Annotated in this window: 108 protein-coding genes, 2 tRNA genes, 1 other RNA gene and 22 pseudogenes (2 of these 133 only partly in view); 66 read left to right on the top strand and 67 right to left on the bottom strand. The window is 44.8% G+C overall.

What is annotated here, in order from left to right:
- The 4 genes in view from DXE31_RS02930 to DXE31_RS02915 are tightly spaced (at most 22 nt apart) and all read left to right on the top strand, a layout consistent with a single transcriptional unit that may run on beyond the window.
- Window positions 1-730 carry the 3' portion of a M16 family metallopeptidase gene (locus tag DXE31_RS02930; RefSeq protein WP_231969310.1) on the top strand. Its footprint begins 647 nt before the window's first position, so the window shows 730 of its 1377 coding nt (coding positions 648-1377); its start codon lies off the left edge, out of view; its stop codon occupies window positions 728-730.
- Window positions 723-1355, top strand: coding sequence for a 16S rRNA (guanine(966)-N(2))-methyltransferase RsmD (gene rsmD / locus DXE31_RS02925; protein WP_114697755.1), 633 nt, complete (start codon window positions 723-725; stop codon window positions 1353-1355). The genes DXE31_RS02930 and rsmD overlap by 8 nt, the downstream gene beginning before the upstream one ends.
- A 22-nt stretch (window positions 1356-1377) precedes the next feature.
- Window positions 1378-1875 carry a pantetheine-phosphate adenylyltransferase gene (coaD, locus tag DXE31_RS02920; protein WP_114697754.1) on the top strand — a complete coding sequence of 166 codons (498 nt, stop codon included), beginning with the start codon at window positions 1378-1380 and terminating at the stop codon, window positions 1873-1875.
- A 16-nt stretch (window positions 1876-1891) separates the two neighbouring features.
- Window positions 1892-2161 (top strand): YfhL family 4Fe-4S dicluster ferredoxin, encoded by a 270-nt coding sequence (locus DXE31_RS02915; RefSeq protein ID WP_114697753.1) that lies wholly within the window; start codon window positions 1892-1894, stop codon window positions 2159-2161.
- A gap of 14 nt (window positions 2162-2175) precedes the next feature.
- Here DXE31_RS02915 and pth read toward each other — a convergent pair whose 3' ends face one another.
- From pth to DXE31_RS02885, 6 genes are all read right to left on the bottom strand, one after another.
- Window positions 2176-2769 carry an aminoacyl-tRNA hydrolase gene (pth, locus tag DXE31_RS02910; RefSeq protein ID WP_114697752.1) on the bottom strand — a complete coding sequence of 198 codons (594 nt, stop codon included), beginning with the start codon at window positions 2767-2769 and terminating at the stop codon, window positions 2176-2178.
- Window positions 2770-2922: 153 nt separating this feature from the next.
- Window positions 2923-3552 (bottom strand): 50S ribosomal protein L25/general stress protein Ctc, encoded by a 630-nt coding sequence (locus tag DXE31_RS02905; protein ID WP_114698629.1) that lies wholly within the window; start codon window positions 3550-3552, stop codon window positions 2923-2925.
- A gap of 136 nt (window positions 3553-3688) precedes the next feature.
- Window positions 3689-4654, bottom strand: coding sequence for a ribose-phosphate pyrophosphokinase (locus DXE31_RS02900; RefSeq protein WP_114697751.1), 966 nt, complete (start codon window positions 4652-4654; stop codon window positions 3689-3691).
- Between the two features lie 54 nt (window positions 4655-4708).
- Window positions 4709-4785: transfer RNA gene (locus tag DXE31_RS02895), tRNA-Gln, on the bottom strand.
- 5 nt (window positions 4786-4790) lie between these two features.
- Complete coding sequence (gene ispE / locus DXE31_RS02890) at window positions 4791-5669, bottom strand: 4-(cytidine 5'-diphospho)-2-C-methyl-D-erythritol kinase (RefSeq protein WP_114697750.1); 879 nt, start codon at window positions 5667-5669, stop codon at window positions 4791-4793.
- A gap of 5 nt (window positions 5670-5674) precedes the next feature.
- The gene (locus DXE31_RS02885; RefSeq protein ID WP_114698628.1) at window positions 5675-7162 is read right to left on the bottom strand and encodes an outer membrane lipoprotein LolB; all 1488 of its coding nucleotides are present in this window, start codon (window positions 7160-7162) and stop codon (window positions 5675-5677) included.
- A 35-nt stretch (window positions 7163-7197) separates the two neighbouring features.
- Between DXE31_RS02885 and mutM the strand changes: the two are divergent.
- A pseudogene (gene mutM, locus DXE31_RS02880) lies at window positions 7198-8035 on the top strand (bifunctional DNA-formamidopyrimidine glycosylase/DNA-(apurinic or apyrimidinic site) lyase).
- Complete coding sequence (mutY, locus tag DXE31_RS02875) at window positions 8020-9165, top strand: A/G-specific adenine glycosylase (RefSeq protein ID WP_114697749.1); 1146 nt, start codon at window positions 8020-8022, stop codon at window positions 9163-9165. Before mutM ends, mutY begins: the two are co-directional and overlap by 16 nt.
- Here mutY and rapZ read toward each other — a convergent pair.
- From rapZ to DXE31_RS02830, 9 genes are all read right to left on the bottom strand, one after another.
- On the bottom strand, window positions 9110-10000 hold the full coding sequence (gene rapZ / locus DXE31_RS02870; protein WP_114697748.1) for an RNase adapter RapZ: 891 nt from the start codon (window positions 9998-10000) through the stop codon (window positions 9110-9112). The two genes, mutY and rapZ, sit on opposite strands and share 56 nt — an antisense overlap.
- A gap of 3 nt (window positions 10001-10003) precedes the next feature.
- Window positions 10004-10990: an HPr(Ser) kinase/phosphatase gene (gene hprK / locus DXE31_RS02865; protein WP_114697747.1), complete on the bottom strand. Its 987-nt coding sequence runs from the start codon at window positions 10988-10990 to the stop codon at window positions 10004-10006.
- Window positions 10987-11448 carry a PTS sugar transporter subunit IIA gene (locus DXE31_RS02860; RefSeq protein ID WP_114697746.1) on the bottom strand — a complete coding sequence of 154 codons (462 nt, stop codon included), beginning with the start codon at window positions 11446-11448 and terminating at the stop codon, window positions 10987-10989. The genes hprK and DXE31_RS02860 overlap by 4 nt, the downstream gene beginning before the upstream one ends.
- Window positions 11449-11481: 33 nt before the next feature.
- Window positions 11482-11805 carry a ribosome hibernation-promoting factor, HPF/YfiA family gene (gene hpf, locus DXE31_RS02855; protein WP_114697745.1) on the bottom strand — a complete coding sequence of 108 codons (324 nt, stop codon included), beginning with the start codon at window positions 11803-11805 and terminating at the stop codon, window positions 11482-11484.
- 193 nt (window positions 11806-11998) lie between these two features.
- Window positions 11999-12766 (bottom strand): LPS export ABC transporter ATP-binding protein, encoded by a 768-nt coding sequence (gene lptB, locus DXE31_RS02850; protein WP_114697744.1) that lies wholly within the window; start codon window positions 12764-12766, stop codon window positions 11999-12001.
- Window positions 12763-13290: a lipopolysaccharide transport periplasmic protein LptA gene (lptA, locus tag DXE31_RS02845; protein ID WP_231969309.1), complete on the bottom strand. Its 528-nt coding sequence runs from the start codon at window positions 13288-13290 to the stop codon at window positions 12763-12765. Before lptA ends, lptB begins: the two co-directional genes overlap by 4 nt.
- A 47-nt stretch (window positions 13291-13337) precedes the next feature.
- Complete coding sequence (gene lptC / locus DXE31_RS02840) at window positions 13338-13979, bottom strand: LPS export ABC transporter periplasmic protein LptC (RefSeq protein ID WP_114697743.1); 642 nt, start codon at window positions 13977-13979, stop codon at window positions 13338-13340.
- Window positions 13980-13982: 3 nt separating this feature from the next.
- Complete coding sequence (locus DXE31_RS02835; RefSeq protein ID WP_114697742.1) at window positions 13983-14555, bottom strand: KdsC family phosphatase; 573 nt, start codon at window positions 14553-14555, stop codon at window positions 13983-13985.
- Between the two features lie 24 nt (window positions 14556-14579).
- A complete protein-coding gene (locus tag DXE31_RS02830; protein WP_114697741.1) occupies window positions 14580-15572 on the bottom strand; it encodes a KpsF/GutQ family sugar-phosphate isomerase in 993 nt (330 codons plus the stop codon).
- 11 nt (window positions 15573-15583) lie between these two features.
- On the opposite strand from DXE31_RS02830, the gene DXE31_RS02825 reads away from it, so the two are divergent.
- Window positions 15584-17566, top strand: a complete 1983-nt coding sequence (locus DXE31_RS02825) for a monovalent cation:proton antiporter family protein (RefSeq protein ID WP_114697740.1) — start codon at window positions 15584-15586, stop codon at window positions 17564-17566.
- Here the strand turns inward: DXE31_RS02825 and uvrA are convergent.
- Window positions 17553-20474, bottom strand: coding sequence for an excinuclease ABC subunit UvrA (uvrA, locus tag DXE31_RS02820; RefSeq protein WP_114697739.1), 2922 nt, complete (start codon window positions 20472-20474; stop codon window positions 17553-17555). The genes DXE31_RS02825 and uvrA overlap by 14 nt on opposite strands.
- Before the next feature lie 37 nt (window positions 20475-20511).
- Here uvrA and DXE31_RS02815 point away from each other — a divergent pair, with 37 nt between their 5' ends.
- Window positions 20512-21696 (top strand): MFS transporter, encoded by a 1185-nt coding sequence (locus tag DXE31_RS02815; protein WP_114697738.1) that lies wholly within the window; start codon window positions 20512-20514, stop codon window positions 21694-21696.
- An 84-nt stretch (window positions 21697-21780) separates the two neighbouring features.
- Complete coding sequence (gene ssb / locus DXE31_RS02810; protein WP_114697737.1) at window positions 21781-22236, top strand: single-stranded DNA-binding protein; 456 nt, start codon at window positions 21781-21783, stop codon at window positions 22234-22236.
- Between the two features lie 86 nt (window positions 22237-22322).
- On the opposite strand, the pseudogene queF reads toward ssb, so the two are convergent.
- The 3 pseudogenes from queF to ilvA all read right to left on the bottom strand — a co-directional run bounded on the left by queF (window position 22323) and on the right by ilvA (window position 25612).
- Window positions 22323-23151, bottom strand: a pseudogene (gene queF, locus DXE31_RS02805) (NADPH-dependent 7-cyano-7-deazaguanine reductase QueF).
- Window positions 23152-23172: 21 nt separating this feature from the next.
- Window positions 23173-24081: pseudogene (locus DXE31_RS02800) on the bottom strand (5'-nucleotidase).
- A gap of 10 nt (window positions 24082-24091) precedes the next feature.
- Window positions 24092-25612, bottom strand: a pseudogene (gene ilvA, locus DXE31_RS02795) (threonine ammonia-lyase, biosynthetic).
- A gap of 136 nt (window positions 25613-25748) precedes the next feature.
- On the opposite strand from ilvA, the gene DXE31_RS02790 reads away from it, so the two are divergent.
- The 12 genes and pseudogenes from DXE31_RS02790 (at window position 25749) to rnpB (ending at window position 41531) form a co-directional block, all read left to right on the top strand.
- A complete protein-coding gene (locus DXE31_RS02790) occupies window positions 25749-29588 on the top strand; it encodes a DUF3683 domain-containing protein (RefSeq protein ID WP_114697736.1) in 3840 nt (1279 codons plus the stop codon).
- Window positions 29588-29986, top strand: coding sequence for a gamma-butyrobetaine hydroxylase family protein (locus DXE31_RS02785; protein ID WP_114697735.1), 399 nt, complete (start codon window positions 29588-29590; stop codon window positions 29984-29986). The genes DXE31_RS02790 and DXE31_RS02785 overlap by 1 nt, the downstream gene beginning before the upstream one ends.
- Window positions 29986-30729: a bifunctional demethylmenaquinone methyltransferase/2-methoxy-6-polyprenyl-1,4-benzoquinol methylase UbiE gene (gene ubiE, locus DXE31_RS02780; RefSeq protein ID WP_114697734.1), complete on the top strand. Its 744-nt coding sequence runs from the start codon at window positions 29986-29988 to the stop codon at window positions 30727-30729. The genes DXE31_RS02785 and ubiE overlap by 1 nt, the downstream gene beginning before the upstream one ends.
- 69 nt (window positions 30730-30798) lie before the next feature.
- Window positions 30799-31635, top strand: coding sequence for a Tim44 domain-containing protein (locus DXE31_RS02775; RefSeq protein WP_114697733.1), 837 nt, complete (start codon window positions 30799-30801; stop codon window positions 31633-31635).
- Window positions 31636-31688: 53 nt separating this feature from the next.
- Window positions 31689-32309: a ubiquinone biosynthesis accessory factor UbiJ gene (locus DXE31_RS02770; RefSeq protein ID WP_114697732.1), complete on the top strand. Its 621-nt coding sequence runs from the start codon at window positions 31689-31691 to the stop codon at window positions 32307-32309.
- A gap of 3 nt (window positions 32310-32312) precedes the next feature.
- Window positions 32313-33899, top strand: a complete 1587-nt coding sequence (ubiB, locus tag DXE31_RS02765) for a ubiquinone biosynthesis regulatory protein kinase UbiB (RefSeq protein ID WP_114697731.1) — start codon at window positions 32313-32315, stop codon at window positions 33897-33899.
- Window positions 33900-33955: 56 nt separating this feature from the next.
- Complete coding sequence (locus DXE31_RS02760) at window positions 33956-34609, top strand: DUF502 domain-containing protein (RefSeq protein WP_114697730.1); 654 nt, start codon at window positions 33956-33958, stop codon at window positions 34607-34609.
- A 16-nt stretch (window positions 34610-34625) separates the two neighbouring features.
- Window positions 34626-36425 carry an aspartate--tRNA ligase gene (gene aspS, locus DXE31_RS02755; RefSeq protein ID WP_114697729.1) on the top strand — a complete coding sequence of 600 codons (1800 nt, stop codon included), beginning with the start codon at window positions 34626-34628 and terminating at the stop codon, window positions 36423-36425.
- 484 nt (window positions 36426-36909) lie between these two features.
- A pseudogene (locus DXE31_RS02745) lies at window positions 36910-38757 on the top strand (ABCB family ABC transporter ATP-binding protein/permease).
- 9 nt (window positions 38758-38766) lie between these two features.
- A pseudogene (locus tag DXE31_RS02740) lies at window positions 38767-40106 on the top strand (glycerate kinase type-2 family protein).
- Window position 40107: 1 nt separating this feature from the next.
- Window positions 40108-41172 (top strand): dihydroorotase, encoded by a 1065-nt coding sequence (gene pyrC / locus DXE31_RS02735; protein WP_114697728.1) that lies wholly within the window; start codon window positions 40108-40110, stop codon window positions 41170-41172.
- 51 nt (window positions 41173-41223) lie between these two features.
- Window positions 41224-41531: RNase P RNA component class A (gene rnpB, locus DXE31_RS02730), an RNA gene on the top strand.
- 6 nt (window positions 41532-41537) lie between these two features.
- On the opposite strand, the pseudogene DXE31_RS02725 reads toward rnpB, so the two are convergent.
- Window positions 41538-41959 (bottom strand): annotated as a pseudogene (locus tag DXE31_RS02725) (OsmC family protein); the annotation flags it as partial.
- A gap of 412 nt (window positions 41960-42371) precedes the next feature.
- On the opposite strand from DXE31_RS02725, the gene rplM reads away from it, so the two are divergent.
- The 4 genes from rplM (at window position 42372) to erpA (ending at window position 44859) form a co-directional block, all read left to right on the top strand.
- The gene (gene rplM, locus DXE31_RS02720) at window positions 42372-42800 is read left to right on the top strand and encodes a 50S ribosomal protein L13 (RefSeq protein ID WP_114697727.1); all 429 of its coding nucleotides are present in this window, start codon (window positions 42372-42374) and stop codon (window positions 42798-42800) included.
- A gap of 9 nt (window positions 42801-42809) precedes the next feature.
- Complete coding sequence (rpsI, locus tag DXE31_RS02715; RefSeq protein WP_114697726.1) at window positions 42810-43211, top strand: 30S ribosomal protein S9; 402 nt, start codon at window positions 42810-42812, stop codon at window positions 43209-43211.
- 134 nt (window positions 43212-43345) lie between these two features.
- Window positions 43346-44404, top strand: coding sequence for an N-acetyl-gamma-glutamyl-phosphate reductase (gene argC, locus DXE31_RS02710; RefSeq protein WP_114697725.1), 1059 nt, complete (start codon window positions 43346-43348; stop codon window positions 44402-44404).
- A gap of 80 nt (window positions 44405-44484) precedes the next feature.
- The gene (erpA, locus tag DXE31_RS02705; protein WP_114697724.1) at window positions 44485-44859 is read left to right on the top strand and encodes an iron-sulfur cluster insertion protein ErpA; all 375 of its coding nucleotides are present in this window, start codon (window positions 44485-44487) and stop codon (window positions 44857-44859) included.
- 96 nt (window positions 44860-44955) lie between these two features.
- Here erpA and DXE31_RS11985 read toward each other — a convergent pair whose 3' ends face one another.
- Genes DXE31_RS11985 through DXE31_RS11975 form a run of 3 tightly spaced genes read right to left on the bottom strand, consistent with a single transcriptional unit; the run spans window position 44956 to window position 45711 of the window.
- Complete coding sequence (locus DXE31_RS11985) at window positions 44956-45123, bottom strand: anhydro-N-acetylmuramic acid kinase (RefSeq protein WP_269460571.1); 168 nt, start codon at window positions 45121-45123, stop codon at window positions 44956-44958.
- On the bottom strand, window positions 45077-45214 hold the full coding sequence (locus DXE31_RS11980) for an anhydro-N-acetylmuramic acid kinase (protein WP_269460570.1): 138 nt from the start codon (window positions 45212-45214) through the stop codon (window positions 45077-45079). The genes DXE31_RS11985 and DXE31_RS11980 overlap by 47 nt, the downstream gene beginning before the upstream one ends.
- A gap of 20 nt (window positions 45215-45234) precedes the next feature.
- Window positions 45235-45711 carry an anhydro-N-acetylmuramic acid kinase gene (locus tag DXE31_RS11975; RefSeq protein WP_415077798.1) on the bottom strand — a complete coding sequence of 159 codons (477 nt, stop codon included), beginning with the start codon at window positions 45709-45711 and terminating at the stop codon, window positions 45235-45237.
- Window positions 45712-45855: 144 nt separating this feature from the next.
- Here DXE31_RS11975 and tyrS point away from each other — a divergent pair, with 144 nt between their 5' ends.
- The gene (gene tyrS / locus DXE31_RS02695; protein WP_114697723.1) at window positions 45856-47088 is read left to right on the top strand and encodes a tyrosine--tRNA ligase; all 1233 of its coding nucleotides are present in this window, start codon (window positions 45856-45858) and stop codon (window positions 47086-47088) included.
- Here the strand turns inward: tyrS and ruvB are convergent.
- The 10 genes and pseudogenes from ruvB to DXE31_RS02645 form a co-directional block, all read right to left on the bottom strand.
- On the bottom strand, window positions 47085-48155 hold the full coding sequence (gene ruvB, locus DXE31_RS02690; RefSeq protein ID WP_114697722.1) for a Holliday junction branch migration DNA helicase RuvB: 1071 nt from the start codon (window positions 48153-48155) through the stop codon (window positions 47085-47087). The genes tyrS and ruvB overlap by 4 nt on opposite strands.
- Before the next feature lie 40 nt (window positions 48156-48195).
- On the bottom strand, window positions 48196-48777 hold the full coding sequence (gene ruvA / locus DXE31_RS02685) for a Holliday junction branch migration protein RuvA (protein ID WP_114697721.1): 582 nt from the start codon (window positions 48775-48777) through the stop codon (window positions 48196-48198).
- A gap of 42 nt (window positions 48778-48819) precedes the next feature.
- Window positions 48820-49341, bottom strand: a complete 522-nt coding sequence (gene ruvC, locus DXE31_RS02680; RefSeq protein ID WP_114697720.1) for a crossover junction endodeoxyribonuclease RuvC — start codon at window positions 49339-49341, stop codon at window positions 48820-48822.
- Between the two features lie 31 nt (window positions 49342-49372).
- Entirely contained in the window at window positions 49373-50953 is a 1581-nt protein-coding gene (gene purH, locus DXE31_RS02675; RefSeq protein ID WP_114697719.1) for a bifunctional phosphoribosylaminoimidazolecarboxamide formyltransferase/IMP cyclohydrolase, read from the bottom strand.
- A gap of 36 nt (window positions 50954-50989) precedes the next feature.
- Window positions 50990-51247 (bottom strand): annotated as a pseudogene (locus DXE31_RS02670) (helix-turn-helix domain-containing protein).
- 63 nt (window positions 51248-51310) lie between these two features.
- On the bottom strand, window positions 51311-52312 hold the full coding sequence (dusB, locus tag DXE31_RS02665; RefSeq protein WP_114697717.1) for a tRNA dihydrouridine synthase DusB: 1002 nt from the start codon (window positions 52310-52312) through the stop codon (window positions 51311-51313).
- Between the two features lie 162 nt (window positions 52313-52474).
- Window positions 52475-53632, bottom strand: a complete 1158-nt coding sequence (locus DXE31_RS02660) for an FAD-dependent monooxygenase (RefSeq protein WP_114697716.1) — start codon at window positions 53630-53632, stop codon at window positions 52475-52477.
- A 16-nt stretch (window positions 53633-53648) separates the two neighbouring features.
- Window positions 53649-55016: an aminopeptidase P N-terminal domain-containing protein gene (locus tag DXE31_RS02655; RefSeq protein ID WP_114697715.1), complete on the bottom strand. Its 1368-nt coding sequence runs from the start codon at window positions 55014-55016 to the stop codon at window positions 53649-53651.
- Window positions 55009-55665 (bottom strand): nucleotidyltransferase family protein, encoded by a 657-nt coding sequence (locus tag DXE31_RS02650; protein WP_114697714.1) that lies wholly within the window; start codon window positions 55663-55665, stop codon window positions 55009-55011. Before DXE31_RS02650 ends, DXE31_RS02655 begins: the two co-directional genes overlap by 8 nt.
- A gap of 16 nt (window positions 55666-55681) precedes the next feature.
- Window positions 55682-56679 (bottom strand): annotated as a pseudogene (locus DXE31_RS02645) (aminoglycoside phosphotransferase family protein).
- A 33-nt stretch (window positions 56680-56712) separates the two neighbouring features.
- On the opposite strand from DXE31_RS02645, the gene DXE31_RS02640 reads away from it, so the two are divergent.
- The 6 genes from DXE31_RS02640 (at window position 56713) to rsmA (ending at window position 62455) form a co-directional block, all read left to right on the top strand.
- Entirely contained in the window at window positions 56713-59235 is a 2523-nt protein-coding gene (locus DXE31_RS02640) for an LPS-assembly protein LptD (protein WP_114697713.1), read from the top strand.
- Between the two features lie 65 nt (window positions 59236-59300).
- Complete coding sequence (locus DXE31_RS02635; RefSeq protein WP_231969308.1) at window positions 59301-60686, top strand: peptidylprolyl isomerase; 1386 nt, start codon at window positions 59301-59303, stop codon at window positions 60684-60686.
- Window positions 60658-61179, top strand: coding sequence for a 4-hydroxythreonine-4-phosphate dehydrogenase PdxA (locus tag DXE31_RS12330; RefSeq protein ID WP_331851979.1), 522 nt, complete (start codon window positions 60658-60660; stop codon window positions 61177-61179). The genes DXE31_RS02635 and DXE31_RS12330 overlap by 29 nt, the downstream gene beginning before the upstream one ends.
- The gene (locus DXE31_RS12325; protein ID WP_331851978.1) at window positions 61092-61451 is read left to right on the top strand and encodes a 4-hydroxythreonine-4-phosphate dehydrogenase PdxA; all 360 of its coding nucleotides are present in this window, start codon (window positions 61092-61094) and stop codon (window positions 61449-61451) included. The genes DXE31_RS12330 and DXE31_RS12325 overlap by 88 nt, the downstream gene beginning before the upstream one ends.
- Entirely contained in the window at window positions 61334-61675 is a 342-nt protein-coding gene (locus DXE31_RS12320) for a 4-hydroxythreonine-4-phosphate dehydrogenase PdxA (RefSeq protein ID WP_331852025.1), read from the top strand. The genes DXE31_RS12325 and DXE31_RS12320 overlap by 118 nt, the downstream gene beginning before the upstream one ends.
- A 3-nt stretch (window positions 61676-61678) precedes the next feature.
- On the top strand, window positions 61679-62455 hold the full coding sequence (gene rsmA, locus DXE31_RS02625) for a 16S rRNA (adenine(1518)-N(6)/adenine(1519)-N(6))-dimethyltransferase RsmA (RefSeq protein WP_114697712.1): 777 nt from the start codon (window positions 61679-61681) through the stop codon (window positions 62453-62455).
- A gap of 25 nt (window positions 62456-62480) precedes the next feature.
- Here the strand turns inward: rsmA and DXE31_RS02620 are convergent, their stop codons facing one another.
- The 10 genes and pseudogenes from DXE31_RS02620 to DXE31_RS02570 form a co-directional block, all read right to left on the bottom strand.
- Entirely contained in the window at window positions 62481-63224 is a 744-nt protein-coding gene (locus tag DXE31_RS02620; protein ID WP_114697711.1) for a lysophospholipid acyltransferase family protein, read from the bottom strand.
- Window position 63225: 1 nt separating this feature from the next.
- Window positions 63226-63804, bottom strand: a complete 579-nt coding sequence (gene gmhB, locus DXE31_RS02615; protein WP_114697710.1) for a D-glycero-beta-D-manno-heptose 1,7-bisphosphate 7-phosphatase — start codon at window positions 63802-63804, stop codon at window positions 63226-63228.
- The gene (gene glyS, locus DXE31_RS02610) at window positions 63801-65939 is read right to left on the bottom strand and encodes a glycine--tRNA ligase subunit beta (RefSeq protein WP_114697709.1); all 2139 of its coding nucleotides are present in this window, start codon (window positions 65937-65939) and stop codon (window positions 63801-63803) included. The genes gmhB and glyS overlap by 4 nt, the downstream gene beginning before the upstream one ends.
- A 27-nt stretch (window positions 65940-65966) precedes the next feature.
- The gene (glyQ, locus tag DXE31_RS02605; RefSeq protein WP_114697708.1) at window positions 65967-66857 is read right to left on the bottom strand and encodes a glycine--tRNA ligase subunit alpha; all 891 of its coding nucleotides are present in this window, start codon (window positions 66855-66857) and stop codon (window positions 65967-65969) included.
- 59 nt (window positions 66858-66916) lie between these two features.
- The gene (gene lnt, locus DXE31_RS02600) at window positions 66917-68419 is read right to left on the bottom strand and encodes an apolipoprotein N-acyltransferase (RefSeq protein ID WP_114697707.1); all 1503 of its coding nucleotides are present in this window, start codon (window positions 68417-68419) and stop codon (window positions 66917-66919) included.
- A gap of 1 nt (window position 68420) precedes the next feature.
- Window positions 68421-69080, bottom strand: a pseudogene (locus DXE31_RS02595) (CBS domain-containing protein).
- Window positions 69081-69271: 191 nt separating this feature from the next.
- Window positions 69272-69439 (bottom strand): hypothetical protein, encoded by a 168-nt coding sequence (locus DXE31_RS12745; protein WP_415077797.1) that lies wholly within the window; start codon window positions 69437-69439, stop codon window positions 69272-69274.
- Window positions 69405-69722, bottom strand: coding sequence for an rRNA maturation RNase YbeY (gene ybeY / locus DXE31_RS11005; protein WP_231969306.1), 318 nt, complete (start codon window positions 69720-69722; stop codon window positions 69405-69407). Before ybeY ends, DXE31_RS12745 begins: the two co-directional genes overlap by 35 nt.
- 182 nt (window positions 69723-69904) lie before the next feature.
- Window positions 69905-71254, bottom strand: coding sequence for a tRNA (N6-isopentenyl adenosine(37)-C2)-methylthiotransferase MiaB (gene miaB, locus DXE31_RS02575; protein WP_114697706.1), 1350 nt, complete (start codon window positions 71252-71254; stop codon window positions 69905-69907).
- A 66-nt stretch (window positions 71255-71320) separates the two neighbouring features.
- Entirely contained in the window at window positions 71321-72583 is a 1263-nt protein-coding gene (locus tag DXE31_RS02570; RefSeq protein WP_114697705.1) for a putative Na+/H+ antiporter, read from the bottom strand.
- Window positions 72584-72641: 58 nt separating this feature from the next.
- On the opposite strand from DXE31_RS02570, the gene DXE31_RS02565 reads away from it, so the two are divergent.
- Window positions 72642-73052 carry a rhodanese-like domain-containing protein gene (locus DXE31_RS02565; RefSeq protein ID WP_114698626.1) on the top strand — a complete coding sequence of 137 codons (411 nt, stop codon included), beginning with the start codon at window positions 72642-72644 and terminating at the stop codon, window positions 73050-73052.
- Window positions 73053-73095: 43 nt separating this feature from the next.
- Window positions 73096-73485 carry an OsmC family protein gene (locus tag DXE31_RS02560; protein WP_114697704.1) on the top strand — a complete coding sequence of 130 codons (390 nt, stop codon included), beginning with the start codon at window positions 73096-73098 and terminating at the stop codon, window positions 73483-73485.
- Between the two features lie 139 nt (window positions 73486-73624).
- Here DXE31_RS02560 and DXE31_RS11000 read toward each other — a convergent pair whose 3' ends face one another.
- Both DXE31_RS11000 and DXE31_RS02550 read right to left on the bottom strand, forming a co-directional pair.
- Entirely contained in the window at window positions 73625-73828 is a 204-nt protein-coding gene (locus tag DXE31_RS11000; RefSeq protein WP_231969305.1) for a lipoprotein, read from the bottom strand.
- A 46-nt stretch (window positions 73829-73874) separates the two neighbouring features.
- On the bottom strand, window positions 73875-74237 hold the full coding sequence (locus DXE31_RS02550) for a Rap1a/Tai family immunity protein (RefSeq protein WP_114697703.1): 363 nt from the start codon (window positions 74235-74237) through the stop codon (window positions 73875-73877).
- 139 nt (window positions 74238-74376) lie between these two features.
- Between DXE31_RS02550 and DXE31_RS02545 the strand changes: the two are divergent.
- From DXE31_RS02545 to DXE31_RS10125, 4 genes and pseudogenes are all read left to right on the top strand, one after another.
- Window positions 74377-75582, top strand: a pseudogene (locus DXE31_RS02545) (ammonium transporter).
- A 48-nt stretch (window positions 75583-75630) separates the two neighbouring features.
- Window positions 75631-76164 (top strand): gamma carbonic anhydrase family protein, encoded by a 534-nt coding sequence (locus DXE31_RS02540; protein WP_114697702.1) that lies wholly within the window; start codon window positions 75631-75633, stop codon window positions 76162-76164.
- Window positions 76165-76174: 10 nt separating this feature from the next.
- Window positions 76175-76546 carry an AEC family transporter gene (locus DXE31_RS10130; protein ID WP_197712110.1) on the top strand — a complete coding sequence of 124 codons (372 nt, stop codon included), beginning with the start codon at window positions 76175-76177 and terminating at the stop codon, window positions 76544-76546.
- Window positions 76501-77025 (top strand): AEC family transporter, encoded by a 525-nt coding sequence (locus DXE31_RS10125; protein ID WP_197712109.1) that lies wholly within the window; start codon window positions 76501-76503, stop codon window positions 77023-77025. The genes DXE31_RS10130 and DXE31_RS10125 overlap by 46 nt, the downstream gene beginning before the upstream one ends.
- Window positions 77026-77072: 47 nt before the next feature.
- On the opposite strand, the pseudogene maiA reads toward DXE31_RS10125, so the two are convergent.
- Window positions 77073-77757, bottom strand: a pseudogene (maiA, locus tag DXE31_RS12740) (maleylacetoacetate isomerase).
- A 99-nt stretch (window positions 77758-77856) separates the two neighbouring features.
- On the opposite strand from maiA, the gene DXE31_RS02525 reads away from it, so the two are divergent.
- Window positions 77857-78486: a trimeric intracellular cation channel family protein gene (locus DXE31_RS02525; RefSeq protein ID WP_114697701.1), complete on the top strand. Its 630-nt coding sequence runs from the start codon at window positions 77857-77859 to the stop codon at window positions 78484-78486.
- Between the two features lie 290 nt (window positions 78487-78776).
- Here DXE31_RS02525 and DXE31_RS12735 read toward each other — a convergent pair.
- The 5 genes and pseudogenes from DXE31_RS12735 to DXE31_RS02505 form a co-directional block, all read right to left on the bottom strand.
- Window positions 78777-79808: pseudogene (locus DXE31_RS12735) on the bottom strand (gamma-glutamyltransferase family protein).
- Between the two features lie 25 nt (window positions 79809-79833).
- Window positions 79834-80073, bottom strand: a complete 240-nt coding sequence (locus DXE31_RS12730) for a gamma-glutamyltransferase (protein ID WP_415077796.1) — start codon at window positions 80071-80073, stop codon at window positions 79834-79836.
- A gap of 42 nt (window positions 80074-80115) precedes the next feature.
- Window positions 80116-81488 (bottom strand): annotated as a pseudogene (locus tag DXE31_RS02515) (TRAP transporter large permease).
- A 118-nt stretch (window positions 81489-81606) separates the two neighbouring features.
- Window positions 81607-81954 (bottom strand): TRAP transporter small permease subunit, encoded by a 348-nt coding sequence (locus tag DXE31_RS02510; protein ID WP_231969302.1) that lies wholly within the window; start codon window positions 81952-81954, stop codon window positions 81607-81609.
- Window positions 81955-81974: 20 nt separating this feature from the next.
- Window positions 81975-83064: pseudogene (locus tag DXE31_RS02505) on the bottom strand (TRAP transporter substrate-binding protein).
- 419 nt (window positions 83065-83483) lie between these two features.
- On the opposite strand from DXE31_RS02505, the pseudogene DXE31_RS02500 reads away from it, so the two are divergent.
- Window positions 83484-85078: pseudogene (locus DXE31_RS02500) on the top strand (MFS transporter).
- Between the two features lie 82 nt (window positions 85079-85160).
- On the opposite strand, the pseudogene DXE31_RS02495 reads toward DXE31_RS02500, so the two are convergent.
- Window positions 85161-85710, bottom strand: a pseudogene (locus DXE31_RS02495) (MOSC domain-containing protein).
- 82 nt (window positions 85711-85792) lie between these two features.
- Here DXE31_RS02495 and DXE31_RS10120 point away from each other — a divergent pair.
- Window positions 85793-86023 carry a hypothetical protein gene (locus tag DXE31_RS10120; protein ID WP_197712108.1) on the top strand — a complete coding sequence of 77 codons (231 nt, stop codon included), beginning with the start codon at window positions 85793-85795 and terminating at the stop codon, window positions 86021-86023.
- Between the two features lie 327 nt (window positions 86024-86350).
- Window positions 86351-86875 (top strand): annotated as a pseudogene (locus tag DXE31_RS02485) (fumarylacetoacetate hydrolase family protein); the annotation flags it as partial.
- Between the two features lie 11 nt (window positions 86876-86886).
- Here the strand turns inward: DXE31_RS02485 and DXE31_RS12315 are convergent.
- Window positions 86887-87001 (bottom strand): annotated as a pseudogene (locus tag DXE31_RS12315) (aldehyde dehydrogenase family protein); the annotation flags it as partial.
- Between DXE31_RS12315 and DXE31_RS02480 the strand changes: the two are divergent.
- The 13 genes and pseudogenes from DXE31_RS02480 to DXE31_RS10955 form a co-directional block, all read left to right on the top strand.
- Window positions 87000-87212: pseudogene (locus DXE31_RS02480) on the top strand (fumarylacetoacetate hydrolase family protein); the annotation flags it as partial. The pseudogenes DXE31_RS12315 and DXE31_RS02480 sit on opposite strands and share 2 nt — an antisense overlap.
- A 70-nt stretch (window positions 87213-87282) precedes the next feature.
- A tRNA-Met gene (locus DXE31_RS02475) sits at window positions 87283-87359 on the top strand.
- Between the two features lie 187 nt (window positions 87360-87546).
- Window positions 87547-87717 carry a hypothetical protein gene (locus DXE31_RS09705; protein WP_162785472.1) on the top strand — a complete coding sequence of 57 codons (171 nt, stop codon included), beginning with the start codon at window positions 87547-87549 and terminating at the stop codon, window positions 87715-87717.
- A 119-nt stretch (window positions 87718-87836) separates the two neighbouring features.
- A complete protein-coding gene (gene recA / locus DXE31_RS02465) occupies window positions 87837-88928 on the top strand; it encodes a recombinase RecA (protein ID WP_114697698.1) in 1092 nt (363 codons plus the stop codon).
- Between the two features lie 216 nt (window positions 88929-89144).
- Window positions 89145-89444 (top strand): RecX family transcriptional regulator, encoded by a 300-nt coding sequence (locus tag DXE31_RS10985; RefSeq protein ID WP_231969300.1) that lies wholly within the window; start codon window positions 89145-89147, stop codon window positions 89442-89444.
- Window positions 89445-89635: 191 nt separating this feature from the next.
- Window positions 89636-90805: an ADP-forming succinate--CoA ligase subunit beta gene (sucC, locus tag DXE31_RS02455; protein WP_114697697.1), complete on the top strand. Its 1170-nt coding sequence runs from the start codon at window positions 89636-89638 to the stop codon at window positions 90803-90805.
- A gap of 15 nt (window positions 90806-90820) precedes the next feature.
- On the top strand, window positions 90821-91714 hold the full coding sequence (gene sucD / locus DXE31_RS02450) for a succinate--CoA ligase subunit alpha (RefSeq protein WP_114697696.1): 894 nt from the start codon (window positions 90821-90823) through the stop codon (window positions 91712-91714).
- Window positions 91715-91809: 95 nt separating this feature from the next.
- Window positions 91810-92517, top strand: coding sequence for a TerC family protein (locus DXE31_RS02445; protein ID WP_114697695.1), 708 nt, complete (start codon window positions 91810-91812; stop codon window positions 92515-92517).
- Between the two features lie 109 nt (window positions 92518-92626).
- Window positions 92627-93144, top strand: a pseudogene (locus DXE31_RS12725) (pilin).
- A 325-nt stretch (window positions 93145-93469) separates the two neighbouring features.
- The gene (locus DXE31_RS10970) at window positions 93470-93607 is read left to right on the top strand and encodes a hypothetical protein (protein WP_231969299.1); all 138 of its coding nucleotides are present in this window, start codon (window positions 93470-93472) and stop codon (window positions 93605-93607) included.
- A gap of 30 nt (window positions 93608-93637) precedes the next feature.
- A complete protein-coding gene (locus tag DXE31_RS10965; RefSeq protein ID WP_231969298.1) occupies window positions 93638-94405 on the top strand; it encodes a M48 family metalloprotease in 768 nt (255 codons plus the stop codon).
- 1 nt (window position 94406) lies between these two features.
- Entirely contained in the window at window positions 94407-94577 is a 171-nt protein-coding gene (locus DXE31_RS10960) for a hypothetical protein (protein ID WP_231969297.1), read from the top strand.
- A gap of 15 nt (window positions 94578-94592) precedes the next feature.
- A complete protein-coding gene (locus DXE31_RS10955; protein WP_231969296.1) occupies window positions 94593-94880 on the top strand; it encodes a hypothetical protein in 288 nt (95 codons plus the stop codon).
- 103 nt (window positions 94881-94983) lie between these two features.
- Here the strand turns inward: DXE31_RS10955 and DXE31_RS11965 are convergent, their stop codons facing one another.
- From DXE31_RS11965 to DXE31_RS02405, 5 genes are all read right to left on the bottom strand, one after another.
- On the bottom strand, window positions 94984-95277 hold the full coding sequence (locus tag DXE31_RS11965) for a hypothetical protein (protein WP_269460622.1): 294 nt from the start codon (window positions 95275-95277) through the stop codon (window positions 94984-94986).
- A 122-nt stretch (window positions 95278-95399) separates the two neighbouring features.
- The gene (locus DXE31_RS11960) at window positions 95400-95534 is read right to left on the bottom strand and encodes a DUF2946 family protein (protein WP_197712107.1); all 135 of its coding nucleotides are present in this window, start codon (window positions 95532-95534) and stop codon (window positions 95400-95402) included.
- Between the two features lie 468 nt (window positions 95535-96002).
- Window positions 96003-97043, bottom strand: coding sequence for a lipopolysaccharide heptosyltransferase II (gene waaF, locus DXE31_RS02415; RefSeq protein ID WP_114697692.1), 1041 nt, complete (start codon window positions 97041-97043; stop codon window positions 96003-96005).
- A 25-nt stretch (window positions 97044-97068) separates the two neighbouring features.
- Window positions 97069-97281, bottom strand: coding sequence for a zinc-finger domain-containing protein (locus tag DXE31_RS02410; RefSeq protein ID WP_114697691.1), 213 nt, complete (start codon window positions 97279-97281; stop codon window positions 97069-97071).
- Between the two features lie 23 nt (window positions 97282-97304).
- Window positions 97305-98228, bottom strand: coding sequence for a branched-chain amino acid transaminase (locus tag DXE31_RS02405; RefSeq protein WP_114697690.1), 924 nt, complete (start codon window positions 98226-98228; stop codon window positions 97305-97307).
- 212 nt (window positions 98229-98440) lie between these two features.
- On the opposite strand from DXE31_RS02405, the gene DXE31_RS02400 reads away from it, so the two are divergent.
- The 8 genes from DXE31_RS02400 to DXE31_RS02365 all read left to right on the top strand — a co-directional run bounded on the left by DXE31_RS02400 (window position 98441) and on the right by DXE31_RS02365 (window position 105993).
- Window positions 98441-99652: a phosphoglycerate kinase gene (locus tag DXE31_RS02400; protein ID WP_114697689.1), complete on the top strand. Its 1212-nt coding sequence runs from the start codon at window positions 98441-98443 to the stop codon at window positions 99650-99652.
- 2 nt (window positions 99653-99654) lie between these two features.
- Window positions 99655-101091: a pyruvate kinase gene (gene pyk, locus DXE31_RS02395; protein WP_114697688.1), complete on the top strand. Its 1437-nt coding sequence runs from the start codon at window positions 99655-99657 to the stop codon at window positions 101089-101091.
- Window positions 101092-101149: 58 nt separating this feature from the next.
- Window positions 101150-102214 (top strand): class II fructose-bisphosphate aldolase, encoded by a 1065-nt coding sequence (fba, locus tag DXE31_RS02390; protein WP_114697687.1) that lies wholly within the window; start codon window positions 101150-101152, stop codon window positions 102212-102214.
- A gap of 7 nt (window positions 102215-102221) precedes the next feature.
- Window positions 102222-103121 (top strand): phosphoribosylaminoimidazolesuccinocarboxamide synthase, encoded by a 900-nt coding sequence (locus DXE31_RS02385; protein ID WP_114697686.1) that lies wholly within the window; start codon window positions 102222-102224, stop codon window positions 103119-103121.
- Window positions 103122-103199: 78 nt separating this feature from the next.
- Entirely contained in the window at window positions 103200-103694 is a 495-nt protein-coding gene (purE, locus tag DXE31_RS02380) for a 5-(carboxyamino)imidazole ribonucleotide mutase (RefSeq protein WP_114697685.1), read from the top strand.
- Window positions 103695-103698: 4 nt separating this feature from the next.
- Window positions 103699-104883 carry a 5-(carboxyamino)imidazole ribonucleotide synthase gene (locus DXE31_RS02375; RefSeq protein ID WP_114697684.1) on the top strand — a complete coding sequence of 395 codons (1185 nt, stop codon included), beginning with the start codon at window positions 103699-103701 and terminating at the stop codon, window positions 104881-104883.
- 2 nt (window positions 104884-104885) lie between these two features.
- Window positions 104886-105629, top strand: coding sequence for an L-threonylcarbamoyladenylate synthase (locus DXE31_RS02370; RefSeq protein ID WP_114697683.1), 744 nt, complete (start codon window positions 104886-104888; stop codon window positions 105627-105629).
- Complete coding sequence (locus DXE31_RS02365) at window positions 105580-105993, top strand: Sua5 family C-terminal domain-containing protein (RefSeq protein WP_162785523.1); 414 nt, start codon at window positions 105580-105582, stop codon at window positions 105991-105993. The genes DXE31_RS02370 and DXE31_RS02365 overlap by 50 nt, the downstream gene beginning before the upstream one ends.
- Here the strand turns inward: DXE31_RS02365 and DXE31_RS11955 are convergent.
- The 5 genes from DXE31_RS11955 to DXE31_RS10085 all read right to left on the bottom strand — a co-directional run bounded on the left by DXE31_RS11955 (window position 105987) and on the right by DXE31_RS10085 (window position 108374).
- A complete protein-coding gene (locus DXE31_RS11955) occupies window positions 105987-106274 on the bottom strand; it encodes a D-alanyl-D-alanine carboxypeptidase (protein WP_197712106.1) in 288 nt (95 codons plus the stop codon). The genes DXE31_RS02365 and DXE31_RS11955 overlap by 7 nt on opposite strands.
- Window positions 106246-106452: a D-alanyl-D-alanine carboxypeptidase gene (locus tag DXE31_RS11950; protein ID WP_197712237.1), complete on the bottom strand. Its 207-nt coding sequence runs from the start codon at window positions 106450-106452 to the stop codon at window positions 106246-106248. The genes DXE31_RS11955 and DXE31_RS11950 overlap by 29 nt, the downstream gene beginning before the upstream one ends.
- Window positions 106453-106798: 346 nt before the next feature.
- Window positions 106799-107329 (bottom strand): D-alanyl-D-alanine carboxypeptidase, encoded by a 531-nt coding sequence (locus DXE31_RS10090; RefSeq protein ID WP_197712105.1) that lies wholly within the window; start codon window positions 107327-107329, stop codon window positions 106799-106801.
- Between the two features lie 187 nt (window positions 107330-107516).
- Window positions 107517-107756 carry a hypothetical protein gene (locus DXE31_RS02355; RefSeq protein WP_114697681.1) on the bottom strand — a complete coding sequence of 80 codons (240 nt, stop codon included), beginning with the start codon at window positions 107754-107756 and terminating at the stop codon, window positions 107517-107519.
- 315 nt (window positions 107757-108071) lie between these two features.
- Window positions 108072-108374, bottom strand: coding sequence for a hypothetical protein (locus DXE31_RS10085; RefSeq protein WP_197712104.1), 303 nt, complete (start codon window positions 108372-108374; stop codon window positions 108072-108074).
- Window positions 108375-108926: 552 nt separating this feature from the next.
- Here DXE31_RS10085 and DXE31_RS02340 point away from each other — a divergent pair.
- Together DXE31_RS02340 and groL are read left to right on the top strand one after the other, a co-directional pair.
- The gene (locus tag DXE31_RS02340) at window positions 108927-109217 is read left to right on the top strand and encodes a co-chaperone GroES (protein ID WP_114697680.1); all 291 of its coding nucleotides are present in this window, start codon (window positions 108927-108929) and stop codon (window positions 109215-109217) included.
- 28 nt (window positions 109218-109245) lie between these two features.
- Window positions 109246-110898 (top strand): chaperonin GroEL, encoded by a 1653-nt coding sequence (gene groL / locus DXE31_RS02335; protein WP_114697679.1) that lies wholly within the window; start codon window positions 109246-109248, stop codon window positions 110896-110898.
- A gap of 156 nt (window positions 110899-111054) precedes the next feature.
- Here groL and DXE31_RS02330 read toward each other — a convergent pair whose 3' ends face one another.
- The 3 genes from DXE31_RS02330 to DXE31_RS02320 are packed head-to-tail and all read right to left on the bottom strand — an operon-like array spanning window position 111055 to window position 113946.
- Window positions 111055-112422 carry an NAD(P)(+) transhydrogenase (Re/Si-specific) subunit beta gene (locus tag DXE31_RS02330; protein WP_114697678.1) on the bottom strand — a complete coding sequence of 456 codons (1368 nt, stop codon included), beginning with the start codon at window positions 112420-112422 and terminating at the stop codon, window positions 111055-111057.
- A gap of 33 nt (window positions 112423-112455) precedes the next feature.
- A complete protein-coding gene (locus tag DXE31_RS02325) occupies window positions 112456-112794 on the bottom strand; it encodes a proton-translocating transhydrogenase family protein (protein ID WP_114697677.1) in 339 nt (112 codons plus the stop codon).
- Between the two features lie 21 nt (window positions 112795-112815).
- Window positions 112816-113946, bottom strand: coding sequence for a Re/Si-specific NAD(P)(+) transhydrogenase subunit alpha (locus DXE31_RS02320; protein ID WP_114697676.1), 1131 nt, complete (start codon window positions 113944-113946; stop codon window positions 112816-112818).
- A 180-nt stretch (window positions 113947-114126) separates the two neighbouring features.
- Between DXE31_RS02320 and mnmA the strand changes: the two genes are divergently transcribed.
- Window positions 114127-115239 (top strand): tRNA 2-thiouridine(34) synthase MnmA, encoded by a 1113-nt coding sequence (gene mnmA, locus DXE31_RS02315; protein WP_114697675.1) that lies wholly within the window; start codon window positions 114127-114129, stop codon window positions 115237-115239.
- Window positions 115240-115262: 23 nt separating this feature from the next.
- Here the strand turns inward: mnmA and DXE31_RS02310 are convergent.
- Window positions 115263-115343: pseudogene (locus tag DXE31_RS02310) on the bottom strand (glutathione S-transferase N-terminal domain-containing protein) (it continues 464 nt past the right edge of the window).

Raw genomic sequence — 115343 nt, 5'->3', positions numbered from 1 at the left:
TCACAAGCAGTTTTATCGTGGTGATCGCATGATTGTGAGTATTGTTGGTGATGTAGATAAAGCTCAAGCCAATCAAATGGTACAGTCTTTGCTAAACCGAATTCCTCAATCGGGAAATCCGGTTTCAAAGTTGCCAGATCTGCAGCGTTCACCTGTCGAGCCTTTAGCGCAACGGGAAATTCAAATTCCTTTTGACTCTCAGCAGGCCCATATTGTTATGGGAATGACTGCAGTAGCGCGTAATAACCCAGACTACTTTGCATTACTGGTTGGTAACTATATTCTTGGCGGCGGTGGCTTTGTATCCCGTTTGATGTCTGAGGTTCGTGAGAAGCGGGGGTTGGCTTATAGCGTCTTTAGTTATTTTGCTCCTGGTAAAGATAATGGTATTTTTCAGGCTGGTCTACAAACTAAAAATGATCAAGCAAAGTTGGCGTTAGAGGTCCTAAGTTCGACGATTGCTCAATTTATTGCTGATGGCCCAACACCATCAGAACTCGAGGTTGCTAAAGCAAATTTAGTCAATGGATATTCACTTCGTATCAATAACAATCGTAAGTTGCTAGATAACGTATCTTCTATTGCTTGGAATGGTTTACCACTCGACACGATGGAAGTTTGGACAAAACAAGTTGAGACGGTTACCTTGGGGCAAGTAAAAGCTGCTTTTCAAAAGTATCTCGCAATGGACCGTATGAAAATCGTAGTATTGGGAGCAAAAAATAAGTAAGCCTGCTAAGCCCAGCAAAACTGAGCTACCAAAAAAAGTCAGGATTATTGGTGGCAACTGGAGAAGTCGCTTATTAACGGTTCTCGATCTTCCAGGTTTGCGGCCAACCACAGATCGTATCCGAGAGACGTTATTTAATTGGCTGGGACAAGATTTAACAGGGTTACGTTGTTTAGATCTTTTTGCAGGCACTGGAGCGCTCGGTTTTGAGGCGGCTTCTAGAGGTGCTGCGTTGGTAGTATTGCTTGAGAAAGATAAAAGGGCATATACACATTTAAATACGAATTTTGGTTTATTGCAGTCGTCCCCCGCTATTGGTACAGTCGAAATTTTGCATCGAGACAGTCTGGAGTTTTTGCGAAAACAGGCGGATCACTCCAGTCATTTAATTTTTACTGATCCTCTCTTTCAGGACTCAAGCTTGCTAAATCAAGTGCTTACTGAGGCTGCTAGGGTGTGCGATGACTCTGCTGGCGGAGGTATTTATGTTGAAGTTCCCTCAAGTCGTCCACTTGAAGAGATAGAGGATCTATTGCCAGGCTGGCATTGTGGAAAATACTTAGAGGCAGGACAAGTAAAAGCTTGTCTATTTCGAAGCGGAAATAGACTAAACTCTTGCCTGTAGCCGATAAAGCCTTAGGAGCGCTATGACTGTTGCTGTATACCCTGGAACATTTGATCCATTTACTCGTGGTCACGAGGACTTAGTACGCCGTGCCTCCAGTATTTTTACTGAGCTGATTGTGGGCGTTGCAGATAGCCGTAGTAAGCATCCATTTTTTACCTTGCAAGAGCGTATTGACATTGCTAAGGAAGTCTTAGGTCACCATCCCAATGTAAAAGTGGATGGTTTTACTGGACTATTGAAAGATTTTGCTCGTGAGCACAATGCGCGCGTCATTGTGCGAGGTTTACGGGCAGTCTCTGATTTTGAATACGAGTTTCAAATGGCGGGAATGAACCGCTACTTATTGCCCGATGTAGACACTTTGTTCTTAACGCCGTCTGATCAATATCAATTTATATCTGGCACCTTCGTACGTGAAATCGCTTCGATGGGCGGTGACGTTGGTAAGTTTGTGTGTCCATCGGTAGAAAAATGGCTCGTCAACAAGATTTCTTCTGGGGCGCAGAACAAAGAGTGACATTAGTGAGTAAATCATGGCCCTAATGATTACAGATGAATGCATCAATTGCGATGTATGTGAGCCGGAGTGCCCCAATGATGCTATTTACATGGGCTTAGAGATTTACGAAATTAATCCTGATAAATGTACTGAATGCGTTGGGCACTATGATGCCCCTCAGTGCCGCCAGGTATGTCCGGTAGACTGCATCCCATGTAACCCAGAGTTCGCTGAATCTCAGGATCAACTCATGGCGAAGTACCGCCAACTGACTGCTAATAAAACAGCGAACTCAGCTCAATAAAATCAGTGGCTAAGCTAGCCTTTGGAATGTAGTTCCATCATAGCGGTTTGAGAATCGCCCTTTAAAAAGGGCGACAATATCTGCAAGCTATTTTTAATGCTGGCATCAATCAGTTTTTGTTCGCTTAATTGCGGACGACGTAATACATAGTCTGCAACATCCATAGGCCTACCATCTCCCGCCACCAAGTCTCTGGGGTGACCAATTCCTAAACGCAGACGCCAGTAGTCCAATGTACTGAGGTGTGCCTGAATATTCTTCAAGCCATTATGTCCTCCTGTGCCCCCACCTAATTTCAGACGTGCAGTTCCAGGCTTGAGATCAAGCTCATCTTGAACTACCAAAATATCCGCTGGAATGATTTTGTGGAATCGACATAAGGCACCTACAGCTTGACCACTGAGATTCATATAAGTACTTGGTTTTAAGAGAAGAAGATCTTCTCCCTCCCATTTCGCTTTTGCTACCGTTCCATGAAAGCGCTTTTCTGTTTCAAAGCGAACGCTTAATTGTTTCGTCAGGGCGTCAACAAACCAGAATCCTGCATTGTGCCGATCTTCTTCGTGTTCATCTCCAGGATTGCCTAGACCAACAATTAATTTAGTCATGATGAGAGTTTAAAGACATAACAGTATTTAGCCAAAATATAGAATGAGGGTAAGAGCGAAGGGAAAGGGATCACGCTCAGCGATGTGGAGAAGATGGAAAAAAGAAAGCCCGCTTATGCGGGCTTTCTCGTACAAGCGATCTAGCTAATGAAATTAAGCTTTATCTTTTGGCGCTTCAGCTGCAGGCGCAGCTGGCGCAGCTGTAGGCTCAGCAGTTTTAACTGCTGGAATACGGGCATTCGCAAGTACTGGATTCTCCTGCTCTACATGCATTACCAAAGTAACGCCTTTTGGTAATGCGATGTCCTTAGCATGGATGCCATGACCAACTTCAATCTTCGCCAAGTCCACGTCAATGAACTCTGGTAAGTCTGCTGGTAAACAATAAACTTCGAGTTCAGTCATGATGTGGCTGATTACTGCGCCTTGCAATTTCACAGCTGCTGAAGTGTCAGCATTGGTGAAATGTAATGGAACGCGCATATGAACTTTCTCAGTCGCAGATACGCGCTGGAAGTCAATGTGCAATACCAATGGCTTAAATGGATGCATTTGGTAATCGCGCAACAACACTTTTTGTATTTTTCCGCCGATTTCCAAATCTAAAATGGATGAGTGAAATGCTTCCTTGCGGAGAGCATGGAACAACGCGTTGTGGTCTAACTCGATGACCAAGGCAGAATCTTTACTACCGTAAACGATTCCCGGAGTTTTTCCGGAATTGCGCAGACGGCGGCTCGCACCCGTTCCCTGTACGCTTCTTTCAAAAGCTACTACTTTCATGATAAATTCCCTATCTAAGGTTAATTTCCGCTCGCGACCAAGCAGAAAAGCCTTCAATTATATCGTGGGAAAAGACATTTTTGCCCTTATTATGCTTAAAACTCACAAAAACTGCAGTAAAACGCTGATTTTTGGCTTATTCAGCAAACATCGACATCACTGAATCACCTTTGATAATGCGGGAAAGGGTTTCAGCAAGGATAGAGGCAACGCTCAATTGGCGGATTTTTGCTACCTTCATAGCCTCTGGGGTTAGAGGAGTCGTGTCAGTAACTACTAACTCATCTAGTTTGGAAGCAGCAATACGGGCCACAGCTCCGCCTGAGAGAACGGCGTGGGTACAGTAGGCGGTTACGCCCTTAGCGCCCCGCTCTTTTAGAGCTTCTGCAGCCTTACAGAGCGTACCACCAGTATCGATGATGTCGTCCATGATGACGCAATGACGGCCTTCAACTTCGCCAATGAGGTGCATGACCTCAGAAACGTTGGTTTTTGGACGGCGTTTATCAATAATTGCTAAATCAGTGCCTAATTGTTTCGCCATTGCACGGGCGCGCACTACGCCGCCAATGTCAGGTGAAACGATGATGAGATCTTTTTGAGATTTCTGCGCTTGTAAGTCAGCCAGTAAAACTGGGGAGGCGTAAATATTATCTACTGGGATATCAAAAAATCCCTGAATCTGATCAGCATGCAAATCCATCGTCAAAACACGCTCGATCCCGGCAACCGATTGAAGCATATTAGCCACAATGCGTGCAGAGATAGCAACTCGTGCAGAACGAGGGCGACGGTCTTGGCGGGCGTAGCCGAAGTATGGGATCACAGCGGTTATGCGGCTTGCAGAAGCCCGTTTAAGGGCATCAATCATGATCATGAGCTCCATCAGATTGTCGTTTGTAGGCGCACAGGTTGATTGGATAACGACGACATTTTTTCCGCGGACGTTTTCTTGAATTTCTACTTGGATCTCACCGTCTGAGAAACGTCCAACAAAGGCTTTTCCCATCGGGAGGTTGAGTTCTTTGGCTACTGCCTCTGCCAAAACGGGATTTGCGTTGCCTGTAAAAAGAGTCAATAAATCTGCGTTTGTGGGGGACATAGTCTTAGGGGTTTTGTGGGGTCAAAAGTTTATCTTTGTCGCTTCTAAAGTCATTGGCAGGGGAAGAAGGATTCGAACCTTCGCATGCTGGAATCAAAATCCAGTGCCTTAACCAGCTTGGCGATTCCCCTACAGCTTATTTTGAAGAAATCAAATTGTAAGCGGGATTTTTATTTAGCCCACGAACAACCCGACCTACCCACCCTTCAGGAAGATTCTGAAGAAGATTTTCCAGTGTTGCGATATCAGTATTAGGTTCTAAAACTGTAAAAACGCTACTTCCGGAACCAGACATTCGGGGCTGTGCGTCCGGTACTGCCTGAGTAATCCAATCTAAAGCTTGCTTCACTTCTGGGCATATCCGCATCGCTACAGCCTGACAATCATTTGATTGATAAGACCCTGGCGACGCTAGAAAGCTATCAATTGTAATCTGACTGTGATCTCGGGTCAATTCTGGATCTTGAAAAATACTAGCGGTCGCAATCCCTCGATTGGGAAAGATCACCAGAAAATAGAGGGTTGGAAGAGAAATTGCTTCAATTTTTCCCCCAATTCCCTCGATGAATGCATTTTTTCCAAAGATGAAGAATGGAACGTCTGCACCCAGTTTCAGGCCGAGCGAGCAAAGCGCTTCTGTAGAAAGATGAAGATTCCATAAAGCATTGAGACCTATGAGGGTGCTTGCAGCATCCGAGGATCCACCTCCCATACCCGCACCCATCGGAATTTCCTTTTGCAAGTCAATCTCTACTCCATAGTCAACCTTGCAAAAATCTTTAAGTAGATTCGCAGCTCTTACTACAAGATCATCCTGGGGTAGAACGCCAGGAATTGGATTTACTCGACATATTTCATTTTCAGAAATGCGTTTTAAGTGAAGCGTGTCACACCAGTCAATTAATTGAAAGACCGATTGCAGCAGATGGTAGCCATCGGCCCTACGTCCAACAAGGTGCAAAAAAAGATTGAGCTTTGCTGGTGCGTGCAGAGTTAAAGAATGAACGCTCGCCATTGTGATTAATCATTTGGGCGATCAAAAAATAGTCTGATATTGATCGACCCAATGTTTGAGTTGCGCGTCATAGTTAATCTTTCCAAACAATTGGTATTGCTCCAGGTGTAGATCAAATCCCAACCATCTTGACTAATTTTGCTGACTTGTCCTTGAGAATTTTGATCAATGCTAGCTTCACTACCGGCTCGGACTTCACCTTTTAACCAGTTCGATAAACCACGCGCAGGAAGCGGCAAACCTAATGTATTTTGTACCAAAGTATCTGCATCTATTGCGGCAACTACTTTTCCATCGCTTTCAAGAGTAGCCTCCCCTGGCATGATGGTGATTTTTGCAATAGACCCACCCATAGGATTGCGAATTTCTAAGACATCTTTGAGGGCTTCCTGAGTAAGTGAAAATTCGCCGGAGCCACCTTGATTTTTGGTATCTGTGAGGCCGGTAATCTTCACGGCAAAGCGACCGTCCCATGCGCCTTTCGCCACAGAATTCTCTCTTGTCCAATCTGGCTTGAGACGCAGCAATGTTTCCTTAAGGGTTGGGTTATTGGCGTTTAGTTTTTGCCCTTTACGCCACATCTCTTGAGCCTTAGGTCGACGATCCATGACCCACAAAACTTCACCAGCATGGGCCGCGATATCTGCTTCAGGTTTTATTGCATAGGCTTGTTGCAGTTGTCCAAGCGCAAGAGCATTTTTACCTAGACGGAAATTGACCCAGCCTAAGCTATCTAAAATAAAACCGTCCTTTGGCGACAGTTGATGTGCTTTAGTAATCAGTGCAAATGCCTCTGACAACTTGATATTGCGATCTGCTAGTGAATAACCAAGGGCATTTAAAGCATTCACATCGTTTGGATTCTTGCGTAAAATTTCACGCAAGGATTTTTCCATCACATCTATACGACCTACTTTTTCAGCTGACATTGCGTAGGTATAGAGCAAGCTAGGATTTTTTGATGTAATTTTGACCGTAGAAGCGATTTCATAAAAAGCTCTGAGTGCCTCGGACTCATTCTTTGCTTTAGCAAGAAGCGCCTGTAACTGTAAAAGAGTATTTTCTTGTTGTGGAGGAGTCTGTTGGTACAATAAAGTAATCGTCGGCTTTACTGCTTCAGGCCAACGATTGCTTAGAATCAGAAGAGTGACCAAAATCTCTTTGGGTTTAGTGTCTGAGGCTGCAGACAAGTCATCCCATACTTTTGCGGTTTGCATAGCTAGATCTGGTGAGCCGCCTGTAATTGTAATTTCCATCGCCCTTTGAGCTAATCTAGGATCTTTATATTGACGTGCCATCTCTAAATAGGTATTGAAAGCTAAACTAGCCTCACCTCTTTGAAGGGCGATTTCAGAGGTCAGCACCTCAAAGAGGGCCTCCCCGGTTTGCATCCCATTGGTCTGGGGTTGTGCCTGGGAAAGGGATATAACTCCCCCAGTCAAAGCTGCCAAGACTAAGCTGTTTAATAAAGGTTGTAGTACGCATTTACTCATAAGCATATTCTAATCCGCGAATCTACAATCTATGCATGCCAGAACTTCTAGCAGAAGAGGTCACTAGATGGGGAATTGCCCCCACCTTGAGGGGGGGGTAAAGTCACTGCCATCACAATTATTGATGGTCGATTACGTTGGCCTGTGCCTGTTAGCTTCACCAAAATCTTGCCTGGGCAAAAAGTCCATGCTATCAAAAGACGCGGTAAATACCTTTTGTTAGAAAGGTATGGGGGGTATTTATTGATTCATTTAGGAATGACGGGCACTTTACGTGTGTTTCCTCTTTCTGAACCACTCAAGACCCATGATCGAGTCACTTTAGAGTTTGGTCAGTTGAGTTTGCGTTTGCATGATCCACGTAAATTTGGTTCCATTTTATGGCATCCTACATCTAAAGGACCCATTGATCAATTTACTCTTTTACAAAAATTGGGAGTAGAGCCATTTTCCCCAGAATTTTCAGGAGAGTTAGGTGCTGAAATTCTGTATCAAGCTTCGCGTAAGCGCAGCATTACTGTTAAACAGTTTCTTTTAGCTGGACAAGCAGTAGTAGGGGTTGGCAATATTTACTGCTCTGAGAGTGTATTTGAGTCGGGTATTTACCCTGCTAAGGTAGTAGTAAAACTGACTCGATCACAATGCTCGAGTCTTGCAAAAGCTGTGCGATTGATTTTAAAAAGGGCAATCGATGCCGGTGGTAGTACCCTAAAAGATTTTGTTAACAGCGATGGAGATCCGGGGTGCTTTATGATCCAGACTAAAGTCTATGATTGCAATGGCTTGCCCTGCAAGGTTTACAAAACATCGATTTATCAAATAGTTCAAGGCCAGCGCTCTACTTACTATTGCCCTCAATGCCAAAAACGTTGATCAAGACATTTGCAGCAACGTTGATCGCATGGCATGGGGTCAGCGGCCGATCTCGTTTACCATGGCAAGGTAAACGAGATCCTTATGCTGTTTGGGTATCAGAAATTATGTTGCAGCAAACGCAAGTTACTACTGTTCTTGAGCGTTATCCGCGTTTTATGAAGCGCTTTCCGACTGTCAAAAAATTGGCTAGTGCAGACATCGATGAAGTATTGGCGGAATGGGCTGGATTAGGTTATTACACACGTGCCAGAAATCTGCATGCTTGCGCGAAGCAAGTTATGACCGAGTTGGGTGGGAATTTCCCAAAAGATCCAGTGCTGCTTGAGCAATTAAAGGGTATTGGAAGATCGACGGCGGGAGCAATTGCTGCTTTTGCTTTTCTTGAACGTGCTCCAATTTTGGATACGAATGTCAAACGGATACTTGCTCGCTTGTTTGCAATAGAGGGCACGATTCAAGAGCAGGAGGTAAACGAGCGTCTTTGGTCTTTGGCTACAGATCTCTTACCGACTCAGTCTATTGATATGCCTGTATATACACAAGCACTGATGGACTTTGGTGCAACTTGGTGCACAGCACGTAAACCAGTTTGTTTGACCTCCGAAAAGAAGTGCCCGTTTGCAAAAGACTGTCAAGCCAATCTAAGCGATCAAGTACTTTTGCTTCCGCAAAAAAAAATCAAGACAAAGTCTCCAGAATTTGATTGCAATATGCTCTTAATGCGCTCCGGAAACTCTATTCTTTTGCAAAAGCGTCCGAGTAAGGCAATTTGGGGAGGCCTTTGGTCCTTACCGGAATCGGCTTGGATACCTAGGGTGCCTGGTGCTGAGAAGATCGATTTAAATTCTCAGAATCTCTTTGCAGCAACGCTACCTAAAGAAGATATCGGCGCACTTACAAAATTATGTAAATCTGTAACGAGATCTGACGAGATTAAGCATATCTTTACGCATCGTCGATTATGGATGCAAATTTGGCGGACCTCTTCCTCAAAAGAGCTGGAATTTTTAAATCCAGATTTAAAGTGGGTGTCCTTCAGTCATCTGGGGCGCTACGGCTTACCTCAGCCTATTAAGGCCTGGCTACAGGCATTGAGTCTAGTTCGCGGTGTCGATCTAAAAAGCTAAGCTGCAGGTTGCCAAAATCCTTTTGGGCACGGAAGTATTGGCTCAGTCGATTCACTAGGTAGACCGAGCGATGTTGACCACCAGTACAGCCAATCGCAACAGTGAGGTAACTGCGACCATCGGCAAGATAGTGAGGTAGCCAGCGATAAATAAATTGCGTAATGTCAGCCTCCATATTCACTACTTCCGGAATCTTTTCTAGAAACTCTTGCACTGGTTTGTCGTTACCCGTGTGTGGCCTTAGGATTTTGTCATAATGGGGGTTTGGTAGGCAGCGAACATCAAATACCAAATCAGCTTCACTGGGAACCCCTTTTTTAAAGCCAAAAGATTCAAACACGATAGTGAGGCCTACGGACCTATCTTTTAGAAGGTCTTGGATCCAAGAGCGTAGTGCATGAGCTGGGATATTGCTGGTATCAATGCTGTGTGCTTGAGCACGCAAAGGCTCCAACAAGTTGCGCTCATTATCTATTGCCTCAATCAGGGTAGTCGATTGAGATTGTGTGGAGCTAGTGGACAGGGGGTGACGACGACGCGTCTCCGAAAATCGTTGTATTAGAGTATTGGTATCAGCATTTAAAAATATCACTCTAACTTGATTATTTTTGCGTAAATTCTCAAGTATGGAAGGTAAATCCGCAATCGACTGTCCGCGCCGCGCATCGATAGCTACAGCAACCTGTGCACACTGCTCATTTTCTAGAGTGGAGATAAGGTTTTCTAAAAGAGAGACGGGGAGATTGTCGACGCAGTCATAACCCGCATCCTCAAAAGCTCTCAAAGCTACTGATTTGCCTGAGCCTGAGATTCCGGTAATCAAATTAATCTGCATAATTTATAGTAGTCGCCCCTGTGATTTGGCGGCATCAGCTTCAGCCTTCATTTGAAGGCGTTGACGCTCAATAAATTCTTTTAAGGTGTCAATACCGCGTAATTGCAGAATAGTATTGCGCACTGCAGCCTCAACGAGAACTGCTAAGTTACGACCTGCAGCCACTTGAATTTTGACCATACGAATCGGAATACCGAGCACATCGATGTGTTGCGCTTCAAGGGGTAGTCTTTCGAATTCGCCATCAGCTCTCCGAACAAGCTGAACTATGAGGCGAAGCTTTAATTTGCGGCGCACAGCAGTTTCACCAAAGATAGTGCGAATATCCAAAAGTCCTAACCCCCTTACTTCAAGCAGATTACGTAAGATTACTGCGCAGCGACCTTCAATATAATCGGGCCCAAGGCGTGCAAATTCAACAGCGTCATCAGCAACAAGACCATGTCCACGCGAAATCAATTCAAGACCCAATTCACTTTTGCCAAGACCAGACTCGCCCATAAGCAGAACGCCGAGACCAAGGATGTCCATAAAGACACCGTGCATAGTGATCTGAGGCGCACCAATCTTGGTTAAGTAAATACGTAAATGATCAATTACCTCTGCAGCGGAAACCGTCGTAGTGAATAAAGGGGTTGACGAGCGTTGGCAGAATAATTGCAAGTCTGAATCAGCATTTTTACCATCAGCCACTATGACGCAAGGCGGCGTCTTAGAGATGAAGCTTGCAATCTGTTCCTGCCTTTGTTTGGGTTCCAAGGCAGCGTGATAGTCAACTTCTTGTTCGCCAAAGATTTGAATACGACTTGGATGAAACAGGTTTAAGTGACCCACTAAGTCAGAGCTGGCTGCAGCAGCTTTTACTGCCTCCGGGGGGAAAGTCCGATCAGCACCTTCAAGACCGCCGATCCAAGAAAGTTTTAATTCTGAAACGTTGTCATCAAAAATCTGCTGAGCAGTTACTCCATCGAAGAGTAAGGGCTGAGTCATTTCGTTGTTCCAAAGCGTTGTAAGAGCTCACAAACTTTTACGGGGTCCGAAAATGTCAGTAATGTTTGTCGAGTATCTGTGTCCGAGAGAAGCTGAGCCATTGAAGACAAGATCTCTAAATGTTGCTGTGTTGCTTTTTCAGGCGCTAATAGAAAAATTAAAATGGATACCGGTTCGCCATCAGGGGCCGCAAACTCAATCGGATTTTGCAGTCGCATAAAAGCAGCGCTTGGTTGTTTGAGACCTTTTACTCGACCATGGGGTATAGCAACGCCGGCACCGAGAGCGGTAGAGCCTAAATCTTCACGTGCATTAAGGAACTCAACTACTGAGTTTGCATCAATATCAGTCAGCTTAGAGAAGAGTTCTCCAGCGGCTGCAAATGCATCAGCCCTACTTTTAGCGGGTACATCTAATGCAATGCAGTCGTGAGTAAAAAGATTGGTCAGGGCATTCATGTGAATGGATTATAGGTATCCTGACATAATAGATCATTCAACATGCTTTTCGTGATGATGATCTTGGATCTTTTCTTTGTGTCTGACAACCTGACGCTCTAGCTTATCAACCACTGCATCCATAGCGTGATAAAGGTCCGCATTATGAGCCTCGGCGAATAGGTCTTTTCCTTTTAGGTGAATGGTGATTTCGGCGCTTTGACGAAGATCTTTCTCCTTGGCCTTATCTACTACCAAGAAAGCCGATGCATCAATCATATGACCAAAGTGCTTGCGAATTTTTGCTAATCCCGCCTCAAGGTGGGAACGCATGGCAGGGGTAACTTCCACATGACGACTCTTGATTTTCAAATTCATGATCAACTCCTTTGGTAGATGCTATATACGTGCGCATGAGTACGCTTTGGGTGCGCAGCAGGCCCCTAAAATTTTTGAGCTGTTTTTTGAGAAAATACACCATGAACCTCCAGCGTATCAGCGAATTTGCTGAAAACCAAGAGGGTGGATCAATATTTATTGCTTTAAAAGCACGAAGCCTTGCCGTGTGGGCCTACATTCGGAAGTTTTCACCCAGATAGACTCTTCTGACTGCATCGTTTTGGATAATTTGGGCTGGTTTGCCTTCAGCCAATACGCTGCCTTCACTGATGATGTAGGCGTGATCGCAAATACCGAGGGTTTCACGGACATTATGGTCGGTAATCAGTACTCCAATTTGACGGTCTCTTAAGAAGCGCACAATTCGCTGAATTTCCCCAACAGCAATAGGGTCTACACCGGCAAAAGGCTCATCCAAAAGGATGAATTTTGGCTGGGAAGCTAGCGCGCGTGCGATCTCCACGCGCTTTCGTTCTCCGCCTGAGAGAGAAAGGGCCGGGTTGTTGCGTAAGTGACTTATTTGGAGCTCTCCCAAGAGCTCATCCAAACGATTGGCAATCTCGGCTTTGCTGAGAGGTTTACCGCCTTGCACGTGAAGTTCAAGAACTGCTTGAATATTCTCAGCCACATTCAATTTCCTAAATACGGATGCTTCCTGAGGCAGGTAAGAGAGACCCATGCGAGCCCTCTCATGAATAGGTAGGTGAGTAATATCGGAGCCATCTAAAACAATCTTTCCGTCATCAAGTGGAACGAGTCCCACAATCATGTAAAAAGAAGTGGTTTTACCAGCCCCATTGGGGCCCAGTAAGCCAACGACTTCTCCGCATCTGACTTGGACGGATACATCTCTAACCACAGTTCTTGAGCCATAACGTTTTTGTAGGTTATTGGTGCTCAGTGTTGGTGCATGATTGTCTTGAGTTAAATCCGCTGTCATTTCTCTAGGGTTGCTTTTCGTCTTGGTGAAAGGATTGCTCTAGCTAAAGGCAGAGCTTCTGGCTTTGCATCTTTGGGGGGGGTGACTTGATAGTGCTGCTTGACATCATCGTACTCAATTTTCCAGCCTTTTAATTGGTCAAGCATTTGCATATTGAGTAGTCGTTTTAAAGTGGCGTCACCAGTAAGCGTCAGAAACTCAGTCTTAGCATCATAAGTAACCTGTTCACCGCGTCCCTGCATAAACTCATCAGCCGGGCCCTCTCGTCGTTGTCTAAAGCTGGCTACCGCATTGGGTGTACCAATCACATCTACAAACTCATATCCTTGAGGGTCTACAGTAATGCGCCCATCTTCACCAGTAACAATAATGCTGCCCTTGATTAGCAGAACTTGACCATTGAGGTCGTAGACTTGTTTGACGTCATTTACTGAAACTTTTTCGGCCTCTAGGATTACGGGCTTATCTTGGTCTGCCTTTTCAGCATGTGCTGGATGTGCCACCATAACACTGAGGGCAATCATGCTTGCTGAGATTGAACACTTAAGCAAACGAGTCAACAAATGCATTTTTATGGATTTCTCCGCGGAGCCCGCTCTATACGGCCTTTTACTTGACCGCTCATGACCATGCTTTGTTCGACATTATTGCAGATTCCACCTGCAGTTGAGTGCATTATTGACATTCCCTGCTCGAGAGTAACCGGTCTATTCGTTTCAATCATGTCATCATTAATCAATACTTTGAAGTAACTTGAGCTAGCCAGCATTCTTAGGGTGGCAGGTTGATTTGCTGTGGCTTCTTGTGCTGGTCTACAAATGGATGCGTTGTCATACAAATCTAAGATGGTGAGATCACCATCCAAATGTCCAGTATCAGATTTGACAGTGACAGGCGCCTTCTCCGCTTGAAATAAACGCATACGGGGTGTGACTATATCGATAGATGCATCGTCATCATAGTGGGTAATCTTAACCCCCAAAATGCGATATTTTGTATTACCAAATTCATTTAAGGCAGAGAGCGCCCCATACTTTATCGTGTAATCCGGCTCATGGAGGCGGGCTCTTTCTGAGGGTGATTTTGCCGGCGGTGTATTTTTTTGCACTAACCAAAAAGTAGCTAAGGTCAGTGCACCCATCAAAATTAAAGGTGTAAGGCCTAATAGTGCTCGTCCAATACCAAGCTTAATTTCTCGGGGACTTATTTGCATTATTTAGCTACGCGCCTTATTGAGTAGCGCGTCATATTGATTTTGTGCTTTGAGAATGAGATCGCATATTTCGCGAACCGCACTGTTGCCTCCACTACGAGTCGTCACCAGATGCGCCATTTCTTTAACGGCTTCATGACCTTGTGCAGGGCAAATTCGTAAGCCAGCGTTCTTCATCATCTGTAAATCAGGCCAGTCATCACCCATTACAGCGCAATCTGCAGCGGTAAGGTTTAATGATTTAAGAACCTCACTCAATGCAATTGCTTTGTTATCAACGCCCATGTGAATATGGGTGATGCCAAGCTCTTCGCAGCGCGCTAAAACCATTTTGGAATTTCTGCCAGTAATAATGGCAGTCGAGATGCCGCATTGTTCTAGCCACTTAATCCCCAGACCATCTTGAATATCAAAGGCTTTCAAAGACTCCTTACCATCTGCGCCGATCCAGACTTGTCCATTAGTGAGAACGCCATCGACATCTAAAACCAAGAGCTTTACTTTGCTCGCTCGCTCCCAGGCTTGTGGATATTGACTGAGCGGGTTGGTATTGTGGTTGTGAAAGGCGCTGGGCATGAAAGGATTCCAATGCTGAGGGTGTTAAATCACTTTGGCTGCAAATAAGTCATGCAGATTCAAGGCGCCTAATAAATGGCCTGCGTCATCGGTCACTACCAAGTGGTTGATACGATGTTTTTCCATCATCTCAATTGCTTCTTCTGCTAGTAATTCTGCAGGAATGGTGCGTGGATCTGGAGTGGTGACACTCTCGAGTTTGATGCCATCAAGATTGGTATTTTTTTCAAGAAGACGACGTAAATTTCCATCAGTCAAAATGCCAAGTACTTTTTTATCAGAATTCAGAAGAACTACCATTCCCATTCGTTTGGCTGTCATCTCCAGTAATGCATCTTGTAAAGACGCTTTGATCGAGATTTTTGGAGTGTCAGCAAAAGTGCGCATCACTTCGCTCACATACATGAGCTGCTTGCGGCCAAGCCTACCACCTGGGTGAGAACGAATAAAGTCTTCGGCCTTAAATCCTCTGGCATCGAGTAATGCAACAGCCAAAGCATCGCCCATTGCCAATGCTGCGGTGGTGCTGGTAGTAGGAGCAAGATTTAACGGGCAAGCCTCTTTTTCAACGCTTGTATCTAGGTGTGCATCAGCTAGTTTGGCTAGGGAAGAATGTGGGGCGCCAGTTAAAGCAATCAGTTTTGCGCCAGTGCGTTTCACAATTGGAACGATGGTTAATAGCTCATCGGTCTCACCAGAATTGGAAAGTGCGACAAAAACATCATCTCTGGTAACCATGCCTAAATCACCATGACTTGCTTCAGCTGGATGAACAAAAAAGGCAGGGGATCCAGTAGAAGCAAAGGTGGCAGCAATTTTTCGGGCAATATGACCAGATTTGCCAATCCCGGACACCACGATTCTGCCTTTGCAGGCGTGTAAGAGTTCTACTGCCAATACCAGGGCATCGGCGTTGACCCCCTCAAGGCGGTTACGCATTGTTTGCAGTGCGGCAGCCTCAAGAGTGAGGGTTTCACGTGCAAGCTTTAGGGTATGTTCACGAGTCTTAGCTATCATCAAGTAAGTATATGCCGTCAGTCCTTCAATTAACCCTCATTCTCCTGGCCTCGGGTGTGGCAGGAGTGGTTATTTTCCGCTATTTTGGGTTGCCCCCCATTTTGGGCTATTTGGCCATAGGTGTCATGATTGGTCCACATGCCCTGGGCTTGGCCAATGATTCGGCTACGGTGAAGTATCTGGCCGAATTTGGCGTAGTGTTCTTGATGTTCTCAATTGGACTGGAATTTAATCTCCACAAGCTCAGGGCAATGCGAGGTATTGTATTTAGATTGGGTGGTAGTCAGGTCATTTTGACGATGTTGCTTGCGGTTCCTGCAAGTCTATTAATGAATTGGATTTATCCGATTTCATGGCATGCCGCAATTGCTCTAGGTGGCGCACTGGCTATGTCATCCACGGCGATCGTCACTAAGTTGATTTCAGATCGTGCTGAATTAGAAACCGAGCATGGACGTAACGTGGTTGGTATTTTGCTATTTCAAGATTTGGCTGTGGTCTTTTTGTTGATCTTGTTGCCATCTCTTGGAAAAAATCTTTCAGACTTATTTGTTGCCCTCTCCGCTGCTTCAATCAAAATTACGGTTGCTTTGATATTGATTTTCTTTATTGGCCAAAGCTTGATGAGCCATTGGTTTAGATTGGTTGCTAAGCTACGCTCGCAAGAGTTATTTATGTTGAACCTTCTGCTAATCGTTTTAGGTATGGCGGGACTCACTGAACACCTTGGTTTATCCCTCGCACTTGGTGCCTTTCTTGCAGGCATGTTGATCTCTGAAACGCCCTATCGCCATCAGGTGGAAGAGGATGTCAAACCTTTTCGCGATGTCTTACTTGGCCTCTTCTTTATTACGATTGGTATGTTGCTAGACTTCAACGTCATTCGTGAGCAATGGTTACTAGTTCTGGCTCTTCTGGTGGGGCCGCTGATCTTTAAGTTTGGTCTAATTGCATTGCTCTCTCGAGCCTTTGGCTCTAGCCCTGGCATCTCCATTAGAACTGGACTCTGTTTAGCTCAAGCAGGTGAATTTGGCTTTGTTTTACTCAATCAAATTGATGGTTTAGATTTAATTGATCCCACCCTGAGTCAAGCTGTATTAGCAGCGATGTTGATCTCCATGTTTTGCGCACCGTTTTTAATTGAATATAGCGATCGTATTGCGATGCGTTTCTCTAATAATGAATGGCTCTTACAATCTCTGGCATTGACTCGAGTAGCATCAAAAAGTGTTCGTAATGAAAACCATGTAATTATTTGTGGCTTTGGTCGCTCAGGTCAAAGCTTAGCTCGTATGCTTGAGCAAGAAAAAATTCCCTACATTGCTTTGGACTTAGATCCTGATCGTGTACAGGAGGTCGCAGCTGCTGGCGATAATATCGTATATGGAGATGCAAGTCGTGAATATTTCCTTGCTGCCGCCGGTTTATCAAGAGCAAAGGCAGTAGTGATTACTTATGCTGATACCGCAGCAAGCATGCGGGTGCTGCGTCAAGTAGAGCATTTACGTCCGGGAATGACTGTTCTAGTGCGCACCAGAGATGATTCGGATATTGCCAAGTTACAAGCTGCTGGTGCCACCGAGGTAGTTCCCGAGTTGATTGAAGGCGGCTTGATGATTGCCTCCCATGTGCTATTAATCATGGGAGTGCCGATGCGTAAGGTGGTAAGACGTATCACCACTGCTCGAGAGGAGCGTTATAGCTTATTAAGAGGCTACTTTAGAGGTTCAGCAGATGATGATTTTGGTTCGAATGAGTCATGGCGTTTACATGCTATTACCCTATTACCGAACTCCCAGGCGATTGGTAAAACTCTTGGTGCACTTGATTTGGAAGTGGATGGCGTTAATGTTCAAGCGGTAAGACGCAAAATTCGAAATGCTGATTATGTGAAATTAGATCCTACTCCTGATTTGCTACTGGAGGCCAATGACATTCTGGTGATCTCAGGTAATTCAGAGGCGACTGATTTGGCCGAAGCTAAACTGATCTGAGATCAGTCAACCCACTCTTTCTATTCTTTTTGCTGGTAACAGAAGATTTACGAGTTAGTAAAGGTGCTAAGTAGTGACCAGTAAAGCTTGCCTCATTTTTTGCCACTTCTTCCGGTGTACCAGTTGCAATAATCTGCCCGCCACCTGCGCCACCTTTAGGTCCTAGATCAATAATCCAATCAGCAGTTTTGATCACATCTAAGTTGTGCTCAATGATGACAATCGTATTGCCTTGCTTCTTCAGGGTTTGAATAACCGTGAGTAGTAGTTGGATGTCATGAAAGTGAAGGCCTGTAGTGGGCTCATCCAAGATATATAGAGTTCTCCCAGTGTCTCGTTTTGAGAGTTCAAGAGAAAGTTTGACGCGCTGCGCTTCGCCGCCAGAGAGTGTGGTGGCACTTTGACCCAGTTTTACGTAACCTAATCCAACATCGAGCAAAGTTTTGAGTTTGCGCTTGACTACAGGTACTGCATCAAAGAATGCATGCGTTTGTTCGATGGTCATTGATAGTACTTCATGGATATTCTTACCCTTGTAGCGAATATCTAAAGTCTCTCGGTTATATCTCTTTCCATGACACACATCGCATGGAACGTAGACATCAGGCAAAAAGTGCATTTCTACTTTAAGAACACCATCGCCTTCACACGAATCGCAGCGACCTCCTTTTACGTTAAAGGAGAAGCGACCAGCTTCATAGCCGCGTTCACGTGATGCTGGGACGCCTGCAAACAATTCTCTAATCGGGGTAAAGAGTCCTGTGTAGGTGGCTGGGTTAGAGCGCGGCGTTCTACCAATCGGGGATTGGTCAACGCTGATGACTTTATCAAAATGCTCTAAGCCTTTCATGGCATCGTGTGCGGCAGGTTCTGTATTGGAGCCATAGAGGTGCTGAGCTACTGCATGATGCAAGGTATCGTTAATGAGGGTCGATTTGCCTGAGCCAGAAACACCAGTAACGCAAGTTAACAAACCAACCGGAATTTTTGCGTGTACTGACTGCAAGTTGTTACCACGCGCCCCAACAATTTCAAGGAAGCGATCATTTACTGGGATGCGTGTTTCTGGTACGGCAATAGCTTCACGACCCGATAAATAAGCACCTGTTAAAGAGCTTGTATTTGCTTCGATTTCTGCTGGGGTGCCTTGAGCAACAATTTCGCCACCATGAACCCCAGCTCCAGGCCCAATATCAATGACCCAGTCAGAAGCGCGAACCATATCTTCATCATGTTCTACGACTAAGACGCTATTGCCTAAATCACGTAAATGCTTCAGTGTGCGAATGAGACGATCGTTATCGCGTTGATGCAAGCCTATAGAGGGCTCGTCTAGTACGTACATTACACCTGTTAAGCCTGACCCAATTTGGCTCGCTAGACGAATACGTTGGGCCTCCCCACCTGAGAGGGTATCGGCACTCCGTTCGAGCGAGAGGTAATCGAGACCTACATCATTTAAGTAGCGAAGACGCGCGCTAATTTCTTTCACAATCTTATCGGCGATTTCTCTTTTAGCGCCTTTGAGCTCAAGAGCCTCAAAATACTCTTTTGCTTCTTTTAGCGGCAAGGCGCTGATCTCATAAATTGCACGAGATTGTTGCTTTTCGCCCACTTTGACAAATCGTGCTTCTTTACGTAAGCGACTACCATTACATTCGGGACAGGTTTGGACGTTTTGATAACGAGATAACTCTTCACGCACTGTCATTGAGTCGGTTTCACGATAGCGTCGTTCGAAGTTTGCAACAATTCCTTCAAAAGCATGTTGCCGAATACTATTGTTGCCACGCTCATTGATATATTCAAATGGAATGGTGACTTCACCAGATCCAAAGAGAATTAAATCCTGTTGTTTTTTACTTAGACTTTCAAATGGCTTTTCCACATCAAAGCCACCATGTTTAGCAAGGGTTTGAAGGAGCTTGAAATAAAACTGATTACGACGATCCCAACCCTTAATCGCTCCAGAAGCGAGGGATAAGTCAGGATGCGCGACGATCCGCTTTGGGTCAAAGAAAGATTGATGACCCAGTCCATCACAGGATGAGCACGCACCCATTGGATTGTTGAATGAAAAGAGTCGAGGCTCTAGCTCTTGAAGCGAGTATGAACAAACAGGGCAGGCAAACTTGCTAGAGAAGATCATCTCTTTACCGGTGTCCATCTCTACAATCATGGACTTTCCATCTGCTAGTCTTAATGCGGTCTCAAATGACTCTGCCAAACGTTGTTGAATATCGGGGCATACTTTGATGCGATCAACTACCACTTCAATCAAGTGCTTATCGTTCTTCTTTAAGGTGGGTAGTTGGTCTACTTCAAATATTTCTGCTTTTGCAGCGTTTGCGGTACCACCACCTGAGCGAACACGAAAGCGCACAAAGCCTTGGGCCTGTAGGCCTTGGAAGAGATCAACGAATTCGCCTTTACGCTCACTCACTACAGGAGCTAGGATCAGTAACTTTGTGTCTTCTGGCATCGACAGAACGGTATCGACCATTTGCGAAACACTTTGTGCCTCAAGCGGTAAATCATGGTCTGGACAATGTGGCGTACCTGCGCGTGCAAACAATAAGCGTAAGTAATCATGAATTTCAGTAACCGTACCTACGGTTGAACGAGGATTGTGGCTTGTGGCTTTTTGCTCAATCGAAATTGCAGAAGAAAGCCCCTCAATCGTATCGACATCTGGCTTTTCCATCAGTTGTAAAAACTGACGGGCATAAGCAGAGAGAGATTCAACATAGCGGCGTTGACCTTCTGCATAGAGGGTGTCAAAAGCCAATGAGCTTTTGCCTGAACCCGATAGGCCAGTAAGGACAACAAGTTTCTCTCTAGGAATGTCTAGATTGATGTTTTTAAGGTTATGGGTGCGGGCACCGCGGATCTTTATTTCGTTATTCATGATTTTTTAGCGTAACTTGTTAATATAGCTCTTTCCCATGAATCCTTCTGAACTTCGCTCCACTCTGGCCTTAGCAGGCATATTTGGCCTTCGCATGCTGGGTCTTTTCTTGCTATTGCCTATCTTCAGCATTCATGCGCGTAGCTTGCTAGGGGGTGAGAACGCCCTTTGGGTTGGTTTGACCCTTGGGATCTTTAATATCGTTCAAGCCTGCTTTTATATCCCTTTGGGGCGTTTATCTGACCGTGTTGGCCGCAAGCCCGTTGTTCTATGGGGATTGTCCTTGTTTGTGGCTGGCGCCCTGATCTGTGCTGCGAAAGACGATTTGCTCTGGATCGCTATTGGTCGAGGAATTATGGGAGCGGGTGCGGTTTCTGCGGCTATTTCAGCTTGGGTAGCCGATTTGACCAGGGAGCAGGTTCGCACGCGTGCTATGGCCTTGGTCGGCGGGAGTATTGCCCTGTCTTTTGCTTTGTCTCTGGTGATTGCTACCCCAATTTATCGCGTTATTGGTCTGAGTGGAATTTTTATCGTGTTGGCAGTGTTGGGTGTCATTGCGATGTTTGTGACGTATTACATGTTGCCTAGTAGTAAACCAGAGGCAAAGGTGCAACAAGATTCGCTGAATGAAATTTTTTTCCGTCCAGAGTTGATGCGTTTAAATTTGGGTGTATTCGTATTACATGCAACCCAAGTGTCCATGTTTATGGTCGTGCCTCACCTACTGGTGCAAGCAGGCTTACCGCTTTCGTCGCATTGGGAAATTTACTTGCCAGTAGTGCTGCTATCTTTTTTATTGATGGCACCGATTCTGATTTTTGGTGAGAAGAATCAACAACTCCGCCTAACTTTATTGTTAGCAATTACTCTCCTGTTAATTGCTGAAATTCTATTTGCATATACCGCATCAATTATCTTGCTCACGATTGCCTTGGTGATTTATTTCGTCGGCTTTAACTTACTAGAAGCTTTGCAGCCTTCATTAGTGTCACGCTTTGCCCAAGAATCTAAGGGCGCAGTATTGGGCATTTTTAATACCACTCAGTCAATTGGCATATTTGCTGGTGCTGCTATTGGGGGCTATTTGATGGATGGCCATGGCGATATCTCAGTCTTTATTACGGGTATAGTGCTCTTATTTTGCTGGCTTATAATTGCATGGTCGATGGGTGAAACGCCAGCGAAAGTAACAAAGTCTGAGGAAGTAGCCGCAAAGACATAACCGCAGCTTCATTGATTAATTTAGAGTGCACAGTAAATTTTTGAGCAGTCATAACAACAGCAGTATTTTTCTGCGGGAGACAACATGGCTTCGGTAAATAAAGTCATCATCGTAGGTAACGTTGGATGTGATCCAGAAACGCGCTACATGCCCAGTGGCGACGCCGTTACAAATATTTCAGTAGCAACATCTGATCGTTACAAAGACAAACAAACCGGCGAAATGAAAGAGACCACGGAATGGCACCGTGTTGCTTTCTTTGGCAAGCTTGCTGAAATCGCTGGTCAGTACCTTAAAAAAGGTTCGCAAGTTTATGTTGAAGGTCGTTTGCGAACACGCAAATGGACTGATGCCAGCGGTCAAGAGAAGTATTCCACTGAGATTGTTGCGGAGACTATGCAAATGCTAGGTGGTAAGCCGGTAGGCGGAAGTAGTGATGGTGGTAAGAGCTATAGCCGCTCAAAACCGGCTGAGCAGTCGTCTCCAGCCGCATCCAATGCGGCCTCACTGGGTGCAATGGATGATGACATTCCGTTCTAAGGAACACTCAATAATCCATTAGCCGTTAGTTACTGGCTTGAATAACAAAACCCCTTCTAGGATTTCCTAAAAGGGGTGTTTTATTTCTATTGCCGAGCATGGTGAATATTTTCCAGCCAAGGAGAATTGTAATCAGTACGGAAAGGGTTTATGTCCAAATCTCCGCGTCGCGTGTAACGTGCATACACAGATAGCCTTTCAGGCTTGCACTGGCGCTTGATGTCAGTGAAGATGGTTTCTACGCAATGTTCATGAAACTCACCAAGCTGCCTAAAGCCAATTAGATAGCGCAAAAGACCCTCTTCAGGGGCCTACCTTGGTAGCGGATTTGCACACTAGCCCAATCAGGCTGTCCCGTTACGGGGCACTTTGACTTCAGTAAACGAGAAACCAGATACTGCTCAATGGGGCCACAAAACTCATTTACCTCTCACAAGCTGGGGTTTGCAGGCATGCTTGGATCGACCTCAATATCCAGGCGATCCAACAAAATACCGCCCATTTCTTGCATACCTTTTTTGGAGATGGGCTCGATTGGGTTAATACGAGCTGTGATTTTGCTACCCGCAACCTCTGACAAATCCGCAGTGAGTCGCTCCTTAACTTCCTTCTCATCCGTAAAGCGTCCGCCATTCAGACTATTGAGATAGAGCTTGAATGATTTTGATTCCATCATGTTTAGAGAATCGGCTGGAATCTGGAATTCTGCTATTGCAATTTGGGCTTACCTTTTAGGTTGAGCCAGCTCAATTCAAATGCATTCCAAAAGTCTACGCCTACACATGGTAAGGCTTACTCTTGTTTAATGCCAATCTTCGCTCGGTTCACGCTTCGTGGAATCGGAAATAGTAGACTTGGATCATATTGATCTGGATAATGTGTTGCTTGCCCTAGTGAAATGGTTGCCATAACCATTATTAATAAGCAGTTTGATACTTACCTTTTAGGTTGCTTGGAGACGCCAGACACAACATGACCCGTAGGTGTTACAGAGGCGGCGGATTGACAATGACCTGTTTGATCATCAAAGAAACAGTCGGGTTCAAATTCTCGCAACAACTCACTCTTCGATAAACCGCCTAAGAACATTGCTTCATCCACATCAATGCCCCATGCCATCAACGTACGAATAGCACGTTCATGAGCTGGCGCAGAGCGCGCTGTGACTAGCGCAGTTCGAATCCGCATACCGTTTTCACTAGTGGAGCGTTGCAGTCTATGTAATGCTTCTAGTAGCGGCTTAAATGGACCCGGAGGTAATGGAATATCGACTTTCTTACTTTCATGGTCTACAAATGCCTCGAGTCCTTTTTTCTGAAATACTTGTTCAGCCTCATCGGAAAAGAGGACTGCATCACCGTCAAAGGCAATACGGATTTCATTTGGGTGAGACTCCGCTGTTTTGCGGGACTATGGATAAACCTGAGCAGCGGGAAAGCCAGCATCAATCGTAGCGCGCACATCATCCTCATTCGCGGAGAGAAATAGATTTGCGTGCAGTGAGCGCAGGTAGTGATAAGGTGGGCGACCTCTTGTAAATACGCCCCGTTCCAGCTGTAAGCCATGGTGCTCTACTGAACGGAAGATTCGTAAACCGCTGACAGGATCATTACGCGAAAGGATGACTGCCTCTACTCGTTGCTCACCCTCTTCGTTGAACGTTAGAAGTTTTTTTACTAATGGAAAGGCGACACCTGTTTGGGCTGCAATACCGAGACGGTCCAACTGTAATTTCATGTAAGCACTATCGTCAGTGGATTCGAAGATGCGATTTTCTTCTTCACAATCAAATAGTGCGCGTGAGGAGATCGCGACAACCAGTTTTCCAGTAAGTGAATATGACACGACTCAGGCTTTACTTAAGAAATAGGCGGTAAGCGGGATTGTTGCCATCCTCCCAGTGTGGATAACCCAAGCTGACCAAGAAACTTGTAAATTCCTTTGGTTCGTTTGGGGGGAACCTGTATCCCAACCAGAATCCGGCCATAGTCAGCGCCGTGATTGCGGTAGTGGAATAAGCTGATGTTCCAGTTGGGAGCCATGCTTATTAAGAATTTCATTAAAGCACCAGGGCGCTCTGGGAATTCAAAGCGATATAACAGTTCATCCTTGGCAAGTGGAGAATGACCGCCAACCATATGACGCAAATGGGACTTTGCTAACTCATCATGAGTTAGATCAAGTGTTGCAAATTTTGCTTTACGGAAATGCTTTGCAATGGCTTCACTATCACCTGCTTTTTGCGTGCTGATACCAACAAAAATATGCGCTTCAGATTGATCTCCAATGCGATAGTTAAATTCCGTTACATTACGTTTGCCGAGTAATGCGCAGAAGCGTTTGAAGGAGCCACGTTCTTCAGGAAGGGTGACTGCAAAGACCGCCTCTCGGAATTTACCAACATCAGCCCGTTCAGCAACAAAGCGCAGACGACTAAAGTTCATATTTTCACCGCAGGCCACAGCTACTATGGTTTTCTTCTTAATGCGCTTCTTCTCAACATACTTCTTCATGCCAGCAATGGCTAGTGCGCCAGCGGGTTCTAAGATGCTGCGAGTGTCAGTAAAGACATCATTAATTGCAGTGCAGATTTCATCGGTGTCTACGGTCACTATTTCATCTACAACGTTCTTGCAAATACGAAATGTTTCTTTGTCAACCAGTTTGACAGCGGTACCATCAGAAAACAAACCAACATCTTTCATCTCAATGCGTTTATTCGCCTTTAGAGATTGATTCATCGCATCGGAGTCTGATGCTTGCACGCCGATCGCTTTTGTTTTTAGGTTCACTTCTGTGAAGTATTCACCAATACCTGCAATGAGGCCACCACAACCAATAGCCACAAAGACTGCATCGATGGGCTTTCATATTGAGTGAAAATTTCGTGGGCGATTGTTCCTTGTCCCGCGATGACATCGGGATCATCAAAAGGATGAACAAAAGTTAATCCCCGCTTTTTGGCGATCGCTTCAGCATGCTTAAACGCATCACTATAGGCCTCTCTGTGCAGGATGATTTCAACCCACGAACCACCCCTCGCCTTTACTGCATCAATCTTGACGCTTGGAGTAGTAACAGGTATCACAATTACGGCCTTGCATTTCATCGTAGCCGCTGAGAGGGCCACGCCCTGGGCGTGATTGCCTGCCGATGCTGCAATCATTCCGCGTTTCAGGGCCTCCAGTGGTAAATGGGCCATTTTGTTGTAAGCGCCACGCAGTTTGAAGGAGAAAACCGGTTGGTTATCCTCTCTTTTCAAAAGAACCTGATTGCCTAAACGTTTTGTAAGTTCAGGTGCGAGCTGGAGTTCGGTTGCCCTAGCTACGTCATAAACGCGAGCCGATAAAATTTTCTTTAGATCGTTTGTTGTCACTCAATGAGCGTACCACGGATGGCTTCTAAGCCCTTAGAGTTGCAAGGGTTTATCGCTTTTTGGAGCAACTTTCTTGGATTCCTGCCAGTATCAGGTTTGCTCATTTAAAATGCTTATTTACCAAATATATGTCGCTATGAACGCCCCATTAGCTTTGAACCAGTTGTTGGACGCTGAGGCGCCTCCCCCCCGTTTGCGTGAAATTTCCTACAACTACACCTCCTTTTCCGATCGAGAGATTGTGATTCGCCTTCTGGGCGAGGAGTTATGGCGTGTTCTCAATGACTTGCGTAGCGTTCGCCGCACTGGACGCTCTGCACGCATGCTCTTTGAAATTCTGGGCGATATCTGGGCAGTTCAACGCAACCCATTTTTACAGGATGATTTGCTAGATAACCCAAATCGTCGCAAACAATTGATTGACGCTCTATGGCATCGCTTGGGTGAAGTAAAAAAACGTAATAGTGGTGATGCAGCCGATCAGGTAGAAATTCTCCTAAGTGCTGCGTATCGCGCAATTGCAAATTTTGAAAATGATTTCAAAGAAGCTGAGCAAATTCGCAAGCGTGCTCGCAAGGAATTAGGTTGTTACACTGCCACGGACAATATTTGTTTTGATGGCGTGTCACGTGCAGCGCACGTTACCGATGCGACAGACTGGCGTGTAGAGTTTCCGCTCGTGGTGCTTAAGCCGGACTACGAATCTGAAATTCCTGGCTTAGTAAAGACTTGTGTTGAATTAGGTTTGACTATTATTCCTCGCGGAGGCGGCACTGGCTATACCGGTGGTGCGATTCCTTTGTACGCGATGTCTGCAGTTATTAATACTGAAAAGCTGCAACATATTGGGGGCGTGAACTCTAAAAAATTACCGGGTTTAGAGTATGAAGTCTCAACTATTTTCACAGGCGCAGGCGTTGTAACCCGTCGTGTTTCAGATGCTGCCGAGCATGCTGGCCTTGTGTTTGCAGTCGATCCTACATCTGCGGATGCGAGTTGTATCGGCGGCAATATTGCAATGAATGCTGGTGGCAAGAAAGCCGTCCTTTGGGGGACTGCTCTTGATAACCTTGTTAGTTGGCGCATGGTTGATCCTGAAGGCAATTGGTTAGACGTTGAGAGGCTCGATCACAATATGGGCAAGATTCATGATGTGGCGACAGTACGTTTTCAACTTACTTGGTCGGATGGAAACAGTGAGCCAGGCGTGCGCATTCTCAAAAAAGAATTGTTAGCAGTTGAAGGGAAGCGTTTCCGTAAAGCAGGTCTGGGTAAAGATGTTACGGATAAGTTTTTATCGGGATTGCCGGGTGTGCAAAAAGAAGGTTGTGACGGATTAATTACCAGTGCAACTTGGGTATTGCATCGTATGCCGAAATATATGCGCACTGTTTGCTTAGAGTTTTTTGGTCAAGCACGCGAAGCCATTCCAAGCATTGTGGAAATTAAGGCTTATCTCGAAACGTTGAGTAAGCAAGGCGGTCCAATTTTGGCGGGTCTTGAGCATTTGGATGATCGCTATTTAAAAGCAGTTGGCTACTCGACTAAATCGAAGCGAAATTGCTTGCCGAAGATGGTGTTGATAGGTGACATTGCCGGAGATGATGAAGAAGCTGTAGCTGCTGCTACGAGTGAAGTAGTGTGGATGGCGAACTTACGTGTCGGCGAAGGTTTTGTTGCCGTGAGTGCTGAGGCGCGTCAGAAGTTTTGGTTAGATCGTGCCCGCACTGCTGCTATTGCGCGTCACACTAATGCTTTTAAGATTAATGAAGATGTAGTGATTCCATTGTCACGTATGGGTGAGTACACCGATGGTATTGACCGCCTCAATATTGAGCTCTCACTTAAGAATAAGCTACAAGTTCTCGATGGCCTCGAGACTTTCTTGAAAAAGAGTGCATTGCCATTGGGTAAGAGTGACGCTGAATATGAGATTCCAACTGCAGAAATTTTAGGCGATCGCGTGCAACAGGCCTTGGAGCTCATTTCTAAAGTGCGCACCCGTTGGGCCGACTGGCTTGTGCAGATGGATACTTATTTTCCGCAGCTGCAAAATTACAGCTTGCGTGCATCATGGAAGGATGCAGTACGTGCAGAGCTACGTATTATTTTCGGTGGTCTTGCATTTGAGCCCATCCTTACGGAGTTAGTAGCAATCCACAAAAATATTTTGCGGAAGCGTATCTTCATTGCCTTACATATGCATGCTGGCGACGGTAACGTTCATACCAATATTCCTGTGAACTCCGATGACTATGAGATGCTGCAAGATGCACATCGCGCCGTTGATCGCATTATGAAACTGGCCCGTTCTTTGGACGGTGTCATTTCTGGTGAGCATGGTATTGGCATTACCAAGCTGGAGTACTTAACTGAAGCTGAATTAAAAGATTTTCGCAGCTATAAGAATCGCGTTGATCCTGAGGGGCGCTTTAATAAAGGCAAATTGATGCCTCATGCAGACCTCAGCATGGCCTACACACCCAGTTTTGGTTTGATGGGCCATGAGTCCATCATCATGCAGCAAAGTGATATTGGAGCAATTGCCGATAGTGTGAAAGATTGTTTGCGTTGCGGCAAATGTAAGCCTGTTTGCTCAAGCCATGTTCCTCGTGCAAACCTTCTATACAGCCCACGTGACAAAATCTTAGCAACTTCCTTATTAATTGAAGTCTTCCTATATGAAGAGCAAACTCGTCGTGGAGTTTCCATTCGTCATTGGGAAATGTTCGATGATGTCGCTGCACATTGCACTGTCTGCCATAAGTGTCTGACGCCTTGTCCAGTCAAAATTGACTTTGGTGATGTGACAATGAATATGCGCAATCTGTTACGTAAGATGGGTCAGCAACGCTTTAATCCAGGTACAGCTGCATCTATGTTTTTCCTAAATGCAACGAGCCCTGAAAGTATACATTTAGCACGCAAGACCATGATTGGTTGGGGTTATAAATTACAGCGCTTGGGTAATGATGTATTGCGTAAGTTTGCAAAACAACAAACTGCTCGTCCGCCTGCAACCGTGGGCAAGCCTACCGTAAAAGAACAGGTCATCTTTTTTGTCAATAAAAAGATGCCAGGCAATCTTCCTACAAAGACTGCCCGCGCTTTGTTGGATATCGAAGATGCAAACTACGTGCCGATTATTTGTGATCCCAAGACCACATCGGCAGATACTGAGGCAGTTTTTTACTTCCCGGGTTGTGGCTCTGAGCGTCTTTTCTCTCAAGTTGGTTTAGCTACCCAAGCCATGTTATGGAATGTGGGTGTTCAGACCGTTTTACCTCCGGGCTATCTCTGTTGCGGCTACCCACAACGCGGTAATGGCGATTTTGATAAAGCCGAAAAGATGGTTACGGATAACCGTGTCTTACTTCATCGTGTGGCAAATACCCTCAATTACCTAGATATCAAGACCGTTGTAGTTTCTTGTGGCACTTGTTATGACCAATTAGCGGGCTATCAGTTCGAGCAGATTTTCCCTGGTTGCCGCATTATTGATATTCATGAGTTCTTGGCCGAGAAGGGTGTGAAACTTTCTGGGGTGAAGGGTGTGAAGTACATGTATCACGATCCTTGTCACTCACCAATGAAATTGCAAGACCCCTTGAAAACAGTTAATGAACTGATTCAAGCTGAAGATGGAAAAGCCATTCAAAAAAATGATCGTTGCTGTGGCGAGTCCGGTACCTTGGCTGTCACTCGCCCCGATATCTCTACCCAAGTACGATTCCGTAAACAAATTGAGATGGAAAAAGGCGCTAACGATCTTCGTAAGGGGGACTTTACGGGCGAAGTCAAAGTGTTAACTAGCTGTCCATCTTGCCTCCAAGGTCTAACTCGTTTTGATGCCGATAGCGATACTACAGCTGATTACATTGTGGTTGAAATGGCTCAAAAGTTGCTTGGTAAAGATTGGATGCAAGATTATGTTGCGAAGGCAAACCAAGGTGGTATCGAAAGGGTTTTGGTTTAATGATTCCAACTCATGTTGTTGTGCACCAGCAATCCAAAGTCTTAGAGCTCTCTTATGAGAACGGCAGTATTTATCGTTTGCCATTTGAATTATTGAGAGTTCTATCTCCCTCGGCCGAAGTGCAAGGTCATGGACCCGGACAGGAGACGCTGCAGCCTGGTAAGCGTGATGTCTTAATTGCCAATCTAGAGCCAGTTGGTCACTATGCTTTAAAGCCTAGCTTTTCTGATGGACATGATTCTGGTTTGTATTCTTGGGATTACGTGTATTTCTTATGCAAAAACCAAGGGCAATTATGGAAAGAGCATTTAGATAAATTAGCCGCTGCTGGTTTAGATCGCGATATGCCGATGACTAAACCGGGAGGTTCTTCGGGCCATTCTTGTGGAAGTCACTAATGAGTAAAACGCACTTCGGATATCAAAGTGTTGATGAGGCCGAGAAAGCAGGTAAGGTTGCTGAGGTTTTTCATTCTGTGGCTAGCAAATACGATGTCATGAATGATTTGATGTCATTTGGCTTGCATCGTGTTTGGAAAAAAATAACGATTGCGCGTGCAAATGTTCGTCCAGGACAGAGGATATTGGATATTGCAGGAGGTACCGGTGATCTGGCGGCCGCGTTTGCAAAAGCGGCGGAATGGGGCATCAACCCTGATGCGCAGGTATGGTTAAGTGACATTAATGCCTCTATGTTGGGAGTGGGGCGTGATCGACTTCTGGATCGCGGTATGGCTTTGCCATGTGTTCAATTCGATGCAGAAAAGATCCCTTTTCCAAGCAACCATTTTGATGTGGTGACAGTTGCATTTGGTTTGCGTAATATGACCCACAAAGAAGTTGCCTTAGCTGAAATGTGTCGTGTGATCAAGCCGGGTGGTCGAGTATTGGTTTTGGAGTTTTCAAAACCAGATGCATTTTTGCAGCCGGCATATGAAACCTATTCTTTTAAGGTGTTGCCATGGTTGGGCGAGAAAATTGCCCAAGATTCTGAAAGCTACCGCTATCTTGCGGAATCTATTCGCATGCATCCTGACGCCCATACCCTCAAAGAAATGATGTTAGACGTGGGTTTTGATGAGGTAGAAACCCATAGGATGACTGGGGGCATCGTCGCCTTACATATTGGTATTAAATACTGATGGTTATATAGTTTTTAAATTCCTAAAAACTAAAGAATTCCTGAAGTAATATAGAAGGGGTAAATAGTAATGAAGAAACATTTTTTTAAAGCGACATTAGTAAGCCTTACTCTAGTATTTGCCGCTGTTGGCCATGTCGATGCTGCTCGCTTAGGGAGCGGTAAGAATGTGGGTAAAGCACCAAGTGCTCCAATACAAAAACAAGCAACGCCCGTTCAGAAATCTGCACAACAAGCCAAACCTGCGGCGCCAGCATCAGCACCACAAACGCCAACACCAAGTCGCTTTAGTGGCATGGGCGGCATTCTAGGTGGATTAGCGGCTGGCTTGGGCATTGGCTATCTTCTGTCTCATTTTGGTTTAGGTGAAGCCGCGTCTTCAATGATCACCGGTCTACTGATCGCCTTGTTAGCAGGGTTTGTAATCATGTTTGTGATTCGCAAATTCTTACCAAGCTTATCCACTGCTGGCAAATCTCCTAATCTTGAGCCGCCAGGGATGCAACGTGCGGGCTTAGATCAGATCCCAAGACAAGAGCCTGGTTTTGATCAACTCACCTTTTTGGAGAATGCAAAACAGTATTTTTCAACTTTGCAAAAAGCATGGGATCAAGGTGATCTTGCCTCCTTGCGTGAATTTACAACTCCTGAAATGTTTGCGACCATTCAGCAGGATTTAGTCGGACGAACTGATAGCAAGAATCAAGCTGATGTTGTGACGATTAATGCCCAACTTCTTGGAAGTGAGACTGCAGATGGTCATGACTACTGTAGCATTCGGTTCAGCGGCATGATGCGTGAGCAACAAGGTGTACCAGCGAGAGACTTCTCTGAAATTTGGAATTTAAGCAAGCCAGTAGAAGGTCCTGGAGGCTGGGTACTGGCGGGTATCTCGCAGTTGGTTTAAGCTTTAGGCACTTGCCGTCGGAAAACCCGCACTTGTGCGGGTTTTTTACACTTATGAATAGACATTTAGCTCCCTCCCATACTTTTGCCTCTGGCGCAGCTTGCCGCGCCATTAATCATGTTTTGGAAAGCGAGCCATGGGCGTCTAAAGAGTTAGCACGCCATGCTGGTAAAACCATTCTGTTGCAGCTCCCTATGGGCTATTTTTGTTGCGAAATAAAGGCTGATGGATTATTGGTCAGTTTGAAAGAAATCGATGCCCCATCACTAATCCTGGAGATGTCTGCGAAAGCATTGGGTGATATGGTTGGTAATAGTGGTTCCTTACGCGAGCAGGCTTTTAAGGCGGTCAAAATAACTGGCGATGCGGATTTGGCTCAGCTCTTGTGGCGCTTGGCTGGGCAGTTGCGCTGGGAGTGCGAGGAAGATTTGGCGCGCTTAGTGGGTGATGCACCTGCTCACTTTGCTGTGAGACAAAGTAAAAAGTTCTTATCTGCATCTCGTTCAGTAGCCAGTGATTTTCTGGGCAATATCGTTGAGTATGTGAGCGAAGAAAAGAAAGTGCTATTAAATAAACGGGACTTTATGGCCCACAAATCTGCATTAAGTGAGCTACGCGAATCTGTTGATTGTATGGAAAAGCGTATTCAATTATTACAGCAAAAGGCTAAATAAATCGTGCGTCGACTTGCTCGTCTCTATTTCATATTTTTTACTGCATGGCGCTATGGTTTATTGCCATTACTTCGCGATCTACTCAAGCCAGGATTACGTCGTAGTTTTTTGACGGTGCTTTGCTGGGTTTCTCCAGGCGGTCATTTACCTAGGGGTGAGCGTATCCGATCGACCCTTGAGGCACTTGGCCCCATTTTTGTGAAGTTTGGCCAAGTCCTTTCTACGCGACGTGATTTGTTGCCTGAAGATATTGCTAATGAATTGGCAAAGTTGCAAGATCAAGTCCCGCCTTTTTCGAATGAAGAATCACGTCGTCTTATTGAAGAAGATTTAGGTCGGCCTATCGAAGAAGTTTTTATTAGTTTTGAGGCCACTCCTGTTGCTAGCGCTTCGGTTGCTCAGGTTCATTTTGGAATCTTATGTGGAACAGATAAACGCCCAGAGTGGGAAGGGCGCGCAGTAGCAATTAAAGTCTTACGCCCAGGCATCTTGCCAGTGATTGAGGGTGACTTAGCCTTAATGTATGACTTGGCTAAAGTGATTGAAAAAAGCTCTGAGGATGGCCGTCGATTAAAGCCGCGTGAAAACGTTGCTGAGTTTGATACGTATCTGCATGATGAGTTAGATCTCATGCGTGAGGCAGCTAACGCAAGTCAGTTGCGCAGACAATTTGCAGATTCTAAAAAGTTAATGATTCCTGAAATGTATTGGGATCTCTGTCATACCAATGTGATCGTCATGGAGAGAATGTATGGTGTCTCGATTGGTAAATCTGCCGCCTTGCATGATGCAGGAGTGGACTTTAAAAAGCTTGCTTCTGACGGAGTAGAAATATTCTGTACTCAAGTTTTTGAGCATGGTTTCTTCCATGCTGATATGCACCCCGGCAATATTATGATTAGTCTTGAGCCAGAAACGTTTGGTCGTTTCATTTCTTTGGACTTCGGTATCGTCGGAGCCTTAAGTGAGTCAGATAAAAATTATTTAGCGTTGAACTTTTTAGCATTCTTTAATCGCAATTACCGTCGGGTTGCAGAGCTGCATATCGAGTCAGGGTGGGTGCCCGCCAATACCCGCGTTGAAGAGTTGGAGGGGGCAATTCGTTCTGTATGTGAGCCTTATTTTGATCGCCCTCTCAAGGAGATCTCCTTGGGTATTGTGCTGATGCGTTTATTCCAAACTTCACGTCGTTTTAAGGTTGAGATTCAGCCGCAACTCACTTTATTGCAGAAAACCCTGTTAAATGTCGAGGGTTTGGCTCGTCAGCTAGATCCCGATCTAGATCTCTGGAAAACTGCAAAACCGATCTTGGAAAAATGGGTCTGTCAGCAGTTGGGCTGGCGTGGATTGTTGGATGGTTTGAAGGAAGAGGCTCTCAGTTGGGCCAAGATTCTGCCTACTTTGCCTCGTTTGATTGCTGATAGCCTCGCTCAGGGGAAGCACCAAATAAAAGACCAAAATGGTGAAATTGAGGCCTTAAAGGCCCTTTTGTTACAAGAAAGGCGCACTCATAGGCTGTTGGCAGGTGCTTTGCTGTTTGCAGGCGGGATTTTGCTGGGAATTTTGATTCTCAGCCTTGGTGTTTATTAGCCTCTCGCTGATTGGCCTCATACCCGCTAAAATAGCGGGTTAGACAGGCAGGGCACATGAAAAAATACTTTATTGCTGGCATTCTCGTATGGGCACCACTGTCAATCACCATTTGGGTGATTGCTTGGGGTTTGGGTCTGCTCGATGGCGTTTTTGGTTCTGTAATGCACGCCATGATTGCTGTCTTTCCGCGCCAATTCGCTGGCGACTTGCAGCATTTCCGGGAACTTCCAGGTGTCGGTATTTTAATTGTAATTGCCGTTATCATGGCTACGGGTTTGTTGGCAATTAGTTTCGCTGGCCAGTGGTGGATTCGGATGTGGAACAAACAAATCAATCGCATTCCGATTGTTCGTTCTATTTACTCTAGCGTTCAACAAGTTTCATCCACTTTATTTTCGGGAAGCAGTCAAGCATTTAGTAAGGCGCTTTTGATTCGTTACCCCCATGCTGATTCATGGGTTATTGCATTTCAAACTGGGTCACCTGCAAAAGAAGTGACAGCAAAATTAGGTGAGGATTACGTCAACGTATTTTTGCCTACCACTCCCAATCCAACATCTGGTTTTTTCATGATTGTGCCAAGAGCACAAACAATCGAATTGGAGATGAGTGTAGAAGAGGCCCTGAAGCATATTGTGTCAATGGGCTCTGTTCCACCTAATAGTTCAAGCGGCGTAACTGGATTTCAGTTGCCGCACCCTTCTTAATTTATAGGAAATTGTTATGTCGATGCGAAGCCATACCTGCGGCCAGGTAACCGATTCACTTATGGGCCAAGAGGTTACCCTCTCTGGATGGGTTAACCGCCGCCGTGACCACGGAGGCGTGATCTTTATTGACTTACGCGATCGTGAAGGTTTTGTACAAGTAGTTTGCGATCCTGATCGCCCAGAAATGTTTGCTCTTGCTGAGCAAGTGCGTAGTGAATTTTGTATTCAGATTAAGGGTCTTGTGCGTGCACGCCCTGCAGGTGCTGAAAATGCAGACTTAGTGAGTGGAAAAGTAGAGATTCTGTGTCATAACTTAGTCATCCTAAACGCATCAGTGACCCCACCATTTCAAATGGATGATGAGAATTTATCAGAGACTACTCGATTGACTCATCGCGTGTTAGATTTGCGTCGTCCGCAAATGCAAAAGAATTTACGTTTGCGTTACAACGTAGCAATGGAATGCCGTCGCTATTTAGATGATGCTGGTTTTATTGAGATTGAAACCCCCATGCTGACTAAGAGCACCCCGGAGGGTGCGCGTGATTACCTTGTTCCTTCGCGTGTACATGACGGCCAGTTCTTTGCTTTGCCTCAATCCCCGCAATTATTTAAACAGTTGTTAATGGTAGCGGGCTTTGATCGTTACTATCAAATCACAAAATGTTTCCGTGACGAAGATTTGCGCGCGGATCGTCAGCCTGAATTTACTCAAATTGACTGTGAAACTGCTTTCTTAAGCGAGTTAGTAATTCGGGATTTATTTGAAAACATGATTCGTCATATCTTCAAAAAGACAATGAATGTCGAGTTGCCTAACCCGTTCCCAACTATGCCCTATTCAGAGGGCATGGCACGCTTTGGGTCTGACAAGCCTGATCTACGGGTGAACTTTGAGTTCACCGAATTGACAGACTTAATGAAAGAGGTTGATTTCAAGGTGTTCTCAGGCGCTGCTAATCAGGCAGGCGGCCGAGTAGTGGGCTTGTGTGTGCCAGGTGGAGCAGAAATTAGCCGTAGTGAAATCGATGACTACACCCAATTTGTAAGTATTTATGGCGCCAAGGGTCTTGCTTGGATCAAGGTGCACTCTGTTGCTGATGGCCGTAATGATTTGCAGTCACCCATCGTGAAAAATTTGCATGATGCAGCAATTGAAGGCATCTTGAAGCGTACAGGTGCAAAAGATGGCGATATTATTTTCTTCGGCGCAGATAAAGAAAAAATTGTGAACGATGCTATCGGTAATTTACGCCTGCGTATTGGTCAATCTGCCTGGGGCAAGGAGCACGGTCTCTTTACCGCAGGATGGAGGCCGCTATGGGTAGTTGATTTTCCAATGTTTGACTACGATGAAGGAGAGGCGCGTTGGGTGGCTTGCCATCATCCATTTACAAGCCCTAAAGACGAGCACATGCAATATCTGGAATCAGATCCAGGTAAGTGCTTAGCCAAAGCCTATGACATGGTTTTGAATGGCAGCGAAATTGGTGGCGGTTCTGTACGTATTCACCAAGAAGCGGTGCAAAGTAAAGTATTCCGCGCCTTGAAGATTGATGCAGCAGAAGCCCAAGCAAAGTTTGGCTTTTTATTGGATGCACTGCAGTATGGTGCGCCTCCACATGGTGGTATTGCATTCGGCTTGGATCGGATTGTCACAATGATGACTGGCGCCGAATCCATTCGTGATGTGATTGCTTTTCCTAAAACACAACGTGCTCAATGTTTATTAACTCAGGCGCCTAGTCCAGTAGATGAGCGGCAGCTACGCGAGTTACACATCCGTTTAAGTCAAGCCGCACCAGCTGCCTAAAGCAATCTAGCAGTGCCCACATTCAAAATCCCTATTTCGGTTTTGGTAGTTATTTATAAATTGAATAGGGATGTTTGCTTGATAGAGCGAGCTGATCGAATCGGCTTCTGGCAGTCTTGATGCCCCTGATGAAGATCTAGCGTCAGCAGCTGCACGTGAGGTATTTGAACGGGTATTGCAGTGGATGTTTTACCGCCAGATTCATTGCAAAATAGGCATTACCAAATTGAATATGAAAGCTACCCTTAATGGCGCACTCGTTACGCTCCTGGTATCACTCGTAATATGGAACATTGGTTTGCTCTAAAGGTTCCTGATCAAACTGTAGTTACTTTAGCCCCAAGCGAGCATATAGCTTTTAAATGGTTGCCGCATGAAGAGGCGGCAAAGAAATGTTTTTCTCCAAGCAATGAAGAGGCAATTCGAAAATTATTTTCTGAATACGAGACCCAATTCATTTGCCCATTAGGAATAAGATAAGACGATGAGATATTCATCGGGACATCACCACGGTAACGCAGATTCGAAACTACCTCAACGTGGGGACTGGCGTGTCATCCGTAATCTTCTTCACTATCTTTTGGAGTCTTGTTTTCGGGTACTCATTGCCCTGAGTTGTTTGGTTACCGCTAAGGTTGCTAATCTTGGCATTCCGATTGTGATGAAAGAGTTAATTGTGACTCTTTGAGCATTAAGGTCAACTCTCCACCGGCCATTCTAGTCGTACCCCTCGGAATGATTGTGGCATACGGCTTTTTGAGAATCTCCGCATCCCTATTTACAGGGTTAAGAGAAGCCTGATTTGCAAAAGTGACTCAAAATGCTGTCCGTAAAGTGGCACTGCAAGTATTTGAGCATCTACACTCTCTTGCCCTGGGTTTTCATTTGGCTCGACAGACTGGTGGTGTTAGTCGAGAGCGTGACCAATCGTCGCGACGCTATAGAGCGCGGTACTCGCGGCATTCAGTCGTTGATTTCCTATGCGCTGTACAGCATTCTGCCAACCTTCATTGAGTTTTGTTTGGTCCTAGGTTATTGAGCCTACTCCTATGACATTTGGTTTGCAGTAATTACTTTGATTGCTCTAGGTCTTTATATTATTTTCACGATTGTCGTTACAGAGTGGCGCACTCACTATCGTCGCACTATGAACGATATGGATTCAAAGGCTCATCAGAAAGCTATCGATTCCCTATTAAATTTTGAAACTGTAAAGTATTTTGGTAACGAAGCTTTTGAAGCTAGACGCTACGATGAAAATTTGCTCCGATATCAAGCAGCAGCTGTAAAGTCTTAAAAAACTTTAGCCATCTTAAATCTTGGTCAACAGATTATTATTGTAGTAGGCCTCATGTTCATTCTCTGGTGTGCCACTGTCGGTGTAGTTGATGGCACGATGACTTTAGGTTATTTAGTGTTGGTTAATGCCTTAATGATCCAGCTCTATATTCCACTTAACTTTCTAGGTGTTATATACCGCGAGATCAAGCAGTCATTGACGGATATGGACCGCATGTTTTCTCTACTAAATACCGAAAAAGAAATTGCTGATTCATCAGACGCGAAACCGCTACACATTAATAATCAAGGTCATGGCCCTGATGTTCGTTTCGAGCATGTATCGTTTCACTATGATGCAAAGCGTGAGATTCTGTGCGATGTAAGTTTTAATATTCCTTCGGGAACGATTGCTGCAGTAGTTGGACAAAGTGGGGCTGGAAAGAGTACCGTGGCTCGCTTGTTATTTCATCGTTATGATGTTCAGTCAGGAGATATGCTGATTGATCATCAGAATATTCAGAGCGTTACCCAGGTAAGTTTGCGTAAGGCAATTGGCATCGTCCCTCAAGATACGGTTTTCTTTAATGACACTATTGGATACAACAGTGCTTATGGAAAGCCCTCTGCAACTTTAGATGAAGTGCGGGAAGCTGCTAGGGCGGCACAAATCGATAACTTTATTAAACGCTTGCCAGAGGGCAATGACACACAAGTGGGTGAGTGTGGTCTGAAGCTTTCTGGGGGTGAAAAGCAACGGGTTGCTATTGCAAGAACATTTCCGAAAAAGCCATCTATGTTGATTTTTGATGAAGCTACCTCGGCTCTAGACTCTAAAACAGCACGTGCATTTCAGGAGGAGTTACTAACTCTTGCTAAGAATCGTACGACACTGATCATTGTCTACCGTCTCTCAACTATTGTTCATGCCGATTAAATTCTAGTGATGGATCATGGCCAAATTGTGGAACGTGGAACGCATGGGGATTTATTGGCTGCTCATGGAAAGTATGCCGAGATGTGGCAAATGCAAGAGCGTGCCACTTCTGATTAGAATAGCCCAATGACACCCAGTAATTCCACATCCTTAATACCACTTAGTACAGAGGCCATTCTCAAAAATGCGTTTGCTGCTGCTGTGGCAGTTGCCGATCCTCAAGTCATCGTCCTGCAGTATTTGGCAAAAATTTTTCCAAAAGGTCGTGAGCCCAAAGGTAAGTGTTGGTAGTGGGTGCTGGAAAGGCCAGTGCCTCTATGGCTAGTGCTCTGGAAGCATATGCAAAAGTGAATTGGCCGCAAGCCAAGATTGAGGGTGTAGTGCTCACACGGTATAGACATAACTCTCTAACCACTCATATCAAAATTATTGAGGCTGGTCATCCCGTTCCTGATCAGGTGGGTATGGATGGTGCTAAAGAAGTATTAGCACTGTCCAATCAATTGGACGAGGGTGAGGTACTGATTGCGTTGGTTTCAGGCGGTGGCTCCAGCTTGTTAACGCTGCCACAAGATATATCGCGATTGATGATATGCGCGGCACTACTTCGTAGCGGGGCTCCCATTGAAGAAATGAATGCGGTGCGCAAACATTTGTCGGCTATTTTGGGTGGTAACTTAGCTAGAACTGCGATTGCATGCGGCGCACGAGTAGAGGCCTTATTAATATCAGATGTTACTGGGGATGAGCCAGCCGATATTGCCAGCGGCCCATATGCCGCTGATTATTCTACGTCTTTAGATGCAATGAATATTCTGCAAAAATCTGATTTAGATAAGTCATCTATCCCGAACTCAGTATTAGTCCATCTCAAGCAAGGTTTGGAAGGCAAGAAGCCTGAGACTTTAAAAGATTCTGATTTGGTAAATACTCAAGTAACCTATCATGTGATAGCTACTGCCTACAAAAGCTTAGAGGCTGCTGCTGATTATGTTCGGACTCATGCTTACGAGCCTATCATCTTGGGCGATACGATTATTGGAGAGGCTCAAGAAGTTGGCTTTGATCAGGCTACTCTGGTTCGCGATTACCCTGCAAAAGGAATTGAAAAGCCATTAGCTTTAATTTCTGGTGGTGAATGTACTGTGACGATCCCAGCAGGCGTGAAGGGGCGAGGAGGTTGTTGCAGTGAATATCTTCTCTCGCTTTTTGCTGCGACTCAAAATGATTTGAATATAGCTGCATTAGCTGCTGATACCGATGGGATAGACGGTAGTGAGACGAATGCTGGAGCCTGGTTTGATGGAGATATTCGTCTAGCCAGTCAAACATCTGGTCTCGTACCAGAAAAATTCCTAGCAGTGCATGATTGCTATGGCTTCTTGGCAGAAATGAGCGCTTTAGTGGCCACTGGTCCTACACTTACCAATGTGAATGACTTTCAGATCATCTTGCTAAATAAATAATATGTCCAATAGCCCTACTCAAATTGAATTGATTCAGCCGGACGACTGGCATTTGCATATCCGGGATGGTGCAGTAATGAAGGATGTATTGGCTGATACAGCACGCCAATTTGCACGAGCAATCATCATGCCAAATCTGAAGCCACCAGTGACTACAGTTGGGTTGGCTAAAGCCTATAAAGCACGTATTCAAGCCAATCTCAATGCACTGGGTATCAGTGCTTTCACGCCATTAATGATCCTCTATTTAACTGACACTACATCAGTAGATGAGGTTCGTAAGGCAAAGGATGCGGGTATAGCTGGTTTCAAGCTTTATCCAGCAGGTGCGACCACAAATAGTGATGCTGGAGTTAGTGACCTCAAGCATTGTCATGCTGTTTTGGAGGAAATGCAGTCTGTTGGTATGCCGCTTTTAGTGCATGGTGAAGTTACGAGTCCTGAAATTGATATCTTTGATCGTGAAGCTGTATTTATAGATTCAGTATTGGAGCCTTTGCGTCAACATTTTCCTGAGCTGAAAGTTGTGTTTGAACACCTCACTACTAAGCAGGCAGCTCATTATGTTCGTGATGCGATAATAGGTGGCAAAAATACAATTGCTGCAACGATCACTCCACAACATTTGCTGATGAATCGCAATGCAATTTTTTCTGGTGGAATACGTCCACACAATTATTGCTTGCCAGTATTGAAACGCGAAGAACATCGCGTTGCTTTATTGGAAGCTGCAACGAGCGGTAACCCTCGTTTCTTCTTAGGGACTGATAGTGCGCCGCACGCCAAAGGTGCTAAAGAGACTGCTTGCGGTTGCGCTGGTTGCTATAGCGCCTTTAATGCACTCGGTTTATATGCTGAAGCTTTTGAGAGCCAAGGTAAGTTCGATAAGTTGGAGGGCTTTGCTAGTTTCTTCGGCCCTGATTTTTATTCGTTGCCACGTAATACCCAGAAAATAACGCTTGTAAAACAAGCGCAAAACATACCCGCAGAATTGCCATTGGGTGATGCCACGATAGTGCCACTTCGTGCTGGTGAAACCATTGCTTGGTCTCTGGTTGAAAACTAAATCGTTAGCTATTGTCGCTAAATTTCTCTGACTGCGTTAGACTGCAGGCGCAGAGTCAATTGGGCAATCGCCGCCTCATTTGTTGAGGGGGAGGAAAGTCCGGACTCCATAGGGAAGGGTGATGGCTAACGGCCATCCACGGCGACGTGAGGAATAGGGCCACAGAGACGAGCGTATTTAGTTACGGTGAAACGCGGTAACCTCCACCTGGAGCAATCCCAAGTAAGCAGGCGATGAGGCGTCCCGCTGAGTCTGCGGGTAGGGAGCTTGAGCCGTCAGGTAATTGCCGGCCTAGAGGAATGATTGCCCCTAGATGCAAATCTAGGCGACAGAATCCGGCTTATCGATTGACTCTGCACGTCTTCTGAGATGACTTCAACGCTATAAGTCAGCTCTGCGGTTTTGGCTAGCATGGTAGTGGCTGAACAGGATTTCTCATGCGAGAGTTTTACTGCGCGATCTACTTTTGTCTGGTCTAGATCCTTGCCTTTAACAGTAAAGTGCAAATTGATTTTGGTGAAGACTTTGGGGTCTTCTGTAGCTCATTCGGCGTGTGCATGGCTACCTCGCAACCAGAAACGGCTTGGCGGGCTTTCTGTAGGATTGAAACCACCTCATCAAAAGCGGAGCGCCCACCTGCACCTGCGAGAATGAGTTCCATTGGCCTTGGGGCTCGATTCCTTCCTCCTGCCTCAGGTGCACCATCCATGTTAACAAGGTGACCACTGCCGGTTTCTGCTGTAAAAGTCATGCCTCCATTACCCAACCAAGTTACTCGACAATCCATAGTAGCGATCCCTAACTTACAAAATTAATCAATAATTTACCAATATTTACTGAGCCTGTTTGCATCCTAAAAGCAACTAAAAAGACAGAAAAAAATTGATTTTGGTCAATATTCTTGCTTTGCACCATATTCCTTGTGTAAAATAACGTCATTGGTAGTCAGGCTTGTATAAGGCTGACACTTACCTCCCAGTGTCTCTTCCACCCAAACATAGGTGGATTCCAGCCCAGCACTCGTTCCTGGGGTTTTTGGGTTACAATTCAAGGCTTTACTGAATTACCGAACTAGTCAGCGGTAATTTGTAGTACCGAGTAAATAATTGCAGAATCTGCGAGCTTGCAAACATAAGCAGGGCCAAGGTGGACGTAGTTTGGTTGGAGTAATTTTGTTGACTATAACAATTTGAGAAATCATGAAAACTTTTTCTGCAAAATCCCATGAGGTAGTGCATGAATGGTTCGTGATTGACGCTACGGACAAAGTCCTCGGTCGTGTCGCCAGTGAAGTGGCACTCCGTCTATGCGGCAAGCACAAGCCTGAATACACTCCACACGTTGATACTGGCGACTTCATTGTTGTCATCAATTCTTCTAAGCTTCGTGTCACAAGCACAAAAGGCTTGAACAAAATTTATTACCGTCACAGCGGATACCCAGGCGGTATTAGCTCGACCAACTTCGATAAGATGCAAGATCGTTTTCCTGGTCGTGCATTAGAGAAGGCTGTGAAGGGTATGTTGCCAAAAGGCCCACTAGGCTACGCCATGATCAAGAAATTGAAAGTCTACGGCGACGCCAATCATCCGCATGTGGCTCAACAGCCAAAAGCGTTAGAGATTTAAGGAAACCAAATGACTATTAATTACGGAAATTGGAATTACGGTACCGGTCGCCGCAAGAGTTCTGTTGCGCGCGTATTTATTAAATCTGGCAAAGGCGACATCATTGTTAATGATAAGCCTATCGATGCTTATTTTGCTCGTGAGACATCACGCATGATCGCTCGTCAGCCTTTGGCGCTCACAGCCCACCTGACTACCTTTGATATCAAAGTAAACGTTTCTGGTGGTGGTGAAACTGGCCAAGCTGGCGCAGTTCGTCACGGTGTTACTCGTGCATTGGTCGACTATGACAACGCTTTGAAGCCAAACCTGTCCAAAGCAGGCTTGGTAACTCGCGATGCTCGTGAAGTGGAGCGTAAAAAAGTTGGTCTGCACGGCGCGCGTCGTCGTAAGCAGTTCAGCAAGCGCTAATTCTTTCAGTCGCTTTAGTTTTATCGCAAGGGTCGCGCAAGCGACTCTTTTTGTTTCTACAATTAAGGACACTGTAAGAAATAAGTATTAGGCGTTAGACAATAATTTATCTGTAGGGCATTTTGGAGAAAGACATGATTAAGGTTGGCATCGTTGGTGGAACTGGTTACACCGGGGTAGAGCTGTTGCGTTTATTGGCGCAGCACCCTGATGTTCAGCTCACAGCCATTACTTCTCGCACAGAAGCTGGCATGCCAGTAGCTGATATGTTTCCATCCTTGCGCGGCAGGGTAAGTTTAAAATTTACGACGCCGGATGCAGCTCAATTAAATGAGTGCGATGTGGTGTTCTTCGCAACTCCACACGGTGTTGCAATGGCGCAAGCAAAGGAATTGCTTGCGAATGATGTCAAGATTTTGGATTTAGCGGCTGACTTCCGTTTGATAGATATCAAAGAATTTGCTAAGTGGTATGGTATGGAGCATGACTGCCCAGATATTTTGGCGGAAGCAGTTTATGGCTTGCCAGAAATTAATCGTGACGCCATTAAAAAGGCTCGGGTGGTCGGTTTAGCAGGTTGTTACCCAACTTCTGTGCAACTTGGACTTGCACCTTTGTTATCGCCCAAATCCACCGGCGGCAAACAGTTAATCGATGGTACGCACATTATTTCTGATTCGAAATCTGGAACCTCAGGCGCTGGCCGTAAAGCGGAAATTGGCACTTTACTATCAGAGGCCAGCGATAACTTTAAGGCCTATGGTGTTAAGGGTCACCGTCATCTTCCTGAGATTGTGCAGGGCTTAAAGGCAATTGCAGGCCATGATCAAATTGGGCTGATATTTGTGCCACATCTCACGCCAATGGTAAGGGGTATTCATTCGACTTTGTATGTACGTTTGACTGAGGCTGGTAAAGATGTGGATTATCAAAAGCTCTATGAAAGTTTTTACAAAGACGAGCCATTTGTCGATGTGATGCCTGCGGGCAGCCATCCAGAAACCCGCTCTGTCCGGGGTAGTAACGGTATGCGGATTGCGATTCATCGCCCAGGTGGGGGAGATACTTTGGTGATTTTGGTTATTGAAGACAATTTGGTAAAGGGTGCCTCAGGGCAAGGTGTCCAGTGCATGAATCTTATGTTTGGCTTACCCGAAACCACTGGATTAACGCAGATTGCGGTATCTCTATAATGTCCTGAGGAATAACTCTTCAGCAAGCTGGGCATTTAAAGCCTAAAATAAACCATTGCCTTTTGAATCGGGAGTAAATCATGATTGCATTAACTACAAAACCTGCAGAAGACTTAACCGAGCCACCTACTCCATTGGTTTTTACGGATAGTGCTGCTGCAAAAGTTGCTGACTTGATTGCTGAAGAAGGTAATCCAGAGTTGAAGCTTCGCGTATTCGTACAAGGCGGTGGTTGTTCGGGTTTTCAGTATGGCTTTACTTTTGATGATGCTGTGAACGAAGATGACACTCGCTTTGAGAAAAACGGAGTAACTCTATTGGTTGATTCAATGAGCTTTCAATACTTAGTTGGTGCTGAGATTGACTACAAGGAAGACATCAATGGTTCACAGTTTGTAATTAAGAATCCAAATGCACAAACTACTTGTGGCTGCGGATCTTCTTTTTCTGCTTAAGAAAGCATGAGGCTAGGCGGGATAACTAGCGCCTAGAACTCTAGGTCCTTTGGCTGCTGTAACGGCTGACCGTTTTTCTTTATGGGACCAGGCTAGCTATGCAAAAGCAAGTCCTTCTACTAGTTGCGGATCAATCCCGGCGGACTCGCTAGTAGTAATACCTATAGCATTTTTGAAAAAGTATTGCGACTTCGCTTTTAATAAATTCATCAAGGCATCATTCCTGGCGCCACCACCGCATATCATCATGGGAACAATCTTCATTGCTTAATTTTTCTTTGAGCCATGCAAGATGAAACTTATCTCGGCCAGTGCTCTTCGGTGGAGCTTTCAGAAAGAAGGGGTCACTTAACATTTTTGCGAGTAGCGCCTCATTTACTTTGCCTTGCAATGCCCATCGACACTATTCTCATCAAATGCTGCGCCTTGATGTTCCTGTATCCATGCATCCATCAACATATTTCCGGGGCCACAATCAAAACCAGTCACTTCACCATTTTTAGGAAGAAGCGTGAGATTAGCAATTCCGCCAATATTGAGGATAGCGATGTTTTCATGTGACGCAAATTGTTGCGCATGAAACGCAGGCACTAAAGGAGCGCCATATCCGCCAGCAGCCATATCTCGACTTCTAAAATCTGCAATTACATCAAGCCCTGTTTTTTCTGCCAATAGAGATGGATTCAGTGTTTGATGGGTGTATGCCATATCACCCAAATGTGGCTGATGACGAATTGTCTGGCCGTGTGCGCCAATAGCAACGATCTTAGAGGGCTGAAGATTAGCCTTCTTTAGCAATCGATCAACAGCATCTGCATCAGCCAAGGCCCAGGCATTCCCCGCTTGTCCCAATCTTGGCTAGAACGGCATCGATGCCATCTAGGTTGGTGCCCCAGACATAAGGCCAATGTATAAGGACTGGGGTTTGTTTATGGGGCTCTCAGGGATGCGACAATTATGCTTTAGAAATTTAACTACTAATTTAACTGAATCAGCATGACTTCCAAACCAGAACAAAAATATCCATTGACCCCTGAAGTCTATGCAGCTCTCGAAGTCACCAAGCGCGGCTGCGATGAGCTATTGGTAGAGGCGGATTGGATTCAGAAATTGGCGCGTAGTCAGGCTACCAAGACCCCCCTACGGATTAAATTGGGTTTAGATCCGACTGCACCTGATATTCATTTAGGCCATACCGTTGTGCTAAATAAATTGCGTCAATTGCAAGATTTAGGTCATACCGTTATTTTCTTGATTGGTGATTTCACCAGCATGATTGGTGACCCGTCAGGGCGTAACGCAACCCGCCCCCCTTTGATAGCAGAGGAGATTGCCGTGAATGCTGAGACTTATTATCGTCAGGCGAGCATGGTGCTTGATCCTTCTAAGACTGAAGTGCGCTACAACAGTGAGTGGTGTGATCCATTGGGCGCGCGAGGCATGATTCAGTTGGCTGCAAAGCATACGGTTGCACGTATGTTGGAGCGTGATGACTTTACCAAACGGTATCGCAATGGTGTACCCATCTCTATTCATGAGTTTTTATACCCATTGATGCAGGGCTATGATTCTGTAGCCTTGAAGAGCGATTTGGAGTTCGGTGGTACAGATCAAAAATTTAATTTGCTAGTAGGTCGTGAACTCCAGCGCGAGTATGGACAAGAGCCTCAATGTATTTTGACAATGCCGCTCCTAGTTGGATTAGATGGCGTTGAGAAAATGAGTAAGTCCAAAGGCAACTACATTGGCATCAGCGAACCCGCTGGTGATATGTTTGGCAAAATTCTGAGTATTTCTGATGATTTGATGTGGGATTACTTTACTTTGTTGTCATTTCGGCCAATGACGGAAATCGATCTCATGAAGCAAGAGGTGGCTGCTGGTCGAAATCCGAAAGATTGCAAAGTGCTGCTCGCACAAGAAATTGTTGCCCGCTTTCATTCACAAGCAGCTGTAGAAAAAGCATTAGAGGACTTCAATCACCGTGCTAAGGGTGGCGTACCAGATGATATGCCTGAGATCGCCTTAACTGGTACGCCATTAGGAATCGCGAATCTGCTCAAAGCAGCTGGTTTGGCTCCATCAACCTCTGAAGCGAATCGCAAGATTGAGCAAAACGGTGTCAAGATTGATGGTGCAACGGTAAGTGATAAGCAGTTGAAAATCGAAGCTGGAACCTATGTAGTTCAGGTTGGCAAACGTAAGTTTGCAAAAGTAATCTTGGCTTAAATATCTAAGCTACCGCTACCGCCTGGTGGTGTGAAGCCAAAATGCTCGTAGGCTTGACGGGTGACCATTCTACCGCGTGATGTTCTTTGTAAATAGCCTTGCTGTATGAGGTAAGGCTCTAAAACATCTTCAATGGTGTCACGTTCTTCGCCAATTGCAGCCGCTAAGTTATCGATACCTACAGGGCCGCCATCAAATTTATGCAAGATGGCTTCAAGCAGTTTTCTATCCATGACATCGAACCCGCTTGGATCAACATCGAGCATCTTGAGTGCTCCATCAGCCATCGCTTTAGTGATGATGCCGGCACCTTTGACCTCTGCATAGTCACGTACGCGTCGCAAGAGGCGATTGGCGATGCGCGGAGTGCCACGAGCCCGCTTAGCGATTTCTAATGATCCCTCTGAATCAATAACAGCCTTTAGAAGGCTTGCAGAGCGGTTAATGATTTTAGTTAATTCTTCAGTGGTGTAGAACTCCAGTCTAGCCATAATACCAAAGCGATCACGAAGTGGATTGGTTAGCATGCCAGCACGAGTCGTCGCGCCAATCAGCGTGAATGGCTTCAGATCAATCTTGACGCTTCGCGCTGCCGGGCCTTCGCCGATCATGATATCCAGGCTATAGTCTTCCAGTGCCGGGTATAGAATTTCTTCTACTACTGGCGAAAGTCGATGAATCTCATCTATAAATAGGACGTCATTTGCCTCAAGATTGGTCAGAAGAGCAGCAAGGTCGCCAGGTCTATCCAATATTGGGCCGCTAGTTTGACGCAGATTCACACCTAATTCTCTAGCAATAATGTGAGCAAGCGTAGTTTTGCCAAGACCTGGAGGACCGAATAAAAGAACGTGATCCAAAGCCTCTTGACGAGCTCTAGTAGCGCTAATAAAGATCTCTAGTTGGGCGCGAGCCTTTGTTTGGCCAACACATTCATCGAGTTGTTTAGGGCGAAGCGCCCTTTCAAAAACGGCTTCGGCATTACCAGCTGAACCACTGACAATGCGGTCATCACCTTCTGGAATCTCTTCGGGAATTGAGCTTAGGTCGTCTGTATGAATTGCCATGCTGCAAGTGTAGTGGTGTTTTGTTGAGCAATGTTTGCAATTAAGCTTTAGATAAATACTTTAAGCCTATGCGGATACCATCTGAAACGCTAATATCAGGTGGAATTTGTTTGAGAACCAGAAGTGCTTCTTTTTCTGAATAGCCTAGCGCCAGAAGTGCCTGCAATATTGCACTGCTCGCTTCAATGGCTTGTGGTTTACCACCGGTGATACCGAGGTCGGGCGTCAACCTGCCTTTGAGCTCTAGACAAAGGCGCTCAGCCGTTTTTTTGCCGATACCAGGTACTTGAGTTAATCGTCCAGCCTCTTGAAGAGCAATTGCTTGAGCCAATTCATTGACACTCATGCCTGAGAGTATTGCTAAAGCAGTACGTGAGCCAACACCACTAATTTTGATGAGTTGTCTAAATGCTTCACGTTCAGTTTCTGTGGCAAAGCCAAATAGTTGCTGAGCATCTTCACGAACTTGAAAGTGCGTGAGTAGGGTAATTTTTTGGCCAGCTTGAGGTAGCTGATACAGGGTGCTCATCGGTACATCAACCTCGTAGCCAATGCCTTGGCAATCGACCAAAAGACGGGGAGGGTGAACTGAAACGAGGGTGCCTTGAATGCGACCAATCATGTGGAGATCTTAACCTGTGATGGGTATTTTTACTTACTGCGTTTACTGACTACGTTTTTTGGCTAATAAAGCTGCTGTTATTGATTTTGGTATTTGAGCGTGATGGGCTGCACAAATGGCTACGCCTAAAGCGTCTGACGCATCTGCTCCAGGAGCGCGGCTCAGGCGTAGCAAACGTTTGACCATCTCCTGAACTTGTGACTTGGCAGCCCGCCCTGTACCAACGATGGCCTGCTTGACTCTAAGGGCGCTGTACTCAGCCACTGGTAGTCTCGCGGAGACAAGAGCAGCAATGACTGCACCCCTGGCTTGACCAAGCATCAGTGTGGAGCGGGGATTGACGTTTAAAAAAACCTCTTCAATCGCAGCAGACTCTGGTTTATAGGTCTCTAGCACTTCTTTAACGCCAGTATAGAGCGCACCTAAGCGCTCAGATAGTCCTTTTGTTGCAGGGTCGCCACTCTCAATTGTTCCTGAGGCCACATAGGTGAGCTTTTGGCCTTCAACATCAATCATGCCAAAGCCGGTAGTGCGTAAACCCGGGTCAATTCCTATCCAGCGCATGGGAGATAGTGCTCTCAGTTTTTAGTATTACTTAATGGCGAAAGTGGCGTGTTCCAGTAAAGATCATCGCGATACCATGTTCATTTGCTGCGGCAATGATTTCATCATCACGCATGCTGCCGCCCGGTTGAATGGCGCAGCTTGCACCGCCGTTCACCACTAGATCTAAGCCATCGCGGAATGGAAAGAAAGCATCACTCGCTACTGCTGAGCCCTTCAGGCTTAAACCAGCATTTTCAGCTTTGATACTAGCCATATGGGCAGAGTCTACGCGGCTCATTTGACCAGCACCAATACCAAGGGTCATACTGTTAGCGCAATACACAATTGCATTCGATTTGACAAACTTAGCAACGCGCCATGCAAACATCATGTCATGCATTTCGCTTGGAGTAGGGAGGCGCTTGCTCACCACACGCATTTCATTTTCAAGCACGTTCTTTGCATCTGGGGATTGCACGAGCAAACCACCACCAACACGTTTGAAATCAAAGACATTAAATGCTGTGCCTAATGGAAGCTCCAAGAGACGTACATTTTGTTTGGAAGCAAAGATTGCTTTTGCCTCTTTGCTAAAGCTTGGAGCAAGCAATACCTCTACAAATTGTTTAGAAATGGCTTTAGCAGCAGTACCATCGCAGGGGACATTAAAAGCAATGATGCCGCCAAAGGCGGAGCTCGGGTCTGTTTTAAAGGCCTTTTGATAAGCCTCAAGTGCGGTTGAACCTACAGCGACACCACAAGGATTGGCATGCTTGATGATGACACACGCTGCTGCCCCGCCAGCATTCCCGGAAAAACTTTTGACACATTCCCAAGCGGAATCTGCATCAGTAATATTATTGTAAGAAAGCTCTTTACCCTGTAATTGTTTGTAATTTGCGAGTGCGCCATCTGCCGGATAGATGTCTTTATAGAAGGCGGCAGATTGATGTGGGTTTTCGCCGTAACGCATTTCTTGTGCTTTTTCAAAAGCAAGATGCAGAGTTTCTGGATAAGCGGAGCGAGCTTTGTGATTGAGGTCATCTCCTAAAGCAGATAGGTAGTTAGCGATGGCGCCATCGTATTGAGCGGTATGCGCAAATACTTTTTTGGCTAGCGCTAAATTTGTTTTGTATGAAACACCATTCTTGTTGACCTTCATTTCGGCTAAGACAGGTGCGTAGTCTTCAGGCGAAATTAATACCGTAACATCTTGATGATTTTTAGCTGCAGCACGCAACATAGCAGGTCCACCAATATCAATATTTTCTACTGCATCCTCGAAAGAGCAACTTTCTTTAGCAACCGTCTCATTGAAGGGGTAAAGGTTAATCACGAGCATATCAATGGTATCAATACCATGCTCTTTTAAAGCTGCCATATGCTCCGGAAAATCTCTACGAGCCAGTAAACCACCATGGACCATTGGGTGGAGCGTTTTTACACGACCATCTAACATCTCTGGAAACTTGGTTAAGGAAGATGCCTCTACAACAGGAAGATTGTTCTCTACTAATAGTTTGGCAGTGCCACCGGTGGAAATGAGTTTAATGCCTTGCTCATGGAGAGCTTTTGCAAAAGGCACGATGCTATCTTTATCAGCAACGGAGATTAGAGCTGTACGGATCATAGTTTTCGGAGAATGGAATTAAGCAAAATAACTTTACTAGCTAAGTGCTGAATCTTTATTCAACAGTTGATGTTCAACTAACTTCTTGTGCAGTGTGTTGCGATTGATGCCTAGATATTGAGCAGCTAAAGATTGATGCTGCTTGGCATGTTGCATGACTAATTCCAGCATTGGTTTTTCTACTACAGTCAAAACCATATTATAAATATCAGTTGGGGCAATCCCCTTAAGATCCGTTCAATTACCTTGTAATTGGGTTTCTATACATTCTGAAATCGGGTGTTTATTTGTCATAAGAATCTATCAATACAAAAACTATTAAATAAAGATAATACAAGCTAAAAAATTTAACTAGCGCTAAGCTGCCTCTAAAAATAACAAGCGATCAGAATGAGATTTCATCTCATCAAAATAATCATTAACCATTTGTAATTGCGTTTTGCAATCATCGGCAGTATTCATTCGCTGCCGGAAAGCGTGAGAGTCACGCAATCCCTTGCAGTACCAACCAATATGTTTGCGTGCCGTACGTAGCCCAATGTATTCTCCATAGAGTTCATAATGATCCAATAGGTGGTCATGCATGATGGCCTGAATCTCATTGATTTCATGGGTTGGCAGCTTGCCGCCAGCTTCTAGGTAGTGATGAATTTCGCGAAAAATCCAAGGGCGACCAATCATGATGGCATTAGCGCCGGTCATATTGAGTACTTCCTCAGCTTTTGCTGGACTATGAATATCGCCATTAGCAACCACTGGAATATTGACGCTATTTCTAACTGCAGTGATGGTTGCGTACTCTGCTTCACCGTGATAGAGATCCGCTTTTGTTCGGCCGTGAACGGTCAACATGGATATTCCGGATTTCTCTGCAAGGCGAGCAATCTCGATAGCATTCTTATTCTGACAATCCCAACCTGTGCGGATTTTTAGTGTCACGGGTACTGCGTCGGGTCCTCTGCCAATAGTATTCACTACTGCTTCCAAAATCTGCTGAAGCAAAGGTTCAGCACGTAATAGCGCAGAGCCGGCTGCAACATTACACACTTTTTTTGCAGGACAGCCCATATTGATATCAATAATTTGAGCGCCATGATCGACATTGATTTTGGCTGCGGCAGCCATCATCGCTGGGTCAGTCCCTGCAATTTGCACTGCGATGGGTTTAAATTCGCCAACGTGATTTGCGCGGCGCTGTGTTTTTTCACTCTTCCACAACAGTGCATTTGATGCAACCATCTCGGAGATGGCATAACCAGCGCCTAATTTTTTGCAAAGCTGACGAAATGGACGATCCGTCACCCCTGCCATAGGGGCTACAAACAGTCTATTTGCTAGTTGGTGTGGGCCAATCTTCATCTAAAAAGCTCGGAAATGACTCAAGGCCTTATCGAGGGGGAGTTTTTTGCGTAAAGTATGAAGTTTTAGCACAAAAGCGCCTAAATCTGCCTAATTTTTAGGCAGAAACCCGTTTTCAGAGGAAATGAAGTGAGTAGAAATCTTGAGGGGGAATTTAGCCCTCTAGCGTCTGCCAAACATCATTTGCCTAGCAAGGGCTGTTTTGATTGGTGGAGCCCACTGAAGGGCCGATAAAGCCAGTCCACGGGCAGCCACAATAGGGGCAAGATTCGACGTAAACACCCTGGCCATAAAGTCGGTGAGGCCTATGGTGGTTGTTCTGTCGATTTTGCGACTGAGCGCATATTCTTGCAAAGCGTTTTCTAAAACTAGTGTGAGTTGATCTTTTGGCGACCCAGCAAATACTCCGACCAATTTCTCTGCTAGCAAGAAGGCATCTCTCAGTCCCAAATTAAGACCTTGTCCTGCAACGGGGTGCAAAGTTTGGGCGGCATTCCCAATCCATACTTCACGATCAATTGTGATTTCTTTGCGGTAGTTCAAACCAAGTTCGTATAAACGACGACCTTGAATTTTCAGAAATCTGCCTATACGAGCGCCAAACTCGTTTTGCAATTCCGACAAAAAATCTGCATCACTTAGTGTTAAGCGATGTTGTGAGGATTCAGGAGTACCACACCAAACGAGATTGAGAACGTTATGACCATAGTGACTGGGTAAAACTGCTAAAGGGCCTTCAGATGTAAAACGTTCCCAGGCTTGATGGGGCTTTGCATTCTCAACTTCCACCAATCCAACTAGCGCCGATTGATCATAGTCCCTTCCAGTTTCTACCCAATCTTGATCCTTAAATAAGCCACCCTCTGCATGGACAATGCATTGAGCGTGAATGCCATGAGCATCGTGATCTTTGGTAACATATTGCCAACTAAAGTTAGGGCTATTTAATTGAATATTTCTTAAAGCCTTACGTACTGCGATGTGAATATTGCGATAACGAACGATATGACCTAGAGCATCTTGATTTAGTTCTTCGCGAGTCATGAGTGCACGGCCAAAACGTCCTGTTTGTGAAACATGCACCTGATGAATTGCCACAGACTCAGTGGGCCATCCATGAATAGTATCAAGCAGAATTTTGCTGCCGTGTGAGAGTGCTATTCCACGACTATCAGAATTTGCTAGCTCTTCATCATTAAGGGGATTGCGATCGAGTAATGTGATTTTTGCGTCAGGAAATTTTTGCAGAGTCCAGGCAGCACATGTGAGACCTACAGGGCCGCCACCATGAATCAAAATATCGCAACTAGAAGTACTCATTTTTGAATTTCTATTTTTAGGTATTTTTCATGAGTGCCTCTATCTCATCTGCTTTCACAGGCACGCCGCGCGATATCAGTTCACAACCAGAATCATTGAGAACGGCATCATCTTCAATGCGAATTCCGATGTTCCAAAATTGTTCGTTTGCATCATCTCCTGGACGGATATAGAGGCCAGGCTCAATCGTGATTACCATGCCACTCTTGAGAATGCACCATGGTTTATCGGTGTTATTAGAGTCTTCATTAGATTCGTGATAAGAGCCGACATCATGGACGTCCATACCCAACCAGTGTGAGGTACGGTGCATATAGAAACGACGGTAGGCGCCAGTTTCAATGGCGTTATCAAGCGACCCTAAATCTGAAAGACTCAATAGTTTTTCATCAAGAAGACCTTGGGTCAGCACTCTTAATGCTGCTTCATGCGGTTGCATAAATGTATTGCCAGGCTTCGTTATCTCAATTGCTGCCTCTTGCGCGGCTAGCGTGATGTCATAGAGTGCGCGTTGAGGACTAGTAAATCTGCCATTCACTGGGAAAGTGCGCGTGATGTCAGAAGCATAGCCATCCAATTCGCAACCAGCATCAATCAAACAAAGTTCACCACTGCGTAATTCGTTAGAGCCTGCTCGATAATGCAGGATGCAAGAATTTGCACCGCTGGCAACAATACTATTGTAGGCAACGCTCTGGGCGCCGCTATTACGAAACTCATGAAGTAGCTCCGCCTCAAGTTGATACTCAAGTAGTCCTGGCTTACAAAGTTGCAAAGCACGAATATGAGCACGGGCAGAAATGGCGGCTGCACGACGCATGATGCCGATTTCGTGAGCATCTTTCAGTAAACGCATTTCATGAATACATGCTTCCACGTCATGAAATTCTGATGGAGGATTGATTCCAGAGCGAACTTGACTACGCACTTGCTTCATCCAATGACGTAAGCGTCTATCTGCCTCTGCGCTCTCAGCAAGACGAATGTAAATAGCATCTTGCTCAGCTAATAAAGCACTTAATTTTTGATCCAAATCTCGATTGCTGTGAGCGAAATCTACACCTAGAGTTTCTGGTGCAGCTTCCGGCCCAAGACGAATACCATCCCAAAGTTCTCGCTCAGGATCTTTGGGTCTGCAAAATAAATGAGATTGAAGTTGGTAGCTTTTGCCGTTGCCTACAACCTGTATGACCAAGGTAGCCCCCGGTTCTTCAAAGCCGGTCAAGTAATAAAAGTCACTGTCATGACGATAAGGAAATTGGCTATCACGGTTACGAGAAACTTCAGGAGCGGTAGAAATGACTGCGATTCCCCCGCCTGTTTTGGTAAAGATCTTTTTTGCTAATACATCCCTACGGTTTTGATAAATGGTGTTTTTATTCATATGCTGCACTGAGTTCTTGTAAGTGTTGTGGTGTGCTTACATCGTGCCACGGACCGAGATATTTTTCACCAGAGACTTGATTTTGCTCCATAGCCATTCTTAGTAAAGGTGCGAGCTTAGCCGGCGCCCCAAATTCCAGGTCTTTAAAGAGGTCTTTGTGATCAATGCCTATTCCAGAAAAAGTGAGCTTTTCTGATCCAACCAATTCAATGTTCGATACGTCAGTACCTTGTAGGTAAAAGTCACCATTGGGATGCTGAACTGGGTTAGGAACCATCAATAAGTGCGCTAATCGCTTGTGCAGATCCTGGCGAATTCTCAAGGTCACATCCAAAAGCTTTTCAATAGGAAGATGCGGACTAAATACATCTCCATTGATCACTAGAGCGTATTCTTCAGCAGAGAATTGAATATCAAGATCAAATTGCCGCCCATCACCAAGAGTGGCTTCAATTTTTTTGCCTAGCCAAGCATGGTTGATGACGACTCTCTGAATCTTTGCATTTGCAAGCGCCTCTAAATGCCATCCTATTAAGGATTTATTCTGAATAGTCAATAGTGGTTTTGGCATTTCATCAGTGAGCGGACGCATACGCTCACCTCGGCCAGCCGCCAATATAAATACGGGTATCCAATCGCATTGATTCATAGAGCATGTATTACGCTTACTTGACTCGAGTAGACTCCAAAATGCGGGCTAAGGGCTTTAACTCAATATAACGATTGGCGGTTGCAATTGCATACTCGAGCACAAGGGGTATCTTTTTGAGATAGCCGTCTTTGCCATCACGATGAAAGAGCCTTGCAAAAATACCTAAGACCTTGAGATGACGTTGTAAGCCCATCCACTCAAAATCCCGGTAGAAATGACCACAATCATCTGGCATTGGTAGACCTACTTTTCGGCCCTCTTCCCAGAATTTAATCACCCAATCAATGACGCGCTCTTCTGGCCATGCAATGTAAGCGTCGCGCCATAGTGAAGAGGTATCGTAGGTGATTGGTCCGTAGACTGCATCTTGGAAGTCGATAGCGCCAGGATTATTCTGCTCAGTCACCATTAAATTACGCGAATGGTAATCACGATGAACATAGACTTTTGCTTGCGCTAAATTATTCTCAATAATGAGTGCAAAAGATTTTTTCAATTGCTCATTTTGTTGTGGATTAAGTTCAATCTTGAGATGCTGCCTTAGATACCACTCTGGAAATAAAGCTAGCTCGCGTTGCAATAGTTTTTCATCGTAATCTGGCAATACGTTTGCTTTGCTTGCTACTTGCATTAAAACCAATGCATGGGTCGCATCTCTATATAGGCACTCAGCCGTCTCATTATTGAGTTCAGCTAAAAAAGTTTTAGTGCCCAAATCACATAAAAGCAAAAAACCTTCTACTAAATTTCGTTCAAGAATTTTTGGCATATTTAAACCAGCTTCCAGGAGCAATAAATCGACCTTAATGAAGGCGTTTCATGGCGCATGTTGTGGAGGGGCATCCATCACAATCAAAGTCCCAAAATTAGGGTTTTTTGACATAATTCGAAAATAGCGTCGAAAGCTGGCATCAGCCGAGGCCGGCAGCAATGTGAGTCAAGATCTAATTGCCAGCGAGCTTCTAGGGCTTTTAGCCAGTTCTGCAGGGTGTTTAAACGTAAGTCAGTCATGGTCGATTCGTATAATAAGGCGGGTCTGTATCTATGAGTCATTATCGCTGTCGCGCCGGCATTTGCGCCCCTCTTTTTTTGCATGTAACCCTACGCGTCACGATGGGGTTGGCATTGCTTCAATTTGCCTTGTTAGGGTACACTCAAGCACCCACCCCATTGCCACCTGCTACACAAGCCAATGCAAATACAGTTTTGTTGCCTGATCGGCGTAATGTCACTATTTTAAAGTTGGATGATCAGCTACGAGTTGGCGCTCCTTTGGATGATGGCAAAGCTCTCACCTTCACCTCAAGCGACTCCATTGAAGGTGTAGTTGATCGAACAATGAAGCTTAAGGGCCGCGCACAAATGCGTCGTAATGGTGGGGTCATAAAGGCAGATGAAATTATTTACGACCCCGATACTGATGTTGCTGATCTCGTTGGCAACGCGGAGTTAACTAAAGGAAATACCACTTTTAAAGGACCAACTGCTAAATTTAGGGTAGATGCCCGCGAAGGTGAAATGGAAACGCCTACGTATGAGCTGCGTGATACGCGAGGAAGCGGTACTGCAAAAAAACTCACTATTGAAAACGCCGATATTTTTGTTTTTGATAAAGCTACTTACACAACATGTACACCGCAGAACATGGATTGGTATTTTTCTGCCAGTACTTTAGAGATCGATAACGAACAAAAAGAAATGGTTGGGACGCACGGTGTAATGCGCTTCTTTGATGTGCCAATTGCATATGTACCTTATTTCACTGCACCCACTTCAAATCAACGTCGTTCAGGTATCCTCGCGCCCGTTATGGGCTACACCTCTAATAAAGGTTTTGATGTTACGCAGCCTTATTACGTCAATATCGCGCCGAATCGAGATTTATTGATTCTCCCGCGCTTTATGAGTGAGCGTGGGCTACAAGTGGGCGCCAATTATCGCTACATGGATGCTAAATATACTGGCAGTTTAGGTGGTGACTATTTGCCGTATGACAAAAAGACGGGAACCGATCGTTGGCGTTATGACTGGCAACATCGTCAAGTTTTTAGTGGCGGCGTAGCCCCAGGCGGGGTTCCATTGCCCGGCTCTTGGACTGGATATGCCAATATTTCACGAGTTTCGGATAATTTTTATCCTACTGACCTTTCTCAAGGTATTGCTGGAGCAGTGACAAGTCAGTTTTGCCAAGAGGTAGGCACAACTAAAGGATTCACAGGTAGCTTGAGTAATTGGAGCGTCTCTGCAAGGGCTCTGACTTTTCAGACTTTGCAACCAAACTTAACTCCGGTTCAAGCGCCATATAACGTCATGCCAAACATTACGGCTTCATATGACAATCGTCTGACACCTGCCGTGGCACACACCACTGGAGGAAAATACGTAACTTTGCCATCTCGACCTGTAACTACGTTTTCAGCCGACTACACGAGATTTGCATATAACATTGCTGGAAATTTAGGAGCCACTGCTCCTGGTGTTTATAGCCAAGCAGATAGAACGGTCATCAAAGGAGCGATGGCCTTGCCACAAGTTACTCCAGGGTATTACATCACGCCTAAGGTGAGCTTTCAGTCGAACACGTATAACGCCACTCCATTCGCAACCGGCGCCCTCCCCGTAGCTCAGGGCTTTACAATCCCTACACTGAGTTTGGATTCCGGGTTAGCGTTTGAAAGAGATGCCGCTGAGCTAAAAGGTTTCTATGGCCGAGATATGTTGTTAACCATGGAGCCTCGCGCTCTTTATGTCTATACACCGTTTCAGAGTCAAGCGCAGACTCCACTATTTGATGCTGCAGATGCAGGCTTTGGTATCTCGCAAATTTTCAGTGAGAATACATTCATTGGTAATGACCGGGTAGCAGATAACAATGCAGCCACCCTAGGATTGACTAGTCGTATAATTGACGCCAATACTGGTGCAGAGCGTGCTAATGTCGTGCTAGCCAAAAAGCAACAGTTCACCGGGCAACATGTTGGCTTAAATGGAACGATTGTCAATCCTACTACCTATTCTGATGCTTTAGGTTCTGGCTCTGTTCAATTGCTTGGCAATTTCAGCGTTGATGTATTTGGTCAGTACAACACTCAATTAAATCGTTTTGTGCAATCTACCATTGGTGGCAGATGGCGACCCACTCCAGGTAGAAGCTTAAATTTCGGATATCGCAATGTCTGGTCTCCACCAGTGCAAGCATCCATTCAGAATAACCAGGCATTTGTTCCTGCGGCTACGACTACGGATCAATACAATATTTCCAGTCAGTGGCCAATTACAAGAGAAGTTTCAGTTTTAGGACGCTGGGTATATGACGCTCTAGCGTCCAAGACTTTGAGCAGCTTGATGGCTTTGGAGTGGAATAGAGATTGTTGGACTTTCCGAGGAGCATACTCTCGGGTCTTGACTACTGCTCAGACTACTACTACCCAGATACTCTTCCAGCTTGAATTTAGAGGCTTTGGTAGCGCTGGAATCAATCCAGTTGATATCATGAGGCTAAATGTTCCTGGATATATCCCTACCTCTAGGTCGATACCACCTTCAACATACGAGAACTATCAATGATGCTTTGTATGATTTTTTTTAAACAAGTGTGCATTCAAGCCACTTTTCTTGGCATTGGATCGTTTATGAATCTTGCATTAGCTCAAGATACAACAAAAACAAATACGGTCACCGAAGGCAAGATTCGCAATATTGATGGCGTTGCTGCGGTTGTGAATACGGGCTATGTAACTCGTAAAGAAATTGACGATCGAATTGCAGCTCTGAAGAAGCAAGGGGCAAAGGTACCAGAAGATGGAACGGCGCGTAAGGTAGTTTTGGATCACCTTATTCTTGAGAAGATTCAATTACAAAATGCAGAGCAAGAGGGCATAAAAGTTACCAACAAAGAATTAGATAAGATTATTGAAGACATTGCAAGTAAGAACAAACTCAGTATATCTGAATTTAAGGCCAAGGTAATTGCGTCCGGTACTACATTTGAACGTTATAAAGAAATGTTGCGCGAGGACATCATTGTTTCTAGATATCGCGAGAAGAAGATTAAGGGAAAGATCAAAATCTCAGATGCAGAAATTGATAATTTTATTGTTGAGCGTACAAGAGCACTATCTACTGGTGCACCTTCCCGATCAGCTCCTGCGGCTAAAGGCGAGTTAGAAGAGATTGATATTGCACAAATTTTCATTCCTGTCGATACGAGTGCAGGGGCTGGTGCACAGGCTGAGGCTAAAAAAAAGGCTGATAGCTTGTTGCGAGATGCTCGTGGCGATGTTGATTTCATGCAATTGGGCGCGATGGCTGCAAAAGAAAATCCTAAGATTAAATTTCAAGAGTTAGGCTATCGCACTCCTGATCGTTTGCCCCAGTTATTTTATGAAGCAATTCGTAATACTGGGAGTGGTCAAGTAGCAAATGCTGTGGTCAAAAGTCCCGCTGGTTACCATGTGCTTAAAGCATTAGATCGCCGGGCTGCGGGCGTGGCCCCTCTTCAACAAGCATCAACTCCAGATGCTGCTCCGAGTACGCCGCAAAATATTCCTATAACCCAAACCCTTTCCCGTCATATTTTGTTACGGAATCGTGCAGGCCTTAGCGATCAGGATGCTGAGAGACGTTTGCAGGGATATCGTGACCAAGTACGTGCCAAGACAGCCGATTTTGGCGAACTTGCTAAGAAATACTCGGCCGATGGTTCCGCTCCAATTGGAGGTGAGCTAGGCTGGATGGGTCCTGGAGATCTGGTACCTGAGTATGAGCAGGCAATGAATCGTTTGCAAATTGGCGAAGTGAGTAACCCAGTCAAGTCCGAATTTGGTTGGCATTTGATTCAGGTGCTTCAGCGTCGTGAAGGACAGTTGACTATTGAGAAGCAACGTCAATTTGCGCGCGCCGCAATTCGTGAAAGAAAGTTAGAACAAGCTTACCAAGCTTGGATGCGTGAGTTGCGTGATACTGCAACTGTAAAAATTCTGAACGCGGATGATGCAGCAAGTAGCAACGTACGTTAATTTGGTCGTTACTACCGATGAACCAGCTGGTATTGGGCCCGAAGTATCACTCGCTGCAGCGATACAGTTTTTACAAGAGCGCTCTGATGTTCAAGTTACTTTAATTGGTAACGATGAGTTACTAAGGTATCCACACAAGCTTGCTCCAGATATTGTGAGTCGATTGCAGATTCAATCGGTTCCGCTTCGATCGCCCGTTGTCTGTGGAAGTCTCAATTCCAATAATGCTTCTTACGTTGTTAATTTATTGGATCAGGCAATTGATGGCTGTTTACATGGTCGCTTTGATGCAAAGGTCACTGCACCTCTACAAAAAAGTATTATTCATGATGGAGGAACTCCATTTACTGGGCATATAGAATATCTTGCACAGCGCTGCAATGTTTCCCATGTAGTGATGATGCTGTGTGCACTCTTACCAAGTGGTTTTCTGGGTTTACAAGTCCCTCGGGGGATTTGCGAGTTGCTTTTGTTACCACTCATATCACCCTAAAAGGGGTCTCGCAGGCACTGAGTTATGACTTAATATTGGAGACGATCAAAATCGTGAACCAAGATTTACAGGGAAAAGTTGGCATCTCAAAACCTATCATTCGAATTGCTGGTTTAAATCCACATGCTGGAGAAGCGCGGCGGGGTACGTGGGTATTGAAGAGATTGAGCTTATTTCACCAGCAATTGCAGCTGCACAGGCGGGTGGTGTCAATATTTCTGGGTCTTATCCAGCAGATGCCATGTTTGATGCCGAATCTATTGATCAAGTAGATGCTTTTATTGCGATGTATCACAATCAAGGTTTAGCACCATTTAAATTCGTCACTTTTGATCATGGAGTAAATGTTACTCTAGGATTGCCAATTATTCATACATCGGTAGACCATGGAACTGCTTTAGATATTGCAGGTAAAGGCATTGCTGATCCCGGTAGCATATTAGAAGCTTTGCGTTTGGCAAAGCAATTGGCCCTTAATCAAAGAAAGCAAATCTAATACATGCATCGAGCACGCAAACGATTTGGCCAGCACTTTTTACAAGATAACGAAATCATCTATTCAATAGTATCACTCATTAATCCTAATCCCGATATGCATGTCATTGAGATTGGGCCTGGTTTTGGTGCATTAACGCTCCCCTTATTGAGTAGCTTAGATCACTTAGATCTCCTGGAGATTGATCGTGATTTAGTTGTTTTTTGGAATAATAAAAATCTGAAAGGTCTAAATGTAATTGAGGGTGATGTCCTCAATTTTAATTTTTTAGAATGGGCTCAGAATCGCTCTTCAAGGATAGGGGTATGCAAGGTTGTCGGTAATCTCCCTTACAACATTTCATCTCCCTTGCTTTTCCATTTAGTGGCTGCTACTAGTGCAATTGATGAGCAAGTCTTTATGTTGCAAGCAGAGGTAGTTGAAAGAATGATTGCCACGGCGGGTAGTTCTGATTTCAGTAGACTTTCGGTAATGCTGCAGACCCGCTACAATATGGAATTGGTCTTGAAGGTTCCTCCTGAGGCTTTTGATCCTAAGCCTAAGGTGAACTCAGCTGTGGTCAGAATGATTCCAAGAAAAGACTTCAATCTTACTGATTTTCAACGGAGTGCCTTAGAAAAGGTGGTTACAGCGGCATTTTCTCAACGTAGAAAAATGTTACGGACTAACTTAAGGGCCTTTACAGACAGGCTGCATTTGACAGAGTTTGAGCTCAAATCAAGGGCTCAGGATATTTCAGTAGATCGCTACGTTGAGTGGGCCAAAGCCCTGGCTGCTTAAATTACTAACGCGTGTAGTAAATATTTTAGGATGCTTTGTAAGCACTGGGATCGATTACGCGCATTTCGGCTTCTATCCATCCCTCTACTTCTTGTAGAAGCTGCTCGGCTGATTTATTGATTGAACTGATTGCAGGACCAATTGAGAAAACGACAGTACCAGGATTTTTGATAAAACTATTCTTTGGCCAACAACGTCCAGCATTGTGGGCGATTGGAAGCACTAGAGCATCGGTAGCACTCGCCAAACGTGTGCCACCGATGCGGTAGTAAGTTTTAGTGGACCCAGCGGCAGTTCTTGTACCTTCTGGGAACAGCATGATCCATTTACCCTCACTCAGGCGTTTACGGCCTTGAGATGCCACAGATAATGCTGCGCTCATCTGATTTGAGCGATTAATGTAAATCATTTTCAGGAGGGCCAGAGTCCACCCAAAGAATGGAATCCAGAGCAATTCGCGTTTAAAGACAAAGCAAAGTTGCTTAGGTATCAACGCAATATATGCAATCGTTTCATAGGCCGATTGATGTTTGCTCAGGATGACAACTCTCTGATTGAGTACGGCCTGTAAGTTATCCATACCCCTGATTTCATAATGAATGCCACACAGTATCCTCAGCATCGCAATCACCACTTTGTTCCAAATCCCAATATAGGTGTAGCGATTTTCGGGGCTTAAAAATGGGCAGGCAAGCATGCATAGAACTGACCAGAACGGCGTGAATACCAACATAAATAAAGCAAAGAGGGTGGAGTGAATAAATTTCATGTTAGGTCTTAACCTTGTTTTCTAAAAGCGTATTGGTAAATGCCAATAAGTCAGCATGAATTTGTGTGCCCTCAGGCAGACCTCCTTTTGCCAGTGTCATTTCACCCTTACCTGTTAGAACTAAGTGGGGTGATGCCCCCATGACATCTCCAGCCTGGAGATCGCGTAATGAATCGCCAACAATGGGAACTCCAGTCAGCGGCTTGATTTTGTCGATCTTCTTGTAACGTAAGGCAATTTCTTTCATCATGCCAGGTGCAGGTTTACGACAGTCGCATTGATGTGAATCCTGATGAGGGCAAAAAAAGATGCTATCGATTCGTCCGCCCAACGGTTTTAGCAATGCATCCATTTTGCCATGCATCGCATGCAAATCATTGATGGTGAAGTACTCCCTGGATAGACCTGACTGATTAGCTGCGATGGCAATTTGATAGCCCGCCTGATTTAGCAGGGCAATTGCTTCTAAGCTTCCTGGAAGCGGCACCCACTCTGCTGCTGATTTCACATATTCATCGCTATCTTCATTGATCACGCCATCGCGATCAAGGATGATGAGTTTAGAGGAGCCAGTGCTCATGCTAGTTTGCCGAGATCGACGACGAGATTCATCTTTTGGTGCAGTTGTTGTAGAAGGGCTAAGCGGTTAGCGCGCAACTCCGGATTAGGATCCATCACCATGACATCAACAAAGAATTGATCGATTGGACCGCTCAAAGCAACCAATGCTTGCAAAAGATCAAGAAATTGCCGTTTTTCATAAGCAATATTTAGTCCGGGCGCAATTTCTTCAAGCGCCTTATGCAATGCTACCTCTGCTGGAATTTGTAGTAGCTGTGTTGAACAATTTGCAGGAATAGCGGTAGTTGTTTTTTTCAAAATATTGCTGATGCGCTTGTTGGTGGCAGCAAGCTGAGCAGACTCTGCGAGAACATTAAATTTACGTAAAGCAGTTAAGCGCTCAATTACATCATGGATATGTGCTGGTTCTTGGCTGAGAACAGCATCAATTTCTGCGCTAGTAAAGTGCTTTCCAGCAACTGATTGGTCACGTAAGTAAGCGCGCAGGCGATCGATAATAAAGGCGTAGATATCAGCAGTTTTTGCTTTTTCCTTTACTTCCGCTTGAGTAAATTGGGAGCGAGCTAATGCAATTAGCTCAGGCAAATTGAGCGCAAGATTTTTTTCTAAAAGTAAACGACAAATTCCTAGGGCATGACGACGTAAAGCATAAGGGTCTTTATCACTAGTTGACACAAGACCGACGCCCCAAATACCTACCAGCGTCTCTATCTTGTCAGCAATGGCTAAGATGGTTCCTGTTTGTGTTTGCGGTAAGCTATCGCCAGCAAAACGTGGCATGTAATGTTCGCTGCAGGCGCTGGCAACATCAGGATTTTCTCCGCCGTGAGTGGCGTAATAACGACCCATGATCCCTTGCAACTCTGGGAATTCACCAACCATATCAGTTAATAAGTCTGTTTTAGCAATTTCTGCTGCGCGGGCAAGTAACTGCTCATCTGCACCTAGTTTTTTAGCAATATTCACAGCAATCCCTTGAACGCGCTTCGTGCGATCAAGTTGATTACCAAGTTGGTTGTGATAAACCACTTTTTCTAAATCAGCCACACGAGATATTAAGCGACGCTTTTGGTCCTGCTGGAAAAAGAAGCGTGCATCGGATAAGCGAGGGCGTACCACACGTTCATTGCCGGAGATGATGGCGTTAGGATTGTTCGTTTCGATATTAGAGACAATTAAAAAGCGATTACGCAATTTGCCTAGCTTGTCTGTTAATGCAAAGTATTTCTGATTAGTCTGCATTGTCAAAATCAAGCATTCTTGAGGAACCTCTAAGAACACTTCATCAAAGTGACATTCATATATTGCTGGCCACTCAACAAGTGACGTTACTTCATCTAAAAGACTATCTGGCATTAGCACTAAATCATCACCAGCCGCTTTGAATAAGGCAGTTTCAATTTTTGCACGACGCTGATTGAAGCTAGGAATAACCTTAGCCCTATTTTGCAAATCAGACTCATATTGATCTGCATGACTGAGATTGATATTTCCGGGGGCTAAAAAGCGATGCCCTTCAGTTTGATTATGAGCATTAATTCCCAGTGCGCTGATATTGAGAACGGTTGCACCATGAAGCGCAATAATTCGATGTGCTGGACGTGCAAATTGCACATCTGCTAATTGACCATCTGTTTGCTGTACCTGGTAGTGCATCATTTTTGCAATTGGTAGCTTATTTAAGGTCTGCTCAAGCGCAGATTGTGCTGTTTGTTCAAGTGCAGCGCCCTTAGCAATAGCATTCAGATAGAGATCCTCATTCTTGCCTTCACCCGCTCTTTCTAGGGTGGCGAGATCAATGTCCGCATAGCCAAGGGCAACGAGTTTTTTAAGTAAGGGCGGGGTTGCTTTGGCATCAGCATCAAAAGCAATGCTGGTAGGTAGTAATTTTTCACGTACGGGGTAGTCAGGAGCGTGATCTAAAACATCTGTCACTTGCACTGCTAAGCGACGCGGTGTTGCAAAACTGGTCACTTTAGATGATGAAGTTACAAGGCCCGCTAATTTAAGTGCTGCAAAGATGCCTTCACTAAATGCATCACCTAAACGACGCAAGGATTTAGGTGGAAGTTCTTCAGTCAACACCTCAATCAACAAGGTAGCTGATTGAGATTTGGAATGGGATATGCTCATAGATGAAATGCAGAATTCTCGATACGCTTAAGCTTGTGCTTTAGCTTGACGTTGACACATTGGAAAACCCAGTTTTTCTCTGGACTCGAAGTAGGCTTTGGCAACTGCGCGAGAGAGATTCCGAATACGTCCGATATAAGCAGCGCGTTCAGTGACTGAGATGGCTCCCCGAGCATCTAGCAAATTAAATGTATGTGCGGCCTTTAGTACCATTTCGTAAGTAGGAAGCGCTAAGGGCACTTCCATTAAACGTTTTGCTTCACTCTCATAATTTGTGAACTTGGCAAAAAGTAAATCAGCATTGGAATGTTCAAAGTTGTAGCAAGATTGTTCAACCTCATTTTGATGGTACACGTCTCCGTAAGAAATGCCATCAGCCCAAACTAAGTCATAAACGTTAGAGCAATTTTGGATATACATTGCCAAGCGCTCTATACCGTAAGTAATTTCTCCTAGAACGGGCTTGCAGTCTAAGCCACCCACTTGCTGAAAGTAGGTGAATTGAGTTACCTCCATGCCGTTAAGCCATATTTCCCAACCAAGGCCCCAGGCGCCTAGTGTGGGATTTTCCCAGTCATCCTCAACAAAGCGGACATCGTTTTCCTTAAAGTCTAAGCCTAAAGCAGCAAGAGATCCCAAATACAGAGCGAGAATATTTTCTGGCGCCGGTTTGAGAACGACTTGATATTGGTAGTAGTGTTGCAAGCGATTTGGGTTCTCCCCATAGCGACCATCTTTTGGTCTGCGGGATGGTTGAACATAGGCCGCTTTCCATGGCTCAGGTCCAATCGCACGAAGGAAGGTCGCAGTATGAGAAGTGCCGGCACCAACCTCGAGGTCGATAGGTTGCAATAGGGCGCAACCTTGTTGGTCCCAATAATCTTGAAGTTTGAGAATGATTTGCTGAAAAGTAAGCATGATTAACCTGGCTAAGCCATTGATTTTACATGGCTACAGTGGTGCAGAGGTAAAAATGCCTAAAAACGTCTGTGACGAATAAAGCCCCAGAGTAGTAGTAGGCACGAAATACCCAAAATCGGTAAATTACCCCAAACGACATAAGGCGTCTTGCCTGCATACGCTTGGACTTGGTAGCTTAGCGTGTTTTGGGTAAATTCTGGGAGAGCTTGTTGCAATTTGCCATCTGGGCCCAAAACAGCTGTGATGCCTGTATTGGTAGCTCTTAAGGCAGGTAATCCCGTTTCTAGTGAGCGCAGTTGCGACAGTCTGAGTTGCTGGGCGGGGGCTTGAGATTTCCCAAACCAGGCAAGATTGCCGATGTTAATAAGTAGATTGATCGGCCTCTCACTTTGTTGAATTCGTGATGCAAGTTCATCGCCAAAAATATCTTCGTAGCAAATTGTTAAAGCAGCATGAATATCATCTTGACCTTTGCGAACAATCGTCAAGGGTAGTTGATCAGATTTGCCTCTTGCGAAGTCACTCATTGGCACATGAAAAGCGTTAACGAACCACTGAAACCCAGGAGGAACAAATTCTCCAAATGGAACTAGGTGGATTTTATCGAACTGATAAGGTTGTGTGTTTGGAGAGAGTCCAGTGGCACGGTTGGAATACTGGATATCAGCATCCCTAGGTACCTCGCCAATCAGGCCAAGCAAAATATTGCTACCACTGCGATTTGAAAAATCTTGTAGGTCACTTAATAAACCAAGCGGTAAATTTTGGATAGGCCATGGAAATGCAGTTTCTGGTATGATGATAAGATCAGCAGTCTCTTTAGTAATTGCCTCGGCATAAAAATCAATTTGCCTGCCGATTGCTTGAGGATTGAATTTAAGACTCTGCTCGAAGTTGCCCTGAATTAATCGAACGGAAATCGGCTCTCCAATCGGTTTTGTAAAGGTGAAAATTCCAGCAAACTGGGCAACTATTACTGTACCTACAATCATGACTGCACCATAGACAGCATTTTTGCGAAGCTGGTAGAGTTCCCAAGAGATCCAAACTGCCAGGAATGTACAAGCTAGTTCGCCAAAGATAGGTGCTATAGGGGCAAAAGGTCCATTGAACTGGGTCTCTGCAAATCCCATCCAAGGAAAACCAGTGAAGATATAGCCGCGCAGAAACTCGGCCGCTACCCAACTTGCCGCTAATAAAAATCCAAACAAGTAACTCTTTTTAAATAAGGTAATTGCAAGAGTTGCTAAAGAAAAATACAAGGCTAAATATGCAGAGAGGAGAAAGACTCCCATGCAAGCAAGGGCTGCATTCATGCCCCCAACATCATGAAGGCTAATGTAAAGCCACCATAGACCCACTACAAAATAACCAATTCCAAATGCAAGGCCTAATAAGAATTGCTTTTTGAGTGAGATAGTGCTCTGAGAGTCAAGATGCCACCAGAGAAGACTTAAAAGCAGAATTTGGAACCAACCACCATAAGGTAGTTCAGCAATGACTGCAAGTAAACCGCCCAATATAAATAATGTGACAATTACAAATCCTTTGTTGCTCATCTTAGTCGGATTTTTTATGCGTTTGTCGTGCAAGCAGGATATGAATTTGTCTAGGGTCAGCTCGCTGAACTTCAAATTCGATCCCGTCAATCCCAGCAACAGTGTCAATATCTTCAACTTCGAAATGGGTGCCAAGCGTTTCATTGAATTGTTCGAGTTCGGTGATGCCCTTAACACGAATATCACCATTATCTAAAGCAATGAGATTATCCGCCTCTTCATCAACATCATGCTCATCTTCAATATCGCCAACGATTTGTTCAAGCACATCCTCGATCGTAATAATTTCTACTATACCGCTGTACTCATCAACTACGATCGCTAAATGATTGCGATTATCTTTAAAGTCGCGCAACAAGACGCTAGGGCGCTTAGACTCTGGAATGAAGACGGCTGGATGCAATCAATCACGTGCTTGAAAGTCTTTCTCTGTAGCATGTCTTAACAAATCTTTGGCGAGTAGGATACCGATCACATGATCTTTGTTGCCTTCAAATACCGGAAAGCGTGCGTGAGTTGCTTCGATCACACTTTTAATAATTTCAGGTAGGGGACGCCCAATATCAATCCAGTCTATTTGGGCACGAGGAACCAAAATATCGCGTGCACATAATTGCCCCACTTGAAACACTCCCTCAATCCTTATTCGTACCCCCCCCAATTATGGCTTTCTCTGGGAAAAAAGATCTGGGAGCGAAATCGCGGTCAAAATTTGCAGCAAATTGCTGCCAGCTTGGCCTTTACAACTACTTTATCGATGGTTCCCATGGCGACGATTGTCACAATGTTAATTGGCCATCTACCTAGCGTTATTCAGGCAAAAAATGCTTTGCGAGCTTGGCTACTGGAAACTTATATGCTGAGTGGTTTAAATATTGAGAGAGCATCTGCATCGATAAGTCCTGCAGCTTGTGCTGTGCGAAGAGTTTCGATGAGTTCTTGGCGTCGTTCAGTAGGTGGGGCGTTAAAAAAGCTGCCAAGCGGTCTAAAAGGGATGTATTGGGGTCGGACAGATAGCAAGAATAGCGTAGAAATATGACAAATCCCATTTTTTAAGCATTTGAACTTCGAGAGTTTCCATCTTTTTGGTACCTTTACTTACCTCGTGGTCATGGCCTTGCGCATGAAGGCATCCATGGATAATCAAATGAGCCAAGTGGGCTTTGAGTAACTTATCTTGCTCCTTTGCTTCTTTTTGAAGCACAGGAAGGCAGAAAATAATATCCGCAACCAAAGTATTTTTTGATAGTTCATACGAAAATGTGAGTGCATTAGTAGCGCAATCTTTTTTTTGAAAGGCCAAGTTCAACTTTTTAGCTTCGGTTGCATTAACAAATTGAAGCGTTAGTAAGCCCCCCTAAAGGCGTTGCGTTCTTTACCCATTTTTTAATTAAGGTAGAAGAGGTAATTTTGTTAACTGCTGACTCAATAGGCGGACTTGCATATTGCATATCAACTACTAGTTTGGGAGATGGTTTTTTGCTCTTAGTTAACATGCGCTTCTACTAATTCCCCTCTAAGGGGGTAGTTGAGAACTTCGGTGATGCGAATATTTACTATTTGACCGATGAGATTTTCAATGTTATCTTTGTCTGGTGCGTTACAGTGAATCACTCGATTATTCTCGGTGCGGCCTTGTAGATTGATAGCATCTTTTGCGAGACCCTCAATTAGCACTCTTTCGATGTTACCCAACATTTTTTGGCTAATTTTGTTTGTTTGACTCTCTACAAGAGCTAACAAAGTTTGTAAACGCTTGAGCTTAACTTCGTAAGGCGTGTCATCACTCAAATTGGCAGCTGGTGTGCCGGGGCGCGGGCTAAAGATAAAACAAAAGCTATTATCAAAATTTAGCTCCTCAACCATTTTCAGGAGTTTTTCAAAGTCGTCCTCGGTTTCACCAGGAAAACCTACAATAAAGTCGCTCGACAAGGTCAGATCTGGACGCACGGCGCGCATTTTACGAATAATGCTTTTAAATTCTAGCGTCGTATAGCCACGCTTCATTGCAGATAGCATTGAATCAGAGCCATGTTGTACCGGTAAGTGCAGATGACTAACAAGCTTAGGGAGCTTGGCATAAACATCAATGAGCCGTTGAGTGAATGCCTTTGGGTGACTGGTGGTAAATCGAATACGCTCTACCCCGGGAATTTCACCAATGTACTCAAGTAGTAATGCGAAATCAGCGATTGCTTCTGTGCCACCCATCTTGCCGAGATAGGCATTGACATTTTGACCAAGCAAAACAATTTCTTTTACACCGTTGCTAGCCAGACCTGCTACCTCAGTTAGCACATCATCAAAAGGCCATGAAACCTCTTCACCTCGTGTATACGGCACTACGCAATAACTGCAGTATTTGGAGCAACCTTCCATAATGGATACATAAGCAGATCCACGAGTTTGGCGTGATGCAGGAAGATGATCAAATTTTTCAATCTCCGGGAAGGAGATATCTACTTGAGATATTCCAGTTTTACGTCTCTCGGCAATTAAGTCTGAAAGTCGATGAAGTGTTTGTGGTCCAAAGACAACGTCCACATAGGGAGCGCGACTCACTATTTGCTGACCTTCTTGACTTGCAACACAACCACCAACACCAATTAGTAGATCAGGTTTAGATTTCTTGAGCTCGCGAAGACGTCCTAAAGCAGAGAAAACTTTATCTTCTGCTTTTGCTCGGATAGAGCAAGTATTTAATAGAACAACATCTGCATCTTCCGGTCGCTCTGTTATCACCATGCCTTCATCGGCATATAGAAGGTCTGCCATCTTGCCCGAGTCGTACTCGTTCATTTGACAGCCGAAGGTTTTGATATAAAGCTTTTTCATATGCCGTTCTCAGGTTTATAGCTGGGGGCGAAGGAAAGATTTTACTGCTGAAGCCCTAAAAGGGCTTCAGCAGAGTCGATAGGCCAGAATTGCCACAATTGTGGGTGGAATAGCAGCAATCAGCAAATAGAGGGTTGATACCGTATTCTCTGGGAAATGACTTCTTAGAATCGCGATACCAGCTGGATTGGGCGCATTGGCAATCACTGTGAGCCCACCTCCAGCAACTGCTCCCCCTACTAAAGCAAGCTTGAATGTTGGAGATGTTCCTGTAACCAAGGAACCTAAATAGGTTAGTGCAGCATTGTCAGTGAAAGCGGTAAGAACCAGACTTCCGTAAAAGACTGCGGTTGGGCTCAACATTTCGAGGATAGGTTGTAGCCACCAGCCCTGTAGCGCACCCAACACCACTAAGCCTCCCAAGAAGACACCAACCAAAAGCGCTTCTTTGAGAATGAGAGGGCTCTGATGCTTTGGGTATGCTGTGGTGTATCCAATAAAGAAAAGAAGAATCCACATAAAAATAACAGGGTCATGAGCAAATACGACTACTCCAAATAAGAAAATTAGATGCATCAAAATTACTGCATAGGGTATCTTGACTTCTTTTTTCTCAGTGCTAGGTTCAATCAGTTGCCTATGGAAAAGCAGAGTGATTACGAGTGCGTTAATAAAAATTGCTATGGCAGACTCTATGCCAAAGTTGGCAAACATAAAGACTGAGCTCCATCCCCAGGTGGAGGCAACCATGAGCACTGGTGGGGCTGCAAAGTTAGTAAGCGTTCCGCCGATAGAGATATTCACAAAAAGTACGCCAAGCGTTCCAAATAAGAGAGCTCGTGAGCATTTATGGCGATCGATCAAATCGCGCAATAAAAATGCTGCTAAGGTCATAGCTGCTGGTTCAGTTATCAAAGATCCTAGCAGCGGTGTTATCTCGAGAGTAAGAAAATATAAAACGGGTGCGCTTCTGATTCGCAATAATGATTGCAGGATATTGGCTAAAGCATGCAATATTTGGGTAGAAACATATAAAATAGGTTTAGTTCCGGTCACAATCATGATGGCAAATACAAATAGCGGCTCAGTAAAGTTGCGCTGATTTAGAAAGTCTTTTGCAGTTTGTAAATCATCATAAAAAGAAATGAAACTCACCAAGAGTGCCGCCCAAAACCCAAAAACAATTTCTATCTCACCCAATAGATGCCAGAGGCCTGCATGCCGTGGTGAATTTTTAGCAATGGATTCAAAATAGCTGGTGCAAAAGGTATGCAAAATTGCAATAGCAAAAATAATGCTTGCACCCAATTCTGTCGGAGTAAAGTTCATAGCAGAATGGTAGCAGGTGCTTCATATATACGAGGTTTTGTTAATTAGGGAGATTTTGGTGAAATTAAGGATTGGATATCCAGAGCTCATTCAGGGTGCTTTGGTTGAAATTGAAACTTTATCTCTAGAAAAGGCGCAGCAGCTCCTATCAGACCCGAATACGGTATTTATTGATATACGTGATGTTCGTGAATTGGAAAGAGAGGGCATGATCCCTAATGCCCTGCATGCACCCAGAGGTATGCTGGAATTTTGGGTTGATCCAGATAGCCCTTATTACAAGCCCATATTTGGCGAAGACAAGACACTGATTTTGTATTGCGCCTCTGCATGGCGTTCTGCCCTCGCAACGCAAACCTTGCAAAAAATGGGTGTACCCAAGGTTTGTCATTTGGAGGGTGGCTTTACTGCTTGGAAGAAAGCCAATCTTCCTGCTGTAGAGAAAGCAAGCAAACCCCATTCCAGTTAAAGTCTCCTCAATATGTTTTAATCATCATTTTTATAGGGTAGCCATGAAAAAAGTTGTCTCGCAATTTGGCCGGGGCCCGCTGGAGCAGAAATTGACCGTTGGCGATTTACATTTTTTATCTGATGCTGATCCTACAAAAGGTGGAACAGGTTCTGGTCCTAGTCCTCACGAGTACTTAGATGCTGCTCTAGCAGCATGCACCTCGATGATTTTAAAAAAGTATGCAGGTCTCAAGTCTATGAATCCTGAGAATGCAGCAGTGACTGTCGATATAGTACGAGAAGATGATGTTGAAATATTTTCTCGTGAGATTAAATTTACAGGAAACTTAATTTCAGCAGAAAAAGAACGATTGCTAAAGATCGCCGACAAGTGTCCTATTCACAAGGCTTTGGCGGGGAACATCCAAATAAAAACCCTGCTGGTAAATTAATACGAGCTGGGTCGATAAAGCAATCTCTGATCCCATTTGATCAGAGGGTACAGCTTAGTTTGCTGCTTTGTTAGGCCGAGGATTCTTACCGGTCTTGTAGCTAGCGTTGTAGTTAGCGCCTTCATTCTTCTTGTAAGCATCATAGGCATAACCAGATGCTGCACCAACTGCAGTGCCACCGACTACACCCCAAACCTGGATTGCCGTGGAAGATGGCAGTGCCTACACCGCCAACCACCGCACCAATTGATGCGCCTGATAGGGTGCGTTGCTCTGTGTTGCTCATATTAGAGCAACCTGCGATAGCTAGAGTAGCTACTGTAATTGCGATAACTTTTTTCATAGCAACGAATCCTTAAGTGTTAATTTAGTAGGCTAACTGTTGTGGATTATTTTTTGCCACCAGGGAAGCGAACAGCTAAATATCCCAAAACTACACCAGCAGCAGGTTTATCAGCGGTCTGTGGATTTTCTCCAGCCCACTTAACAAAATCTCCAATCACAGTATCACGTGGTGGCGCTGGTTGCGTTACGCAAATGAATGGTTTAGCGCGTTGCGGATGGCGAGTCATTAAATAAGCGTCATAAACACTGGTGGTGTAACCAATGCAAAAGCTGCGTGATTCAGGGCTTGCAGGTAATTTGCAAACATTCACGAGCTCTTGTGTGCCGAGTATTTGAATTTTTTCTTCGGCTTGTGCGAAGCCTGAGAAAGCTGCTAATGCAGCAAATGCAACGAGGCATTTCTTCATGGGTTCTCCCTTGGATATGTGTATGTGTAAAAGCGATGACAAACCATAAAAATGCCTGAATATGCGCTAATTAAGTGCATATCGCCCTGTTTTGGATTTTTTCATTCCCCATAATGATGCACAAAATACGGGGGAATTGATGGAAACATTCAAGACGGGCAGTGATGCTCTATTCATATTGCTTAGCGCCATCATAGTTCTTGCCATGCATGCAGGTTTTGCATTCCTTGAGTTGGGAACTGTTCGTAAGAAAAACCAAGTCAATGCGCTTGTCAAAATCCTAGTTGACTTTGCAGTTTCAACAATTGCTTATTTCTGTATTGGTTATAGCATCGCTTATGGGGTGCACTTTTTTTTCTGGTGCGGAATTATTAGCAGAGAAAAATGGTTACGAGTTAGTGAAGTTTTTCTTTGTGCTGACTTTCGCTGCAGCCATTCCAGCGATCATTTCGGGTGGTATTGCTGAGCGCGCTAAATTTAATCCTCAGCTGATTGCAACCTTTATCTTGGTGGGATTTGTGTATCCATTTTTCGAAGGAAAAGCCTGGAATCAACATTATGGTATTCAGACTTGGATCAAAGGCCTCGCTGGTGAAGAGTGTCATGACTTTGCTGGATCAGTAGTAGTGCATGCAGTGGGGGCTGGATTGCTTTGCCAGCCATTATTCTGCTGGGCGCACGTCGCGGTCCTTATACAAAAGAAGGTCAAATCTCTGCCTACCCTCCATCTAGCATTCCCTTCTTAGCGTTGGGTATTTGGATTTTGGCGGTAGGCTGGTTTGGTTTTAATGTAATCAGCGCTCAAACAATTGACAGGATAAGCGGCTTAGTGGCGATGAATTCATTGATGGCAATGGTGGGCGGCGGCACTCTAGCTGCTTGGGTAGTTGGACGCAATGATCCTGGATTTGCTTATAACGGTCCTTTAGCTGGATTAGTTGCAGTATGTGCTGGTTCTGACTTAATGCACCTATTGGGTGCCTTATTTGTTAGGTTGGTTGCGGGCGCTTGATTTGTCTACATGTTCACATTAGTGCAAAACCTCTTGAAGATTGATGATGTACTTGGAGTTTGGCCTGTACATGGATTGTGTGGGCTGTGGGGCGGACTGGCTGCTGGCATCTTCGGAATCAAGGCGCTTGGTGGAATTGGTGATGTTACTTTTACCGGCCAACTGATTGGTAGTGCGTTAGGCGTCGGCATCGCTCTGATCGGCGGCATCTTGGTCTATGGCGCCCTGAAGGCTGTCTTGGGTATTCGGATGTCACAAGAAGAGGAATTCGAAGGTGCCGATTTAAGCGTGCATCGTATTTCTTCCGCTCCAGATCGCGAGCCAAACTGGTAGGTATGTGTAGAGCAAAGTCATTGATTTATAGCCTGATTCATATCTATAATGAGTCATGGCTATTATGAACTTGACGGACACACTCCGCAGCTAGCTGATGGAGCATGGGTTGCCGATAGTGCTGAAGTAATTGGCAAAGTAAATCTCCACAAGGATGCGAGCATCTGGCCCAAAGTAGTTATTCGTGGTGATAACGATCTGATTCAAATAAGAGATGGCAGTAATGTGCAAAATGCATCTGTTTTGCATACCGACCCTGGCTATCCTCTGGTCATTGGTAAATACGTGACTGTTGGGCATCAAGTTATGCTGCATGGTTTTCATATTGGCGATGGCAGTTTGATTGGTATTGGTGCAGTGATTTTGAATGGCGCCAAGATCGGTAGAAACTGTTTAGTGGGTGCTGGCGCATTTGTCACTGAAGGTAAAGAATTTCCAGATTGTTCTATGATTTTGGGAACTCCTGTCAAAGCGGTCAAAGAGCTTACTGTAGACCAGCTCGCTGGCATCCATGACATTGCAGGTCGCTATGTCAAAAATGCGCAACACTATAAAAACGCTGAAAAAGATTTTCTAACTTAGCCTCTTCATTTTGCCCTACGTCTTTAATGTAGTTCTTCCTGTTTTTTTACTCATTCTGATTGGGTATGCTGTCGGTCGAACGGGCAAGTTGGGAATTAATGCATCTACCGAATTGAATCGGTTTGTAGTGTGGTTGGCCTTACCAGCTCAACTGTTTAGCTTTGCTGCGAATAGTGGGTGGCAAGCCTTATGGCAACCAGGCTTTATTACCGCATTCTTTCTAAGTGGTTTAATTGTGTTTGCGCTAGTGTTACCCATTAGTTGGGTAAGCAATCGAGAGCTAGAGGCTGCCAGCTTGAATGGTCTGAGCGCCTCTTATTCCAACACGCGGGATATATGGGCATCCCTTTGTGTGTGCTTGCTCTTGGACAAGATGGTTTAGCACCAGTCATTATTTCTACATTTATTGTGTTTGTGATATTTGCTTTAGCAACAATATTTATTGAATTTGTCTTGTCGCATAAAAAGTCACATGAGATTATCTGGAGTGTTATTCAATCTCTATGTAGTAATCCATTGCTGATTGCGCCAGTTGCGGGATTGGGGTGGGCAGCGAGCGATCTGACTTTATATGACCCCATTTCGCAGGTCATTTCATTTTTGGCTGCTGCTGCCACTTCTTGCGCACTCATGTCGATCGGCTTATTTTTGTTGCAAAAAAGTACCGCCGCTCCTTTACAAGCCTGGAGTATTAGTCTGGCAAAGTTGATGTTGCAGCCATTGATTGCTTGGATACTTGCTGGACCAATCTTAGAGTTATCAAGCCTATGGGTTAGTGCCATAGTGATTTTGAGCGCACTACCAACGGGTACTGGACCTTTTTTATGTTGGCACAACATTACAAAGCTGATGGGAGTGTGATCTCTAGGGTGGTATTGATCACTACAGTGTGCTCCTTGATTACTCTCTTACTGTTCCTGTGGTGGGGGAATCGGGTTTAGGCCTTCAGCGTCCATTTGGTTGTCCCAAGAGGTATTGGATAAAGACAGATAGTTGCATACTTTCATGAAAGATTTTCATAAGCGTGGGGTATGGCTTGATGTCCACTTGAGCGCTTAATGCATTAAATAGTTGCGGCACTAAGCAAGCATCAATTAAGCCCGGTTGATTGCCATAAGCAAACGTTCCCGCTCTAGGGACTGCGCTCAATTGTTTTTCTAAACTATCTAACCCAACTTTTATTCAGTGCGCATGCCACTCATTTTTTGCTGTATTGCTGACACCAAGTTTTTTAATGAGGTAGCGTAAGACACGTAAATGATTAATTGGATGAATGTCGCTAGCAATATCCATGGCGATTGCACGAACCCATGCTCGATCAATCGCTAGTGTTGGGAGTAGAGAAGGCTGGGGCTGTATCTCTTCAAGGTATTCAATTATCGCTAGCGACTGATGGATCCTATTGTCGCCTTCTTCGAGTAAAGGCACTAGTCGATTCAGATTTTTACTGCTGTAAATTTCCCCAACTTGCTCGCCGCTGTTTTTGCTGAGATGAATAGGGATGACGTCATAGCTTATGCCTTTGAGATTCAGGGCAATTCGGACTCGAAATGCGGCAGAACTTCGCCAAAAACTGTAGAGATTTGTTGTCATTGCATTACCCCGTTTAAGTTCATGACTAACAGTATTTTGAATAAATTGAGGTGGGCTATTTAAGCCTAGTGTCATAAAAAGTGCATTAGACTTCAGACTATGGAAGATATTCAATTTTGGATTGGCGTCATTGCAACCATGGCATTTGCTGTGACTGGAGTCTTAGCTATTGCTGACCGTGGTGTTGATCTATTCGGCGTATTAGTGCTTGGCCTCATTACTGCAATTGGTGGCGGAACAATTCGCGATATTATTTTGGAGTCCCCTGTTTTTTGGTCTGAGAACCAAATATATGTTTGGCTTGCTTTGGGTGCTAGCGTGCTCACTTTTTTTGCAGAATCTTTTTTGACTCAGCCACAAATTTATCGTTGGATGCTATATATAGACGGTTTCGGCGCTGCCCTTTTTGGTATTCAGGGGGCCAATAAAGTCTCGACAATGGGGTTTGGCCTTCCCGTTGCTCCAGTTATTCTGGGCGTCATTACTGCTATTGGCGGGGGCTTGATACGCGATATTTTGGCTGGAAGAAAAACCCTCATCATGTCGCATGAGCTTTACGCTATTCCCGTGACATTGGGCTGTTGTGCCTATGTTCTAGTGCTCAATTTCTTACCTCAATATGCTATCGAAGGTTCTGTGATTTGTATGCTCGGCATCTTTGGTTTACGCGCAGCCGCTATTTATTGGGATCTGCGCGTACCCAAGATGTGGATTACTAAAACGCGCTAACTGCGCCATCGCTTCGGGGATCCCAACCGCCATGTAAGGTACTAGATGGGTCACGAATGATGCATCCTGCATGTCCAACAGTTTCATCAAAAGCATCGAGCATCTCAATTTCATGGCCTAGAGCATGAAACTTCCTTAGCAACCCATGGACTAAAGCGTGATTCGAGTTTTAAGCTATCACTCGTTTGTCCCCATGTGCGACCGAGCAACCAACGCGGCCGACTAATAGCATCTTGTGGGGCTAGACCATAGGTAGCAGTGCGAGTAAAGACAACGCACTGCGTTTGAGGTTAGCCATCACCACCTATCGTTCCATAAACCATTGAGCGACCATCTTTAAATAGGGCTATCGCAGGATTGAGTGTATGAAATGGTTTTCTGTAGGGCTCTAGATGATTGGGTATCTTCGGATCTAATGAAAAACTGCATCCACGATTTTGCCAATTCACGCCAGACTTTGGCAACACAATTCCTGCGCCAAACTCGTGATACATGCTTTGAATAAATGACACGCAATTACCATCGCCATCAATCACACCCATCCAAATAGTGTCTGCCGGTCCTTTGCCGTGACCCCAGGGAAGCGCTTTATTGGGATCAATATTTTTAGCCAATTTTTTCAGAAAAGCGGGTGACAAGAAAGATTGTGCATTTTTTGTTATATACGCTGGGTCTGTCACAAATTGATCGCGAATCTTAAATGCCTGTTTTGTGGCCTCTACACAGTGATGCACATATTCGGAGCTATCAACCTTCAAGCGTTTTAGGTTTAATTGATTCAAGATGTCAATAATCATTAGTGAGACTACGCCCTAAGTTGGCGGAATCATGTTGTACACATTGCCTAAGTTATGTTTGAGCTCCAGTGGATCAATGAGTTTGGCATGGTGACGATTCAGATCACTGAAACGCAGTGGACTACCAATATCAGTGAGTTCTTTGGCTAGAAGATCTGCAAGATCACCACGATAATAATCATCTGTACCGTTTTCTGCAATTTGCCGTAAGGTTTTTGCAAGTCGACCTTGTTTAAAAATGCTACCAACTGCAGGCGCTTTCCCATTCACCAAAAACGTTTTTGTAAAGCCGGGGATAATTTTTAGCTCTTCCCGTTTCTTTTCTGTCAAACTCGATTGACTGTAAGTAACGGGAACCCCAGCTTCTGGATGGTGAACTGCATCAGCTGGTAAGCGGGACAAAGGAATCTTGCCGCCTAAGCCTTGTTTGGAAAGTTTGTGGGCGACTCCCCACCCAGAGATGGTCCCAGCAACAGTATTTGCTGCTACTGCGCCTCGAAATGGGATGGCTTTGGTAATGGTCACGCTCTGCATACCATTGCTTAGTGGCTCAGCCTGCAGCTGCACCACAAGCATCGATTCCGCCCATGGCTTTGCCTGGAGAATGCACTACCCAGAATGAGTCACCACTCATGGAGTTCATATGTGGATATACCACAGTAATCGTAGCTGCCGTTGCCACCATTGCCTCAAGCGCATTACCACCCTCGCGCAGAACTGCTAGTGCTGACTCAGAAGCGAGAGAGTGCGGTGCTACCGCCATCCCTCGGATTCCCCATTTTGCTTGCATGTAAATCCCCTCTATTTTTTGCTATCACTCCATCGGTAATAGCTATTTATTTTCTCGCAATTGACGTTCAATGTCCGCACTAGAGTCTACAGTTATTTCATTTTGCTCAACGCCAGCCAGAGGATCTACAGATGGCCCGCTAGCATCAAAGGCAGCAGTCGGTTTATCAACAAAGTAGGCTAGTGTTTCTGAGATGCAAATAATAATTGCTACCAGAATCAGTGGCAGGCCAATCCATGGAAAGGCTCCATAGTAGATATCAGAGCTTTTGACAGATTTATCGGCCACTCCTCTCAAAGAAAACAAGGCAAACCCAAAGGGTGGATGCATGAATGAAGTCTGCATATTGGCGCCAAGAAGAACGCCAAACCAGATTAAATCAATACCCAGTTTTTCTGCTACAGGCGCAAGCAGTGGAATGATGATGAATGCAATTGCAAAATAGTCTAAGAAGAAGGCTCAGAAAAACACAAACAAGTTCACCGCAATCGGGAAGCCTACTTGACCGCCAGGTAAGCCTGACAAGAGATGCTCAATCCATAGATCACCATCAACACCCCGGAAAGCTAGACCAAATACAGTAGAACCAATTAGAATGAAGATCACCATAGCATTAATGCGCATAGTAGAGGTCATTGCTTCCCAGGCCAAAGGTTTTTATAGGCACTTATTCATGACGGCAAGAATTGATGCCCCCCCCACAGAACCCATGGCACCACCTTCAGTTGGAGTGGCAAGACCCATCAAGATTGTTCCGAGCACTAAGAAGATCAGCGCAATTGACGGAATAATTCCCCAAAGAATTTGTCTGAGGAGTTTCCAGTCAATTTTTGGGCGGGCTTCTGGTGGTAAAGCCGGCACACCCTGCGGTCTACAGATTGATAAGAAGAAGATAAATAAACAGAACAACGCTACGTGAATGATTGAGGGTCCAATTGCACCCGCATACAAGTGATAGTGGAATGAGCTGAGTAATTGTCCCCGAGGCTGCAATGACGCCGGCTGCAACCCTTGGGTTATACCCATAGGCGCAACATCACAGGTAGAGAAATTAAACCCATGGCAATCACAGAAGCCGCAACAGTTCCGGTAATGGCACCCAGAATCGGGCCAACAATAATGACTGCATAAGCTAGGCCACCTCGTATTGGTCCAAATAACTGACCCAATCTCTCGAGCAGATCTTCTGCTAATCCACACTTTTCTAGAATTGCTCCCATGAAGATAAAGAATGGAATGGAAAGCAATAGGTCATTTGACAGGATGCCGAATACTCGGTCTGGTAGTGCTTATAAGAAGGTGGGCTGCAACATACCCATCTCGATACCAATAAAAGAAAAGAATAAGCCAACAGCACCAAGTGAAAATGCGGCTGGATATCCAATTAATAAAAATACGATCAAACCCCCAAACATGATGGGGTCATTAAATCCTGGCTAATCATTGAAGTGGTCTTTCGTATTTAGGATCCATTTGAATCATTCCGGTCAACGCGGCGTAGCGCTTAATAATTTCTGAAATACTTTGGAGCGTTCATAAGAAGAAGTCCAATGTAATCACGCCTCGCACGGGACAACGAAAGAGGCCACTCCAACAGTCCAGCCAGAGACGGACTCTGTGCGGATATAAGGCATAGAGCACGTCAACTCGGACGCGCTCATTCAGGCGAAAAGTGGTGGCAGCACCAAACATCACCATGCCAGCAAACAAATACCATTGAGCTTCTAACCAACCGTTCGAGCTGACGTTAAAGCCGTACCGAATCAGCGCATTTGCTGTGCTGACCAGTACGGCAATAAGAACCATCCAACTTGCTAAAACACCAAAACGGTCATTTAGGCGATCAACGAAATTTGCAAAAACTAAAAATTGTTTTGGCATTTCAATTGCTCGCTTAAGGTTTATTTGACTGGATTGGTTAGCATGAAGCTCATCAGAGTTTGCTCAGCAACCTTATTCCACAACATTTGATCGTTACGGAATTTTTTCCAAGGATCGTAGATTTTCTTGAAGGATGGATTTTTAGCTGCCTCTTCTTCGTATATTTCAAATGCAGCATTAGAAGCTGCTTTCATAATGTCTGTGGAATAGGATTGCAACTTGACGCCAGTCTTGATAAGACTTTGTAAGGCAATTGGGTTTTTGTAGTCATACTCCGCGCCATCATGTCGATGTTGCATGCAGCACAGGCTGAAGTAAGCGCTTCTTGATATTGCTTAGGCAGTTTTTCCCATTCTTTGATGTTTACATACATCGAGTACATAGAACAAGCTTTCCACCAACCTGAGTGGTAGTGGTAAGGAGCAATTTTGTAAAAGCCCAATTTTTCATCATCGTATGGACCATACCTACTCAGCAGCATCAATCACACCCTTCTCTAGTGCAGGATAGATATCACCGCCAGCAATTTGCTGTGGAATTGCACCGAGGCGTGACATAACTTCGCCACCAAGACCAGCAATACGCATCTTGAGACCTTTGAGATCGGCAACCGTTTTCACTGGTTTTTTAAACTAGCCACCCATTTGAGTCTCAGTGTTACCTGCTGGGAAAGAAATGATGTTGTAGTCACGCAAAGAATTCACGTTGAAGCTTTAGGCCGCCTCTCCAATACATCCATGCATTTTGTTGGCGTTGATTCATACCCAAAGGAACTGTGGTGTCGAAGGCAAAAGTTTTATTCTTGCCAACAAAGTAATAACCAGCAGTATGGGTGCACTCCACAGTGCCTTGTTGTACAGCGTCAACCGTACCGAAGGCTGGGACGATTTCACCGGCTCCAACAATACGAATTTAACACTTGCCATCCGTTAAAGCGGCAACGCGCTTGGCAATAAATTCGCCACCACCATAAATTGTGTCTAAGCGTTTTGGAAAGCTTGACGCGCAGCGCCACTTTACCTCGGGCATAGATTGTGCAATTGCTGGTGCAGCCAATACTCCGGCAGCAGCGCCCAATGTGGTCTTACCTAAAAAATCACGTCTTTTCATTTGAATTGCTCCTTATGTAATGATTATTTGGTGGCACTTTTGGCTATGCCTTTTAAATTAACTTCAGAAGTGATTAAAGCGAATTGCAGTGAGACAAATTGATAGATTTGCACTTCGCTTGCCCAATATACACCGAGCTTGGGCGAGTTGCTTCTGAATGGTGCAATTCCAGAATGCCATCATGGATTAAAAGCGTTGCATCAAATCCACATTTTTCGGGAAAACCCCGAGTCTATTTGATGGGGCATTACCCTCATTAGCGGCATTTTCAATTTAGGCAGTGGTAAAGCCAAACCATTTAATGGTGTAGCGTATGCAGTGGCCAACGCCATGCGTAAACTAGTTGATTTGTTTGGATTTTTTCAAAGCATAATCGACCCGTTGTTTTTTTATTTAATAAACATAGTTAGGAGCTACTGATGTCAAGATCAACTAAAGCAGCTCCAATGACCGCTGAAGAGCGCAAAGTTATTTTTGCATCCTCATTAGGTACGGTTTTTTTGAGTGGTATGACTTTTATCTTTACGGTTCTTTGGCTGTCGTTATCGCCAAGCAGTCCTTCTCAGATCTAGATGCTGGCTCTGCCTTCATTTTCGCGTTGTTAGCTTTTGCTGCTGGTTGCATCGTGCGTCCCATTTGGCGCCTTGGTGTTCGGTCGCTTAGGCGATTTGATTGGCCGTAAGTACACCTTCTTGGTACCCATCCTTTTAATGGGTGGTGCAACCTTTATCGTGGGTATTCTGCCTAACTACGCAACCATCGGCGTTGCTGCTCCAGTGAGCTTGATTGCATTGCGTATGCTTCAAGGTTTGGCTTTGGGCGGTGAGTATGGTAGTGGTGCTACTTTTCTGTTGCAGAACATGCACCTAACGGCAAGCGTGGCGCATACACAGCATGGATTCAGATAACAGCTACTCTTGGTTTGTTCCTCTCCTTACTCGTGATTTTGTTCACGCGTGAATTCACAGGTCCAGACTACGATGTTTGGGGTTGGTGTATTCCTTTCATCGCTTATATCGAATTGTTGGCGATTTCTGTATGGATTCGTTTGTCCATGAATGAATCACCAGCTTTCAAGAAGATGAAAGAAGAAGGCAAATTATCTACGGCTCCTTTGTCCGAGTCATTCGGCCAATGGAAGAACTTGACGCTTGTTATCTTGGCATTGTTTGGTCTGGTTGCAGGTCAAGCCGTGGTTTGGTATACAGGTCAGTTCTACGCTTTGTTCTACCTCACCCAAGTGTTGAAAGTAGATGCTAAGACAGCGAACTTGTTGATTGCTGCTTCATTGGTAATCGGTACACCATTCTTCATAGTCTACGGTGCCTGGTCTGACAAGATTGGTCGTAAAGTGATCATCATGAGCGGCTTGTTATTGGCGATCATTACTTACATTCCAAACACACCAGTTTCAGTGTTCAATGCCTTGACTCGCTACGCTAATCCTGCGTTAGAAAAAGCAATGGCAACTGCACCAGCTACGATTACTGCTGACTTGAGCGAATGTACTTTTTAGTTCAACCCAACAGGTACTGCGAAGTTCACGAGTTCTTGCGATATTGCAAAACAAGCTATGGCTTCAAACGTTGCTAGCTACAGCACGATAGCTGGTCTTGCTGGTGGTACAGCAGTAGTGAAGATTGGTGATACAGAAATCACCGGTTACTCAGCAAAAGGTTTGGCTCCAGCTAAAGCGAATCCAGCTGATATTAACTACGTTGCTGTATTGTGTTTCTTGGTGTACTGGATAACCAAGGTTTATAGTCCAATCGCTGCGATGTTGGTTGAGATGTTCCCAACCCGTATTCGTTACACTTCAATGTCCTTGCCACACCATATTGGTAACGGTTGGTTCGGCGGCTTATTGCCAACGATCTTCTTCGCCTTGGTTGCGCAAAACGGTAATATTTACTACCGTCTCTGATATCCAATCATCATCGCTGCGATGACATTGGTAATCGGCACACTGTTTGTAAAAGACACCAAAGACGTGGATATCTATGCACGTGACTAATGAGATGTAGATAATCTTTAGTTTCAAGTAATTAACAGCCCGATCACAAAATGATCGGGCTTTTTTATTCCTATAAATTTTTTTAGTTGCGATTGCCTAAGAGCTTGTGAGTTTGTTGTGAGATCGAGATCTCGCTTGATCCTGGGCTGACGAAAATATTAGCGTCAGCGGTAAGAGCCCCCATTTTTAATACACGTAAATACCAGCCGCTAAAGCCGGACTGCAACATTGCTTTGCTGGCGCCTTTATATCCAAGCGCAGCATTGAACTTAAAACAAGGTTCACGGAGTTTGACAACGGAAAACTCTAGTTCGCCAATCACTAAGCGATCGCCCACAAAGATCTCTGTTTTCAATAGTGAAATTCTCGCCAATAGTCCCATGTCGTAAGGAAACGGGTTTCTTGGTTCCTCGCGTGAGAAGTTCGTTCCAAAACGCGTAGTGCTCAGCAGGATAAATATATATGGCCTTTTCAATACCACCGTGTACCGATAAATCGGCTTGTTCATCACCTTTAACGCCAAGCGGAGTGATTTCTACTGAATTTGGATTTTCTAATGTGCTGACGTGCTTTTTACAAATTGCCGAAGGAACAGAGTTGTAATTAGGGCGGTGATTACCAAATAATGGCATTACCTTGCCGGAAGCGATAGTGAGAAGACGCATAAGTAAAAATGACTGCTAAGATCAAGTTATCAATTAAAAAAAGTAAATAATGCACTTTTATAAGGTGTTTGCCACACTATTTTTGACACTTCTGATTAACCAGGTTGCATACGCGAAGTGGGATGAAGAGCGTGATGTCACGATTAATGGAAAAGAGGAGTTGGTTTACTACTGCAAAACAAATGAGCAGGTGCAAAAGTTGATATTGGACAAGTATGTAAAGCGCTTGATTTTTATCCGGTCCGACAAATTCTATAAGCGCTCTATTAAGCAAATTTAGGTTGATGGCCAGGTGATTGATGTCAATAGTGATCCCTTTTCGCGCTATCCGGAGCAAACGGCAAGTATTTTTGACAATAAGGATGAGGTGCTTAAAAAGCTCTTTTTAGTCAAGAAAATTGAATGTAAGGTTTTTATGGTCGAGATGAGGCGATGAGTGTTTTTCAGATTAAATAATTTGCCTTGTATGTTGCTGCGTGGTGCTAATGTTAAGTATGTGTTAATTTTCTTAGTAGTGCTTTGATGAAGAGGGCTAAAAATGTCTAGTAGCGAACAGGGGGTGTCGAGTCGTCGTAATGCAATTAAGCTTGGGGTTGCCTCACTTTCAATGGCGGCTATTGCTGTGGAAGCTCAGGCTCATAAGGGTACAAATGCAGTCAGTACGCCATTTTCTGTATCTCAAACGTATATTCCTATTGCCGGAAGTCAATCTGAGTTTCCGGTACGACGTATTTACTGTATTGGAAGCAATTATGCGGCGCATGCTCGTGAGATGGGATCTGATCCGACTCGTGAGCTCCCCTTCTTTTTTCAAAAGCCAACAGACGCGATTTAATTTATCGCGCCAAATAAAATAGTTGACCATCCTTATCCATCATTGACAAAAAATTATCGCGATGAGGTTGAGTTGGTTGCCGCCCTGAATAAGGGCGGCAAAAATATCCCCGTCGAGAAAGTACTTGACTATGTATACGGCTATGCTTTGGGATTAGAGATGACGCGTCGCGATTTACAGCGCTTTATGGGAGATCAGAAGAAGCCCTGGGAGATCGGCAAATCATTTGATTCTTCAACGCCCATTGACCCTATTTTTCCGGTGAGTCAGATAGGACATTTCACCAAAGGGACGATTTCGCTCTCAGTAAAGTTAAAAGGCGTGATACCAGCAACTACGCCTAATGGCTGGCGCATCACCCAGTTATCAAGATCGGTAGAGACCCGTTCGAGTGTAGTCACCTTTTAGCAATTCAGGGATACCGGTAAATGGCGTAATAAAACAAAAAGCAAATTTAGATCAAATGATTTGGTCGGTTGCAGAGCAGATCTTCAAGCTCTCAGAGGCAAATGAATTATTCCCTGGCGATATCATTTACTCAGGAGCGCCTGAGAATGTGGGGCCAGTTACACGCGGAGATATTGTCTGTTGCAGCATCGATAATTTGCCTGATTTGGTGATAAAGATCGTTTGATGAAGTCAATTATTCGATCCGAGGGGAGTTCATTGAGGATTTTGACCAAATCCGCTAAACTCTCACCTTCGGCGAATTAGCTCAGCTGGTTAGAGCGACGGAATCATAATCCGCAGGTCCGGGGTTCAAATCCCTGATTCGCCACCAAATTATAAAGGCTATTGCTAGCCGGCAGGGGCTTTTTTCTTGGGATGTTGGGTATGGCTAAATTTTGGAACTTTGTAATTTTCCAGTTTGGTTGGTTTGCCTGTGTGCTGGGCGCAGCCAATAAACAGGTACTTTGGCCAGTAATTGGTACCTTAATCATGCATTTGGGCTATTTTAGGAGGCATTGTTGGTTCAATGTCCCTATGAAGCTGGGATACGGATGCGTGCTGGAGGGTGGACCCCAGGAGCTCAAATTACAGGATTTATCCTAGTTGGGGATGTTTGGGCTATCGCTCTCCCTCTCTTTTTCTACTGGGATAGAGCGCCAATCATCCTCAGCTTAGTAAAAAATCCGTAAATTCAGTTTAAAAGTCGCTTGCAAAGAATACTGTTTTTATATACAGTAACTCCTAAGTTATTGCACAGTAGATAAAACTTCGGGAACAAGCCCAGTACATAGCGAAAAGGGAATCAAAAATGGCCTTGGATGACAAAAGAAAATCAGCCTCTTCAGCATTTGAAGGAATGAGCGGAGACAAGCAAAAAGCACTCACAGCAGCATTGGCGCAAATTGAGAAGCAGTTCGGCAAAGGCTCAATCATGAGATTGGGTGATGCTGAAATCAGCCAAGATATTCAAGTTGTATCAAGTGGTTCACTGGGGTTGGATATCGCTCTTGGGGTTGGTGGACTCGCGCGTGGTCGCGTAATTGAGATCTACGGACCAGAATCCTCCGGCAAAACAACGTTGACCTTGCATGCGATTGCGGAAATGCAAAAGCTTGGTGGTACTTGTGCATTTATCGATGCAGAACACGCCTTAGATGTGCAATATGCTTCACGGCTCGGTGTGGATGTAAATAATCTTCTAATTTCTCAACCCGATACTGGTGAGCAAGCATTAGAGATTGCTGATGCACTAGTGCGTTCAGGTTCTATTGATTTAATTGTCATCGACTCAGTTGCTGCCTTGGTTCCAAAAGCTGAGATCGAGGGAGATATGGGGGACTCATTGCCTGGCCTGCAAGCTCGTTTAATGAGTCAGGCGTTGCGCAAGTTGACTGGTGCGATTAAGCGTACCAATACTACCGTGATTTTTATTAACCAAATTCGTATGAAGATTGGTGTTATGTTCGGGTCCCCAGAAACCACTACCGGTGGTAATGCGTTGAAGTTCTACGCCTCTATGCGTTTAGATATTCGTCGTATTGGTAGTATCAAAAAAGGTGATGCGGTGGTTGGTAACGAAACTCGTGTGAAGGTAGTAAAGAACAAAGTTTCCCCTCCATTCCGCGAAGCCATCTTTGACATCATGTATGGCGCTGGTATTTCCAGAGAAGGTGAAATCATTGACATGGGTGTCGAAGCAGATCTCGTTGAAAAGTCAGGCTCTTGGTATAGCTATAACGGCAACCGTATTGGTCAAGGTAAAGATAATGTACGTGAGTTCTTGAAAGAGAACCCAGCGATTGCTCAAGATATCGAAGCCAAACTTCGTGAGAAGTTAGGTGTTAAAGTCGGTTCAGCAGTGGTCACTGACGTGCTGAGCGAGGAAGAAGAAGTCGAATAAACACGTTGAATAATTTAGTAGCAATATCAAAGTCAAAAAAAGCCCGAGTCTTAAAGCTCGGGGTTTGCGTCTTTTATCGCTTCGCGAATATAGTCGCAAAAGTTTGGCGGCATCAGAGGCAAGATGGAGTAAGTTGGGTGGCGATCAAAGTGAACAAACCCCAGAGTTGAACAACTCTCAGATAGAGGCGGTTTTAGACGATTTTGAGGCTCGGGGATGGTTATATCGGATGAGCGTTTTGCAGAGGCTTTGGTGCGACGTCGTAGCGAGCGCTATGGTCTAAGAAAAATTTCTGATGAGCTTGAGAGGGCAGGGGTGGATTCCAGGGAATCGGCCGCACTTCTTGGCGCCTTGAAAGAGGCGGAATTTCAGAGAGCGTTTGATCTTTGGTCCAGGAAATACGACGCAATTGCCAAAGTTCAAAAAGAACGCGCTAAGCAGTATCGATTTCTGGCTGCTAAGGGTTTTGGCTCTGAGATTGTGGCAAAGGTGATTGGTGGTCAGCGTCCGGATTAGGGCAATTACGGATCGAAAAACGCTGTTTGCGCGGCATTGCAGCATGATAAACTTACGGAGTCGTTAAAGCCTTTCGCATTTATTCAATGTGGGCAAATTTCGCCAGTTTCTAGAGTAAGTATGAGATTCTGGCGACATCGGTTTTGCTAATCCTCATCACTTGCTAAAAAAGATGCCGTTTCGGAGTAATTATGAAAATTCATGAGTACCAAGGCAAAGAACTCCTTCGCCAATTCAATGTGCCTGTTCCTAATGGCATTCCTGCATTTAGTGTTGCAGAGGCAGTGAAAGCTGCTGAAAAATTAGGTGGCCCGGTATGGGTTGTAAAGGCACAGATTCATGCTGGTGGACGCGGTAAGGGCGGCGGCGTGAAATTGGCAACGAGCATGGACGAAGTAAAAAAATACGCTTCTGAGATTTTAGGCATGCAGCTGCAGACTCACCAAACAGGGCCTGAGGGTCAAAAAGTAAATCGTCTCTTAATAGAAGACGGTGCCGATATTAAAAAAGAATACTACTTTAGCATTGTTACTGATCGTGGCACACAGAAAAATGTGATCATGGCTTCAAGCGAAGGTGGTATGGATATCGAAGAGGTTGCAGAATCTCATCCAGAAAAAATTATTAAAGTATCTGTTAATCCAATGCTTGGATTAACAGATACAGACTGTGACATCGTTGCTAAGGGTATTGGGGTTCCTGAAGCTTCTATTCCGATGGCTCGCGAAGTATTCAAGAATTTATACAAGACATACTGGGATGCCGATGCTTCTTTAGTTGAAATCAACCCATTGATTCTTGAGGGTAACGACAAGATTAAAGCTCTGGATGCGAAGTTTAATTTTGATCCTAACGCATTGTTCCGTCATCCAGAAATTGTTGCTTATCGTGATATTGATGAAGAAGATGCTGCTGAAATCGAGGCCTCTAAATTTGATCTTGCATACATCTCATTGGATGGCAACATTGGCTGCCTAGTAAACGGTGCTGGTTTGGCGATGGCTACTATGGATACCATTAAGTTATTTGGCGGCGAGCCAGCAAACTTCTTAGACGTTGGTGGTGGTGCGACGGCAGAAAAAGTAACCGAAGCATTCAAAATCATGTTGAAAAACAAGAGTGTTGAAGCTATATTGGTCAATATCTTTGGTGGAATTATGCGTTGTGACGTAATCGCTGAAGGTGTTGTGACTGCGTGTAAAGCGGTACACCTTACAGTACCTTTGGTCGTACGTATGAAGGGTACAAACGAAGAGTTAGGTAAGAAGATTCTTGCGGACTCTGGTTTGTCAATCATTAGCGCTGATTCAATGGCTGAAGCTGCTACTAAGGTAGTTGCTGTTGTTGCCAAAAACAAATAATCCAGGAATTTCAATATGTCTATTTTGATCAATAAAAACACCAAAGTCATAACACAAGGTATTACTGGCAAGACCGGTCAGTTCCATACTGAAAAATGCCAGGAATACGCAAACGGTAAAAATTGTTTTGTTGTGGGTGTAAATCCCAAAAAAGCTGGTGAGTCTATTTTTAATATTCCAATTTATGCAACTGTTAAAGAGGCTGCTCAACAAACTGGCGCAACCACTTCAGTGATTTATGTGCCACCTCCTGGTGCTGCTGCTGCAATTTGGGAAGCGGTTGAAGCTGATCTTGATTTTGTAATCAGTATTACTGAAGGTATTCCAGTGCGTGACATGCTTGAGGTGCGCAATAAGATGCATGCTAAAGAGGCTGCAGGCGGTAAGAAGACTGTATTGTTGGGCCCAAACTGTCCCGGTATTATTACTCCAGATGAAATCAAGATTGGCATCATGCCTGGCCATATTCATAAGAAAGGCCGTATTGGCGTTGTTAGCCGTTCCGGTACATTAACTTATGAGGCTGTTGGTCAATTGACAGCGATTGGTTTAGGTCAATCGACGGCCGTAGGTATCGGTGGCGACCCAATTAATGGTTTGAAGCACATCGATATTATGAGAATGTTCAATGAAGATCCAGACACTGATGCTGTGATTATGATCGGTGAAATCGGCGGTCCTGATGAAGCGGAAGCTGCCCGTTGGTGCAAAGACAATATGAAAAAGCCGGTTGTTGGTTTTATTGCCGGTGTTACAGCGCCTCCAGGTAAGCGTATGGGTCATGCAGGCGCTTTGATTTCTGGTGGCGCTGACACTGCAGATGCTAAGTTAGCCGTGATGGAAGAGTGTGGCTTCAAAGTCACAAAGAACCCATCAGAAATGGCTGCATTATTGAAAGCCATGTTGTAATTTTTTTCAAGGAAAAGGATGCTGTTAAGTCAGCATCCTTTTTTGGTGTTAGATGGTAGTTAAAAACATAAAATAAAGAGAACATAGAAGACATCATGGATTTATCAGCTTTTTCGGACGCGCCCTTTTTGGCGGCGCTACTATCAATTATTGTTGCCAATATCTTGTTGTCTGGCGATAATGCGGTTGTCATTGCTTTAGCATCACGTAATTTGCCGCCGGCGCAACAGAAGAAAGCCATATTCTGGGGTAGTGTGGCTGCAATTATTTTGCGTGTTGCGCTCACCATTACGGCAGTTGCTTTGTTGACCTTGCCGTACCTCAAAATCGTTGGTGGCTTGCTGCTTCTCTATATTGGCATTCAATTATTATCTGATAGCGGTGGTGAAGAGCACATGGAAGCTAAGACCAGTATTTGGGCAGCAATTCGTACTATTTTGATCGCTGATTTGGTCATGAGCTTGGATAACGTTTTAGCAGTTGCCGCTGCTGCGCAAAAAGGCCCGGAAGAGACCCGTTTACTTCTATTGATTATTGGTTTGGGAATGTCTATTCCGCTGATTATGTTTGGTAGCGCAATGTTATTAAAAGTAATGGAGCGCTTCCCAATCATGATTACCTTAGGTGCTGGTTTGCTAGGCCTATTAGCTGGCGGTATGTTGGCGGATGATTCTGCTATCAAAGACAGCATTCACGCTGCGCTAGGAGATGCAAAGCTTGCCTTTGAGGTTATTGGTATAGCCATTGTGATTTTGGTCGGCACTTATTTCAAGAAGAAAAATGCTAGTAAAGAAGCGCACTAATTTGATTACAACTTAATCAGAAAAGCCGGCTTTTTTGTTATTCGCTCGCGCGTGTGAGCGATGTAAGTTAAATTGGATGATGAAGTATTTCACTTCAGGAGCAAAGGACATGCAGATACAAAGTAAAAATCCTAAGAATTGTACAATCGATAAAGAGTCAGGATTTACGTTGATAGAAGTGATGGTAGTTGTGGCCATCATTGGCATATTGGCAGCTGTAGCAGTTCCACAATATCAAGATTATATTTGCCAGCAGTCGGGTTGAGGGTATGAATTTATCTTCCAGCGCAAAGCTTGCTGGTAACCGAAGTATTTGCTAGTCACGGAACAGTGACAATGGATGACGCAACTAGTGGATCGTTTGCCTTCACTCCCACCCGCAGTGTGAAGCTGATTGAAATCACACCATCCGGTGTGATCGCGATCGATTGTCAAGTTAGCGTTGCGCCTGAAGGGAAAAATACATTACATCTAGTTCCGACAAATGAACCCGATGCAAATGTGCCAAAGCCGTTGGACTTATCAAAACCTGAGGGTTCAACATGGGCTGGTGGTTGGTCATGCAGGTCTACGGCAACCGATTTAATTTCGCAATTGTTGTCATCCGAGTGCAGAATTAACAAATAAAGTGTTGATGACAGGCAAATAAACCAATCAAGTATTGGTTTATTTGCCTGTCAAAGTTCATATCAATCTAGCCTATAATTGCGCCTGTTATCAAGCCCTATTGGGCGAATACCATTAGAAGCTTTTACAGCTTCAGTATTATATATTGTATAAACGTTAAATTTGCGTATAAACAATATTATGCAAACGCTCAATAGGTTGAAGTTAACTAAATTAGTTTCTATGGGCACAATAAAAAACTTAGTATGCCTATGAATCAAAGTTAAGGCTTGACAACTCTATTTTTACATGGTGCTTATATATTTGTGCAGTTGCACACTATAAAATGTCAGCTATTCAAACCTCTTTTTGGAGTCGTGCTTTAGCTATCCAGCTAAAGCTGGGATTGGCTTATTCTGGATTTCCGGTCTATGCAGCTCCTGCCGGCGAGGTTTCTGTGGATGGCAATTCTGGCCGCCATTAATATCAGTAGAGCAGTGCAGTCGCCTGCTGCGTGACCTGCTCATGCGTCTCTACTCCTAATTCATTACAAAGTCAGCCCACTATTATTCTACCTGATATGGGTGACCCAGGTGGTGATGCATTAAGTCGGGTAGATGAGTGTAAGTACGGCGAAATGATCATGCGTCAACTTCGCTCAGACCCTGATTATTCGAATGACTTACCAATTTATGATTTTCTGAATTATATGGAGCGTCGTTTATTGCAGGCTGTTCGCAAGCTACAGTTGGGTGGTGCTAATGAGCAGGGAAGCGGTGCCTATAACTTTGAAGTGTTTGCTGTGAAAGATAGCAGTATTAATGCGTTTGCATTGCCTGGTGGATTTATTGGTTTTTATATGGGTTTCATTGTGAGCGCAGACACAGAATCTGAAGTAGCTTCAGTCATGGGGCATGAAACAGCCCATATATTGCAGCGTCACTTAGCACGGCAGATGGATAAGCAAACTACTAATATGATGATTATTGCTATCGCTGGCATGATGCTTGGTGCCTTGGCTATGTCTCACAACCCACAGGCTGCAGGTGGCTTGACGCAGGGTGAACAGGCAGTCACTATAAATAACCAGCTCTCCTATTCAAGGGGTGCTGAACAAGAGGCAGATCGTATTGGTTTTCAGATTCTTGATGCTAGCGGATATGACGTAAATGGTGCGCCAGGCTTTTTCCAGCGCCTGCAAAAAGCAACGGGAATTATGGATAAAGGTGTTCCAGCCTACGTTCGTACCCACCTGTTAAGATTTAAAAAATACGTTCGATAGTTTGAGTAAGCAACTTGAAGGTTTTGATGGGTTAGCGTTAGTTGCTCAACGGCAAGGAAAAATTGCGCTTGCAGAGACTGAATTACAGCAGGCACGCAATCTCGCCAAGGGTAAGGGTGAAGCAGCATTGCAAATTGCTCAAGCCACTTTGCGCGCCCACCCCCAGTCTTAAGCTGCTGGAGCTGCGATGATTAATGCTGAACTCAAGCGTGGCCGTACCAATGAGGCAAGCACCTGGTTAAAGGCGCGTATTAGGTCTCAGCCGAATGAAATTGTTTGGTGGTCATTGCTTTCTAAGTCATATGATCAAGCTAATAATGTACCAATGCGCCATTACGTGCTAGGTGAAAAATATGCATTAGAGGGTGCTTGGCCTTCGGCTATAGAGCAGTTACGAATTGCTCGTGCAGCCGGTGTGGCAGATTTTTATCAAGGTTCGAGTATCGACGCCCATTTGCGAGAAATGCAACGTTAATATCAAGATGAGCTTAAGGAGCAGGGTAAGCAAGCTCCAGGCTAAGGTTGTGGTTTAGCTATACAGTGAAAGCGAGAACTTAATTCTTCGGAGTGAATGGGATCTAAGACAATGGAGCCCCTTGCCAACTCCAGATGCCACCAAAACTACAGGCTTCTTCGCGTAGCTGAGCTAGCTCAGAAAACTGATCCAGATCATGATCATGCAGCATAGCAACTGATGAAAGTTCTTGAACTTCAATTCGATCTTTACTGACTCTATTATACAAGGTATGGTTTACTGTTCCAACAATGTAAAGATTGCCGTTTTCATCGCTTACAGTCGCACTTGAATTGATTATTTGGTTGCATTGGGTTACCAGACTTTGGCCTTTCTTATTTGGAATGATGCGTGCAATCCAGGGGGTGGCATCTAAGGTAATAAAAACGCGCTGCGGGCCATTTTGAAAAAATATCTACCATGTTCATCACATGCATAGTTACGACTAATGAACTCATTAAGAGCGACATTTTTTATTGCTTATCCGGTAAGTTGATTTAGTTGGGCAAACTCAACACGCATGCGCCATTGACCACGCCGATCTAACGCAAGCCAGCCAAAACAATCAGGCACATTAGGCCACTTCATCAGTGACTGCAACACTTGATTATCCATGATGATTCATGAAGACCGTGAGGTGCAGATGGAGCGTCGAAAGTTTCTTCAGTAGAGTGGCTAGCATGGAGATGTGCAATCCGCCAACCTTGCCTATCTTGCAGAAGCAAGAGCGTGATGTTCAGAAAAAATTCTGCTTCTATCTGATCGGCTCTAAGATGAGCAGCTTCAGTAGTGTCATAGACGGCCGCACCCAATACGGAGTGACTTATGCAGGCAATTGGCTCTAGAAATAAGGACTATTTTGAGAGTAGCCTTTGTAGAGTAGGCCTTCGCGTATTTCAGCATGACCTGTAAGGCGGTGCCGGCGCCCTTCTGGAAGAACGCAGGTAATGGAATCGTCATCAAGCCAAATATCTAAGGCGCTTTGTACATCGCGATGACGTAAAGTATCGCACCATGCATCAACTACATCATCCGCCTTTTGAAAGAGTCTAGCGAGTTTAGGTATAGCTTAATGTTCCTAGGTTAGGACTGCAATGTGTTCAGTGTAGCGAATACTTGTTCAGGCAATATGTCATTCAAGCATTTAAGGTGACCCAATGGACATTCTTTTTTATGACATGGGCTGCAAGGCAGTTGCAGCCATATGACTTTAGCTTTATTTGATAGTGGTGGTGTGTGAGCTGGATCACTGGAACCAAAAATAGAAATTTGAGGAGTTTTTAATGCCGCTGCAATATGCATCAAACCCGAGTCATTACTAATTACGGCCTTACTCATGCCGATTAGGGCTATCGCTTCATCGAGTGAGGTATTGCCACACCAATTGTGGATGCGTTTATACTGTTTAGTATCCAGAAGGATTTCTTGAGTAAGAGCTTGATCTCCTTTGCCGCCCAAAAGGATCAGCTGGTTGCTTGGAGTACTCGCCATCAACATTTGAGCCAATTGCCCAAAATGAGCGCTTGGCCAACGTTTAGTTGGGCCATATTCAGCGCCTGGGCATATGACATAAATGTCACCAGAAGTAATGTTGGCGTCTGATAGTTTACTCTTAACAGAATGGCTTGCTTCGCTCAAAACATTCAAGTTTGGTGTAAGTTTTTCAGCTCCTGAAAATGCTTGTTCCTCTATTAGAGGCTGACTCAATGCAAGGTAGCGCTCGACCATGGGTGGACGATCTATTTTATTTGGATTATCCAGAGACAAGTTAATCAGACCATAGCGTAGCTCACCGCGATAACCTACCCGCAATGGAATGTTGGCGAGCCAAGGAATTAAGGCCGACTTCACACTATTAGGAAGTACAAAGCAAACTTGATATTTTTTTGCTGAAATTTTTTTAGCTAGCTGCTTGCGTAAGCCCCATTGCAATTGCTTGTGTTCAAGTGGTGCTTCAATAACTTGGTGTACTTCACTACAAGCGCGGTAGATGGGAGCTACCCAAGGGCTAGCAAGTACATCAATATTCGCTTTTGGATACTGAACTTTGAGGGTGGCAAGTAAGGGCTGAGTCATCACAGCATCCCCAATCCAATTGGGGGCGATGATCAGAATACCGTGCATGTAATGCAGCCCGAGTCAGCACCCATTAGTGATGGGGTGCTGACCAGATTGAGTGACCGTGTGGCTCAGTGCCGGGCATGAGTTTGTACTCTGCGCCACAATAGGGACACTTAGCTTCGCCGGTTTTAGTAATGTCGAGAAACACGCGTGGATGCGAGTTCCAGGCGGGAGTGTTATTAGTGGGGCAATGTAAGGGTAAATCTTTACCGTCCACCATAACAACTTGAGCTTGAGTCATATGCTGTTTCCTAATTACTGAAATTATTTCACGTAAGTGAGCCAAGATTTGTATTTATCATTTTTACCGTCAACTGCATCAAAATACGTTTTTTGAATTTTTTCAGTGATTGGGCCGCGCTTACCGTCACCAATAGAGCGATCATCTAATGCGCGAATTGGTGTTACTTCAGCCGCAGTGCCTGTAAAGAATGCTTCATCAGCTGAATAAACTTCATCACGAGTTAAGCGCTTTTCACGAACTTCGTAACCAAGGTCTTTGGCAATCTGGATGACAGAATCACGCGTAATGCCATCTAAGCATGAAGCTAGATCCGGTGTGTAAACAATACCGTTGCGAGCCATGAAAAGATTTTCGCCAGCACCTTCAGAGACGTAGCCCTCGGTATCGAGTAGTAATGCTTCATCATATCCATTGGCTGTGACTTCCTGATTGGCCAAAATAGAGTTGATGTAATAGCCGGAGGCTTTGGCCCGAACGAGTGAGGAGTTCACAAAATGGCGGGTAAATGAGGAGGTTTTTACTCGAATACCTTTATTGATGCCGTCTTCACCGAAATAGGCACCCCATTCCCAGGCTGCGATCGATGTGTGGATGCTGTTGCCTTTAGGGGAGATTCCGAGTTTTTGGGAGCCAATAAAAATAATAGGGCGGATATAGCAAGCTTCAAGCTTGTTGCTGTTTACTACGTCAATGATGCCCTTGGAGATCTCTTCTGGGCTGAAAGGCATGTTCATTTGGAAAATCTTAGTGCCATTAAAAAGGCGTTTTACATGCTCTGGAAGGCGGAAAATAGCAGTTCCCTGAGGGGTTTTATAGGTACGAATGCCTTCAAATACACTCATGCCATAGTGTAGACTGTGTGTTAACACGTGAACATTGGCTTCGCGCCAAGGAATTAGCTTCCCATCAGTCCAAATAAAGCCATCGCGGTCGGACATGGACATTTTCTTTACCTGTTGTGTCTGTTAAGTATCTGTAAAAACGCTTTAAGCAAGGCAACTGGCCAGTAGATTTAAGTCTTTAGGCCCTGAATGCATTTAATTGCTTATTGTAGAGCAGGTAGGCTAGTCTGTCGGCTCGGATCCTTTGGGTTAGTCGAGAGCCTAAGCCTTTAGAATGGAACATTCCCTATAAACCCTACTATTTATCCAAGCCCATGCCGGAATCCTTGTTCAAAGTTAAGCGTTTAAGCGAATTAGCCAACTCAGGTCAATTAAAGGGAAAGCGGGTATTAATCCGCGCAGACCTAAATGTTCCTCAAGACGAAGCCGGCAATATCACTGAGGACACTCGAATTAGGGCGTCAATGCTAGCAGTGCAGATGTGTTTAGACGCGGGAGCCGCTGTGATGGTGACCTCGCATTTAGGTCGTCCAACGGAAGGTGAGTTTAAGCCTGAAGATAGCCTAGCGCCGGTAGCTGATCGCATTGCTAGTTTGTTGAATCGCAAGGTTCCCTTAATTAGTAATTGGATCAATGGTGGGGTTGAAGTCAATCCAGGCGAATTAGTTTTACTGGAAAACTGTCGCTTAAATGTTGGTGAAAAAAAGAATAACGATGAGTTGGCGCAAAAGATCGCTGCACTTTGTGACATATACGTCAATGATGCTTTTGGAACTGCGCATCGTGCTGAGGCTACTACCCACGGAGTGGCAAAATTTGCTCCAATAGCTTGCGCGGGCCCTGTAATGGCTGCTGAGTTAGATGCGCTCAGTCGTGCATTAGCAAGCCCTAAGCGTCCATTGGTTGCAATCGTAGCTGGCTCTAAAGTTTCATCGAAGCTCACGATCTTGAAAGCTTTATCTGAAAAAGTAGATGAGCTCATCGTTGGCGGTGGAATCGCTAATACCTTTATGTTGGCAAAAGGCTTGCCAATCGGTAAATCCTTAGCTGAACCAGACTTAGTAAATGAAGCCAAAGAAATTATGGAGATCATGGAAAAGCGTGGCGCTCATGTTCCGATTCCAGAGGATGTAGTTGTTGCAAATGAGCTTTCCCCGCTGGCTCGTGCAAACCGCGTTCCTTCAGATCAAGTTGCTGATGATGACATGATTTTAGATATTGGTCCAAAGACTGCAGCGCGTTTATCCATCATGCTGGCTCATGCTGGCACAATTGTTTGGAATGGACCACTAGGTGTATTTGAGATCGATCAGTTTGGTGGTGGTACAAAGATGTTGGCTGCGGCTATTGCACACTCTCCTGCGTTCTCAATTGCAGGAGGCGGTGATACTTTGGCGGCTATTGCTAAGTACGGTATTGAAAATCAAGTAGATTATATTTCTACTGGCGGTGGCGCTTTCTTGGAATTCCTAGAGGGCAAAACCCTACCGGCCTTTGCGGTGCTTGCTGAAAGAGCGAAAGACTAATTATGATAAGAGCAACAAAGATCATTGCGACCCTCGGGCCTGCTTCTGAAAAACCTGAAGTCTTGCGGGACATGATTCGCGCTGGTGTGGATGTTGTGAGAATGAATTTTTCTCATGGAACTGTTGTTGACCACAAGGCGCGCCATGATTTGGTGCGCTCAATTTCTGCGGACGTGGGTAAAGAAGTTGGCATCATGGCTGACCTACAAGGCCCTAAAATTCGTGTCGGTAAATTTGAAAACAGCAAAGTCCTTCTCAAGGAAGGTGAAAAATTTACTCTTGATATTGCTTGTGAGTTAGGCAATCAAGACCGAGTAGGTCTGGATTACAAAGAGTTGCCAAATGATGTGAAATCCGGCGATCGTCTCCTGTTAAATGATGGTTTGGTTGTGTTGCGTGTTCAAAGCGTCAAAGGCGGAGAAATTTTTACTCTGGTTGAACAGGGCGGACCACTCTCCAATAATAAAGGTATCAATCGTGCAGGAGGTGGTCTAACAGCTCCAGCGCTTACAGAGAAGGACATTGCCGATTTAGATGCGGCGATTGCGATGGGAGTGGATTTTTTGGCCATCAGCTTTCCGAAAGCTGGCGCTGATATGGCCTATGCCCGTAAATTGGCTGATGCAGCTAGTGCAAAGTATGGTGTTGGTAAAGTCAGGACTGTCGCCAAAGTAGAGCGTGCAGAAGCGATTGAGCCCGATGCTCTCAAAAGTATTATTGTGGAAAGTGATGGAATTATGGTTGCTCGTGGCGATCTCGCTATTGAGGTTGGTAACGCCGCAGTACCTGCGCTACAAAAACGCATGATTGCGTGGGCGCGTGAGGCGGATAAATTTACGATAACTGCTACCCAAATGATGGAGTCTATGATTAGTGCTCCAGTGCCAACACGTGCAGAAGTTAGTGACGTTGCCAATGCAGTATTGGATGGCACTGACGCAGTCATGCTATCTGCTGAATCTGCAGCAGGTATGTATCCTGTACAGACTATCAAAGCGATGGCTGAAATTTGTGTTGAAGCTGAGAAGTCGGATCGTGTAAAGCTTGATACCGACTTTTTAGATCAGACCTTTACCCGCATTGATCAAACGATTGCTTTGGGCGCTCTGTTTACAGCGCACCACTTAAACGCTAATGCCATTGCTGCTTTGACAGACTCAGGTTCAACTGCGATATGGATGAGTCGTCACAATATTCATGTGCCGATTTTTGCATTAACCTCAAAGATTGCTACTCAGCGTGCTTTAAGTGCTTATCGCAATGTCACCCCGATAGGCTTGGATTACACCAAAGATCGTGACACAGCTTTACAAGAGGTTGAAACGTGCTTGAAGAAAATCGGCGCCGTTAACAAAGGTGATGCAGTCGTTTTGACTTCTGGCGAGCCAATGGGTGAGCCTGGTGGAACCAATACTCTCAAAATTATTCATGTGAAGTAATTCGCATATTGAGAACTGATTTACATACATTCCAATTACCATTTATTAAGAGAACATCATGGCTTTAGTATCTTTAAGACAACTCTTGGATCATGCTGCTGAAAATGGTTACGGCCTACCAGCATTTAACGTGAATAATTTAGAGCAAGTAACGGCAATCATGGAAGCAGCTAATGAAGCTGACTCTCCAGTCATTATGCAAGCGTCTGCTGGTGCTCGAAAATATGCCGGTGAAGCATTTTTACGCCACCTCATTTCTGCTGCAGTTGAGGCGTATCCTCATATTCCGGTAGTAATGCATCAAGACCATGGCCAAAGTCCAGCTGTTTGTATGGCCGCTATTAAGAGTAGCTTTACAAGTGTGATGATGGATGGCTCGCTAGAGGCCGATGGTAAATCCGTTGCTAGCTATGAGTACAACGTAGATGTCTCTAAAGAAGTGGTGAAGTTCTCTCATTCGATTGGCGTAACGGTTGAAGCTGAGCTGGGCGTATTGGGTTCTCTGGAAACCATGCAAGGCGATAAAGAGGATGGTCATGGTGCTGATGGCAAGATGACGCGCGAACAGTTACTGACTGATGTTGAGCAGGCAGCTGATTTTGTACAGGCGACTCAGTGCGATGCACTGGCAATTGCAATTGGAACTAGCCATGGCGCCTATAAGTTTAGTAAAAAACCTACTGGCGACATTTTGGCAATCGATCGCATCAAAGAGATTCATGTGCGGATTCCGAATACGCATTTGGTAATGCATGGGTCGTCAAGCGTTCCTCAAGAATTACTCGCTGAGATTCGCGAATTTGGTGGTGATATGAAAGAAACCTACGGTGTTCCAGTTGAAGAAATTCAAGAGGGCATTAAAAATGGTGTACGCAAAATCAATATCGATACCGACATTCGATTGGCGATGACTGGAGCAATTCGTCGTTACTTTATTGAGCATCCCAGTAAGTTTGATCCACGTGACTATTTAAAACCAGCTCGTGAGGCTGCTAAAAAAGTCTGTATTGCCCGCTTCCAGGCCTTTGGTTCAGCTGGTCAGGCTTCCAAAATTAAACCCATTTCTCTTGGGAAAATGGCGGAGCTTTACAAGAGCGGTAAATTAACTCAAATTGTGAAGTGATTTAGATATGCCTGCTTTGTATGCAACCTCGATAAAGTCGCTATCTTTGTTGTCCAAAGGAAAAGTTCGCGACGTATATGCATTAGGTGACGATAAGTTGTTGATGGTTACAACCGATCGTCTTTCTGCATGCGATGTCGTGATGGGTGAACCGATTCCAGAAAAAGGTATGGTCCTGAACCAAATGGCTAATTTTTGGTTTGCAAAATTAGCTTCAGTGATTCCGAATCATTTAACTGGTATTGACCCTGCTACGGTAGTTGCTTCAGATGAAGTAGAGCAGGTTAAAGGTCGTGCAGTGGTGGCAAAGCGTTTAAAGCCAATTTTAGTAGAGGCAGTAGTGCGTGGCTATCTGGCTGGAAGTGGTTGGAAGGATTACCAGGAGACTGGTAAGGTATGTGGTATCACTTTGCCAGCAGGTTTGGAGAATGCACAAAAATTACCCGAACCCATATTGACCCCAGCTGCTAAAGCTGAATTTGGTCGGCATGACGAAAATATCTCATTTGAAAAAGTGATTGAAATCATTGGTGAAAAGTTAGCCAATCAAATTCGTGCAGTGAGTATTCGTTTATATAAAGAAGCCTCCGAGTATGCCGCTACCCGCGGGATCATTATTGCGGATACCAAGTTTGAGTTTGGTCTAGACGCTGATGGTCAGCTGGTATTGATGGATGAGATCCTCACTGCAGATTCTTCACGTTTCTGGCCTGCCGAAACTTATTATGTAGGTTCTAATCCACCATCTTACGATAAGCAGTTTGTGCGTGATTGGCTTGAAACAGTGATGATGGATGGCAAACTATGGCCTAAAACTGCCCCCGCACCGCAACTACCGGCTGATGTTATTAAAAAAACTGCCGAAAAGTATCGTGAAGCGCTCACGCGTTTAACCGAGAAGGCATAACGAAAGGGCTCATCTCTCGGGGGATCATAGATTCCTTGGAGAATGCATAGTCAATGTTTTGGGTACTTGGAGAGGTCAATGAGTCAGAAGCCAATTGTCGGAATAGTGATGGGTTCCAATTCAGATTGGGACACTATGCAGCACGCTGCTCAAATGCTCGAGCAATTTGGTATTGCTCATGAAGCAAAAGTCCTCTCTGCCCATCGTATGCCAGACGATATGTTTCAGTATGCAGAACAAGCAAAGACCAATGGTCTGCAAGCCATTATTGCTGGCGCCGGTGGCGCAGCACATTTACCCGGGATGCTTGCTTCAAAAACCACCGTTCCGGTTTATGGTGTGCCAGTTGCAAGCAAATATTTGCGCGGTGCAGATTCTCTCTATTCGATTGTGCAGATGCCTAAAGGCATTCCAGTGGCTACATTCGCTATCGGCGAGGCTGGAGCGGCAAACGCTGCCTTGCATGTGATTGCAGGTCTAGCCTTGCATGATGTAGATTTGGCTAAGCGCCTAGATGATTTCCGAGCAAATCAGTCTGATACTGCGCGTTCAATGAATTTGCCAGGATACTAGTTAGATGGCAGACTTTTTAGAACCCATTTTGCCGGGTTCATATTTAGGAATTTTGGGTGGTGGTCAATTGGGGCGGATGTTTACTCAAGCTGCTCAAGTTATGGGTTACAAAGTTTGCGTATTGGATCCTGGTTCGGATAGCCCTGCTGGCTCAATTGCTGAAAAATTTATTCAAGCTGAGTACACAGATAGTGCAGCCCTTAAAGAAATGGCTACTTTATGTTCATCCGTCAGCACTGAATTTGAAAATGTTCCGGCTCAGGCCTTGGATGAGCTGGAGTCTTTGGGGGTGTTTGTAGCGCCGCGAAGCAGTTGTGTTTCGTTGGCGCAAAACCGTATTGCCGAGAAAAATTTCTTGGCTACGTGGAAATCGGAAACCAATATTGGACCAGCTCCCAATTTTGTGATTGAGCATGAGGCTGATATTACTCAAACTCCAGCCGATCTTTTTCCTGGAATATTAAAGACTGCTCGCATGGGTTATGACGGCAAGGGTCAAGCAACGGTTTACAGTAAAGATGATCTTTCGCTTGCCTGGAATGAATTGGGGTGCGTGCCTTGTGTGCTTGAAAAGCGCATGGAATTAGATTTTGAAGTATCAGCGCTAGTTGTGCGTGGCTATGATGATGCAGTAGTAGCCTACCCAGTTTCTCAAAATCTTCATCGTGATGGCATATTGCATACCTCCACTGTGCCAGCCCCATCACTAAAGCCTGCTCAAGAGAAGAAAATTATTGATGCAGCGAAGGCGCTCATTCGTAAGATTCATTATGTTGGAGTGCTTTGTGTCGAGTTCTTTGTTCTCAAGAATGGGGACATTGTTGCCAATGAGATTGCGCCTCGTCCGCATAATTCGGGTCACTACACCATGGATGCTTGTGTGAGTAGTCAGTTTGAGCAGCAAGTAAGAGCGATGGCAAGATTACCTTTGGGGGATACTCGCTTGCTTACACCTGTTTCCATGCTGAACTTATTGGGCGATCTTTGGTTTGAGGGTAGCGAAGATAAGGCTCGCGAGCCTGCTTGGAATAAGGTGCTTGCTCACCCAGATGCAAAGTTGCATCTATATGGCAAATCAGAGCCACGCATTGGTAGAAAAATGGGCCATATCAATTGCTTGGGTGAAGCTCTCAATGAGGCTCGCCAAAACTGTACTGCTGTTGCTGCCGAATTAGGAATTGAGCCCTAGGGATGTCTAGCGACAGTAAGCCACTGCAGTCATCAGTAGGAATCAATGAGGTAGTGCAAACTCTGCGTGATGGTGGATTGGTTACATTTCCTACTGAGACCGTTTACGGTTTGGGAGCTGATGCTAAAAATCCTGAGGCCATCAAGAAAATTTTTAGTGCGAAGGGACGTCCTTTGCGTCATCCTTTTATTGTTCACTTAGCTGCACCAGATAAATTTGATCAGTCACAAATTGATTGGGTTGCATTATTGGCACCTTGGGTAAGCGATTTGTCAGAAGATACGATTAAACTAGTTAATACATTCTGGCCGGGTCCTTTAACACTAGTTTTGAAAAAAGATCAAAGTGTTTTAAATGAATTAACTGGTGGGCAGAATACAGTGGCAATTCGTGCGCCAGCCCATCCGATTACCCAAGAATTGTTGAGAAAATTTAAAGGAGGCATAGTAGCGCCATCAGCTAATCGCTTTGGAAAAGCGTCGCCAACAAGCGCTGCAGACGTTCGTCATGAATTTGAGGGGATGTTGGATTTGATGGTCTTGGATGGCGGTGATTGTGAAGTAGGTATTGAGTCCACGATTATTGATTTATCTTCGGGTGACAAAGCAGCTCTTCTTAGACCTGGTGCAAGAACTCCTGGGGAAATTTTGTCTAAAACTGGTGTGAAGGTATACCTGCCTGGAGACATCAAGAGCATTGGAGTGGACAATCAAACATCATCAGATACCCCTAAGGGTATCTGGTAGTCTCAAAGCCCATTACGCGCCAACCACCCCTTTGTGCTTGTATGCTCCTGGACGTGTTCTAGACGCTTTGAGTGAATATCCAGATACAAAGTCTCGAGTTGCAGTGGTGGTTTGGGATTCTGAATCCTCCTTAGGATTGGAGGATCACCCCTCAATTGATGCAGAAGAAGTGGTTCTATCTAGAAATCCGGTGACATTCGCAAGCCGGCTTTATCGCTCTCTGCGTGATCTAGATCAGCAGGGGTGGGATTTAATTTTGTTTCCGCAACCGCCGGTCGGTGAAGAATGGGACGGTGTTAGAGACCGTCTTCAGCGTGCATGTTTTGGTTCTGAACTATCTTCGAATAGCCACGATAGTCAGTGATCGTGAGCCTCTAATCCTTTCCAGACATTTGGGTGGTTGATGAATGAAGTAACCGAATATATTTTTCCAGATTTACTCAAGACATAACCTGAGATTGCCCTCTCATCAATGAGAGGGCCGGTTTTGATTCTGGCTTCTGGTTTCTTCTTGAGGTGTAAAAACGTCCGCAGTTGACTCATTAGACGATTACGCATGGTGCCATCAGTACCGGCAATTGATAGGCTGCTATAAAAAAGATCGCCTACTGGTAAATCACGAGCAGCTATTAAGAGTTGATTCATCTGGTTTGCAGATGATTGCCTCATTACGAGAGAGGTCTGAACCGTTTTCAATCACAATTCCCTGAAAATCCAAGCCATTCTGTCTAAGCCAACTTTGCGCAACAAGGTCATCATTAGCAGTGGTCGCAGGTTTACCCATTTTTTCTAATGCCAAAGTTAGTAGAAGTTGGCGGGTCATGACACTATTAGAATATTTGTTAATCTCGAAAACACCATCAGCTAGTGTAATCCCTTCACTTCAAACTGAAGGGATAGTCGCGCTGCTGCCAGCAGTACGTTACCATTTTTGCCAACTGGAGGCTGTGTCCAAGTACCGCCTGCCAAACCCCCATGCAGCCGCACAGCTCTGAGTTAGAAAAGTGTTGACATCTAATGCAACCACGTTGTAATTAACACCCCTGCATGAGCATTGGAAATGCTCCAGAAAATTGAGCGATTAAGGCTTGATTAGTAGTACCGATCCCTTCGGGATCGAGATTAAAGCGAATATTACTTTTTCAGTTATCGCATACACGATCTACCAATTACATTTGGTTAGCAACTTTTAATTTCGAAAGTGCTGGCGTATAAGTAATATCTATAAAGTCAGCAGTGCGAGATTTACTTAATTGAAATGAAAGCGTTCTAAATGCATAACGTAATGGAGCAGGTGGAACGTTGTAAGCACGTAAGGATTTACCGTCAATAGTGTTATGCTCCATAACACTATCCGCATAAGCGCTTCGATCAAAAAATAAATTTCCATCAATTGTCTGAATGCCAAGATTTTGCAGCTCTTTCATCATCTTGGCTGGCTCTTCAGGAGCTAATTGTGGATCCCCCGCTTCTTGTAAAAAGAGATTATCTTTCAATACCCCTTGTCGAATTACGACATCGGTATAAATGTTAGTACGCCATCGATATTGCGGATCAAGAATATCTAAACCCGTCAGCGTTGTTAGTAGCTGCATTGTTGAAGCAGGATTCATAAGACCGTTGGCGCGCCAATCCAATACTTTTCTGGCGGTATGTTTGCCGGGGCGCCTAGACTCAATTTCTGAGATAGAAATGCTCACCGAATCAAGGGGGATCTGATTGCGATCTAGACTATTGACGACGGTCTGAGGAATCTAAAGGGGTATAGATCGATCGGCTGCGGCCACAGAGCTAGCCAGCCATAAAAAACTAATCAGAAATAGTCGTAAACGAAAAAATAAGGGCCCATCCTCTATAAGATAAACCTACCGCGCTTAAATGGAATATCTAGATCTTTGAATAGCGTGAACGGTATTCTTCAATGAGAAGAATCGGCCCTTCTATTAATTGCTTCAAGGCGTAAACTTGCTCTTCTAGGATGCCATTTTGTTCCAGTGTTTCGCAGTTCTGGATACGCTTTGTAGCACTTAATAGCTGTGCACCACCTTTGACTTTATGAGCTAGGCTCCTAAAACTTGTTTGATCGAAGTCTTTATTTCTAAGAGTGGCAAGAATCTCGTCATGCACCCTTCTTTTTGACCCTTAATATCCGATTCTTCGCCTCTAAAATATCGCGATAGTTCGTTTTCCAGAGTCATCAGACTTAAAGGTTTAATGAGGACGCCGTTCATTCCCACTGACAAAAATTGATGACGTGAGTCTAGTGCATAAATATCTGCTGTAATCCCAATAATGATGAGGGCCTGATTGCCTTAATTGCGGATGTGCCTGGCAAGATCTGAGCCGAGCCTGCCTGAAATGGATTGGTCTGTTAGGAGAAGATCAAAATTTTGTTGATGGATAAACTCTAGGGCAGAATTAGCGTTGTCACAAACAGATGCCTCAATGGCGACTTACGGGCGACATCATGAGTCCTTCGTAGGAATGGTCTGCGATCAGTGTGGAAGCTTTTTCTAAATCCTGAACTATCCAATATTGCTGGCGTAAATTTGAGTTGGTGAGTATGTTGATTTCCTTGCCAACTGGTAGACGAGAGTTGAGAGTGAGCTCACTCATTGCATCTACATAGCCACTTGAAGCAATAGCATGACTTGGCATAGACAAAATACTAGGAATCAGTCGCCCACTCCGATGCCAGTAGGTAATAGTGTCTAGGCCCTCCATAAAAAGATGTAGTAATTGCATATCAGAGGCAGCGCGCAGAGGTCCAAATAATGATCCTGTCAGTTTTGTTCCCTTACAGTTAAAAATGGGTTCATGACTAATCGCTTGTCTTTTGGACCAGGATTGGTGTTCTTTGAGAGCTTAGTCACTTAGACCAAGCCAGGGGTTGCCACAGGCGTCTCGTACTTCTTGGAAGGGGTTTGGTTCTTCCATGCCTTTACAAACGTGTACAGCCGGGATTGCGGGCTCATCAGCATTCTCCAATCGGTGACTATCCAGTCTAGGCAGGATGGATTGGAGCGGTAAGGGCTTGGGGCTGATTTATCTGTAGGAATACTCCTACCAACCGGTCTCCAGGATAAATAAGGGTTCAGTTCTCGAATAATTTATGGCGATCTTCCCTTGAAATCTGTGCATTCAGACCTATATAATCAGCACTCCCTACACGCGAGTGCTAAAAGGTGATTTAACTTTAACTTTAAATTTTCCTTAATTTGTGTGTAATGAGATTTTTAAAGCATTGATTTATATAGTTTATTTTAATAGTTAACACTTACCAACATAGGAGAAGAGATGAATTTGCGCCCCTTACATGATCGCGTCATCATCAAGCGTTTAGATCAAGAATCAAAAACCGCTTCCGGAATCATCATTCCTGATGCCGCCGCAGAAAAACCTGACCAGGGCGAAGTTTTGGCTGTAGGTCCAGGTAAGCGCGATGAAAGCGGCAAATTAAACGCACCTGACGTCAAAGTCGGCGATCGCGTTTTATTTGGCAAATATGCAGGTCAGACAGTAAAAGTTGACAACGAAGAGCTCATTGTGATGCGTGAAGACGACATCATGGCTGTTGTACAGAAGTAATTTCACTATCTAAGAGAGGAATTTAATCATGGCAGCAAAAGACGTTGTATTTGGAGATAACGCCCGTACCAAGATGGTCGAAGGTGTGAATATTCTTGCTAACGCAGTTAAAACTACGTTGGGGCCTAAGGGTCGCAACGTAGTGATCGAGCGTTCATTTGGCGGTCCCACTGTTACTAAGGATGGTGTAACCGTAGCAAAAGATATCGAACTGAAAGATAAGCTGCAGAACATGGGCGCGCAGATGGTCAAGGAAGTTGCTTCTAAGACAGCTGATATCGCTGGTGACGGTACTACTACTGCCACAGTATTAGCGCAATCAATTGTTCGCGAAGGTATGAAGTATGTTGTTGCAGGCCATAACCCAATGGACCTTAAGCGCGGTATTGATAAAGCGGTAACAGCTGCAGTTGGAGAGCTTGCAAAAATTAGCAAGCCATGCACTACGACTAAAGAAATTGCTCAAATAGGATCTATCTCAGCAAATAGTGACCATAGTATTGGTCAGCATATTGCAAAGGCAATGGAAAAAGTAGGCAAAGAAGGCGTTATCACTGTTGAAGATGGTAAGTCTCTGGAAGACGAACTTGAAGTAGTTGAAGGTATGCAGTTTGATCGTGGATACCTCTCACCTTACTTTATCAATCAACCAGAAAAACAAGTTGCTGTATTGGAAAGCCCATATATTCTTTTGTTTGATAAGAAGATTGCAAACATTCGTGACTTGCTTCCTCTATTGGAGCAAGTGGCAAAGTCTGGTCGTCCGTTGTTAATCATTGCAGAAGATGTTGAAGGTGAAGCCCTAGCAACCTTGGTTGTGAACAATATTCGCGGCATTATCAAGACTTGTGCTGTTAAAGCACCAGGATTTGGTGATCGTCGTAAAGCTATGTTGGAAGACATTGCAATTTTGACTGGCGGCACAGTGGTTGCTGAAGAAATTGGCCTCACACTCGAGAAAACTACCCTTGAGCACCTAGGTCAAGTTAAGCGTATTGAAGTTGGCAAAGAAAACACCATCATCATTGATGGAGCTGGAGATGCTAAAGCGATTGAAGCTCGCGTGAAGAACATCCGAGTTCAGATCGAAGAAGCGACTAGTGACTACGATAAAGAGAAATTGCAAGAGCGTGTTGCCAAGTTGGCAGGCGGTGTTGCAGTAATTCGTGTTGGTGCTGCTACTGAAGTAGAGATGAAAGAGAAGAAGGCGCGTGTTGATGATGCACTACATGCAACCCGTGCAGCCGTTGAAGAGGGTATTGTTCCTGGTGGTGGCGTAGCATTGATTCGTGCAATGCAAGGTATCAAGGGCTTGAAGGGCGATAATGCAGATCAAGACGCTGGTATCAGTATTGTTTTGCGCGCTATGCAAGAACCTCTCCGTACTATTGTTAGTAACGCCGGTGAAGATGCTGGTGTAGTGGTTAATGTCGTACAAGAGAGCAAAGGTAACAATGGCTACAACGCGGCTACTGGTGAGTATGGCGATCTCGTTGCGCAAGGCGTTATCGATCCAACTAAGGTAACCAAGACCGCCTTAGTTAATGCAGCTTCTGTTGCGGGTTTATTACTGACTACCGATTGTGCGATTGCCGAGGCACCAAAAGATGACTCTGCTGGTGGCGGTATGCCTGATATGGGCGGCATGGGCGGTATGGGCGGTATGGGCGGCATGATGTAATTGCTGTTTATTTCCCCGGTCATACCATACGATCGAAAGCATAAAACGCCTGGTTCAAAAGACCAGGCGTTTTTTATTGGTGGGAGCTCTATAGGAAATCAAAAAATAAAAAACCGCCAGAAGGCGGCTTCTTACTTGATGATCTGAGGGGTGGAATTACTCAACCGCCTTGACCATATCTTCTACGACCTTCTTCGCATCACCAAAGACCATCATGGTTTTATCCATATAGAAGAGTTCGTTGTCGAGACCAGCATAACCAGCTGCCATCGATCGTTTGTTAACGATGATGGTCTTTGCTTTAAATGCCTCCAAAATCGGCATGCCAAAAATGGGGCTGCCTGGCGTACGAGCTGCTGGGTTAACCACGTCATTAGCGCCGAGCACTAATACAACGTCAGCCTGTCCAAAGTCACTATTAATATCTTCCATTTCAAACACTTGATTATATGGAAGTTCAGCTTCGGCTAAGAGAACGTTCATGTGTCCAGGCATACGACCAGCTACTGGATGAATAGCATATTTCACAGTCACACCATGATGAGTAAGTTTCTCGGTTAACTCTTTTAAAGCATGTTGAGCACGAGCAACTGCCAAGCCATAGCCGGGAACAATAATCACGGTCTCAGCATTCTCCATCAGGAATGCAGCGTCTTCAGGTGAACCTGTTTTGTAATTCTTAGGACCACCATCGTTGCTACCGCCAGCTGCAACTTCAGCACCGAAACCGCCAAGCAGTACCGCAACGATAGAGCGATTCATAGCCTTACACATAATGTAAGCCAGAATGGCACCAGAGGATCCAACGCAAGCTCCAGCAATAATTAATACTGGGTTATTTAAGGTAAACCCAATGCCAGCCGCTGCCCAACCGGAATAACTATTGAGCATCGAAACAACCACTGGCATATCTGCGCCACCAATTGGAATGATTAAAGTCACACCCAGTACTAATGCAATGGCACACATAGCCAAGAAGGCTGCATGCCTATCACCCAAGTAATAGGCAATACCAGCGCCCACCATAGCAACGGCTAAAAGCAAATTAAGTAAGTGTTGACCAGTAAAACTCACAGGTGTGCCACTAACTTTGCCAGACAATTTACCGAATGCAATAACAGAAGCAGTAAATGTGATCGCGCCTATAAATGCACCGATGAAGAGTTCGATCTTTTGAGTGCCGGTATGGTCTTGTGCTGGGTTAAATACTGCTGCAATCGCAATTAAAACCGCTGATAGACCCACACATGAGTGCATCAAAGCAACTAACTCGGGCATCTTGGTCATTTGTATGCGTTTTGCAGCAATGATTCCAATAATGGCGCCACCGACAATCGCAATACCGATCAGCGAAATAACGGGTTTGAAATCAGGCATAAAGAAAGTGGTGATGACTGCTAGCAGCATACCAATCATGCCGAAGGTGTTGCCTTGGCGTGATGTGGTTGGTGAGGATAAACCGCGCAGAGCGAGGATGAACAACACCGATGAAATGAGATAAGCAATGGCGGTTATGTTTGACATAGTTTTGGTCTCTGTTTTTGGTCTATTCTGGTTTTATTTAGTTCCAGCCGCATCAGCTTTAGGAGCTTTTTTCCTGAACATTTCAAGCATGCGACGAGTGACCATAAAGCCACCAAAAATATTGCTTGAAGCAAGGAATACCGCAATTGCACCAAGGATGCTAGTTATGGTAATTTCATCGCCGCCGATTACTTCTGTTTGAAGCAGTGCTCCAACGACGATGATTCCAGAGATCGCATTGGTTACCGCCATGAGGGAGGTATGTAATGCAGGAGTAACGTTCCAAACCACATGGTAGCCAACAAAAATGGCTAATACGAACACAGTAATGTTTTGAACGGTGAGGATGCTTTGAAAGGCAGCGAGATCCATGATGTTTCCTTAGTTTGACTATTAGTTTTTGCGGATGGCTTGGCCATCACGACACATTAAGCAAGCGGTAACGATGTCATCATCAGTTGGAATAACCAACTTCGCTTCCTTGTCCACAATGAGTTTCATAAAATCGAGCAAGTTACGTGCGTACAGTGCTGAAGCGTCAGCACCCACCATACTTGCTAAATTGGTAAAGCCAACAATTTTTACGCCGTTGACAACGACGACTGTATCCGCTTGAGTTAATGGACAGTTACCTGAGCCGTTATCACCCTTACCAGCTGCTAAGTCGATTACAACTGATCCTGGCTTCATATTGGCGACAGTATCGCGATGCAAGAGAACCGGAGGTTTACGACCAGGAATCAATGCAGTTGTGATGACTATGTCAGCTTGTTGTGCGCGTTCAGCAACTAAAGCTGCCTGACGCTTCATCCAAGCCTCAGGCATTGGACGGGCATAGCCGCTAACACCTTGTGCAATCTCACGCTCTTCATCAGTTTCGTATGGGACGTCAACAAACTTGGCGCCCAGTGATTCGATTTGTTCTTTAGCCGCAGGACGCACATCTGATGCTTCAATCACAGCACCCAAACGCTTTGCAGTTGCGATCGCTTGTAGGCCTGCAACGCCTGCACCCAAAATCAGTACGCGGGCTGCTTTAACGGTACCCGCAGCAGTCATCAGCATTGGCATAAAGCGTTGATACTCATTTGCAGCAACTATAACCGCTTTGTATCCAGCAATGTTAGCTTGCGAGGATAAGACATCCATGCTTTGAGCTCGAGTTGTGCGCGGTGCGGCTTCTAATGAGAATGCGGTTACGCCTTGCGTTGCCATAGCGGCAATCATGTCGTTATCGCACGGCTCAAGCATGCCCAGAAGTACAGCACCTGATTTAATTTGTTTGAGTTCGACTGCTTCAGGTGCACGAACTTTAAGAACAATCTCGGCACCAAACGCATCGGCAGCGCTACCAATGGTTGCGCCAACAGCCTCATATGCAGAGTCAGGTTGACTAGCTTTGACACCAGCATCCTTTTCTATAACAACGGTATGACCTTGACCGATAAATTTTTTAACGGTTTCTGGTGTGGCTGCTACTCGAGTTTCCCCGGGCCTTGTTTCCAATGGCACTCCTATGCGCATGGCATGTCTCCAAAAGCAAAATTTATAAAGAAAGTCTATTTTATAGATAAATAGGGTAGGTTTTACCTACTTATAGGATCCCCAAGTCTGTCGGCTATGGTTGTGCCGAAAATCATACGAAGTCTGGTTGCGGCTTCTACAATGGGATTTATCTGATGGTAAGATTCTCGCATTTTTTTCATGAGCCAGCTTATTTCTACTCAAACCCCTCTTAAAGGGCCCAAGAAGGTCGTTATTGGCATGTCTGGTGGGGTAGATTCGTCGGTTGCCGCCTGGATGCTCAAAGAGCAAGGATTTGAAGTAATAGGTCTTTTTATGAAAAATTGGGAGGATGACGACAACGATGAGCACTGTTCGGTGCGTCAGGATTGGATCGATGTGGTTTCTGTGGCCGATATGATCGGAATCGACGTCGAGGCGGTTAATTTTGCAGCTGAATATCGTGAGCGTGTATTTGCCGATTTCTTGCGAGAATATGCTGCAGGACGAACTCCGAATCCGGATGTTTTGTGCAACGCAGAAATTAAGTTCAAGGCTTTTTTAGCTCATGCCATGAGCTTGGGGGCAGATGCGATTGCTACTGGACACTATGCACGAGTTCATCATGTGGATGGCAAAGTTCAGCTACTAAAAGCAGCCGATGCTAGCAAAGATCAAAGTTATTTCTTGTATCGCTTGACTCAGCAGCAATTGGCAAATGTCATGTTTCCCTTGGGAGACATTCCGAAAACAGAGGTTAGAAAAATTGCTGAAAAGATTGGTTTGCACAATGCCAAGAAGAAAGATTCCACCGGTATTTGTTTTATTGGTGAGCGCCCTTTTAGAGAATTCTTAAATCGTTATTTGCCGCGTGTACCTGGCCCAATTAAAACACCCGAAGGAAAGATTGTTGGTGAGCATATGGGTTTGGCTTTTTTCACTTTAGGTCAGCGCAAAGGCATCGGCTTAGGCGGTAGTCAAGATGGTAATGGCGACGCATGGTATGTGGCTCGTAAAGATGTTGCGAATAACACTCTATATGTCGCGCAAGGGCATGAAAACCCATGGTTATTGGCTCATCGTCTTTCTGCAATGGATGCCCGTTGGGTTTCTGGTGCTGCGCCAATATCTGGATGCTACTCTGCGAAAACGCGTTATCGTCAGTCAGACGCAATCTGTACCTTGAGCGCAAGCGATAAAGATCTTAATTTTCAACTGAGCTTTACAGATGCTCAGTGGGCTGTAACACCAGGACAATCTGCGGTTCTCTACGACGGAAATATTTGTTTGGGTGGCGGAATTATTGCCGCCTAAAAGAGGATTTACTCCGCCGCTATTTAAGCGGCAGGCGGAGCTGTCTCAATAAAAGCAGTTCGTTGCATTAACTTTTGAAACAGGCGATCTAAGTTTGGATATTG

Origin of the sequence: Polynucleobacter necessarius (assembly GCF_900095185.1) — a bacterium.
Lineage (GTDB): Bacteria > Pseudomonadota > Gammaproteobacteria > Burkholderiales > Burkholderiaceae > Polynucleobacter.
This window is presented reverse-complemented; position numbering and strand designations above follow the sequence as displayed.

Bases quoted from the DNA above. Each gene is read 5' to 3' on its own strand.
- DXE31_RS02510 (WP_231969302.1), bottom strand. From the start codon at position 81,954: ATGCCAAAACAATTTTTAGTTTTTGCAAATTTCGTTGATCGCCTAAAT.
- DXE31_RS02445 (WP_114697695.1), top strand. From the start codon at position 91,810: ATGGATTTATCAGCTTTTTCGGACGCGCCCTTTTTGGCGGCGCTACTA.
- DXE31_RS10125 (WP_197712109.1), top strand. From the start codon at position 76,501: ATGGGCATCCCTTTGTGTGTGCTTGCTCTTGGACAAGATGGTTTAGCA.
- sucD (WP_114697696.1), top strand. From the start codon at position 90,821: ATGTCTATTTTGATCAATAAAAACACCAAAGTCATAACACAAGGTATT.
- DXE31_RS02905 (WP_114698629.1), bottom strand. From the start codon at position 3,552: ATGAAAGTAGTAGCTTTTGAAAGAAGCGTACAGGGAACGGGTGCGAGC.
- DXE31_RS02340 (WP_114697680.1), top strand. From the start codon at position 108,927: ATGAATTTGCGCCCCTTACATGATCGCGTCATCATCAAGCGTTTAGAT.
- rsmA (WP_114697712.1), top strand. From the start codon at position 61,679: ATGCATCGAGCACGCAAACGATTTGGCCAGCACTTTTTACAAGATAAC.
- DXE31_RS12330 (WP_331851979.1), top strand. From the start codon at position 60,658: ATGATGCAGCAAGTAGCAACGTACGTTAATTTGGTCGTTACTACCGAT.
- DXE31_RS02320 (WP_114697676.1), bottom strand. From the start codon at position 113,946: ATGCGCATAGGAGTGCCATTGGAAACAAGGCCCGGGGAAACTCGAGTA.
- DXE31_RS02815 (WP_114697738.1), top strand. From the start codon at position 20,512: ATGAATCCTTCTGAACTTCGCTCCACTCTGGCCTTAGCAGGCATATTT.
- purH (WP_114697719.1), bottom strand. From the start codon at position 50,953: ATGATCCGTACAGCTCTAATCTCCGTTGCTGATAAAGATAGCATCGTG.
- gmhB (WP_114697710.1), bottom strand. From the start codon at position 63,804: ATGAGCACTGGCTCCTCTAAACTCATCATCCTTGATCGCGATGGCGTG.
- erpA (WP_114697724.1), top strand. From the start codon at position 44,485: ATGATTGCATTAACTACAAAACCTGCAGAAGACTTAACCGAGCCACCT.
- sucC (WP_114697697.1), top strand. From the start codon at position 89,636: ATGAAAATTCATGAGTACCAAGGCAAAGAACTCCTTCGCCAATTCAAT.
- DXE31_RS02410 (WP_114697691.1), bottom strand. From the start codon at position 97,281: ATGACTCAAGCTCAAGTTGTTATGGTGGACGGTAAAGATTTACCCTTA.
- pth (WP_114697752.1), bottom strand. From the start codon at position 2,769: ATGACTAAATTAATTGTTGGTCTAGGCAATCCTGGAGATGAACACGAA.
- glyQ (WP_114697708.1), bottom strand. From the start codon at position 66,857: ATGCTTACTTTTCAGCAAATCATTCTCAAACTTCAAGATTATTGGGAC.
- DXE31_RS02405 (WP_114697690.1), bottom strand. From the start codon at position 98,228: ATGTCCATGTCCGACCGCGATGGCTTTATTTGGACTGATGGGAAGCTA.
- tyrS (WP_114697723.1), top strand. From the start codon at position 45,856: ATGACTTCCAAACCAGAACAAAAATATCCATTGACCCCTGAAGTCTAT.
- pyk (WP_114697688.1), top strand. From the start codon at position 99,655: ATGATAAGAGCAACAAAGATCATTGCGACCCTCGGGCCTGCTTCTGAA.
- DXE31_RS10120 (WP_197712108.1), top strand. From the start codon at position 85,793: ATGCACTTTTATAAGGTGTTTGCCACACTATTTTTGACACTTCTGATT.
- DXE31_RS02370 (WP_114697683.1), top strand. From the start codon at position 104,886: ATGTCTAGCGACAGTAAGCCACTGCAGTCATCAGTAGGAATCAATGAG.
- mutY (WP_114697749.1), top strand. From the start codon at position 8,020: ATGCCAAAAACGTTGATCAAGACATTTGCAGCAACGTTGATCGCATGG.
- dusB (WP_114697717.1), bottom strand. From the start codon at position 52,312: ATGAAGATTGGCCCACACCAACTAGCAAATAGACTGTTTGTAGCCCCT.
- DXE31_RS02830 (WP_114697741.1), bottom strand. From the start codon at position 15,572: ATGATAGCTAAGACTCGTGAACATACCCTAAAGCTTGCACGTGAAACC.
- DXE31_RS02770 (WP_114697732.1), top strand. From the start codon at position 31,689: ATGAATAGACATTTAGCTCCCTCCCATACTTTTGCCTCTGGCGCAGCT.
- DXE31_RS11000 (WP_231969305.1), bottom strand. From the start codon at position 73,828: ATGAAAAAAGTTATCGCAATTACAGTAGCTACTCTAGCTATCGCAGGT.
- DXE31_RS02915 (WP_114697753.1), top strand. From the start codon at position 1,892: ATGGCCCTAATGATTACAGATGAATGCATCAATTGCGATGTATGTGAG.
- groL (WP_114697679.1), top strand. From the start codon at position 109,246: ATGGCAGCAAAAGACGTTGTATTTGGAGATAACGCCCGTACCAAGATG.
- lptC (WP_114697743.1), bottom strand. From the start codon at position 13,979: ATGCAAATAAGTCCCCGAGAAATTAAGCTTGGTATTGGACGAGCACTA.
- DXE31_RS02885 (WP_114698628.1), bottom strand. From the start codon at position 7,162: ATGAGTAAATGCGTACTACAACCTTTATTAAACAGCTTAGTCTTGGCA.
- ssb (WP_114697737.1), top strand. From the start codon at position 21,781: ATGGCTTCGGTAAATAAAGTCATCATCGTAGGTAACGTTGGATGTGAT.
- hpf (WP_114697745.1), bottom strand. From the start codon at position 11,805: ATGAATTTGAAAATCAAGAGTCGTCATGTGGAAGTTACCCCTGCCATG.
- ruvA (WP_114697721.1), bottom strand. From the start codon at position 48,777: ATGATTGGTCGCATTCAAGGCACCCTCGTTTCAGTTCACCCTCCCCGT.
- DXE31_RS02400 (WP_114697689.1), top strand. From the start codon at position 98,441: ATGCCGGAATCCTTGTTCAAAGTTAAGCGTTTAAGCGAATTAGCCAAC.
- hprK (WP_114697747.1), bottom strand. From the start codon at position 10,990: ATGACTCAGCCCTTACTCTTCGATGGAGTAACTGCTCAGCAGATTTTT.
- DXE31_RS02560 (WP_114697704.1), top strand. From the start codon at position 73,096: ATGAAAAAAGTTGTCTCGCAATTTGGCCGGGGCCCGCTGGAGCAGAAA.
- DXE31_RS02570 (WP_114697705.1), bottom strand. From the start codon at position 72,583: ATGAACTTTACTCCGACAGAATTGGGTGCAAGCATTATTTTTGCTATT.
- miaB (WP_114697706.1), bottom strand. From the start codon at position 71,254: ATGAAAAAGCTTTATATCAAAACCTTCGGCTGTCAAATGAACGAGTAC.
- DXE31_RS02540 (WP_114697702.1), top strand. From the start codon at position 75,631: ATGAGTCATGGCTATTATGAACTTGACGGACACACTCCGCAGCTAGCT.
- ruvB (WP_114697722.1), bottom strand. From the start codon at position 48,155: ATGGCAATTCATACAGACGACCTAAGCTCAATTCCCGAAGAGATTCCA.
- waaF (WP_114697692.1), bottom strand. From the start codon at position 97,043: ATGCACGGTATTCTGATCATCGCCCCCAATTGGATTGGGGATGCTGTG.
- DXE31_RS11950 (WP_197712237.1), bottom strand. From the start codon at position 106,452: ATGACCCGCCAACTTCTACTAACTTTGGCATTAGAAAAAATGGGTAAA.
- DXE31_RS02825 (WP_114697740.1), top strand. From the start codon at position 15,584: ATGCCGTCAGTCCTTCAATTAACCCTCATTCTCCTGGCCTCGGGTGTG.
- DXE31_RS10970 (WP_231969299.1), top strand. From the start codon at position 93,470: ATGTCAGCTATTCAAACCTCTTTTTGGAGTCGTGCTTTAGCTATCCAG.
- argC (WP_114697725.1), top strand. From the start codon at position 43,346: ATGATTAAGGTTGGCATCGTTGGTGGAACTGGTTACACCGGGGTAGAG.
- DXE31_RS11985 (WP_269460571.1), bottom strand. From the start codon at position 45,123: ATGAAGATTGTTCCCATGATGATATGCGGTGGTGGCGCCAGGAATGAT.
- DXE31_RS02790 (WP_114697736.1), top strand. From the start codon at position 25,749: ATGAACGCCCCATTAGCTTTGAACCAGTTGTTGGACGCTGAGGCGCCT.
- DXE31_RS02660 (WP_114697716.1), bottom strand. From the start codon at position 53,632: ATGAGTACTTCTAGTTGCGATATTTTGATTCATGGTGGCGGCCCTGTA.
- DXE31_RS10955 (WP_231969296.1), top strand. From the start codon at position 94,593: ATGATTAATGCTGAACTCAAGCGTGGCCGTACCAATGAGGCAAGCACC.
- DXE31_RS11960 (WP_197712107.1), bottom strand. From the start codon at position 95,534: ATGGATAATCAAGTGTTGCAGTCACTGATGAAGTGGCCTAATGTGCCT.
- DXE31_RS11955 (WP_197712106.1), bottom strand. From the start codon at position 106,274: ATGAATCAACTCTTAATAGCTGCTCGTGATTTACCAGTAGGCGATCTT.
- DXE31_RS02785 (WP_114697735.1), top strand. From the start codon at position 29,588: ATGATTCCAACTCATGTTGTTGTGCACCAGCAATCCAAAGTCTTAGAG.
- lptB (WP_114697744.1), bottom strand. From the start codon at position 12,766: ATGACAGCGGATTTAACTCAAGACAATCATGCACCAACACTGAGCACC.
- ruvC (WP_114697720.1), bottom strand. From the start codon at position 49,341: ATGCGCTGGATAGGAATTGACCCGGGTTTACGCACTACCGGCTTTGGC.
- DXE31_RS10085 (WP_197712104.1), bottom strand. From the start codon at position 108,374: ATGCAATTACTACATCTTTTTATGGAGGGCCTAGACACTATTACCTAC.
- lptA (WP_231969309.1), bottom strand. From the start codon at position 13,290: ATGATTGCCCTCAGTGTTATGGTGGCACATCCAGCACATGCTGAAAAG.
- DXE31_RS02640 (WP_114697713.1), top strand. From the start codon at position 56,713: ATGAGTCATTATCGCTGTCGCGCCGGCATTTGCGCCCCTCTTTTTTTG.
- DXE31_RS02835 (WP_114697742.1), bottom strand. From the start codon at position 14,555: ATGCCCAGCGCCTTTCACAACCACAATACCAACCCGCTCAGTCAATAT.
- DXE31_RS10985 (WP_231969300.1), top strand. From the start codon at position 89,145: ATGGTTATATCGGATGAGCGTTTTGCAGAGGCTTTGGTGCGACGTCGT.
- purE (WP_114697685.1), top strand. From the start codon at position 103,200: ATGAGTCAGAAGCCAATTGTCGGAATAGTGATGGGTTCCAATTCAGAT.
- glyS (WP_114697709.1), bottom strand. From the start codon at position 65,939: ATGAGCATATCCCATTCCAAATCTCAATCAGCTACCTTGTTGATTGAG.
- DXE31_RS02385 (WP_114697686.1), top strand. From the start codon at position 102,222: ATGCCTGCTTTGTATGCAACCTCGATAAAGTCGCTATCTTTGTTGTCC.
- DXE31_RS02775 (WP_114697733.1), top strand. From the start codon at position 30,799: ATGAAGAAACATTTTTTTAAAGCGACATTAGTAAGCCTTACTCTAGTA.
- DXE31_RS12730 (WP_415077796.1), bottom strand. From the start codon at position 80,073: ATGCAAGCAAAATGGGGAATCCGAGGGATGGCGGTAGCACCGCACTCT.
- DXE31_RS02900 (WP_114697751.1), bottom strand. From the start codon at position 4,654: ATGTCCCCCACAAACGCAGATTTATTGACTCTTTTTACAGGCAACGCA.
- DXE31_RS02550 (WP_114697703.1), bottom strand. From the start codon at position 74,237: ATGAAGAAATGCCTCGTTGCATTTGCTGCATTAGCAGCTTTCTCAGGC.
- mnmA (WP_114697675.1), top strand. From the start codon at position 114,127: ATGAGCCAGCTTATTTCTACTCAAACCCCTCTTAAAGGGCCCAAGAAG.
- DXE31_RS02375 (WP_114697684.1), top strand. From the start codon at position 103,699: ATGGCAGACTTTTTAGAACCCATTTTGCCGGGTTCATATTTAGGAATT.
- DXE31_RS02655 (WP_114697715.1), bottom strand. From the start codon at position 55,016: ATGAATAAAAACACCATTTATCAAAACCGTAGGGATGTATTAGCAAAA.
- recA (WP_114697698.1), top strand. From the start codon at position 87,837: ATGGCCTTGGATGACAAAAGAAAATCAGCCTCTTCAGCATTTGAAGGA.
- ubiE (WP_114697734.1), top strand. From the start codon at position 29,986: ATGAGTAAAACGCACTTCGGATATCAAAGTGTTGATGAGGCCGAGAAA.
- aspS (WP_114697729.1), top strand. From the start codon at position 34,626: ATGTCGATGCGAAGCCATACCTGCGGCCAGGTAACCGATTCACTTATG.
- coaD (WP_114697754.1), top strand. From the start codon at position 1,378: ATGACTGTTGCTGTATACCCTGGAACATTTGATCCATTTACTCGTGGT.
- DXE31_RS02760 (WP_114697730.1), top strand. From the start codon at position 33,956: ATGAAAAAATACTTTATTGCTGGCATTCTCGTATGGGCACCACTGTCA.
- DXE31_RS11980 (WP_269460570.1), bottom strand. From the start codon at position 45,214: ATGTTAAGTGACCCCTTCTTTCTGAAAGCTCCACCGAAGAGCACTGGC.
- rpsI (WP_114697726.1), top strand. From the start codon at position 42,810: ATGACTATTAATTACGGAAATTGGAATTACGGTACCGGTCGCCGCAAG.
- ispE (WP_114697750.1), bottom strand. From the start codon at position 5,669: ATGGCGAGCGTTCATTCTTTAACTCTGCACGCACCAGCAAAGCTCAAT.
- pyrC (WP_114697728.1), top strand. From the start codon at position 40,108: ATGTCCAATAGCCCTACTCAAATTGAATTGATTCAGCCGGACGACTGG.
- DXE31_RS02650 (WP_114697714.1), bottom strand. From the start codon at position 55,665: ATGAATCAATGCGATTGGATACCCGTATTTATATTGGCGGCTGGCCGA.
- DXE31_RS02525 (WP_114697701.1), top strand. From the start codon at position 77,857: ATGGAAGATATTCAATTTTGGATTGGCGTCATTGCAACCATGGCATTT.
- lnt (WP_114697707.1), bottom strand. From the start codon at position 68,419: ATGAGCAACAAAGGATTTGTAATTGTCACATTATTTATATTGGGCGGT.
- rapZ (WP_114697748.1), bottom strand. From the start codon at position 10,000: ATGCAGATTAATTTGATTACCGGAATCTCAGGCTCAGGCAAATCAGTA.
- fba (WP_114697687.1), top strand. From the start codon at position 101,150: ATGGCTTTAGTATCTTTAAGACAACTCTTGGATCATGCTGCTGAAAAT.
- DXE31_RS02635 (WP_231969308.1), top strand. From the start codon at position 59,301: ATGAATCTTGCATTAGCTCAAGATACAACAAAAACAAATACGGTCACC.
- uvrA (WP_114697739.1), bottom strand. From the start codon at position 20,474: ATGAATAACGAAATAAAGATCCGCGGTGCCCGCACCCATAACCTTAAA.
- DXE31_RS02860 (WP_114697746.1), bottom strand. From the start codon at position 11,448: ATGAATGCCCTGACCAATCTTTTTACTCACGACTGCATTGCATTAGAT.
- DXE31_RS02325 (WP_114697677.1), bottom strand. From the start codon at position 112,794: ATGGATCTCGCTGCCTTTCAAAGCATCCTCACCGTTCAAAACATTACT.
- DXE31_RS02330 (WP_114697678.1), bottom strand. From the start codon at position 112,422: ATGTCAAACATAACCGCCATTGCTTATCTCATTTCATCGGTGTTGTTC.
- rplM (WP_114697727.1), top strand. From the start codon at position 42,372: ATGAAAACTTTTTCTGCAAAATCCCATGAGGTAGTGCATGAATGGTTC.
- DXE31_RS02620 (WP_114697711.1), bottom strand. From the start codon at position 63,224: ATGAAATTTATTCACTCCACCCTCTTTGCTTTATTTATGTTGGTATTC.